Genomic DNA, 115,343 nt, shown 5'->3' with positions numbered 1-115,343 from the left:
CGCGCTGACGTTCCGGTGCGAGATCGCGCAGGGGCTCACCCCGTCGCCGATCGTCGTCAACTGGTGGTGCCAGGTGCCCGTCGCGCATGTGCCCACGTGCGTGGACCGGCTGCGGGCGAACCCGGCCATCCGCCAGATCGCGAGCCTGCCCGGCCCGGCGAATCTGCTGGTGACCACGTGGATGCGCTCGATCGAGGAATCGATGCGGATGCAGGAACATCTGGAGCAGGACCTGGCGCCGCTGTCGATCGTCGACTCGGCGCTGATCCTGCGGACGGCCAAACGGATGGGCTGGCTGCTGGACGATCTGGGGCGCAGCACGGGTTTCGTCGTCACCATGCCCGCGCGCCGGGAATGAAGCCAGGTAAGGCCTGACGCGTTGCGAAAGCCACTTTCGCAACGTTGAAGGTTGGGAAAGTGGCTTTCGCAACGTTGATGGCCAAGGCGTGTGTCGCGACCGCCTCCAGGTCAGGTCATCGCGACCAGAGTCCGCCGCTTACCCGTGAACGGCTCCCGCCCGTGCGCCATCAGCATGTTGTTGATCACCATGATGTCACCCGGCTGCCACGGGAACGCGTAGCTGACCTCGTCGTAGGCCGCCTTGACCGCGTCCAGGTCCGACTGCGGGATCGGCGAGCCGTCGGCGAAGAAAGCGTTGCGGGGCAGGTCTTCCACGGGGTACAGCTCCAGCAGCGCCTCGCTGACCTCCTCCCCCAGGCTCGAAACGTGGAACAGGTTGGCCTGGTTGAACCACACCATCCCGCCGGTGTGCGGCTCCTCGACGAACGACGGGCGCACGTGCCGCGTGCGCAAGCCTTCATCGGTCCACTCGAACGTCTGGCCGTTGGCGGTGCAGTAGTCCTCCACCGCCTGCCGGTCTTCGGTCTGGAACGCTTCCTGCCAGCTCAGTCCGAGGCCTTCGCGGAACGCCCGCGTGTAGGTGACGCCGCCCGCGAAGCGCTCGCGCAGGTCTTCCGGCAGCAGCCGGTACATCGCGCGGCTGTCGGCGATCGGCGTCGCGCCACCGGTTTCGGCCGCGATGTCGCACAGGAAGAACAGGCGGTCCGGCCAATGCGCCGAGTACGAGCTCTCGTTGTGCATCGGGATCGACTCGGCGGGCGGGTACTCCGTCGAGGTGTAGATGTTGCCGGAAACCGCCGAGCGCGGCGTCGACCGTTCCGTGTAGGTCAGCAGCGAGCCGCCGATCTCCTCGGTGACCTGGTTGAACACCGTCAGGTCGGCGGGCATCCCCCGCAGCAGGATCGCGCCGTGCTCGCGCAGCCGCTCCTGCAGCGTTTCGCGGTGCGCGCGCACCCAGTCCAGGCCCGTGGCCGCGTACACGGTGAGCTTCGTGTGGTCGTTGCCCTCGATGTGCCCGAGGTTCGCCGCGAGTTCGGCGGTCATGACTCCTCCAGTTCGAATCGGATCAGCTTGGCGGCCTCGGCGTGCAGCGCGGCGAGGTCTTCGGTGTCGGCGAACCCCGCGGCGAGCACGTTCACCGCGTAGATCTCCTGGTCGTCGGTGAGCAGCTGGCCGGGGCGCACGATCGTGACCACCTCCAGGACCTCGGGCAGGTCGGCGACCTCGTCGGTGCCCTCGACGCGGACCAGCCGCCCGGTGCCCTCGGCGTAGAAGATGAGGTAGCCCACCGGCACCGGCAGGCCCACGCCTCGCTTGGGCGGCGGCGTGCCCAGGGCCAGCGACACGGCCTCGGCGATGACGTCGATACCGGTCGCGAGCTTCAGGAGCACCGGTTGGGCGCCGCCTGCCGGGCGGCCCGCGTTCACCTCGACGATCGTCGGGCCGAGTTCGGCGTCGTCGATCAGCTCCAGATGAGCGCAGGTGTTGTCCAGGCCCAGCGCGAGCGCGGCGGCCGTCGCGGCCGCGAACACTCGTTCAGTGTCCTTTTCGGACAGTTCGAGCGGCGGGCAGACCATGCCCAGCTCGAACTTGCGCTCGTCGATCAGCGGTTTCTCCACCACGGCCACCGGCTCCGCGACGCCGTCGCGCACCAGGACGTCGACCGCGTATTCCGGGCCACGCAGCAGGCCTTCCACGAGGAACACCTTCAGCGGATCGATCGGCTCCGGTCCACCACTGACGAGCCGGTGGTACCGGGCGTCCTCCGACAGCGGCAACCGCTCGGCCAGCAGCCGGTACGCCGCCGCGAGCTCGTCCACTGTGGACACCGTGCGGACGAGGTTGCTCGCCGCGCCGTTCACCGGTTTGACGATCGCCGGGAGCCCGACCGCCTCGGCCACCGACGCCGCCTCGGACTCGGTTGAGATCAGCGCGCAGCGCGGCCCCGGCAGCCCGGCCGCGGCCAGCGCCTGCCGGGCGGCGAACTTGTTGTGCGTCAAGGTGAACACCGACGCCGGGCAGCGCGCGACGCCGAGCAGTTCGGCCGCGCGGGCGACGCTCGCGACGATCCCTTCGGCGGCGGTCACCACCCCGGCCGGAAGCGGGGTCCGTGCCCGGATCGCCGAGGCCACGGATTCCGCGTCACGGACGTCGCCGACGACGATGAAGCCGTCCACCACTTCCGCCAGCTGCGCGAGCTCGGCCGGTTCCAGGGGCTCGGTGACCAGCTCGGCCCGCAGACCGGTCGCCCGCACGGCGGCCACGACGTCGGTGATCCACTGTCCGGCGGTTTCCCGGACCACGAACGCGGTGTTCACACATCCTCCAGTTCCAGCTGGACGAGCTTGCTCGCCTCCGCGTGCAGGGCGGCGAGATCGTCGTGATCGGCGAACCCGGCCACGACGAGGTTGACCGCGTAGGTCTCCTGCTCGTCGGTGAGCACCTGCCCCGGCGAGACGGTGGTGACGACGTCGATCACCTCGGGCAGGTCGGCGATCTCGTCCAGCCCGCCGATCTTCGTCAACCGGCCCGAACCGGCCGCGTAGAGGATCAGCATGCCCAGCGGGATCGGCAGTTTCGCGGGTTCCCGCGCCGGCGGCGGAGCGCCGACCGCGAGCGCGGCCAGCTCGGCGAACACGTCGATGCCGGTGCGCAGCTTCGCCAGCAGCGGCATGATCGAACCGGCGGGCCTGCCCGCGTTGACCTCGACGATCGTCGGGCCGCGGTCGGCGTCGTCGATCAGCTCGACGTGGGCGCAGGTGTTGTCGAGCCCCAGCGCGCGGACGGCGGCGACGGCCGCCGCGGTGACCAGCGCGGCCCGGTCGTCGGCGAGCCCGGCCGGCGGGCACGACAGCGCCAGCTCGAACTTCCGCTCGTCGATCAGCGGTTTGTCGAGGATTTCGACCGGCTCGGCCACTCCGTCACGGACGAGCACGTCCACCGCGTACTCCGGGCCGCTCAGGAACCCTTCCACAAGGAACGTCTTCGCGGGATCGAGTGTCCCGAGTGGACGGTGGTAGCGCGGATCCGCGGACTCGGGCAAACGCGCGGCCAGCAGCTCGTACGCGGCCGCCAGCTCGTCCACAGTGGACACGGTGCGGACGAGGTTGCTGCCCGCGCCGTTGACCGGTTTGACGATCGCCGGGAACCCGACCACCGCGGCGACCGACTCCGCCTCGGCGGCCGAGGAGATCAGGGCGTACGCGGGTCCGGGCAGCCCGGCCGCGGCGAGGGCCTCCCGGACGGCGAACTTGTTCGCGCACAAGGCGAACACCGACGCCGGGCACCGCGCCACCCCGAGCAGTTCCGCGGCGTGCGCGGTGCTCGCGATGGCGCCGTCCGAGCCGGTGAAGATCCCGGCCAGCGCGCCGCCGTCGATCTCCCGGACCTTCGCCGCGACGGCTTCCGGGTCGTGGACGTCGTCGAGCGCGACGACGTCGTCCACCACGCCCTCCAGTGCGGCGCGCTCGGCCGAGTCCATCGACGGGGCGAGCAACACGACGCGGTGCCCGGCCGCCCGCATCGACGGCGCGACCTCGCCGACCCAGTGCCCGCGGGCCTCCCTGACCAGCACTGCCGTACTCATGCGGCTTCCTTCCCGGCGAGCTTGCGCTCCCGTTCCTGTGCCCCCACCAGGTCGTCGGGCAGCGAATCGGGTACCTCGGTGTCGAACCGGCGCAGCCGCCGCAGCGAGAACCCGCCCAGGTTGATCAGCAGCAGGATCAGCGCGAAGACGACGTAGGCGAGCCCGATCCCCCGCGTCTCGCCGGTGCCGAGCACGGCGCCGACCGACCCGGTCAGCGCGCCGCCCGGCGCCAGCAGCGGCGAGAACCAGCCGACGGCCAGCGGTGCCAGCACGGCGAACCCGATCGGCAGCGTCGACCAGGTGATCGTCTGGTTGATCGCGAACACCCGGCCGTGGAACCGCTGCGGCACCTTGACCTGCACGAGCGTCGCGTAGATGCCCTGTGACACGGCCATCGCGGCGGCCAGGAGGAACACCCCGGCCGCGACGACGATCAGCGACGGGCGGAGGCCCATCACCAAGCTGCCGAGCGCGATCCCGACGTTGCCGGCGAGCACGCCGACCATCCGTCGCTGCCGCGGACCGCCCCACAGCGCCATGCCGATGCCGCCAGCCACCGCGCCGAGAGCCTCGGCGAGCGCCACCTGCGCGACGTCGGTGACCGAACCGAACGACAGCACGAGCGGCGAGACGAGCACCAGCGCCGGGGCGAGGAAGACGTTCGCCAGCGCGAAGTACAGCAGCATCGTGCGGAAACCGCGGTGGTTCCACGAGTACCGCAGCCCGCCCGCTATCGCCGTCAGCAGCGGCTCGCGCGGGCGCCAGCCCATCATGTCCGGGAACCGCACCAAGAGCAGGCCCACGATCGCGAACACGTAGCTCGCCATGTCCAGGATCAGGATGCCGGACAGTTCGATCGCCGCCAGCAGCCCGGCGGCGAGCACCGGCATCAGCAGCTGGGCGAACCCGTTGGACAACTGCGCGAGGCCCATCGCGTGCCCGAGGTACTGCTTCGGCACCAGCTGCGCCACCGACGACTGATAAGCGATGCGCTGGAACGAGGAGGCCACCGACCCGAGCGGGATCAGCACGTAGAACAACCACAGCTGAACATGCCCGGTGACCAGCAGCAACGCCAGTATCAGCTGGATCCCGCCCGCGATACCGCTGGCAGCGATCATGATCCGCCGACGGTCACCACGGTCGACCAGCGCGCCCGCCACCGGCAGGACGAGCACGCCGAACAGCAGCGCGAGCGCCCAAAGCAGACCGAGGTCGGCGACCGAGCCCGTGCGGGTGTAGAGCCAGATCGGCACCGCGAACGACGTCAGCGCCGAGCCGGTCGAGGACACCAGCTGCCCGATCGTGATCGTGACGAACCGGCCCATACTCGGCCGCACCTCGGGTTTGTCGTCCACGACCGCCCGATGGGTCTCGTGCACCGCCCAGGCCGCGTCCTCGCCGCGGACCCGGACGTCGAGTTCGCCGGGATCGTCCAGCGCCGGATGCACCCGCGTGACGATCTCCGCGAGTTCTTCCGCGCGGTAACGCAGGAAGAAGTGCCCGGCCTGATCGAGCACCACGAGCGCGGTGGTGTCGGTGAGGAACTCCCATTCCCGGTACCGCTCGGCGTAGTAGTCGGTGACCGGGTCTTCGGAGCCGACGACCGACACGATCGGCGCGCGCAGTTTGGCCACGCGGGCGTCGAGCAGGCCACTGAAGTACTCCTCGGCGGCGCGGCTGTCGGCGCGCATGTTCGTGATGATCCGGTCGGCCTGCGCCGGGTCGAGGTCGTCGGTGTCGACGCCCATACCCTTGAGCCAGTTCGAGTAGTACCGGTTGCTGCGCAGCTTCTCCAGCCGGGTGCGCAGCGTGCCCACCGCGCCCTTCATCCGGGCGAACGGGAAGATCGCGCCGATGTAGACGACCTCCAGCTCGCGGCCGCGCTCTTCGAGCAGCCGGGCGACGGCGACGGCGAGCGCGTTGCCGACACCGCAGTGACCGTAGATGGCCAGCGGGCCGTCGATACGGTCGAGGATCTCGCCCGCCAGCCGCTCGACCAGGTCGTCGAAGGGCAGGGCCTCTTCGGACAGCCCGACGTCGTGGCCGGGGATGGCGACCGAGTAGAGCGAATAACCCTCCGGGAGCGCGTCGGCCAAGGGCTGGTAGACGATCGCGCTACCGCCGCCGTACGGGAAGCAGACGTAGGTCAGCGTCCGCTGCTTGGCCGGTTTGGTCAGCTCGTACAGCAGGTGCCGCGGCCGGTCGGCGTCGTCACCGTCCATGAAGGACGCCAGTTCGCGGATCGTGCGGTGCTGGAACAGGTCCATGACGCCGACCTGCCCGGCCCCCGCCTTGCCGATCCGCGCCACCACCTGGGTGGCCAGCATCGAATGGCCGCCGAGGTCGAAGAAATCGTCGTCGACGCCCAGCTCGTCCACCTTGAGCACGTCCCGCCAGATTTCGGCCAGCAGGGTCTCGACCGGGGTCGACGGCGCGACCAGTTCCTTCGTCGCGTCCCGGGACGCGACCGGCGCGGGCAGTGCCTTGCGGTCGAGTTTGCCGTTCGGGGTGAGCGGCAGCTCGTCGAGCGCGACGAACGACGGCGGGACCATGTAATCCGGCAGGCTCTGTTTGAGCGCCGTCCGCAGCGTGCCGGGCTCGGCGTCGCCGACGACGTACCCGACCAGCCGCTTGTCCCCCGGCGTGTCCTCGCGGACGATCACTGCGGCGTCGCGCACCCCCGGCTGGGCGCGCAAGGTCGTCTCGATCTCCCCCAGCTCGATGCGGAGGCCGCGCAGTTTGACCTGGTGGTCGATCCGGCCGAGGAACGCGATCGTCCCGTCCGGGCGCCAATGCGCGAGGTCGCCCGTGCGGTACATCCGTCCACTGTGGAACGGATCGGGCACGAACCGTTCGGCCGTCAGCTCCGGGCGATTGTGGTAGCCCAGGGCCAAGCCGACGCCGGCGATGTGCAGCTCGCCGGGGACACCGACCGGGCACGGCCGCCCGGCACGGTCGAGCACGTAGATCCGGATGTTCTGGATCGGCGCCCCGATCGGCACCGACGCGACGTCGGCGAGCGCGGCGGGCGTGCAGTGCCAGGAGGTGACGTCGATGGCGGCTTCGGTCGGGCCGTAGAGATTGTGCAGCTCGCAGCCCGGCAGCCGCCGGACGAACTCACGGGCCGCGTCGAGCGGCAGTTCCTCGCCGCTGCACACGACCCGCCGCAACGCCGTGCAGGTCTCGACGCCTTGTTCGGCAAGGAAAAGCGTGAGCATCGACGGCACGAAGTGCGCGGTGGTGACGCTTTCCGACGCGAGCAGCTCTCGCAGGTACGCGGCGTCCTTGTGGCCGCCCGGTTCGGCGAGTACGAGCCGCGCGCCGGTGATCAGCGGCCAGAAGAACTCCCAGACCGACACGTCGAACCCGGCCGGGGTCTTCTGCAGGACCGAATCGGTGCCGTCGAGGCGGTACGCGCGCTGCATCCAGTCGAGCCGGTTGACGATGCCGCGGTGACCGTTGGGTACGCCTTTCGGCTGCCCGGTCGAGCCCGAGGTGTAGATGACGTACGCCGGATCTTCCGGGCCGGCGAGAGCTTCGGGCGGGGTGCCCGGCTCCCCGGCAAGGTCGTCAGGAGCGTCCAGGACCACGACGGTCGCATCCCCCGGCGGCAGCGTTTCGCGCAACGCCGCCTGCGTCAGCACGACGGGCGCGGCCGCGTCCCGCAGCATGAACGCCAGCCGGTCGGCCGGATACTCCGGGTCGAGCGGGACGTACGCGCCACCGGCTTTCAGCACGCCGAGAAGCGCGACGACCAGCTCGAACGACCGTTCCGCGAACACACCGGTGAGCACGCCCGGTCCGACCCCGAGCCCGCGCAGCCGGTGCGCGAGCCGGTTGGCCCGCTCGTCCAGCTCGCGGTAGGTCAGCGACGCGCCGCGGAAGGTCACGGCGGGCGCGTCCGGTGTCCGGGCGGCCTGCTCCTCGACGAGCGCGTGTAGCGTGGTCTGCGGGAATTCGGTGGTCGTGTCGTTCCAGCGCTCCAGGACGAGTTCACGCTGCGCGTCGTCGAGGATGTCCACTTCGGACAGCCGTCGGCCCGGGTCGGCGACGATCGAACGCAACAGGGTGACCAGCCGCCCGGCCATCCCCTCGACCGTGTCGGCGGTGAACAGCGCGGTGTTGTACACGAGCTTGCCGATCAGCCCGCGTTCGAGCTCGATCGCGTGGAATTCGAAGTCGAACCGGGTCGCGGGCAGATCCATCGGCAGCCAGCGGAAGTCCACTTCGGACTCGCCCGCCTCGCCCATCCGGCCCATTTCGTAGTTCTGCAGCACGAACATCGCCTGGAACACCGGCGAGCGGCTGACGTCGCGGGGCACGCCGAGCGCGTTGACCAGCCGCTCGAACGGGACGTCGGCGTGCTCGAACGCGTCCAGCACGTGCCGCCGGGTGCGTTCGAGCAGTTCGGCGAACGTCGGGTCGTCCGCCAGCTGGGCACGCAGCGGCAGCATGTTGATGAACATGCCCGCCACGCCCTCCAGCTCGGGCAGGCCACGCCCGGCCGAAGACGAGCCGATCGCGAAGTCCTCCTGGCCGGAGTACCGCGAAAGCAGCACTTGGTAGGCGGCCAGCAGGGTCATGAAGAGGGTGACCCCGTGCTCGCGGCTGAGGTCGCCGAGGGCGCGGGTGAGCTCGCGCTCGACGAAGAACTCGTGGATCGCGCCGTCGAAGCTCTGCTTGGCGGGCCGGGGCCGGTCGGTGGGCAGCTCCAGTGGCTCGACCCCGGCGAGCTGCGCCTTCCAGTGCTCCAGCTGCCGGTCGAGTTCGCCGCCGGTGAGCGTGCGGCGCTGCCAGTGCGCGAAGTCGCCGTACCCGATGCTCAGCGCGGGCAGCTCGGCCGTGCCGCCGGTGCTCAGGGCGTGGTACTGCGCGGCGAGGTCGCGCAGCAGCAGGTCGACCGACCAGCCGTCGCCGACGATGTGGTGCGTGCACAGGACCAGCAGGTGTTCCTCGTCGGACACCCTGGCCAGCGTCGCGCGCAGCAGCGGCCCCGTGGACAGGTCGAACGTCTCGGCCGCGGCGGCGTCGACGGCCGCGCGGGCGGCTTCTTCACTGCCAGCATCCACAATGGACAGCTTGACGGTGACCGAGGGTTCGATGTGGACGGTCGGCTGTCCGTCGTCCCCTTCCGGGAACCGCATTCGCAGCGCCTCGTGCCGCGCGGGCAGCGTGTCCAAAGCGGACTGGAGCGCTGTGACGTCGAGCCTGCCGGTCAGCCGGATCGGCACCGGGATGTGGTACGACCCGGTGCCCGGCGCGAACTGCTCCATGAACCAGACGCGTTCCTGCTGATACGAAAGCGGGACGACGGCATCGGCGGGACGCGGCGTGATGGTCGCGGCCGGTTCCGCTCGCCGCCGCAGCCGCCGTTCGAGCAAAGCGCGGCGCGCGGCCGCGCTGGTTTCGTCGATCGCGGTCATGAGTTCCCGCCTTCGGCCAGCTGACGCTGGACCTCTTCGTCACTGAGCTGGTCGAGGTCTTCCTCGAGGCGCCGCTCGATCTCGGCGGCGAGCGCGGCGACGGTGGTGAGGGTGAACAGCCCCCGCACCGGGATGTCGACCTCGATCTGCTTGCGGAGCCGGGCCATCGCGCGGATCGCGAGCAGCGAGTTGCCGCCACGGGCGAAGAAGTCGTCGTGCGCGCCGAGATCGTCGATGCCGAGCAGCTCCCCGAGCACCTCGGCGACGAGCTCTTCGGCCGCGGTCCGGGGCGCGACGTACGTCGGCGCCTCATCGGGTTCCGGATCCGGCAGCGCCGCCCGGTCGAGTTTGCCGCTGGCCGCCATCGGCAGCGCGTCGAGTGCCACGAACCGGGTCGGCACCAGGTACTCCGGCAGTGTCTTCCGTAGTGCTTCGGCCGCGCCGTCGGTGCTGCCGACGACGTAGCCGACGAGCGTGTCGCCGCGGACCGCCACGGCCGCGTCCCGCACCTCCGGCAGCTCACGCAGCGCCGCTTCGACCTCGCCGGGCTCGATCCGGTAGCCGCGCAGCTTCACCTGCTCGTCGGCGCGGCCGAGGTAGTCGAGCGTGCCGTCGCGACGCCGGCGGACGAGGTCACCGGTCGCGTACATCCGGCCGGACGGGCCCTCGACGAACTTTTCGGCGGTCAGGTCCGGCAGACCGAGGTAGCCACGGGCGAGCTGCGACCCGGCGACGTACAGCTCGCCTGGGACGCCCGGCGGCACCGGCTTCCCCCGCTCGTCGAGCACGTACGCGCGGGTGCCGGGCACCGGACGGCCGATCGAAACGGGTCCGGACGGCAGCGTGTGCCCGGGTTCGATCCGGTGCACGACGCAGCCGACCGTGGCCTCGGTCGGGCCGTACTCGTTGACGACGAGCGTGCCCGGGTGGCGCTCCCGCCACGGCTGGACGGTCTCGGCGGTCAGCGCTTCGCCACCGAGCACCAGCTCACCCGTAGGGAACAGCTCCTCGGCGAGGATGGCGAGATGGGTCGGGGTCGCCTTGACGAACGTCGGGCGGCCCCCGTCGACGACCGCGCCCCCGGCGGTGAGGGTGCCGAGCAGCGTCGTCACCGTGAGATCGAACGACGGCGACGTGTGCAACAACGCCCGTCCGGCCAGACCGGGGTATGCCTCACGCGCCCATGCCAGGTACGTGTCGACGGCCCGGTGCTCGACCTCGACGCCCTTGGGCCGCCCGGTCGAGCCCGACGTGTAGATCACGTAGGCGACGTCGCCCGGTCCGGCCGCCGGTTCCGGGTCTTCGGTGGCCGCGGCGGACCATTCGGCCGGGTCGTCCAGGGCCAGGGTCTTGGTGTCCAAAGTGGACTCGCCGGTGACCAGCACGAACGGGACACCCGCGTCGGCGAGGATCAGCGCCTGCCGGGGAGCCGGGTTGGCCGGGTCGAGCGGGACGTAGGCCGCGCCGCTCTTCAGCACCCCGAGCACGCCGGTCAGCAGATCCGCCGAGTTCGGCACGCAGACGCCGACGACGGTACCGGGACCGGCGCCCAGCTCACGCAGCCGGTGCGCGACGCGGTTGGCCCGCGTGTTCAGCTCGGCATACGTCAGGCGGACTCCGCCGAAGTCGACGGCGGGCGCGTCCGGGGTCCGTCGTGCCTGTTCCTCGAACCGGGCGTGCACCGTCTTGGTGTCCGGAGTGGACAGTTCCGTCGGGTTCCACCCGGTCAGGACCAGCTCGCGCTCGGCGTCCGACAGCAGCGGCAGATCCGCGACCGACCCGGCCGGATCGGCCAGCGCCGCGGTGAGCAACCGCACGTACCGCTCGGTGATGGCTTCGGCGGTCTCGCGGTCGAACAGGTCGGTGCGGTAGACGAGCCTGCCGTCCACCGAGGTCAGATCGATCGCGATGTCATCCTTCGCGGTTGCCGAACGGATCGGCTCCAGCCCCGAGTCGGGCAGGAAGTTGAAGCCGAGCTGGTACAGCGCCTGCACGCCGGGATCGCGCTCGGCCCCGACCGCCTCGGCTACCGCCTGGAACGGCACCTGGCTGTGGTCGATCGCCTCCAGCAGCGTGGTCCGGACCCGGCCGACCAGCTCGGTGAACGCGGGCGCCCCCGAGCAGTCGATCCGCACGGCCATCTGGTTGACGAACATGCCGATCAGGTCGGCCAGCTCCGGCAGGTCGCGGCCGGCGACCGGGACGCCGACGACGATGTCGTCCACTCTGGACAGTCGCGAAAGGAGCGCGGCGTAGCCGGCCAGCAGCACCATGAACGGCGACGCCGACAGCTCCCGGCTCAGCTCGCCGACCCGGTCGATCAGGCCGTCCGGGAGGTCGAAGTGCACCTGGTCACCGGCGAACGTCAGCTCCGACGGCCGCGGCCGGTCGGTGGGCAGGCCGTGCACCGGCGGCAGCCCGGCGAGCTGCTTGCGCCAGTAGTCCAGCTGTTCGCTGGACGTTTCGAGCTGCCCGCGCTGCCAGGCCGAGAAGTCCGGGTACTGGATGGCCAGCTCGGGGAGCTTCGGCTCACGACCCTCGAACACGGCGTCACACGCCTCGCCCAGCTCCGTGCCCAGGACCAGCACCGAACCGGCGTCGAACACGGTGTGGTGCACGACGAACGTGAGCACCCACTCGTCATCGGCCGTCCGGCACACCTGGGCCCGCCACGGCGGCGGCGAGTCGAGCGGGATGGCCCCGCGCGAAACCTCGCCGACGAGTTCGGCGAGCCGGGCTTCGCGGGCGTCGGCGGGCAGGTCCCGCAGGTCGTGCACCTCGGGCTCGATCGGCACCTCGGCGTGCACCACCTGCATGAGCGCGCCGCCCTCCATGCGGAACGACGTGCGCAGCGCCTCGTGCCGCCCGACGATGACGCCGAGCGCGGCACGCCACTGCTCCGCGGTCAGCGGCCGGTCGAGCCGGGCCTGGCAGTGCAGGTTGTACACCGGGGACGCCGGGTCGAGCTGGCCGGACAGCCAGATCCGCTCCTGCCCGAACGAGGCCGGGAACGTCCATTCCTTCGTGTCGCTCATGATTTCCTGTTCAGTGAGAGGTCGAGCGCGAGTGCCGCGTCGGTCCAGGTGGTCGTGAGTGGCGTTTCGGGTTCTAACCCGAAACGCCACTCACGACCCACCCGCCGCACGGCTCAGCGCTCGAGCTTGGGGATGGTGGTCCGGGCGGATTCGGCGGGCGCCTCGGCCTTGCCGGCGCGCAGTTCCTCGATGCGCTTGGCCAGAGTGGCCACTGTGGACGCTTCGAACAGCGTCTTCATCGCCAGCCGCGTACCGGTGGCCTTGCGCACCTGGGCGATGAGCTGGATGGCGACCAGCGAGTTGCCGCCGAGGGCGAAGAAGTCGTCGTGCACGCCGATCTTCTCCACGCCGAGCAGTTCGGTCCACTGCCGGGCGATCTCGGCCTCCAGCTCGGTGCGCGGGGCGACGTAGTCGTCCTCCGACACCACCACCGCCGTCTCGCCGGGTTCCTCCAGTTCCTCGGCACTGACCTGACGCTCGATCAGCTCCCGCACCGGCAGCGTGGTGATCACCACGTGCCCGCCGAGGCCGGGGGCCAGCGCCCGGACGAACGCCTCGGCGCCGTCCACCGGCCGGATCCCGGTCGACGTCCCCGCAGTGTCCACAGTGGATGCAGAAGTCAGGCCACCGCCGACGGCTTCCTGATCCACCTGGCGCAGCACGAAATCCTCGATCGTGACGAGCACTCGGCCGGTCTCGTCGCACAGCGAGAGGTCGGCCGCCACCACCTGATCGCCGCCCGAGTCGCGGTAGCGCAGATGACTCCGGAAACTCGCCGGGAGCGAGCCGTGCACGACGATCCGTCCGTAACTCATCGGCAGATAGGTACCGCTCCCCCGGCCGCGGCCGAACGCGGTCGCGACGTCCAGCAGCGCAGGGTGCAGCCCCCACGCGCCGACATCACCCGACGCCGCCTCGGGCGCCGTGACCGTGGCCAGCTCCTCCTGCGCGCCGATGCGGTGTTCGCGCAACGCCGCCCAGCGCGGACCGAAGGTGACCATGCTGGTGCGGCCGGTGCCGAAGCCGTGCCCGTCGTCGATCGGCTCGGTCCGGCCGGTCACCGCCGCGATGTCCACAGTGGACGTCGGCTCGGCGGCGACCCATCCGGCGGATCCGCGCACGTGGGTCCGGCTCGCGCCGGCGACGTGGCTGGTCACGGTGAAGTCGTCGCCGTCGAACTCCACTCGGTACTCCGCGGTGGAGCCGTCCGGGACGCCGAACGGCTCCAGGAAGGCGACGTCCCGCAGCTCGACGACGTAGCCGTCACCGGGTTTCGGCAGCGCCGCGGCCACCGCCGCGCGGACGGTCTCCAGATGTCCCGTGCCCGGGACCACCGGCACCCCGGCGATCCGGTGCTCGTCGAGCAGCCAGTGCGTGGCCGCCGAGACGAGCCCGTGCGCGCCGTCCTCGGTACGCGTGGTGAGCACAGGGTGCTCGACCGGCCCGAGCGCCCGCGACCGGGTGGTGCGGATCGTCGTCGGCGCGGCCACCTCCGCGGCCATGCCGACCTCGTCCCAGCCACCCCAGGCGTGCGACACCAGCCGCGCCTGCCAGCCGTGGCCTCCCCGCGCGTAGGCGTCGAGGAAGTTGTTGGCGGCGCAGTAGTCGACCTGCCCGATGCCGCCCACCGCCGCGGTGATCGACGAGCACAGCGCGACGAAGTCCATCGGCAGGTCGGCGAACGCCTCGGCCAGCGCCAGTGTCCCGGCGATCTTCGGGGCCAGCACGGCCTCGGCCGCCGCCCGCTCCTTCACCTCGGCGACGCCGCCGCCGGGCAACCCGGCGGCGTGCACGATCCCGTCGAGACCGCCGAACTCGCGCTCGGCCAGCTCACGCACCTCGCGCAGCCGCGCCGCGTCGGTGACGTCGGCGGCGACGACGTGCACCACCGCGCCCGCGGCCTCCATCCGCCGCACGGCGAGCATCGCGCGTCCGGCGCGGTCGGTGCCGCCGTGCGCGGCGAGGTGCGCGTCCCACTCCGCTCGCGGCGGCAACCCGGCGCGGGTGAGCAGCACGAGCTTCGCCCGCACCCGGCGGGCGAGATCCTCGGCGAGCGTGATGCCGATACCGCCGGTCCCGCCCGTGATCAGGTACCGGCCGCCGTCGCGCAGCACCGGCTCGGCGGTCTCGGGCAGGGCGAGCTGGGTGTAGTCCAGCACCCAGCGACGACCGGCCCGCAGCGCGACCTCGGCCGCCGCGTCGGCCGGGCGGAACAACTCGGCGATGGCGTCCTGCACACGATCGGCGTCGATCCGGCGCACCACCGTGCCCGGCACCTCCAGCGGCACCACCCGCGCGATACCGGCGAGGGTCGCGTGCTCGGGCCGGGACAAATCGGTACCGGTGACGTCGGCGGTGCCAGTGCTCAGCACGTCGATCCGCACCGGCTCACCCCACGCCTGAACAAGATTGAGCACGCTGAAGAAACCGCGGTCCTGGGCGGCCATACCGCGCTCGTCCCCGGCCAGCGTCCAGGCGTGGACGACCCGCTCGGGCCGGGCCGGCAGCGCGGCCATGAGCGCGTCGTAGTCCTCGCGCACCCCGGGCCGCACGGTGAATCCAGTCTCCGTCGCGGCGAAGCCGTCGCCAGGGCGCACCTCGGTGACCGTCACCCCCGCGTCGCGCAGCAGTCCGGGCAGGACGTCGTCGGCGGCGAAGACGAGCGCGCTCGCGAAGGGCTCGCGTCTCAGCTCCGGTTCCGCCTGCCGCCACGCCGGGACCGCGAACCACTCGGACAACGGCAGCGGACCGGTCGACCGCACGGGCTGGACGGCCGTCGCCGGGTCCGGGTCGACCCAGTACCGCTTGCGCGTGTACGGGTAGCCGGGCAGCGGGACCCGGTTCCCCGGAGCACCGAACGTCCGTGGTTCCAGGGAAACCCCGTTCGTCCACAAGAGACCAGCCGCGCCGTACAGCGTTTCGACATCGCCGATCCGCTCGGTACGGCCCGGCAGGCTCGGCTGCGGCGCGGGCATCCCCTTCGGCACCTGGCCCCGGGACAGCCCGGATAGCTGATGCCCCGGGCCGCATTCGACGAGCGCCCAGCGCCCACCGCGCGCGAACAGGTTCTTGACGCAGTCGCCGAACCGGACGGCCTGACGCAGGTGCGAGGCCCAGTAGGCGGGGTCGGTGGCCTGGGCGTCGGTGATCCAGTCGCCAGTGACGTTCGACAGGAACGGCAGCGCGGGCGCGGTGCGGGTGACGGCGGTGACGGCCGCGGTGAACTCGGCGAGGATCGGGTCCATCATCGGCGAGTGGAACGCGTGCGAGGTCACCAGCTCGCGGCACTGCACGCCGCTGGCCTTGAGCGTCGCCGCGAATTCCGCGACCGCGTCCGACGGCCCCGCGACAACGCAGGTGCCCGGTCCGTTCACGCCGGCGATCGCGAGGGTGTCCGGAAGCCGTGAGGCGACGCTCTCCTCGTCGAGCTGGACGGCCAGCATCGCCCCGGCGGGCATCGACTGCATCAGGCGGCCGCGCGTGGCGACCAGGTTCAGCGCGTCCGGCAGGGTGAAGACCCCGGCGACGGTGGCGGCGACGTACTCGCCGACCGAGTGGCCGATCATCGCCGCGGGCCGCACTCCCCAGCTCTGCCACAGTTTCGCCAGCGCGTACTCGACGACGAACAGCGCGGGCTGGGTCACGCGGGTTTCCCGCAGTGCCTGCTCGCCTCCGGGCCGGAAGATCAGGTCGCGCAGCTCCGGCAGCTCGGTTTCGAGCAGCCGCAGGCATTCGTCGACGGCCGCGGCGAACACCGGCTCGGCGTCGTACAGTTCGGCGCCCATCCCGGCGTACTGGGAACCCTGCCCGGGGAAGAGGAACGCCACATTCGTCTCCCCGGCCTGTGCGGACACGAGGCGCCGGGAGTCGCGGAGCCCGTCGACCGCGTCCTCCGGGTCACGGGCGACGACGACCGCGCGGTGCGGGTACTCGGTGCGCCCGGCGGCCAGGGTGTACGCCACATCGGCGAGGTCGAGGTCGATGTCCCCGGCAAGCCGGTCGGCGAGCTGGTCGACCGCGGCCGAGAGCGCTTCCGTGGTGTTGGCCGAAATCCGCAGCAGATGCGCGGGATGCGGCGTCCGGGACCGCTGCGGGCGCGGCGCCTCCTCCAGCACGACGTGCGCGTTGGTCCCGCCGACGCCGAACGAGCTGACGCCCGCCCGCCGCGGCACCCGGTCCGCCTCCCACTTCGTCACCTCGCGGGCCGGATAGAACGGGCTCGCCGGGAAGTCGATACCGGGGTTGGGTTCGTGGTAGTTGATGGTCGGCGGGATCAGCCCGTGCTCCATGACGAGCACGGCCTTGATCAGCGAGACCACGCCCGCCGCCTGCGAAAGGTGGCCGATGTTGGACTTGACCGAGCCGATCGCGCACCAGCCGGTGTCCTCGATCCCGTTCCCGTACACAGTGGACAGTGCGGTGACCTCGATCGGGTCGCCCAGCGCGGTGCCGGTGCCGTGTGCCTCGACGTAGCCGATGGTGCGCGGATCGACCCCGGCCATGCCGACCGCCTGTGCGACCGCTTCGGTCTGCCCGGACACGCTGGGCGCGGAGAAACCGACCTTGGTGGCGCCGTCGTTGTTGATCGCGTTGCCCAGCACGACACCCCGGATGTGGTCGCCGTCCTCGATCGCCTGCGACAGCCGCTTCACCAGCACGACACCGACGCCGCTGCTCCAGACCGTGCCGTTGGCGTCCGCGTCGAACGCGCGCACGTGGCCGTCCGGCGAGGTGAAACCGTCGACACCCATGTAGCCGATGCCGTGCGGCATCTCCACGTTGACCCCGCCTGCCAGCGCCATGTCGCATTCGCCGTTGCGCAGCGCCTCGCAGGCGAGGTGCACCGCGACCAGGGACGTCGAGCAGGCGGTGAACACCGCGAGGCTCGGGCCGCGCAGGTTGAGCTTGTACGACACCGAAGTCGTCAGGTAGCTCGGCTGGTTGCCGGTCGAGATGCCGATCCCGCCGTGCTGCGAGGCGAGGAGCCGCTCGTTGCGCAGCAGGTTCTCCGTCAGGTAGCCGGTGCCCCCGGACCCGCCGTAGACGCCGATCGCGCCGTCGAAGCGGGCCGGGTCGTAGCCCGCGTCGGTCAGCGCGGCGTGGCACGACTGGAGGAACAGCCGATGCTGCGGGTCGGTGATCTCGGCTTCACGGCTGGTCATGCCGAACAGTTCCGCGTCGAACTCGTCGAAGCCGTCGACCACGGCGGTGGCGTTCACCCAGCTCGGATCGTCCACTGTGTCCGGTGCGGCGCCGCGGGCGATCATCTCCTCGCGGGTGGCGGGCACGATCGACTCGACGCCGTCGACGAGGTTGCGCCAGAACTGCCGCGCGTCACGCGCGCCGGGCACGCGCACGTCGAGTCCGACGATCGCGATGGGTTCGGCTCCGGGATCGCCGGTGCCGGTTTCGGGGAGGTGGGTCACGGTGGTGCTCCTATCAGGGGCCGGCGTGGCCGGTGGTGCGGCGGGGTCTTCTGGTCTGGGTGCGGCCGCGGCGGGCGGCGACGCGTTCGGCGGCGCGAGCCAGCTCCGGGCCGGCGGCGCCATCGGAGTGCAGGTGCGCGGCGAGGGTGCGGACGGTGGGGTGGGTGAACAGGTCGACCATCGGGATCCGGCGGGCGAGCCGGGCGGTGACCTGGGCGTGCACCTTGGCGAGGGCGAGCGAATGCCCGCCCACGTCGAAGAAGTTGTCGGTGTGCCCCACTTCCGCGACGCCGAGGACATCGCACCAGGCACGCGCGATCACGGCCTCGGTCGCCGCGAGCGCCACCGGGTCCGCCGCGACCGGCACCGGCCGCGCCCTGGCGCGGGTCGCCGCGGCCGGAGCGGCGGTGCGGACACCCGCCCTCGGCAGCTCCGGCACACTCGTCCCGACCGGCGCGTCCGGCGCCGCGGCCAGCGCGCCGAGCAGGGCGACGTAATCCTCGGCGAGCCCCGCCATCCTGGTGTGGTCGAACAGGTCCGGGTTGTACAGCAGTTCGACGCCGTCGTCGTGGACGTACACCGTGAGGTCGAACGGCGATCCCGGCTTGTCGACCGGCAGCCACGCCGAAGCCACGCCGGGCAGGTCGAGCCGCGGCTCGGCGAAGTTCAGGACGTTGAACATCACCTGCACGAGCGGGGCGTGGGCGGGATCGCGGGGCACGCCGAGCACCTCGACGAGCCGCTCGACGGGCGCGGCCGGATGCGCGGTCGCGGCGAGGAGTTCCGCGCCGCCGTCGCGGACGTGCGTGGTGAAGTCCGCGGCGTCGTCGGCCCGCAGCCGCACCGGCACGATGTCCACGAAGAACCCCGCGACGTCCTGGCTTTCGGCGAGTTGCCGGTCCGCGACGACCGTGGCGACGAGGTGGTCGCTCGCCCCGGTGAGCCGCCGCAGCAGCTGGCCGAACGCGGCGAGCAGCACCCCGGCGCGGGTCGTGCCGGTGCGGGCGGCCAGCGTCCGGACCGAGTCGGCGACACCGTCCGAAAAGGACTGACGCAGGCTCGCGCCCCGGTAGGTCTGCACGGCCGGGCGCGGCCGGTCCCGCGGAAGGTCCACTGTGGTCGGTGCACCGGCCAGATGTTCGGTCCACCAAGCGACGTCCACGGCCTCCCGGCGTTCGTCGCGTCCGGCCCGCCACACCGCGTAGTCCGCATAGGACGCCACCGGCGGCGGCAACGGCTCGCCCCGGTAGGCCGCCGACAGGTCGGCGCACAGCAGATCCTGCGACCAGCCGTCGAACACCGCGTGATGCAGTGTGAAGCCGAGTACGTGCTCCGTCTCGCCGAGCCGGTAGAGCCGCACACGCCAGGGAGCCTCGCGGTCGAGGTGCACCGGCGTCGCGGCGTCGGCGGCCAGCCGGGCCCGCAGACCGTCCTCGGTCATCGGCGCCACCGGCAGCGGAACGTCCGACGGCGGCAAGCGATCCGCCACCGGCGCGCCGTCGACGGCGCGGATCCGCCACCGGAGCACGTCGTGCCGCTCGGCGACCGCGCGCAAGGCCTGGCGCAGCGCGTCGACGTCCAGTGCGCCGGTCAGGCGAAACGCCATCGCGATGTTGTACGGCGCGGCGTCCGGGGCGAGCTGGTCGAGGAACCACATCCGCCGCTGCTGCGGGGACAACGTGGGCTCGTGCCCGGTGGTCAGTCCCGGCCCGGTCAGCGGCGCCGCGGCCGCGACGCGCCGGGTGAGCCCGTCGAGCGTGCCCCCGGACAGGACGTCCTCCGTGGCGACGTCGGCGGCCAGCTCCGTCCGCAGCGCCGCGACCAGGCGCATCGCGGCGATCGAGTTCCCGCCCGAGGCCAGGAAATCCGTCCCAGCGCCGTCGCCGAGCACCCGCCGCCAGATGGCCGCGACCGCGCGTTCGGCCGGGGTGCCGAGCGGGCCGAGGTCCGCCCGCTCTTCCGCCAGCGCCGCTTCGGCCAGGTCGCGCAGCGCGGGCCGGTCGATCTTGCCGGTGAGCGGGTTGACCGGCAGGCGGTCGAGCACCCGGACCGCGGCCGGGCGCATCGCCGCGGTGAGCCGGTCCCGCCCGACTTCGTCCACATCGGACGGTGCGGAAGCCGGTGCCAGGAAGGCGACCAGCCGGGTGCCCGCCGGTCCGGGGACGGCCGTCACGGCGGCGGCTTCGACGTCCGGGTGGGTCGTGAGCGCGGCCTCCACCTCGCCCAGCTCGATCCGCTGGCCGCGGACCTTCACCTGGCGGTCGGCGCGCCCGGCGAACTCGAGCCGCCCGTCGGGCAGAACGCGGGCCAGGTCTCCGGTGCGGTAGAGCCGCTCCCCCGGCGTGATCGGGTCGTCGACGAACTTCTCGGCGGTCAGCTCCGGGCTGCCGAGGTAGCCGAGCGCGAGGCCCGGGCCGCCGATGAGCAGCTCGCCGATCTCGCCGGGCGCGACCGGCCGCAGCTCGGCGTCCACGACGTACGCCCGGTGGTTCGGCGTGGGGCGGCCGAGCGGCAACGGGTCGGCGGGGATGCCGGTGACCTCGTCCGTGACGACCACGACCGTGGTCTCGGTCGGCCCGTAGGCGTTGAAGAACCGCCGCCCCGGCAGCCAGCGCGCGGCGAGCTCCGCGGGCACCGGCTCGCCACCGCAGGCGATGACCCGCCAGCCGGGGACGGTCGCAGGGTCCACCATGGACAGCAACGTCGGCGTGACGAAGCCCCACTCGACGTCGTGTTCGACGAGGAACCGCCGCAGCCGTTCGGGGTCCGCCCGGTCGGCGACCCCGGTGAGCTGCACCGATCCGCCGTTCGTCAGCGGCACGAACACGTCCATGGTGAAGGCGTCGAAGGCGAGCGAGGAGATGCCGAGCGCGCGGGCGCCGGGCCGGATCCCGAGGGCGGCGGCGAACCCGGTCACGAACGCGACCACGTTGCGGTGACTGGTCAGCACGCCCTTGGGACGGCCGGTGGAGCCGGAGGTGTAGAGGAGGTGGACGAGGTCGTCCGGCCCGGCGGGGCACTCCACGGGTTCCTCCGCGGGCGGGGGCACGTCGAGCGCCTCGATGCCCGCCGTGGCACCGAATTCGGCCCGCGCGCGGTCGCCGACGACGAGGGAGACCTCGGCGTCCGCGGCGATCTCGGCCAGCCGCGCCTTCGGGCCGCCGGGTTCGAGCGGCACGTAGGCGGCCCCGGACAGCAGCACCCCCACGACGGTCGAGATCAGCTCCGGCCGCCGGTCGGCGCAGACGCCGACGCGGGTGCCGGGCCCGGCACCCCGGGACCACAGCAGCCGCGCGACACCGGTCGCCGACGCGACCAGTTCGCGGTAGGTCAGCCGGGCGTCTCCTTGCCGGACGGCGACGGCGTCGGGAGTGCGCGCGGCCTGGGCGAGGATCAGCCCGGTGAGTGTGGTGTCCGGATAGGACAGTGGCGGGCCGTGGCCACCCACGACGGGCAAGGTGTCGGTCACCGAGGGGTCTCCTGGTCGGTTGTGTGCTGACGCGGTGGGTCGATCCAGTGCCGCTCCCGCTGGAACGGATAGCCCGGCAAGGGGACGCGGCCGGGATCGCCGTCCGCCGCCCACTCGACGTCGCCGCCCCCGGCCCACTGAACGGCCAGATCCCGCTCCGCCCCGGCGGGGCCCTCGACGTCGGTTCCGTTCGCCAGCACCGCGTCGAGCGCGGCGACCGCCGACTCCACCGAATCCGCCACCACGGCGGCCCGGCACGCGAACGCCCGGCGGACCGAAAGCGTGTACGCCGTGTCCCCGAGGTCCGGCGCGTCCGTGGCGAGCCGGTCGCGCAGCCGGGAAACCGCCTCGCACAACGCCTTCGCGTCACGCGCGGACACCGGCAGGACGAACGGACCGCTCACCTCTGGCCGTGGTTGCCCGGCGGGCGCCTCCTCCACGATCACGTGCACGTTCGTGCCGCCCATGCCGAAGGAGCTGACCCCGGCCACCCGGCGCTCACGGTCGGGCCAGTCGGTGGCCTTCGCCGGGACGTACCAGGGGCCACCCGCCAGGTCGACCTCCGGATGCGGGGCGGTGAAGTGCAGGCTCGGCGGGATCACGCCGTGCCGCACGGACAACACGGCCTTGATCAGCCCGGCGATACCGGACGCCGCGTCGAGGTGCCCGATGTTCGTCTTCACCGAGCCCAGCGCACACGTTTCCGGCGGCGTGTCCCGGTAGACGCGGTTGAGCGCGGCCACCTCGATCGCGTCACCCAGCGGAGTGCCACTGCCGTGGGCTTCGAGCAGCGCGACCTCCTCCGGGGCGACGTCCGCGAGCGCCAGCGCCTCGGCCACCGCGGCCGCCTGCCCGGCCGGCCCCGGCACGGCGTAACCCGCACGGTCCGGGCCGTCGTTCGTGATCGCCCAGCCGGGCAGCACGGCGTAGATGTGGTCGCGGTCGGCGACCGCGTCCGCCAGCCGCCGGAGCACGACGGCCCCGGCACCCGAGCCGAAGCCGGCACCGGCCGCGGCGACGTCGAACGCGCGGCACCGGCCGTCCGGCGAGACGAGCCCGCCGCTGCGATAGCGCGGCCACGTCACGCTCGCGCCGCCGGCCAGCGCGACGTCGCACCGGTAGTCCAGGAGGCTCTGCGCGGCCAGCGCCACCGCCGCGAGCGAACTGGAGCACGCGCTCTGCACGGCCACTGCCGGCCCGGTCAGCCCGAGCCGGTAGGCGACCTGGCCGGGCAGGTGGTCGGTGAGCTGGCGGCCGGGCAGCCGCCCCTCCCAGTCGTCCGGGTCGACGTCGCCGGTCACCGCGGGGTTGCCGAACAGGTGGAACAGGAAGTAGCGGTTCACCGAGGTGCTCGTGAACACCCCGACCGGACCGGTCTCGGCGGCGGGGTCACGGCCCGCGTCCTCCAGCGCCTGCCAGGCCGTTTCGAGGAACAGCCGGTGCTGCGGGTCGGTCCGCGCGGCTTCGTCGGCGGTGAATCCGAAGAACCCGGCGTCGAAGTCTTCGACACCCTCGATCCGGCCGCCGGCCCGCACGTACGCCGGGTCGGCACGCAGGCCCGGTCCGACGCCCAGCGCCGCCAGCTCGTCGTCGGTGTAGTCGTGGATCGAATCGACGCCCGCGCAAAGGTTCCACCAGAACGAGGCGGCGTCCGGCGCGCCCGGGAACCGGCAGGCCAGCCCGACGACGGCGATGAGATCACCGGTCTGCTCCTCCGCGCTGACCGGCGGCGGAGTGTCCGAAGTGGACTCCGTGAACCAGGCGGCCTGTCCGGCGATCGTCGTCCGCTCGAACAGGACGAGGAGCGGGACGTCCACGCCGAATTCGCCGGCCAGCCCCGCCTGCACGCGGCCGAGCCGCAGCGAGTCGCCACCGGCGTCGAAGAACGCCTCGGCGCGCCCGACCCGGTCGCGGCCCAGGACGGCGCACCAGATCCGGTGCACGCGTTCCTCGTCCGGGGTCAGCCGCTCGTCCGGGACGGTCGCGGCCGTCCGCGGGTCCGGCAGTGCCAGTTCGTCGAGTTTCCCGGTGACGGTCAGCGGGAAAGCGTCCAGCACGGCGACGGCGGCGGGGATCGAGTAGCCGGGCAGGACGTCCGCCAGCGCGGCCCGCAAGGTCCGGCCGTCCGGACGCGGGCCGTCCGCGGTCACGTAGGCGAGCAGGTCGCCGTCGCGCACGATCGCGCGAGCCTCGGCCACGCCGGGCTGTTCGGCGAGACGGGCCTCGATCTCGGTCAGCTCCACCCGGAAACCGCGGACCTTGACCTGCCGGTCGAGCCTGCCGAGGCAGACGAGGTTCCCGTCCGGCAGCAGCCGCCCGAGGTCACCGGTCCGGTAGCGGCGGACGCCGTCGGCCGTCACTCCGAACGCCGGGCTCGGCTGGTCGAGGTAGCCCTCGACGAGGTGCCGCCCGCGCACTTCGAGTTCACCGCTGTCCAGCACGGTGAGCGTGAACCCGGGCAGCGCGCGCCCGATCGGCAGCGGCCCGTCGGCGTCCGGGCCCAGCTCGGCTGCGGTCGTCCGGTAGTGCGCCGCGAAAGTCACCTCGGTGGCGCCGTAACCGTTGACGAACACGCAGTCCGGCGCGAACCGGCCGCGGCGGACATCGGCGTGGGTCGCCTGCTCACCGCCGAGCAGCACGGTCCGCACGGACGGGAGGCCGGTCTCGCCGAGGACGTCGAGCAGGTGCCGGTAGACCGTCGGCGTCGAGTGGTAGACGGTCACCCCATGCCTGGCCAGCTCGCGTGCGGCGTGGGCGAGACCGTGCGCGCGCAGGTCGACCGGCACGAGCGCGGCGCCGGTGAGCAGGGCGGGGTAAAGGTCCGGGATCGCCGCGTCGAAGCCGAACGACGCGAGCAGGCTGAGCCGGTCGGCCGCGGTGATCCCGAGCGCGGCGATCTGGTTGTCGACGACGTGCAGGAGATTGCGGTGGGTCTGCGCGACGGCCTTCGGCCTGCCGGTGGACCCGGAGGTGAACAGCACGTACGCCGGAGCGTCCGGATCGGTTTCGGGAACCGGGAGCGGCGCGGTCTCCGTACCCGAGCGTACGAGCCGCGCGGATCCGGTGCGGCACAAGGACTCCGCGAGCTCGATGTACTCGGGATCCGCGAGTACTGCGGTCACCCGCGCGGCCGTGAGCTGGTACTCGAGACGTTCCCGGGGGAAGGTCGGGTCCAGCGGGACATAGGTGCAGCCGGCGGCGAGGGTGCCGAGGATCGCCGCGATGGCGGCGCTGCCGTGCCCGGTGACGAGCCCGACCCGCTCCCCCGGCCGGACACCGGCGTCGCGCAATCGCAGCGCGCGGCCGCCCGCGAGCCCGGCCAGCCGGGCGTAGGTGAGCCCGGCGCCGTGCTCGAAAACCGCGATCCGATCGGGCGATTTCCGGGCGTGCACATCGAATCGGCTGACGCAGCCGGCTTCTCTCATCGGGCGTCGAGCAGTCGCTCCGAGGCTTTTCGGGCGCACGACAACAACGGCGTGGACTTCATCTTGCTCCCCAGTGACCATGCAGGTGAAGAATTACGCAAGGTTAAGACGATCCGCCGCGACGAGGAATACGATTTCCGCCGATTTGGGCCGAATGGCGCACTGATCTTGGACCACAAGACGCAGCTAGCCGCGTCTTCCAGCTCAATCGGCGATCTTGACGATCTTCTTAGTCCACCCTTCGGCCACCATCGACACTCGGTCGACTACTTTCGGTAATGTGTCGGATATTAACCGACACCGTGTCGCGGAATGCATTCACCAAAACAAAGTGGACAATTTTCCACAATCGATTCAGAAATATTCCGGACACGGGAACCACCCGCGCCTCCCCCGAGTCCCAGTTGAGAACTGGACGCCCAACGACTACAAGGGACTGAATGAAGACGCTACTCAAGAAGGCGACGATCACCGCCGCGGCGAGCACCCTGCTGCTCGGCCTCACCGTGGTGGGCACCGCCTCCGCTGAGGCCGCGGCCATCACCTGTGACTCGAAGTCCAGCGGTAAGGACGGGCCCTTCTATCATGGGGAATCCGCCTCCTACGCCTACGACAACCGCTTCAGCAAGAGTCATCCCGTCCCCGCGCTGGAGACCAACATCCCGCAGGGCACGGCGACCTGGTCGAACTGGGACGGGTCGAACGACCTGATCCTGGTCACCTCGTACGAGTCGGGTCACCGCAGCGCGATCATCATCGGCATCGACGCCAAGACCGGCAAGCAGGTCGGCCAGGCGCTGCTCGCGTACTCGCACGTCGGCGGGATCGCCGTGTTCGAGAAGCAGGGCTGGGCGTTCGTGTCGGGCAAGGGCGACACGATCCGCAAGTACTCGCTGGCGAAGCTCAAGAACGCGATCAAGAAGTCGCTGCCCATCGAGCAGGAGGGGAAGGCGCAGACCGTCTACGCCTCCTCGTTCCTCACCAGCCACGGCCCGACCAACACCTTGTGGGCAGGCAAGTTCGAGGACGCCAAGCGCGGTTTGATGCACTCCTACACCGTCGGCGCCGACGGCAAACTGGGCTACCGGCCGGGGTCATGGGAGGTGCCGACGAAGACGCAGGGCCTGATCGTCACGAAGGACCTGTTCATCTACAGCACTTCGCACGGCAGGAACAACCGCAGCAACATCTACGTCGTCCGGCGCGGCGCCGGCGACAAGGACCTGGACACGGCCAAGAAGCACTGCTTCCGGGCGCCGAGCATGTCCGAGGGGCTGACCGTCTACGGCAGCAACGTCTACCTGGCGTTCGAGTCCGGCGCGCACTACTACAGCAAGGCCGCGGACAAGCCGAGGAACATCATCTCGAACCTGCACAAGGCGCCACTGTCCTCTTTGGAGGCACTCGCGCCCCGGTGACGGATCACGGCGAACGGGCGAGGACGGTCTCATCACCGTCCTCGCCCGTTTGTCACGCCACGCTGCTCGCCTGCTGCTCGGCGATCCAGTCCCGGTACACCGTTACGTCGGTCCAGATGCCCAGACCGCTGGCGCATTTCGGGTCCGCGTCACCGTCGCGGCTGGTGGCACCGACCAGTTCCCACTCACCCGGCCTGCCCTTGATCTGCGGTCCGCCCGAGTCGCCGTAGCAGCCCATCGCGTCCGGCGTGTCGGAACCGGTGCAGATCTCCTTGCCCGTGGCCAGATTTCGGCAATCCTCCCCCGGCCTGATCTTGGTGTCCAGCTCCTGGAGGATCTCCGGCGCCCCGCAGGTCTGATCGGCGCAGTGCTCACCCCAGCCGAGGATCCGGGTCGCCGTCCCCGCGCCGCCCGCCGCCGCGGCGATCTTGATCGGCTTCTCGGTCACCGGTTTGTCCAACCGCACCAACGCGATGTCCCCGCCCGGCGGGGTCTGCCCGACGAAGTCCGGATGCACGATGATCCGGCTGACACCGGTCTCGGTGCCCCCGCTGTTGTGCTGCCGCGCCCCGATCCTGGTCCTGATCTCCCCCGGCTGTGCTCCCTTCACACAGTGCGCCGCGGTGACCACCCAGTTCTCGCTGATCAGCGAACCGCCGCAGAAATGGTTGCCGCCCTGCTGCAGCGACACCATGAACGAGTAATCCTCGGTCGCGTCGTGCCCACCGATGACGAAAGGCGTCGGCCCGCCGGCCGCCGAGGCCACCCCCGGGATCAGCATCGCTCCCGCCGCGGCCAGCCCGACCGTCAGTACCCCTGTTTTGCGAAGCATTATCGTGATCTCCCCGTAGACGACGAATTACTTACCGTCGTCACGCTATGGGGTGAAGATCATGACTGGATCGGCTCATCGGCCGGGTCTACATCGGCCGAATGGCCGACCCAGCGTGACCGTGCCGCACGATAGGCGTCCCGGGTCGGAGTCGGTACGGTGCTGGTGACAAAAGGGGTTCCGCCTGCCGATGCGTTGTGAGGTGTGGGGTGTCCGTGCGGAGTGAACGGGTTCCAGAGGGCGTCGACGTCCGTTTGCCCAGTGCGGCCCGGGTCTACGACTGGCTGCTCGGTGGCAGCCACAACTTCGACGCCGACCGCGCCGTCGGGGAGAAGGTCGTGGCCGTCCTGCCGTCCGGACGCCGGGTCGCCGCGTCCAACCGGGCGTTCCTCCGCCGTGCCGTGCGGTACATGGTCGGCCAGGGCATCACCCAGTTCCTCGATCTGGGCTCGGGGATCCCGACCGTCGGCAACGTGCACGAGATCGCGCAGGACATGGACCCCGGCTGCAAGGTGGTCTACGTCGACTACGACAAGGTCGCCGTCGCCCACAGCCGCCTCATCCTCGACGGGAACCCGAACGCCGCGGTCGTCGAGGCGGACCTCTGCCGGCCCGAGGACGTACTGAACTCCGCCGTGACGCAAGGGATGCTGGACTTCGACCGGCCGATCGGGCTGCTCATGGTGGCCGTCTTCCATTTCATCCCGGACAGTCTGCGCCCCGCCGAGATCGTCGCCCGGTACCGCGAAACGCTGCCGAGTGGCAGCCTGGTCGCGCTGTCGCATCTGACCGCCGATCACGCGCCCGAGGCGATGGCGGCGGTCACCGAGGCGATGAAGAACAGCCGAGACCCCATGTATTTCCGCCCCTACGCCGAGGTCACCGCCCTCTTCGACGGGCTGGACCTGGTCGAACCCGGTGTCGTGAGCGCGCCGCTGTGGCATGCGGAACCGGGCCTCCGCGACGTCGAGCCGGACGACGTCTACGCCGGGGTCGGACGCAAAGCCTGAGCGTCCGACCCCACCGCTCCTCCGGGCTCATCCGACGGCGACCTCCGCGAGTGGCACCGAGGTGTCGGCGAGCCGCTCGGGGTTCACCGGCCGTCCGCCGCGGATCAGGGCCTTGATCGGGTCGCCGACGTCCCAGACGTTGACGTTCATCCCCGCCAGCACCCGGTCTTCCTTGAGCCAGAACGCGATGAACTCCCGGGCTTCGACGTCGCCGCGGAAGACGACACGGTCGTGACCGGCGTTGTGGCCGAGGTACTCCATCCCGAGGTCGTACTGGTCGGTGAAGAAATACGGGAGTTCGTCGTAGGTTTCGTCCTTGCCGAGCATCCCGGCGGACGCGACGGCGGGCTGCTTGAGCGCGTTCGCCCAGTGCTCCACCCGGACCGGACGGCCGAGGAACGGATGATCGGCGTTGGCGACGTCCCCCGCGGCGAAGATGTCCGGGTCGCCGGTGCACAGGTGCGCGTCGACGCGGACGCCGTTGTCCACCTTCAGTCCGGCGGCTTCGGCCAGCGCGGTGTTCGGGACCGCGCCGATCCCGACGAGGACGGCGTCGGCGTCGACGCGGGTGCCGTCGGCGAGACTGACGTGCTTCGCGCCGGTCCCGGCCACTTTGGCCCCGAGTCGCAGGTCGACGCCGTGCGCGGTGTGCAGGTCCGCGAACACCTTGGCCGCGTCGGGCCCCAGCACGGGCAGCAGCGGCAACTCGAGTGCTTCCAGCACCGTCACGTCGAGGCCGGCCTGCCTGGCCGCCGCCGCGACCTCGAGACCGATCCACCCAGCGCCGACCACGGCGAGCCGGGACCCCGTCGCCAGCACCTGCCGCAACCGCTCGGAGTCGCCGAGGCGGCGCAGCGTGAGCGCGCCCTCCATACCCGGCAGAACGCGAGGTTCGGCACCTGTCGCCAGGAGCAGTTTGGTGTAGCCGACCCGGGTGCCGTCGGCGAGCTCGACCTCATGGGCCGCCCGGTGGATCGCGGTCACGCGGGCGCCGAGCCGCAGGTCGACCTCATGACCGGAATACCAGCCCTCGTCGTGTACGAAGGCGCTGTCGGCTTTTCCGGTGAGCATTTCCTTCGAGAGCGGCGGCCGCTCGTACGGACGCTGCCCTTCATCGCCGAGCAGCACGATCCGCCCGTCGAATCCCTTGTCACGTAAAGCTTCCGCGGCCTTCGCACCGGCAAGGCCGGCACCGATGATCACAAACGTCGGCGATTCCACTTGTCAGCTCCTCAGGGGTCGGGTTCCGGGGGGCTGCCGCCGTCGCCCAGGGCCGCGAACAGCACTTCTTTTCGCCAATGAAGTTTGGTCTTATTATCGTCGGCGGTCAAGTCCGCGCGGGCACTGTGTGGATTTCTGGTCATCCAACGCCCCAAAATCCACACGGTCGATGTCGGGACGAGTGCGGAACGACCTGTCGAGTTACCGTCGACCCGTTCGTCATCCTCTTCGACAGATCGACACCGGCGAGTGGAGGACACGTGCTGTACATGCTGCTGATCTACAACTGCGATCGCCCGGAGCCACAGGACCCGCGCTTCCCCGAGGCGCTGGCCCGGGTGAACGCGTTCGCCGACGAGTGCCGCCGCCGCGGCGCCTTCGTGTCCGGGCATCCGCTGCAGGGCGAGCACACCGCGACCACGGTCAGGGTCCGCGAGGGCAAGACGCTCGTCACCGACGGCCCGTTCCCCGAAACCCACGAACACCTCGGCGGCACCTACGTGCTCGACTGTCCCGGTCTCGACGTGGCACTGGAGCTGGCGGCGCTGTGCCCGATGGCCGAAGACGGCACGATCGAGGTGCGCCCGATCGCCGGGGTGCCTGCTCTCGACCACCGGGCGGCGACCGGCGTATGACGTCGGCGCCGGTCTTGTCGGAGACGTATCGCGAGCATCGATCCCGGATGCTCGCCGCGCTGGTCCGGGTGCTCGGCGACTTCGAACTCGCCGAGGACGCCCTGCAGGACGCGTGCGCGCTCGCCCTGCGCAAATGGGGTGATGCGGCTCCGGACGATCCGGTGGCCTGGCTGCTGACCGCGGCGCGCAACAGCGCGATCGACCGGCTGCGCCGAGCGCGCCGCGGTCAGGAAAAACTCGCCGAGCTGGGGATTCCGCCGGAGGTGACGCGAATGGACATCGGAGAGGAAAGCCTGCTCGGCGCCGGGGACGAGCGGCTCAGTCTCATCTTCACCTGCTGCCATCCCGCGCTGGCCGAGGAAGCGCGGGTCGCGTTGACCTTGCAGGCCGTGGCCGGAATGACCGCGGGGCAGATCGCGCGCACGTTCCTGGTCGGTGAGGCGACGTTGGCACAACGACTCGTGCGGGCGAAACGCAAGATCCGCGACGCCGGGATCAGCCTCGACGTTCCTGCCGACCACCTCTTGCCGGAGCGGCTCTCCGGAGTCCTCGCGGTGGTTTACGTGATCTTCACCCAGGGCTACACCACCGACGGCGACCAGCCGGAGTTCCGGGAGCTTCAACGGGAGGCGATCCGGCTCGCCGAACTCGTCGCCGCGCTCATGCCCGACGAGCCGGAGGCGCTCGGCCTGGCCGCGTTGCTCTTGCTGCAGGATTCCCGCGCCGCGGCACGCTACGGGCCGGACGGGGACGTCGTCCTGCTCGCGGACCAGGACCGGTCGCGTTGGGACCGGGCCGAGATCGCCGAGGCCGTCGGGCTGCTCGACCGGGCGCTGCGCCACGGAAGGCCCGGCCCGTATCAGCTGCAAGCCGCCATCGCTGTGCTGCACGCCCAAGCTCCGGCAGCCGACGAGACGGACTGGGCGGGGATAGCCGGACTCTACGAACGATTGCTGGAGATGAGCCCCTCCCCCGTCGTCGCGCTGAACCACGCGGTCGCGGTCGCCATGGCCACCACCCCGGCGGACGGTCTCGCGCTCATCGACGGCATCGAGGGCCTCGACCGGTACCACCTCCTGCACGCCGCCCGCGCAGACCTCCTGCGGCGCCTCGGCAGGAACGCCGACGCCACGGCCGCGTACCGGCGCGCGCACGCACTCGCCGTCAAACCCGCCGACCGGCGCTATCTCACCAAGCGGCTGGCCGAACTCGACACCGTGGAGTCCCGATGAGACTGTCCATTCTCGACAACGGCCATCGTCGGCGCGCGAAGTTGTTCCTGGGCCTGGAGGCCGTCAGTCGCGGTACGCCGTCGCCGAAGCGCTCCGCGTGAACCTGGTCTGGAACATCGTCAACCGGTCGCCAACGCTTCCTTCTCAGTGAGGGACGGAAAACCGATCACGGAGACGTGGCGCGGAACCTGCGTCACGCCGTGCTGGAAAGCCCCGCCGCGACGGACAAGAGCATCCGAACGTCCGCGACGCGTCCCACCGGATCACCGACACCGAGATAGAACAGCTCAAAGCCGCCGGACACAGCGAGGACGAGATCTTCGAAGTGACGGTGGCAGCCGCCCTGCGCAGTCGCCGTGCCGAAGGCTCCCTTCACCGCGTCCGATGCGGCGAAGGGAGCCTTCGGCCCGAGTGGTGTCACAAGACGGCGGGCGCCCTAGTCGGGGCGGCCGACCTGCGTGTTCGACAGGTCGAGACCGATGGCGAAGTCCGCCGTGTAGCCGGTTCCGGACTGCTGTGGACGCAACAGCATCTGGGATCCGCCGTTGCGGTAGATCGAGTCCCGGCTGTTGGTCGTGTCGGCCGGGCCTTTCCGCCGGTACGGATCGGTCCGCAGATAGGCCGCGCCGAACTCGGGCGTGAAGTAAAGCTGCGAGGTGAACTCGTACGGGCGGCCGTTGGTTCCGATGGTGCGAATTTTGACGTGGATATGCAGTGTGCGTCCGGTGTACCAGCCGGGAAGAATGGTGGTGAACCGGGCCGTGCCCGCCTGGTCGGTGTTCTGATAACCGCGCAGGAAACGGCGGCCGCGGCTGCCCTGGGACGGAATATCGGAGTACAGCCCGAAAGCGTCGCACTGCCAGAGGTCGATCATCGCCCCCGACAGCGCGGTGCACTGCTGCTGGCGAACCTGCTGAACGGTGAAATTGATTACCAGCGGGGTACCGGGAACCAGTTGTCCAGTGGACGGCTCACTGCGGATATCGGAGCGGTTGAGCCGTTCGTCTACGAAATACGGACCCTCCATTTGCTCTGGCTTGACCACACAATCCAGCGTGCAGACCTCGGGGCTGCCTTCGGTGGAGGTGGTGGTGCTCGCCGTGGCGGAGCCCGCGGCGGCGAGTGTCGCACCGGCGGCACCGAGCAGAATCAACGCCTGCCGCCTGCCGAGCACCCGGCCTACTGGTTCGTCATCGTCATGCATAGGGTTCCTTTTCGCCAAATGATGGGAGCAGGGAACTGAGCGCAACAGAAGGATTCGCTCGCAGGGTGCCGCGCGGAACCGATTGTCCGTCCCGGCCCGTCCACTGTCGAGAAAGTTCACTCGCGCGCATCATACTTCGAAGCGAGCACCATCATTTTATGACCCAAATTCTCGAACCCCTATTACGGCATTTCGCCGCCGCACGAGTCGCGACCGCCGAGGCAGGCATCCGCATCGGCTCCAAACCGTTACCTGAACTCGCGGCAGGCGGGGAAACGCCGGGAGCGGGTTCCGCGACTAGTACAGCGAGTGATCAGAACGCTACGCATCACCGAGCCGCGCCACCGCCCGACGGGGGAGAACATGCGCCGGACATTCGTCGTCACCGACGTCGTTCATCCTGCCGGGTACGAGGACCGGCTCCGGACGGTGCTCAGCGACCTCCACGACGGCGTCGGGCCGACACTCGCCGTGGCCGTGCTCGGGCTGCGCGCGGCCCGCGACCTGCTCGTCCGTGACCGAGCCGGGGCCGAGCGCCTCCTCTCCCGGCTGGAGGAGGAGCTCTACGGCGCCATCACCGAACTGCGCCGCATCGTGACCGACGCGCGCCCGCCCGCGCTCGACGACGCGGGCCTCGTCACGGCCGTGCGCCGGTATGCCGGAATGCTCGCCGACCGGGTCCCCGCCGAGCACGGCCCGCTCGCGGTGACGGTCGAGGTCCGCGGTGAGCTGCCGCCGCTTTCGGCCGCGGTGGAGGTCGCCGCGTACCGGATCATCCGCGAGGCGCTCGTGAACATCGCCCGTCACTCCGGTGCCCGGCAGTGCGCGGTGCGCCTCTGGCCGCTGGACGGCGACTTGCGCGTGGAGATCGTCGACGACGGGGTCGGCACGGGCGGGGAGGCGTTGCCCGTGGCAGGCGGGACCGGGCTGCGTTCGATGCGGGAACGCGCCGTCGGCCTCGGCGGCGGCTGCGTCGTCGAGCCGGTGTCCTCGGGCGGCACCCGGATCGCCGCCTGGCTGCCGCTCGCCACCAAGGAGTGAACGCGATGTTCCCGCCCCTGCGCGTCCTCGTGGTGGACGATCATCCCGCCTTCCGGACGACCATCTGCGCGATGCTCGACGGTACCCAGGGCATCGACGTCGTCGGGCAGGCCGCCGACGGTCTCACCGCGGTCGCGGAAGCGGGCAGGCTGGAACCCGACGTCATCCTGATGGACCTGAACCTGCCGGATCTCGACGGCGTCGAGGCGACCCGCCGGATCGTGAAGGCCTGCCCGCACACCGGTGTGCTCATGCTGACCATGTTCGAGAACGAAGCCGCGGTGTTCGCCGCCATGCGCGCGGGTGCGCGCGGCTACCTGCTCAAGGGGGCACGCAACGAGCAGGTCGTCCGCGCGGTGCGGGTGATCGGCGACGGCGAGGCGATCTTCAGCCCGGCGATCGCGACCCAGGTGCTTTCCCTGCTGGGCACCGAATCCCCGCGCGACGAGTCCTTCCCGAAGCTGACCGCGCGCGAACGGGAGATCATGCGGCTCATCGCGCAGGGCATGGGCAACGCCTCCATCGCCGACCAGCTGGTGCTCAGCCCGAAAACCGTGCGGAACCACGTGTCCCATATCTTCCGCAAGCTCCAGGTCACCGACCGGGCCCAGGCGATCGCCAAGATCAGGAAGGCGGGCGTCGCTCGATCGGAGTAGCAAAGCGGGACATATCGGGACTCCGGATCCCTGTTCGCGACACCCCGTCCGCACGATCCTTGGGAATGACGAAACGCCGTTCGCGGGAGGGGTTCATCGATGCTCGTCGACCAGATCCCGGTGCTGCTCCATGCCACCGACACCATCACGCACGCGGGTGTCACCGCCGCGCTGCGCGCACGCCCTGAGATCCGCTTCGCCGACGACACCGATGAGCCGGCCGTCGTACTGGTCATCGTCGAGCGGCTGAACGAGGAGGCGCAGCAGTTGCTCCGCAGCCTCCACTGCGCCGCCTGCGCCGGGGTCGTCCTGGTCGCCGGGGAGGTGGACGACTCGGAACTGCTGGACGTCGTGGGCAACGGTGTCTCCGCGATCATCCGGCGAGCCGACGCCACCCCCGACACCCTGGTGCGGCTGGTCAAGGCCGCGGCCGCCGGTGAAGGTGCGCTGCCGCCGGATCTGCTCGGCCGCCTGCTGTCCCGGGTGTCCCGGTTGCAGCGGGACGTGCTGCAACCGAACGGGTGGGATCTGGCCGGGATGTCCCAACGCGAGACCAGGGTGCTGCGGATGGTCGCCGACGGCTTCGAGACGAAGGAGATCGCCGACCAGCTGAGCTATTCCGAGCGGACGGTGAAATCGATCCTGCACGACATCACCAACCGTTTCCAGCTCCGCAACCGCGCGCACGCCGTCGCGTTCGCCTTGCGCGAGGGATTGATCTGATCCGGACTATTCGATGCGGCCCGAGAAGGACACCGACGGGGTGCACCGGCTGCCGCCTCCCGGCGTCTGGCAGCTGACCGCGAGCACGATCTTCTCCCCGGGCGCGAACCGCCATGCCTGCAACCAGTGGTGGTCGAGGTCGCGGAAGTTCGCGAGGCCGACTTCCAGCAGGACGGTCTTCGTGCCGCCGGAATCCCGCAACAGTCGCAGGGTTCCGTTGTCACCACGCGGGTTCTGCAGGATGAGATCGGTGACGACCAGCGTCTTCGCCGCGTCCGGCACGGCGTAGGGGAATTCGGCGAAGCGGTTGACGTTCGAGTCGACCGCCGCGTCCGCCGCCACGCGGAAGTCGGTCGGTGTGCCGTTGGCGTTGCCCGCCGGGTTCGGGACACTGTTCGACGCCCTGGGGCCGGGCGGCGCGCCGTCCGGAGGCGGGGTCAGCCCGACGGCCTTCATCGCGTCTTCGGAGTTCTGTTTGGCCTGAACGGCGTCCTTCTTCGCCTCCCCCGCGGCGCCACCGGCGTCCTGCGCGGCCTTGATCACCTCCTGGTTCTGTTCCTGCGCGGCTTCGCGGGCGGCCGACTTCACCGCGGGCCTCAGCACGGTGAACCACAGCGTCACCAAGGCCAGCAGCAACACCAGGAGCGCGGCGAGCGCCGGCAGCAACCACTTCGGCAGCAACTGCCGCTGCACCATGGTGCCTTCGGTTTTGAGCGGTTCGGCGTTGTCCGCGACGACGAACACCTGGAAGCGGTGCCGTACGGGTTGCCCGCGCAGAAACCGTTTCCGCGGCCGGGCCCGCAGGCGGACGAACGCGGCCGTGCCCGGCGCGAGGTCGGCCCGGTTCCGTTCGAGCTGGAAGTCGAGCTCGTCCTCGGGGTCGAGCGCGCTCAGTTCGACGGCGACCGGATGGTTGCCGCGGTTGTCGACGGCGACTTCGAAATCGGCCTTGGAACCGGCCTCCACTTTCGCCGGAACGACTTCGGCGGTCACCTCGGTGAACGCGCCGAGCTGGATGCTGCCTTCCTCGACCACCGACCCCGCCGGGTCCTCGCTCGAGAAAACCCTGACACCGAAAGGGATCAGGCCCGCCCGGACGTCGGACGACCGCGGCGGCGCGAACCGCACGACGACCGTGCCCGCCTCCCCCGGCATCAGGTTCACCGTCGCCGGTTCCGCCGTGGCCCAGGCACCCGGATCGCCGACCACCTCGATCGCGAACTGATCGACGACCCGGCCGGCATTGCGGATGGTCACCGAGCAGCTGATCTCCTGGCCCGGTTCCGCGACCAGACCCGCCTCGGACAGCGTCGCCGTTGCTCCCATACCCGGAAGTCTGCGCGTCCGGCGCGACGAGGGGCACCAGCGGACGGGTGTGCGGCCGTGCGCCGGTCGTTGCCCATAGGGGCAGTGGCCGATCGGTCCAGGTGGTCGTGAGTGGCGTTTCGGGTTAGAACCCGAAACGCCACTCACGACGCGACCGCTCAGCCTCGGGTGATGAACGGGGGTTGCAGGGTGCGGAGCACCACCAGGATCGGATTCGACGCCGCCGTCCCGAATTTCGGGCCACCGACCGAGGTCACGTTCACCGTGCGCGGGCCGATCAGGTCGTGGTGGAAGATCAGGAAGTACGCCTCGAATCGTCCATCGGCGCCGACGGTGACCTGTCCCGGCGCGGAGATGCCCGCCGACCAGGCCAGCCGGACCACCGCGCCCGGCGGGAAGTCCGTTCCCCGCACCCGCGGGACGAAGCCGAGCGTGCCGATCTTCGGATCCAGCTCGACCACCGGCTGCCGGACCACCACACGCGCGGTCGCCGTGTTGTCCCCGGCGTTGTTGTCCGGCCCGGTCGTGCTCACCGTGCCGGACACCTGGCCCTCGAACGCGGCCTTCGCGGCCAACGAGATCCGGACCGTCACGGTCTGCCCCGGCCCGAGCGTCCCGAGCGCGCAACTTCCACCACCGGGCACACAGCCGGGTGCGGCCGAAGTCGCGGGAAGTTGCGGTGGTAGCTGGGTCACCAGCCGGACGGCCGGCATCGGGGCCTGGGAACCGTTGTGCACCAGGTAGGTCAGCACCACGTCGTCGCCGCCGGCGAACAACGGGACCGCCGAGACCGACATCCCGACCGACAAGGATCCGGGGGTCACCGGCGGCGCCGGCTTTTCGCCGACCGTCACGACCGCTGCGGCGGAGTTGTTCCGTGCGTCGGCGTCGGGTCCGGCCGTGGTGACCGTTCCGGTCGCCGACTGCGCTCCGGCGACCAGACCGGTCGCGCTGAACCGCATCCGTACCTCCTCGCCCGGCACCAGCGTGCCGAACGCGCACACGAGTTCCGGGGAGCAGGTGCCCTTGGTGGGGACGGCCGCCGCCGGTCGCAGTCCGGCCGTCAGCCGGACGAACAACCCCACCACGGGCGACGCGGTGGCGCCACGGTTGGTCACGACGAACTCGAACGTGGTGAGCCCATCGAACGGGATCGCGGCGGGTACGGCGCTCGTGCTCACCGCGAGGTCGGGAATCCGTTGGAACGTGGGCTGCGAGGCACCACCGGGGCCGTCGATCAGGATCCGGCCGTCGCCGCCGGTGAACGGAACGACCGCGACCCGCGGCGGGGACTCGCCCGGCGAGTTCGTGTACGCGACGAGCCCGCCGTCCGGCGACCAGGCCGGATCGTCGACGTATCCCGTGCGCTGTACCAGGATCCGGGCCGCGCCGCCGTCGGCGGGAGCCACGCAGACCAGCGCGTTGCCGCTCTGGAACGCGAGGGTGGCCCCGTCCGGCGAGACGTCCGCCGCGCTTTCCGCGCCGGCCCCGCAACCCGGACCGAACAGCGACGAAAGGTCCCGCTGGTCACCCGGGACGACGACGTCAGGCGAAGGCTGGGTCAGGGTGACCTGCCACAGCTGCTTCCGACGCTCCTCTCCCGGCGGGGCGACGGCCATGACCGCGGTCTCGACGGCGGTGCCGTTCTTCCCGCGCGCCGTGCACGTCACCGTGGTGGCACCGACCGGGAACAGGCTGCCGGACAACGGAGTGCAGCTCGGCTCGAGCGGGCTCCCGTCCACGTCCACCGCGGTCGCGGGATACTCGATCACCGTGGGGCCGGTCCCGGTCACCGTCCGGTCGTGCAGCGTGATCAGGGGCAGCGCCGGATCCTTGACGCGCACGGTGACGTTTTCGGTGTATCCCGGCCGCACGGTGGACTCCCCGTTCAACCGGAACTCCACGCGGCAACGCAGGAAGGAACCCACCGCGGCCGTCTGCGACACCGTCGCCGTTTCGGTGAACCGCGCGTTCGTGCCGCCGGGAACACTCTGCGGCCCCGCGGGATCGAACGTCAGCGTGAGGCCGGGATCGCAGAAGCTCACCGGCTGGACGCTGACCGGGAGATCACCGATACCCGCGATGATCGCCTCCGAGATCCGGCCGGCGTCGGTGTCGGGTGTGAGGACACCGTTGGTGGCGCTGGTGACCGCGGTCGCCTGTCCCCGCGCGTCGAGGCCGCGGTCGGGATCGGTGCTCGACCCGCCGGTGACCGCGGGAACGGCCACCACGCTGATCTTCGCCGCGTTCAAAGCGGCGATCACCTCCGCCCTCGGCGGGGTCTCGTGACTCGCGGCGTCGCCGACGAGGACGACGACCCGGCTGCTGCCCGGACGGAAGGTGATGGCTCCGGTCGCGGCCTTCTGCAAGGCCAGCAGCCAATCCTCGGCGGTGTCGCCACCGCCGCCCGCCTTGATCCGGGCGAACGCGTCGGACAGCAGTTTCCGTTCGGCCTCGGTACCCGCCGGGGTCAGCGGCTGCTGAACGTAGAACGACCGCGGGATGGGTCGATCCTTGTCGTCGTTCACGTCGCCGAACGCCGCGACGGCGAACTGTGCTTCCTTCTCCCGTTCCCGCACGCTGTCGATGACCGTGCCGAGGTTCGTCTTGACCCCTTCGATCACGCCGCCCATGGAGCCGGTCTGGTCCATCAGCAGGACGACGTCCGGCAGGGACCGGATCCGGTCGGTCTGCACCGTCTTGCCGATCCGTGTCGATCCGCCGCGCCCGACCGGCACGTCCACCGTCGCGGGGTCCACTCTGGACGGTCCCGGCGGCCCGATCCGGGTGGCGGCACGGGTGAGCGTGATCTTCGTCCCGTCCGCCGACCACACCGGCTGCGAGTCGTCACCGCGCAGATGCGCCGGGATCGGGATGTCGCCGAGAACACGGCCGTCCGCGACGCGCACGATCCGCACGAAGCTGTCGGAGCCCTCACCGGCCGACACGGTCCGGGTGAACGCGATCTTCGTCCCGTCCGGCGACCATGCCGGATGGCGCTCCCGTTTGCCGCGCTCGGCCGCGGTCAACGGCCGCGGCGCGCCGCCGTCGGCGTTCGCCACGACGATCTGACTGTTCCGGACCTCGCCGGTACCGAATTCCGTGTAGGCCAACGAAGTCCCGTCCGGGGAAAAGGCGGGATCGGCTTCGTCCACGTCCGGCCGGTTCGTGAGGTCGCGGCGGTCGCCGCCGCGCGCGTCCGCGCTCCAGATGTCGGTAGTGGCCCCGCCGCGGAGCTGGGTGAACACCGGCTGCCCGTCTGCGCGGAAGGTCGGCTCGGTCTCGCCGACGCCGGACAACGCGGAGATGACCGAGACCTGACCACCCGCGACCTGTTTGACGTCACCGAGCGGATCCGGTTGCCGGGTGGTGAAGGCCAGCCGCGCGCTGTCCGGCGACCACGCGGGCTCGGACGAGTCACCGGGCTCCGGTACCGCGCGGGTGACGGCGCCGCCGGTGTCGGCCATGACCACGACGTCCCCGGCCGGGTCGAATCTGGTGGTGGTGAACGCGATCCGGGAACCGGTGGGTGCCCAGGCGGGCTGGGTGTCCGCGGCGGGGTCGTTGGTCAGGCGCGTCGGCGCGCCGCCGCCCGACGGCACGGTGTAGAGGTCACCGGCCGGATCCTCACCGGTACCGCTGAACACGAGACGGCCGCCGTCGGGCGACCAGCTCGGCGAATCGTCCGAGGCCGGTCCCGACGTCACCTGACGCAGCCCGCGGCCGTCGACGCCGATCACGAAGATGTCCTTGCTGCCAGTGCGTTCCGAGACGAACGCGACCGACGAACCGTCGGGCGACAACGCCGGATGCGTGTCGACGGTCGCGTCGTCGGTCAGGCGCACCGGGACCTTGGTGCCGTCGCGCAGGTACCAGATCTCGCCGTCGCGTTCGGCGCCGTCGCGGACGGCCCGTTTGCTCACCCACACCAGGCCGCCTTTGCTTGCGGACGCGTCGGAATCGACGCTCCCGGCGCCCGGGGGCAGTGCCGCGCCGGAGGCCTGGACCAAGGCCGTGGTCGCGGCGCTGACGTAGCCGACGCGGTAGGGCGCGGCGGGAGGCGCGGGCTCCTGCGCCGCGGTCGGCGCGAGCACTCCGGTGATCGCCGCCCCGCCCAGCACCGCGACGAACGCGATCGCCGCCACCGCTCGGTTCGGGCGCATGGTCATCCAGTCCTTCCTCAGCCGGCCTCGAACAGCTCGATCTCGGAGATCGCGACGTCCATGCCGTCCAGCGAGCGATGCAGCCCGACCACGTGCAGTTCGACGCTCGTCGCGCCCGCGCTGTTCTCGATCGGGCTCTCCTGGGCGTCCGGCGTGTCGGCCAGCACCATGTCGTAGGTCTTGCCGGTGGAGAACACGAGATGCAGGGTCTTCGGCCGGTGCGCGGCCTGGAAGTTCGCGCCGTTGCCGGAATGCACGATCGCCTTCCGCAGATCCACCGGATGGTCGAAGGTGAACACCAGCACGGGTTCGCCCTGGGCGGTCGCCGCCCAGAAGGTGTTCTTGGCGTTGTCGCTGACCAGATTCCCCGGATGGCCCGGCGACTGCGCGTTCGCGGTCACCTTGCTCGGGCGCACTGGGTTCAGTTTCGTCTCGAAGATCCCCGTCACCTGGCTCCACAGGCCGAGCGCGGCGGTGTTGATCGCGCCCCGGAACGGCTGGTACAGCGCGTAGATCAGCGCCGAGAGCACCAGCATCACCGCGATCACCCGCCGGACGGCCTTGCCCACCTGGCGTCGCGCGGCACCGGCCCGGCCGACGCGGCGGCGGACACCGTCCTTGCCCGGCCGCTCCCCCGCCTTGTGCTCCCGGGGTCCGCGGCGGAACAGCCGACGCCACCACGACGTCTTCACGACTTCCGACTCGGCCAGGGACGCGCCGCACCGGCCACAGAAATTGCGGGTGGGCACGTTGCCCTTGCCGCATCTGCCGCAGATCAGGTCACCCGGGCGGAGGACCTGCTCCTCGGCCGTCCGCTGTGGCGGCTGCCGGACCGGCGCGAGCGGTTCGGCGGGCTGCACGACCTGGGCCTGGGCGACCGGCTGACGCACCGCTACGGGTTCCTCGTCGTCCCATTTCAGGTACCGTCCGCATTCGCCGCAGAACTCGACGTCGGCCGGACCCTGATGCCCGCATTCCCGGTAGATGACCATCCGCTACCCCTCCACCACTTCCACCGTGACGCGCACGTGGGCGGGCACCGCGTCCACGACCGTCGCCGTCAGCCGCCGTTCGTCGATCCGGCTCCGCTCGGGCACCCGCACACGCACGTGGACCCACGGCGGCCCCGGATCCGGGAGCGGCGCTCCGGGCTGCGGCGACGCCACGACGCCGCCGCTGTCGGTCACCTCGACCGCGCCACCGGTCAGCAGCCGCACGTGTTCGGCGAGCCCGCGCTGGGTACCGCGCCACCGATGCAGTTCGACCGACCGGGTCACGAGTTCGCGCAAGCGGACCGGGCTCCAGCCTTCGTCGACGCGCAACGCCACCCAATGCGCCAGCCAGCCGACGAAATCCTCCGGCGCCAGGTTCGGGTCGAGGTAACCGGAAAAGTTGTCCAACGTGGCGAAGACCGGTGCGAGCACCTCGTCGAGCGCACCGGTGAAGCCCTGGACGAACCGGTCCTCCGCGTAGACCGAGGGCAGTTGCTCACCGATCGGATGCGGGCTCGGCAGCCCGGGCACGGCCGCTCTCATCGGTCACTCTCCCGGACCCGGACCTGATGCCCGAACGAGAACGCGAGCGCGTGGGGCGGCAGATCGAGCCGGTCGACCTGCTCGCCGCGTTCCCGCGTCACCGGATTGGCCGCGAACAAGCGTACATCCTCCACCATCTCGACCCCGGGAAGCCGTTGCAGCACCGCGAAAACCTCACCCGACTGCACCGGCCGCCCGAACGGCCAGCCGTCGCCGTCCGGCCCGCCGGTCAGCGGGTTGAAGTAGTCGTAGAGCGCCTGCGTCGCCCGCGGGCCGAGGGTGCCGGGGCTGGTCCGGCGGCGCGACCGCAGCCGGGCGACGACCGTGACGCCGTGGTAGAACGGCGCTTCCACGGACACGAGGGCGCCGACACAGCGGCGTTCGTCCAGATACCGCTCGATCCGGGTCCGCATCCCGGGGTCGAGCATCAACGTCGCGAATTTGAGCTCGCCGGTGTCCGGAACGGCGGGCACGACGAGGACGCGGATCGCGCCGGTCTCGCGGCCGTCGGGGCCGTGCGCGGGTACGCAGCGCACCCTCGCCGCCTCGGGTGCCGCTTCGCGCGCGAGCTGTTCGTAGTCCTCGGCGGTGACGGCGCGGTCGCGCGTGCGCAGCAGCAACGGGCCGCGGACCGCCGCGTCCCGCACCGACTCGCCGTCCACCCCGCCGGTCGCCGGACGCCGGTTGACCACACTGCTGACGAACGGGATCGGGTCCCGTTGCACCTCGAGCACTTCACGGGCGACGTTCCCGCGCCGCCCGCCGCCGGCCCGGTAGACGGGCACCCGGATCGCGGCGGCCTTGGCCGGAACGGCGCCGTAGTACCGGATGCCGCCCTCGGGCTGGCGCACGGCGGGGCCGAACGCGATCTCACCGGCGACCCGGTCGAGCTGGACGTGCCGGTCTTCCGGACCCGATTCGGCGAACGAGGACACTTCGGTCCACTCCTGCCAGCCGTCGGGACCGGACACCTCCACGATCAGCTCGTCTCCGCCCGCCACCACCGGACGCCTGCCGAGCGGGAACCGCTGTCCGGGCAGGCCGTCCGAGGTGCCGACGATCTCGCCGTGCACGACCTCGGCGTGCACCGCGCCGACCGTGCCGCCGATGGTCGACGCCTCGACCGAGCGCAGCCGCGGCGATCGCTGGAAGAACGGCTGATTCTGCTTCGGTTCCGTCAACCGGCAACGGATCCAGCCCGCGTGCCGCCCGGCGAGCACCGACGCCGAATGCCCCGGCGGCACGTGCAGCACGACGTCCCCCGGCCGGTTGAACGCGCCGGTGCTGTCCCGGTCGATCTCACCGGCGGCCCAGCCGTGCCCGTCCCATGCCTCCCACACCCACGGCGGGTCGTGCGGATCGACGCCCTGCCCTTCGACCTCGCAGTCCATCCGCAGCAGTACCGCGCAGCCGGGCACGGCGTCCGACAGTCCGAAGTAGACGATGTCGCCGGGCGCGGGGCTTTCGGCGAAACAGGCGGGTTCGCCGCCGACCAGCAGGTCGTCCGTGCGGTCGACCGGCGGCACACCGGGGTCGGCGTCGCCGGTGGCCAGGCCCGCGAGCGAACAAGGCACGATCGTCAGCGTGCGCTCCACGGTGAACACGACGGGGTCCTCGACCTCGTCGCGCACACTCGCGACCTGCTTCCCCGCGGAGACGACCACCGGGACGTCCCGCGCCGCCGAGAGCCAGAACGTCACGTCGGTGCGCGCGGCGGTCGGCGCGAACAACCGCACGCCGATGAGATCGAGGAACCGCAGGTAGTGCAGATCCGGCACGCGGTTGAGCCGGTAGAGCACCTGGTCGACCATCTGCGCGAACGTCTCGATCAACGTCACGCCGGGGTCGGAGACATTGTGGTCCGTCCATTCCGGACAGTTGCGCTGAACGAGATACTTGGCTTCGTCGACCAGGTCCTGGAACCGGCGGTCGTCGAGGTTGGGCACGGGCAGCGACATCACGCACCGTCCTGAATGGACTCGTGCGGCGGGATGACGTAGAACGGGAACACCAGGTTGCGCGGGTCGTTGGTGCCGCGCAGCTGGTACTTGATGTCGATGAGCAGTGTGCCGCGCTCGGCCTCGGAGAACCCGACCACCACGTCGGTGAGCGTGATCCGCGGCTCCCACCGCTCCAGCGCGGTGCGCACCTCGTAGGCGATCTGTCCCGCGGTGGCAGAGTCGGCGGGAGCGAACACGAGATCGTGCACCGCGCAGCCGAATTCCGGGCGCATCGGCCGTTCGCCGGGAGCGGTGGCCAGGATCAGCCGGATGCTCTCGACAACTTCGCGCTCGCCGCCGACCAAGGCGATCGAACCCGTCGCGTCGGTGCGCACCGGGAACGCCAGTCCCCTGCCCAGGAAATCCATGTCAGCCTCCGATCAGGACGGTCGGGCAGCCCAGGACGATCGGCGCGCCACAGGCGGCCAGGTCGCCCATGCGGGCCGCGGGCAGGCCGCCGATCAGCACCGTCGGACAGCCCGGTGGCGCGATCGGCGTCGGCGGGTGCACGGCGGGCGGCGGGAACGAGCAGGTGTGCAGCGTGCCGACGGTGGCGGCGGGCATCCCGCCGATGAGCACGGTCGGCACACCGGGTCCGGCGATGACGCCCGGATGCCCTGTCGGGTCGCCGACCCTCGCGGCTGGTGGCATGCCCGCTCCCCTCAGTTGATCTTGACCACGCCGCCGCGCACGGTCACGACACCGCTCGCGGTCAGCTCCGTCTGGCCCTGGCCCTTGACCGAAACCGTCGCGCCCTCGACGTTCACGCCCGCCGTGCCCGACAGCTTCAGGCTGCTGCTCGCCTCGACGGTCGCCTCGGTCGCCGACTTCACGGACACCTTCTGCCCCTTGAGCTCCAGCGGACCGCTGCCCGCGTCGATGCTCACCCCGTTCCGCGCCTTCACCGTGACACCCTTGCCGCTGGTCACCTCGATCATCTGGTTCTTCTGGTCGAGTTTGACCACGAGCTTCCCGTCCCCGGACGCGACGACGATGCCGTCCTGTTCGGCGAATTCGAGCTTGTGTCCCTTGCGGGAGACGAAACCCCGCACGGCGATCTCGCCGCTGTTGCCGTCGATCGGCGACGTGGTGAACTTCGGCACCGCGTCTACGCCGTTATACAACCCGCCCAGGACATACGGCGCCTCGAAGTCGCCTTGCTCGAAGCCGACGAGCACCTCGTCGCCGACCTCGGACATGACCATCGCACCCCGCCCGTTGCCCGCGCCGGGTTGCACCGTGCGCGCCCAGTTGCTGGTGAAGTTCTGATCCAGCCAGGGAAAGGTCAATTTGACCCGGCCGAGCCCGGCGGGATCCTTGGCGTCGGTGACCACCGCGGGCACCACTCCGGGCCACGCCGAGGTCTTGGAGCCACCGGCGACCAGCCCGTAAAGGGAGCGTTCCTGCCTGCCGGAGACGGCGAACTCGGTGGTGTAGCCGACTTCCGCGTTGAACAGGTGCCGGGTGCTGGTGAGCGTGTACTTGCCGGCGAACGGTTTGCCGACGCCGGTCAGCGTCACCGCCGCGCCCGCCCGGAGCTTCGGATTGCCCTTGGCGACCCCGTCGAGTTCGGTGCACGCGCCGCCGAGCCGTTCGGACAGCGCGACCGCCGCCGCTTTGGCCTCGGCCTGGGTCCGGCGCGGCGTATCCGCCGAGACGTACTTGGGGCTGGAGAACTTGTTCGCGAGCGCGACCGGGTCGACACCCTCGACCTCGGTACCCGCGTTCTTCGGTTTTTCGGCGGCCACCACCGGCTTCTTCGTCGTGACGTCCCAGCCCCGGGCCTCGACCTCGGGCACCTGCTCGGCCGCGGTGACACTGGCGCGCAGGCTGACCAGCGTCCGGTGTGCCTCGAGCACCAGCGGGTCGGTGTTGGCCTTCGCGGTGGTGGCGGGTGCGGCCGAAGGCTTCTCCGCGAGCCGGAAGTTCAGCGCGCCCTCGCGCACGGCGATCTGGGCGCCGACCGACTCCGCCAGCCGGGAGAGGAAGTCCCAGTCGCTGACGTTGTCCTGGCTGAACTGCGTATGCGGACGGCCGCCGACACCGGGGACCTGATCGATCTTGCCGACCTTCAGCCCGGCGCGCTGGGTCACCTTGGTGACGACGTCCGCGAGCGTCATCCCCGGGTAGACCGCGACCCGGCGGCCGCGGAACAGGCGGTGCGCGTGGTCGTGCCCGCGCACCTCGGTGAAGGTGCCGATCCGGTCGAGGTCGATCGCGACCGCGGTGACCTCGCCGGAAAGCAACTCTTGCGGGGCTTCGGGATCGGAGGTCTGCACCTTCAGCTTGATCTGCGCGCCGACGGTGAACTTCCCCTTGTCCAGCACCACGTGCCCGGAGTCGCGGAACCGGAGGACGAACATGTCCGGCAGATTCCGGCTGTCGTCGACGTAGGCGTAGGAGAGCAGCGTCTTCACGTCGTCGGGCAGCGGACCCCCGGCGACCTCGACGACGAGGTTGTTCGCGAAGCTCTCGTTAGCCATCGAGTTCCTCCAGCGCCGGCACGAGCAACCGGGTGCCGGGCCGCAGCCGCATCGGGTCGTCGATGTCGTTGGCGTCGGCGATCTCGCGCCACTTCCCCGCGTCGCCGTAGGCACGGAACGCCACCGCCTGCAGGGAATCACCGGCGACGAACACGTGGGTGTCCCGTGCCGCCAGCGCACCCGAGGTCGGGTTCTGCCCGCTCAGCTCGCCCGCGATCTCCTCCAGGTTCACCGTGCAGACCGCGCGCACCGGAGTACCCGACGGGGTGAACAGCGTGTACTTCGCGGTCACACTGGCGACGTACGCGGGGAAGCCGGTCATGCCGCCCCATTTGAAGATCACCCACGGCGGCGAACCCTTGCCGTGCTGGCGGCTCTCCTCGGTGGCGACACAGCAGGTGAAGAGCTGCTCGACCTTCTTGACGACGGCGTCGTCCATCTTGTCGGTGGCGTCGAGGAACATCTCCAGCGCGAGCTTGCACGGATCCGAGCCCTTGAACTCGGGCGGTCCGCTCTTCTTCGCGTTGCGCTGCGGGTCACGGCCCCATTTGGCGTTCTTGGTGAGCGAGAGTTCCTTGGGGTTGAACTGGAATTTGATCTCGAACAGTTTGGCGCCGGGCTGCCCGGTGCCGCCGGATTGCGGAGGTTTGCGGACCTCCAGCAGCGCGCGCTGGAGGTTGTTCGGCGCCGGTTCGCCCGAACCGTACGCCGCGGGCGGCTGGGATCCGGCGGAGGTGAACGTGACAGGTGAGGACATGGCTAGCCCTTCTTCGCCGGGCTGAGGAAGCCGTGATGGGCCAGTTCGAGCGTCTCGGTGGCGACCTTGGGCGAGTCGGGCGAAAGCTGCGGCCCGCTCCAGCGCACGGGGACGACCCCTTCGAGTGACCAGCTGGCGATCACGGTGCCGTCGAGGGTGCGCGCCTCGATGGTCGCGGTCTTGCGCTCGATACCGCCCGCCATACCGGCGAACCATTTCGTGATCTGCGAGCTGGCCTCGGTGACCGGGCGGGAGAGCTTGATGTTGGAGTACTTGATCCGCGTCGGGAGCTGCCAGACCATCCCGTTGTTGCCGCCCTCTTCCCGCTGCTCCATGACGAACTCGCAGCCCAGCCCGTCGCAACTGCTGAAGGCGCCGAGGTTGCCGAGGTTCTTGTCGTCGAGCTTGACGACGTAGCAAACGGCGACGGCTTCTTCCGCGTCCGGCATCGGCTTCTCCTTCAGTGCGGGCGATCGGTGAGCGCGCCGCGGCGCTCACGGTCGAGGCGGAGTTCGGTCTTCAGCCGCCGCAGCAGCGGGTCGAAAAGCTTCTTGACGAGTTCCTCGGTCTCGGGCTGCGCGGCCGGTGCCGCCTGCGCCGCCTGTGCCGTCGCGGTCGCCGGCGCCGGCGCCGCGGATGGCGGCGCGACGGGCTCCGGCGGTGGCGGTGTTTCCGGGTCGCGCTGGACGACCGCGGTCTCAGGCTGTCGCGGCACGACGGCGGGCGGCAGGTTGAGCACGAGACCCTTGCCGTCCGCGACGGGCTCGCTGGACACAATGCGTTGGACGGATGGCGTTTCGGTGGTTCTCGCCACCGGAGGCATCGTCGTCGGCTGATGGAAGGTTTCGGTGTCTTGGCGTTGAACAACCGCCTTGGCCGTGATCGTCTCTGGCATGGGCGGGGTCCTCGGTGATGCGGAAGGCAGCGGAGTGACACCGCCCCCGCTCAGCAAGGCGGTCAGGGTCGGGCGCTGGCTCACCGCCGCCGGTGCGGGCGAGACCGCGGTCGTGCCATCGACGACTCGTGCCACCGGCAGCGGTGACGTCGAGATCACCGATACCGGTGGCGCACTCACCGAGCCGCCGGGCGACTCTGGGGTTTCTGTTGTCCAGGAACGGATTCGTGGTGGTTCGGGCGGGCGGAAGGTGGTGTCGGGTGAAGAGCGCGACGAGGTGACCGTCGGCAGGCTCGGCGGTGGTTCGAGCGCCCGGGAGACCAGGGTCGGCGCCTCCGCATGCTCCTGTGGCGGTTCGTCGCGGAGGCGCTGCACCGGCCGCTGAACGAACGTAGGCTCCACCGGCGATTCGTCGCGTAGACGCTGCATCGGTCGCTGAGCCGCTGGCGATTCATCACGGAAGTGCTGCACCGGCTTCTTGACCGAAGGCAAATCCCCTGGCGATTCGTCACGCAATCGCTGAACCGGCCGGGGAGCCGACGCAGGCTCACCCGGTGACTCATAGCGCTGCACCGGCCTCTGGATCGACGCCGGGTCCCCCAATGACTCAAAGCGCTGCACCGGCCCCTGAACCGACAGCGGCCCTACTGGCGACTCGTCCCGCAAGGGCTGTACCGGCCGCTGAACCGACACAGGCTCCCCTGGCGATTCATGGCGCTGCACCGGTTCCCGAACCGCTGGCGATTCATCCCGCAAAAGCTGTATCGGTCCCTGAACCGATATCGGCCCCACCGGCGACTCGTCCCATAAACGCTGCACTGGCTTCCGAACCGATGCCCCGGCCTGCGGCAAGTCCCGATGTTTCGGCGACGGAAGTTCCAGAGCCGACTCCACGACCGAACGCTGGACGGCCGGTGCGGAAGTCGGCGTCTCCACAGGCATGGCAGGAAGGGTCCGCGCCACCTCAGCCGGCGCCGGAACCGTCGGCAGCACCGGAGTCTCGACATCGCCCGCCAGCGGCGCGTCCGCCTCGGCGACGTTGTCTTCTACTACTGGTGCGTCGACATTCGGCGGCTCCGCCTGGACCGAGTCCGGCAAGATCGGCGCGCCGAGCCCCAACCGCCGCGGCGCCGCCTCGACCTGTTCCGTCCTCTGGACGACCGGCAGCGCGGGCCGCGGTGTCACCACCTCCGAAGTGGGTGGCTCGGCGGGGAGCGGGTCCGGAACCTGGACCGGCACGGCATCGGCATCGGCATCGACTGGCGCGGACGTGGACACGATCGGGTCGTGGTCAGGCTCGGACGTCTCGACTGCCCGCGGTTCGACCGCGGGCTCCGGAGTGGGGATCGGAGCGCTCGGGATTTCCGACCGGATCGCTTGGACCGTCCTCATCGGCGGACGCGCCGACGAGCCCGCGGTGGTCAACGGCATCGACGGCCGGTCGGCGTCACGCGACGCCGCCGCGACGGCAGGCAGCACGAGCGTGGCCGTCGGCTCCAGCGCGATGGTCGGCTCGAAAGCCGGCCCCGGCTCTTCCGGCAACGGCTCCTCATGCGACTGCACGGCAGGGACGGATTCCTGTTCAGGGACAGGACTTTCGGGGCCGTCCGGTTCGCTGGCGCGCTGCACCGACATTCCCCAAAGACGGGACAGCACACCACGTTTGCGGGCGGACCGCTGAACCACAGGCATGTCCGGCGGTGTCCTCGGCGCCCGCGCGAGACCGTCGATGACACCCGAAGGTTCCGCAGGACCGACCCGATGCCCCAACGGCTCCAGGTACGCCGGGCTCCGCCAGGACGTCAGCGAGGCACTGAATCTCTGCACCGGATTGATCAGCGGATGCTCGGCGACGACGCGCTGGATCGGCGGCAGGCCGCGCCATTCGGCACGGGTCACCGGCAGCGGGGCCGGTGCCGCCGCTTCCGGGGGCGGGCCCGGCTCCTTCCTGCGCCACGTCCACATCGAAGCGTCACCGTCCCTCGCTCATCCGAGTGTTGATCCGGGCGATCTCGGCGACGTAGGTCAACCGGTCGTGGTGTTCGAGGTCGAGGATGTCGTCGAGCGACCAGTGCAGGTGGTAGGCGACGTACGCGACTTCCTCGTGCAGCCGTCCGGCCGCGTACGTCACGATTCCCCCAGGCGGCCGCCGGCGACGTCGACGACGAACTCGTGGCCGCACTCCGGGCAGGCGACGCCCGCCCGCGTATGGCCTTCGCTGTTGATCCGCCGGTACATGTCCTGCAGGAACGCCAGATCCGAAGCGAACAGGTTCTCGATGACTCCGGCGTGCACGTCGGTGACGTCGCCGATCCGGGTGATCACCCTGGCCAGCAGCACCACCGTGAGGAAGGCCGAGTTCTCGCGCACCCGGTCGTCCCGCAACGGGACGAGCTCGTCCCGCGCGGTCGCCAGCCGCATCACGCCGGAGTGGTGCACGTTCCCCGCGTCGTCGACGTAACCGCGCGGGAGTTCGAACGCGAACTCGGTCCGCAGCTTCGGCCGCGCCTGTGCTTCCGGCACGACGGGGGCTTCTTCGGCCGGCGCCGACGCCATCACCCTGCGCATGGGCTCACTCGACTTCCATCTGCTCGTAGGTGACCACGAGCTTCTCGGTGAGCACACTGGTGTCGCCCGCCTTCAGCGCGCCGATCTCCAGGCTCTTCGGCCACGCGTTGGTGAGCTTGTAGCGTTTGATCGGGGCGCCTTCGTAGTCGTAGACGATGATCGCGCCGCCCTTGCGAGCGGAACCCATTTTGCCGAAGTGCGCGTCCTTGACCCACTTCTCGAAGCTGCTGTCCTCGGTCAAACCGCGGGTCAGCGTCACCTCGCCCGCTTTCGGGCGGCCGGGGAGCTTCTTGATGACGTACTTGCCGTCCACGGTGTTCTGCTTGAGCTCGATGACGTCCTGCTCCATCTTCAGTCCGGAGACCTCGGAGATCTGCTTGATCTGAACGCCGTCGATCTCGAGCCCGAAGGAGCAGCCGACGGCCTTGTCAAGATCGGGAAGTGCCATTTCGGAGCCCTTTCACTATTCGTTGACCAGGCTGGTGCCGCCGGACATCTGGGCCAGCCGGAAGATCACGAACTCCGCCGGTTTGACCGGCGCGATGCCCACTTCGCAGATCACCTGGCCGAGATCGATCCCCTCGGCCGGGTTGGTCTCCCGGTCGCACTTCACGAAGAACGCTTCGTCGGGAGTGAGGCCGAACAGCGCGCCCTTGCGCCATTCCATCACCAGGAAAGCGCTGATCGTGCGCCGGATGCGGGCCCACAGCGCGTCGTCGTTCGGCTCGAACACGACCCATTGGGTGCCGTTGAGGATCGATTCCTCGAGGTAGTTGAACAACCGCCGCACGTTGAGGTAGCGCCACGCCGGATCGCTCGACAGCGTGCGTGCGCCCCAGATCCGGATCCCCTTGCCCGCGAAGGAGCGCACGCAGTTCACGCCGATCGGGTTGAGCAGTTCCTGCTCCGCCTTGGTCAGATGCGTTTCGAGCGCCAGCACGCCGCGGACGACCTCGTTCGCCGGTGCCTTGTGGACACCGCGGGTCGCGTCGGTGCGTGCCCACACGCCGGCCATGTATCCGCTCGGCGGCACGTAGGTGTTGGTCCCGCTGGCGGCGTCGAGCACCTGCACCCACGGGTAGTACAACGCCGCGTACTTCGAGTCGTACCCGGCCTGGTCCATCCGCCAGGAGCGGACCTCCTGCGGGTTGAGCCCGGGTGGCGGGTCGACGATCGCCATCCGGTCACCCATCAGCTCGCAGTGCGCGATCATCGCCAGCTGCACGGCCTTGACGCCGTCGAGGTCGATCAGGTCGCGCTGGTGGGCGGCCATCAGGTCCGGCACGGCGACCATGGTGATCTCGTCGATCGCTTCCAGGCCGCCGAAACCGGTGCGGTCGGCGACGTCGCCGACGTAGTCGTCGGCCGCGATGCGACGCGGGACGGGCGGGGGCTGTGGCGGTTCGGTGAGCACCGCGGTGCCCCGGTCCGGCTTCGCCACCGCGCCGCTGGTCGCGAGCTCCTCGATCGTGATGAAGCTGGACTTCTCGCGCACCAGTGTGACGACGTTTTCCTTGGTGCGCTTGGTGGTCACGTTGTGGGTCTCGACGACCTTGCCGTCCTTCTTGACGAGCACGGTGAACCGGTCGTCGCCGGGGTTCTCGCCGGTCGGTTCGGTGACCTCGACGCTGAGTTCCCCGGTTTGTCCGCCACTCTCGAGCTCTTTCGCGACGAAACGGTAGCCGCCGAGCACGGCCTGGCGCGTCGCCGCCTTCGGTGCCGCACCGTTCTCCTGCCCACGCGGACCGCCGATGCGGACGATGTAGCAGTTGGCACCGCCGTTGAGGAAGTAGCCGTAGACCGACTGGGCCAGATAGCAGCCTTCGACGAAATCGCCGAAGGTCTGGGTGAACTGGGTCCAGTTGGACACCAGGGTGGGCGTGTTGAAGGGGCCGTCCGCCGCGAAACCGACGAAGGCGGCGACGGCGGTGCCCACACCCTCGATCGGCCGGGCGCCGGCCTCGATCTCCTCGACGTACACACCCGGCGTGAGATAGGTGGGCATGCGTGCCTCCCCTTTTCGGTGCACTCGCTGACATCGGCGATGCTCCTGGGTGGACGTTCACGGCGGAACGACCGAGCGGCTAGGTCGGCGGGAACCAATCTCTGCCCGAAAAGGCAACTGCCCGTTCGGGCAGCGGTGCCCGCCCCTCCGGCTGTTGGCAACCGGACCGGCGAAGCCGAAAGTGGAGGCATGCCGGCGGGCCGGGACAAGGTGACACAGGCTCCGGCCACGCCACCCGCGCGGCCGGTCAAGCCCGCGCGCCGGGCCACCCCGCCCGCGCTGCTGCGGCTACAGGCCGCCGCGGGCAACGCGGCGGTGACCCGCCTCGTCGGTTTGCAGCGCAGCAGCTGTCCCGCTCCCCCGGTCGCGCCCACCGGGGTCACACCCGCGTCGGACCCGAAGTTCGGGTCGCTCAAGAAGGACGTCAGCGGGCAGGCCAAGGCGGCCAAAGCGCATCCGCCCGCCTCCGCGGAGGTCAAGAAGGCGCAGGACGCCGCGGTCGCACCCGCCGACGACAAGGAAGCCCAAGCCAAGGCGGCGCAGGCGGACAAGATGGCCGCCGCCAGACCGGCCGGGTTCGACAAGGCCGCCTTCGTCGCCGCGGTGAACGCCGCCGTCGCCAAGCAGGCGCCGCGGAATCTCGACGAGGCCGACAAGTTCGCCTCGTCCGGCAAGGCGGACCAGATCAAGTCCGAAGTGATGGGCAAGGTCACCAGCGGCAAGGACGCTTCCGCCAAGGACGTCACCGAGCGCACCAAAGAAGCGCCGGACACCGGCAAGGCAACGGAAAAACCGGTGAAACCGCTGCCGGAAACCCCGCCGCCGCCCGCGTTGTCCCCGCCGGACGCACGCAAGGCCACCCCGGACAAGGCCCCACCCACCCAAACCGACCTTCGCGCCGACCAATGCGAAACCCACGGCAAGATGGCCGAGGCCGGCGTCACCGACCAGCAGCTGGCCCAGTCCAACGAACCCGAGTTCACCGGCGCGCTCGCGGCGAAACAGGAAGGCGAACAGCACACCGCGTCGGCACCCGCGGCGGTCCGGGAGTCGGAGGCGGGCCGGTTGGCCGCCGTCACGGGCGCGGCACAGGCGTCCGGCCAGGCCGCGATGGCGGGGATGACCGGCGCGCGGTCGTCGTCCGGACAGCGCGGGCAGGCGGCGAAGTCGGCCACGAAGGCCAAGGACGAGCAGGACCGGGCGCGGATCACCGCGGAGATCAAGGCGATCTTCGAGGAGACCAAGACGAAGGTCGAGGGCGTCCTCGGCGCGCTCGACGAGCAGGTGGCCAAGCGGTTCGAGACCGGCGAAGCGGCGGCGAAGGCCGCGTTCACCGCCGATCACCAGGCCCGAATGAAGAAGTACAAGGACGAACGCTACGACGGCGTCACCGGCGCGGCCCGCTGGAGCTACGACCTGTTCGCCGGCCTGCCCGCCGAGGCGAACAACCTCTTCCTCGAGGCCAAGAAGGTCTACGAGTCGAAGATGCAGGGCGTCATCGGCGAGATCGCCGATTTCGTCGGCCAACAGCTGACCGAAGCGAAACGGCTGATCGCGGAAGGCCGCGAGCGCGTGCGGCAGAAGGTCGACTCGCAGTCCCCCGCTCTGCGCAAGATCGCGGGCGAGGCGGCCAAGGAGTTCGGGAGCCAGTTCGACGAACTCGAGAACTCCGTCGACGAGAAGCAGCAGGCGCTGGTCGAGGATCTGGCACAGAAGTACAGCGAAGCCCGCAACGCCGTCGACGAGGAGATCAAGGCGCTGCAGGCGGAGAACAAAGGCCTGTGGGACAAGGCGAAGGAGGCGATCGGCGGTGCGATCGACACGATCCTCAAACTGAAGGACATGCTGTTGAGCGTGCTGGCGCGGGCGGCGAACGCGGTCGGCCTGATCATCGCCAAACCGATCGAGTTCCTCGGCAACCTGGTCAACGCGGTCAAGACCGGCGTCATGAACTTCGGCGCGAACATCGTGCAGCACCTCAAGGACGGCCTGAAGGCCTGGCTGCTCGGAAATCTGGCCAGTGCGGGCATCGAGATCCCGGATACGCTGGACGCCAAGGGCATCCTGAAGATGATCATGTCGCTGCTCGGCCTCACCTGGGCGAGTGTCCGCGCGCGGATCCTCCGCTTCATCCCGGAACCCGTGCTCGCCAAACTGGAGCAGACGTTCGAAGTGGTCAAGATCCTGATCACCGAAGGCGTACCGGGACTCTGGCGCTGGGTGATCGAGAAACTGGGCGACCTCAAGGAGCTGGTGCTCGGCCAGATCAAGGAATTCGTGATCGAGAAGATCGTCAAGGCGGGCATCACCTGGATCATCTCGATGCTCAACCCGGCGGCCGCGTTCATCAAGGCCTGCAAGGCGATCTACGACATCGTCATGTTCTTCGTCGACAAGGCCGCCCAGATCAAGGAGTTCGTCTCGTCGGTGCTGGACTCGGTCGAGTCGATCGCCCGGGGCGGCGCGGGCGCGGTGGCCGGGCTGATCGAGCGCACGCTGGCGAAGGCGCTGCCGATGGTGCTCGGATTCCTGGCGAGCCTGCTCGGACTGGGCGGGATCTCGGAGAAGATCAAGTCGATCCTGGAGAAGGTTCAGGCCCCGGTCGGCAAGGTGATCGACACAGTGGTCGGGACGATCGTCAAGGCCGGGAAGAAGATCTGGTCGAAGCTGAAGGGCAAGAAGGACGGGGACAAGGACACGGCGAGCAGCCGCAAGGTCAAGGAGGACGCACGCCGTCGGTTGTTGGCCGCCGGACCCACTTTGCACAGCATCCAGGACCTGCGTCAGGCGGCGGCCAGGATTCTCGGCGAGCTCCGGCCCGCCGGGCTCAAGGATCTCAGGGTGATTCCGGGCCAGACCGCGGACGAGTTCAGTGTCGAGGCCACCGCCAGCCCCGGCACTCCGGTGATCAAAGGCAAGAAGGGATCACGCGACGCCCAGGCCACGGTCACCGTCAACGCCAGTGTCACCTTCGACAAACCTCCGAAGTACAAGGAACGGTTCGGCTCCACCGCGGCCAAGGACAGTAGCGGCAACGTGCTGATGCAGGACGGGAAGCCGGTCATGGTGGAGAACACTCTGCCTGCCACCTTCGGCGAATCGCGCGGATACCGGCAGCTGGGCGGCACGGTGGGTGGGATCATCTTGCCACCGGCACCTGGGTCGACCGAAGCGAAGCTGCGGACCTGGAACACCGGAAACCCGGTGAAGATGTCGAATTCGAGTCATGCGGAACGGCAACTCTCCGACTGGATCCGCAATGATGCCGACAAGTCCGCCGTGGTCACCGACGTCAACATCGTCCTCACCGGCAAATACTCGCCGTGCCCCAGCTGCGCGAGCACTCTGAAAGGTCTTCGCGCTTTGCTGCTGGACCGCCTCAGAGAGCACAACGCCAAGGCTCCGGAAGGCAGCAAGCTCACCCTCAAAGCGTCGATCGACTATTCGAATACCCGGAATCTCTACCCGGACTGGCCGGACGCCGCCGCTTGCGCAGCGGCACTGAGCGGCTGGAGTGTGAATGGCGCACCGCCGAAGGAGGACGCGGACGGCAACTTGACCATCACGCCGGCGGGCCCTTGAGTGCTTGATCGACCGGACAGCCTCGCAGGGGAACCTAGGATTCTTCCTCGGCTTCTTCCTCGCGCTGAACGTACGTCTGCGCCATCTTCTCCTCTTCGCCTTCCTCGGCCTCAGGAGCTTCCTCGCGCTGAACAGCGGCAGAATCCTCGGCGGAGTGCCCACCGTCCTCACAACGCTGAACGGCGGAGGTAGGCGCGGGAGCCGCCATCAGCCGGTCCGCGTTCGCGACGGCTTCGCGCTCGAACCGATCCGAGGGATCCGACACCTTCACCCCGCCACCGGCGTCGGTCCCGTCCACCGGCCCGCTGCGTTGCTGGACGACATGGGTCAGCTCGTGCGCGAGCATGTGCTTGCCCGAATCCGAACCGGGGTCGTACTTGTCCCGCTGGAACACGATATTCGAACCCACCGTGTAGGCCTGCGCGTTGACGGATTTCGCCGAGTCGTGCGCGGCGCCGTCGGTGTGCACCCGGACGTCGCCGAAGTCGTGCCCGAAGCGGCCCTCCATGTCCGCACGCGTCGCGGCGTCCAAAGGCGCGCCGCCGCCTGAGCCGACGACGTCGTGCACCGGCGAACGTTCTTCTTCGACCAGGGTGCTCACGCCCGCGTTTCCCACGGCGCGCTGCAGGTCGAGCAGGCCGGCGGGGCCGAGGACGTCGGTGCGCCCGGCCGCGGCGGCGCGGCCCAGCAGACCGCCTTCATCCCGCTCTATCCGGTCGCCCTTCGGCCGCAGGCTCGGTTCAAGGTCGTTGTCGTGACTGTGCCCGCGCATGGTCCGCTCCCTCGGTCGCTACGCCGCCCGTCCAGCTTGCGCCGTCGTCGCGCCGCGCACCAGGTTGCGGTGCGCGGCCGGAAGGGCGGCATCGGCTGCCCGAACGGGCAGGTCAGCCGTCGGTCACCATCGCCAGATACGGCCCGAACTCACGGTCCAGGCAAAGTCTGCCCAGCTTGCGATACTCCCGCGCGACCGCGCCGACCAGATCCGTCATCGCCACCGGGCGGCCCGCTTCCGCGGCCAGATAGGCACCGGTGACCGCGGCCGAGCGGATGTGCCCGCCCGCCAGCTCGAAGGCCTCGGCGAGGAAGCCGAGGTCCAGGTCGTCGGCGCGGGGCATCCGGGCGCCGAGGCAGCGGTCCCACAGCTGGCGCCGCAGCTCGACGTCCGGCAACGGGAAGTCCACGATCACGTCCAGCCGCCGGGTGAACGCCTCGTCGAGGTTCGCTCGCAGGTTGGTGGCCAGTACGGCGATACCGTCGAAGGTTTCCATCCGCTGCAGCAGGTACGCGCTCTCGATGTTCGCGTACCGGTCGTGTGCGTCGCGCACCTCGGACCGCTTGCCGAAGATCGCGTCCGCCTCGTCGAACAGCAGCACTCCGTTGACTCCGGCGGCCTCGGTGAAGATCCGCTCCAGGTTCTTCTCCGTCTCGCCGACGTACTTGTCGACCACCGTCGCCAGATTCACGGTGTAGAGGTCCAGCCCCAGTGAAGCGGCGATGACCTCGGCGGACATCGTCTTGCCCGTCCCCGAATCACCGGCGAAGAGCCCCGTCACACCCCGGCCGCGGCCGCCGCCCGGCCGCATACGCCACTCGTCGAGCACCTGGTCCCGGTAACGTGCCCGCGCGGCCAGTTCGTCCAAAAGGGACAGTACGCCCGCGGGCAGCACGAGGTCGCTCCAGCCGACCACGGGTTCGATCCGCCGGGCGAGCCGCTGCAGGCCGGCCGCGTTCTGGCTCCGCGCGCCCGCGCGCAGATGGGATGTCCGCACCGGCCCGCCGTCGGCCAGCGCCGTCACCGACGCCGCCTTCGCCGCGCGGGCGATCTGCCCCGGCCCCAGCACGAAATGCGCGGTCGCCTCCCCCGGATCGACATCCGGAGCGAGCCCGCCGTCGAGATGGCTGCGCCAAAGATCCACCCGGCTCGCCGCGGACAACGGGAACGCGTCGAGCTGCAACGGCGGGATCGCGCTCCACCGGGGATCCCAGGCCCCGGTGCCGTGCACGACGAACGGGACCGCCGGATGAGCGAGCTTCTCCAGACGCGGCGAGTCGTCGACCGGGCCCAGCACCAGCCCCGCACCGCGCAGCAACGCCTCCCGTACGAGCGACGCGGTGAGCTCGCCGTGCCGGGATTCCGCCTGCCATCGTGCCGCGTCGACCACCAGCGCGGGATGGCCTGCCCCGGTCAGCGCCGCGACACCGAGTTCTTCGGCACCGCCGCCGGGATGCTCCCTGAGATAGACCAACCCGACCTGGCCTCTGATCGCCCGGATGAGCCGATCGGCACCGGCCACGTCGGTGACCCTCGTGCCGAGATGTGCGCACCCGGTGAGTTCCGGGGCGAGCCGATCGTCGCCGAGCAGGTGGTTCACCACCCGGTCGGGCACCCGGAGCGTGCGTGACAGGAAGGGACGTTCCTCGTCCTCCATGATGAGCAGGCCGCAGGTGATCAGCGGAGAATCGGCGTCGAGCCGCGCCCGGCCGGCGGCCGACGCTTCGGGGACGCCGCACAGGCGCAAGGCCAACCCCGCCGTCGCCCGCCGCCGGGTCACGTCGTCGTTGAGGTAGCCGTAGAACTGCTCGAACCGGCTGTCGAGGTCGGGCGCGAGCGCGACGAGCAGCAGTTCGACGTCGACGCCGGTGAGTCCCGCGCGCTCCGCCAGCGGATACAGGCGGCCGCCTGGCACGGAATCCGTGAACGGCGGGAACGGCTCCCGGTGGCCCTCCAGCAGGGCGTCGATCGTCTCGTTCGACAGGTACAGCCCGCGGAAGGGGTCGTCGGGGTTCGGGTCGGCGGCCCGGCGGCTCTCGACCGCGTCGCGGATCCGCTGTTCGAGCCGCGCCAGCCGCTCGAACAGGTACTCCAGGCTCATCGGGACTTCCGGTGGGTGCGCGCCATCGCGACCCGGCGCTGCCCTTCGACCGCCCCGCTCTCCGCCACGTGGTGCCCGACCAGCTCACCGTCGTGGGCGTCGAGCTTCAGGCCTTCCTTCGGCGGCTGTTCGGCCGGGAACACCCGTCCACTGTGGACCGGCGCGGAGATGACGACGTCCAGCGACGGTTTCAGTTCGCCGCCCAAAGCGGTCCAGACGTCGGCGAACGCGCGGTCCTCCGGTGGCGGCAACGCGACCGTCATCGGCACCGGCAGGCCCAGCTCGGCCAGCGACCCGGTGAGCGCCGACTCGGGGACGGCGTCGTGGGCGAGCAGGCCGAGCAACAGGTCGGACAGCACGCGGTGCTCGTCCTCCGGGCGCTGCGTCCACGCGGTGACCAGATAGGACAGCTTGATGTGCCGGGGCGGCAGATGCCGCGCCGAAACCTTGCCGCGCTGGTCGTACTCGTTGAGCAGGCCTCGTGAACGGCGTCGAAGGTCCTCACGTACGTCGTAGAGATAGACGTTCACCGTGGGGGCGTTGCGCCGCGCCGCCCATTCCTTGTTGGGCGCGTCGAACGCGACCTCGATCTCGCTGCCGCGCCGGGTCTCGCCCCGTACCAGCCGCCGGAGCGCCTCGTCGACCTCATGGATCACTGCGGACCTCCTCGGACGGCGGTCTTCCCACGATGATCGCGATGCCGCCGACCGGCCAGTCTCGCGGCGGCAGACCTTCGGGTACGCCGTGCTGCCCGTACGGGCAATCGAGCCACCTTCGGTTACGCTGCCGGTCGTGCCCGAACAGACATGGTCACCCACCCCGGGGACACCCGTAGTCGAGTACCGATCCAGTCGCTGGTTGTTCATCGGCGGACTGGCCATGCTGGTCTTCTTCGGGTTGGCCGCCATCTTCCCGGACGTCGGGACGCCGTCGCCGAGATCGAAAATGCCCGAGGGCCCCGCGTCCTTCCTCTTCGGCGCGCTCGCGCTGGGCGGCCTGATGCTGATGATCGGCTCCGTCCCGCACATGATTCGCTTCGCGGCCGATGAACGTGGTCTGTGGTGGAGAGCCGGCCGCAAATCCGACCTGATCGGATGGGACGAGGTGCGCGCGGTGCGCGGCCAGGAATCGCGCCCGCCGGTTCAGGGCGATCCGAACTCGAAGGCCGTCCTGTCCGCCTTGGTGTTCACTCCCAAAGACCGTCACTTCGAGAACCGCCACTCGAAGCTGTTCACGCGCCCGCCCACACCCGGTCCCGAAGTGGAGCTGAGACTGCCGAGCAGCGCCATCGTCCGGCAGTTGACCCAGGAGATCGCGAGGGTCCGGCCGGACCTGGTCCTCTAGCGCCACGAGTCCATCCGAACACTGGAGGTTCCATGCCCAAGGGCTACTGGGTCAGCGTCTACCCCACCATCGCGGACCCCGAGGCGCTTGACGCCTACAACAAGCTGGCCGGTCGGGCCGTCAAGGCCGCGGGCGGGCGGACGGTCGCCCGCGGCGGCAGCCGGGTCGTCGCCCACGAAGCCGGAATCGCCGAGCGCGTCGTCCTGATCGAGTTCGACACCTTCGAGCAGGCGGTCGCCGCATATGAGAGCGCGGCCTACAAAGAGGCGCTGGCCGCACTCCCCGACGGGTTCGAGCGCGACTTCCGCATCGTCGAAGGCCTCGACTGAGGTTCTAGTCGGCCGCCGTCGGCGGTGCGGCGTCGAACTGGAGGCCACGGGTGACATGCGGCGCGGGAACGCCACTCACGAGCCGGGTGTCTGCCCCGGGCGCAGAATGTCACCGCAGGACCGCAGATGCGCGACCGCGTTGACCGCGACGACCTTCTCCGTCTCGGTGGTGACGTACTTCCGCGCCTCGGCGAGCAGCGCGGGATCCCGCACGAGATCCTTGCGCACCCAGACCCCGACGTCACCGAACGCCGCCGGTCCCCGCGGGCTGCGGTAGAGCACCTCGTACTCCTGCTCGAACCGCGGATCCTGCGCGAAGCCGAGCGTGGTGTCCCAGGTACCGATGAGCGAAATCAGCTCCGGCCGGGCCTCGTCGAAGACGTAGCGGCGCTCTCCGGCGAAATCGGCGGTGCGGAGGAAGTCGGCGATGACGCGGTCGGCGAGCCCGGCGAGGTCGATCACCTGGAGCCTGCTGACCAGTGCCATCCCGCCGAGGTCGATCACACCGACCTTCGCGGAATCGGGCAGCCTCAACAGATCCGCCACCCCGTTGGTCACCCTGGCGTCGCGCTCGACGACGCTGCAGAACGGCGTTTTCGGTGTGTCACGGTAGTTCTTGCCCTGCGTGTAGAAGCCGTTGACCGACGACGCCGCCGCGATGACGAGCGTGATCGCCAGCACGACACGGCCCCGGACACGGGCCCGGCGCAGGGTTTCGACGATCACGATCGTGCCGCCGAGCGTGCCGAGCGCCCAGATCGGGGTGGCGAATCGGAGCTGCCCCATCCAGTCGGCCTGCAGGACACAGAAGGCGATCACCGACAAGGCGAACGGGACCAGCAGCGCGACCATCGCCGCGCGGAGCTTGGACGGCTTCTGCATCACCAGCGCGAGACAGACGACCGCCACCGCGACCAGCAACCAGCCCGCGTACTGGAGGACCGTTCCGGCCTTGGCGATGTCGCCGATGGCCGGGAGCGGCTGCGCCTTGGCGACCGCGGTGTTGGGCAGCAGGCGCCCGTACTCGATCCAGCGGAAGAGCAGATAGCCACCGAAGAGAACGACGAACCCGGCCGCGGACAGCAACACCGCGCGGAGGCCGGCGAGCACGCCGCCGCGACGGGTGAACAGCGCGACCACGATCGGGAACGCGGCCGCGTAGATGACGCCGTCCGGACGGCTCAGCCCGGCGAGGGCGGCGAGCGCTCCGGCGGGCACGGCGATCTTCGCGGTCAGAAGCGTGCCGGAATCGACGCCGCACAGGATGACCACGGCGAGCGCGGTGGCCGTGAGCGCGTAGACGGAATTCTCCAGACCGGAGAAACACCAGATGACGAAGGAGGGGTTGGCCGCGAGCGCCGCGCCGGCGATCAGCGTGACCAGGGCGGGCCGCGATGTCACCCGCTTCGCCGCGACGTACACCAGCACCAGGATGGCCGAGCAGCAGAGCAGGGCCAGCCCCTTGGGGAACAGGACGTAATCGGGGACGCCGAAGATCGTGCCGCTGTCGAACAGGCCGAGCAGTTTGCCGAGTGCCAGCAGCACCATCCAGACCGGGTTCGAGAAGCCCTCGACGGGTTCCACTCCCGGCTGCAGCACCGGGCCGAAACCGTCGGCGAGGTTCCGGGAATACGCAAAAGTGATGGCCGCGTCGTCGATCATCCAGTTTCCGTAGAAACTCGCGTGGACGGCGATCAGCACCGTACCGAGGACGACCGCGGCGCATGCTCCCGCGAACGACGGGAACCTCCGGCGTGAGGACGCCGCGCCGCCGGGTCTCGGCCTGATTCCGTCGTGGCCGGGCTCCGCCACCGTCGGCGGACCGGCCAGCTCCACACTGCTCACTCGATGAACCCCCAATTGCCCCAGTTCGAGAAAGTCGGCGAACGCGCCACACGACACGGACGGCAGCACGCCGATTACTCGAGAAACCCCATCGTTCTCATCAGATGAGCCGGCGGGCAGAAGCCGCGCCGAAGATCATCGCCCCGAATGGGGACTCTACAGGACGGGAAGATGATCTTTGTTTCCGGAAGGCGACACTCGTGAAAACATTTCCGTCGGACATCGACGAATAATGGGAAAATCACTGAATCGCGTCGCGCCGGAAGGCGGCGCGATAGTCCCGCGGCCGCCGCCCCGTGTGCTTCGCGAAAAGAGCGGCGAACGTCCCCGGGTCCCGGTAGCCGACAGCGGCGCAGATCCCGGCGACCGTGCTGTCCGTGGTCTCCAAGAGATGGCGGGCGCGCCGGACGCGTGAGGAGTGCAGGTATTCGAGCGGGCTCTGTCCGGCTTCCGCCGCGAACCGCCGCAACATCGTCCGGGTGCTGACGTTGAACCGTCCGGCCAGCGCGGCGAGGTCGTAGCGGGCGGCCAGGTTCTGGTCGAGCCAGCGCATGACCGGGCGGGCGAACCCGTTGCCCGGCCGCGGAAGCAGCCGCGCGTCGACGTACGGCGTCTGCGAAGACCGCGCGTCGTCGACCAGCGCCACCCGCGCCGTCTTCCGTGCCACTTCGGCACCGTTGTGTTCCCGGATCAGTCCGAGCGCGAAGTCGTACATGGCGCTGAAGGCCGCCGTCGTCGTGACTCCCCTGTCGGTGACGACGAGATGCTCTGGCTGGACCAGGGCTTCTGGACGACGTCGGGCCAGCTCGTCCGCGAAGAGCCATGAGGTGGTGACGCGGCGATGGTCGAGGAGCCCGGCCTCCGCGAGCAGGAACGCGCCGACGCAGATCGAGACGACGACGCTGCCCACGGCCGCGTGGGAACGGATCGCGTCGACCTCTCCAGCGAGCCGCGCCAGCTTCGCGTCGATGTCCTGGCCCGGCATGTGCTCGAAGCCCGGCACGACGAGGACGTCGACCTCGCGCAGCGGAAAGACGGTCAAGGTGACACCGCCCGACGCGACGACCCGGCGGCGGGGCGAGACGACGGAAACCTCGTACCCGGCATGGTCCGGGCCGGCGACGTACGTGGCCATGGTGAGCAGATCCGGAACACCGAAGACTTCGGACGCGAAGCAGCCCGGGTACGCCAGGACACCGACTCGCAACACGTGGCGAGATTACCCCGATATCCGGCGATCCGGCCCATTCCCTTGATCGCGACCCTCGTCGAAGCTGCGGTCATGCGCGAACACTCCGATGATGCGATCGCCGACTTCTCCCACCGCCCGGTGGAGGTGGACGGCGTGACGAAGACCGTTCACGTCGCGGGTTCCGGCCCCGGCGTGGTGCTGATGCCGGAAATGCCCGGCATCAGTCCCGACGTCCTCCGGTTCGCGCGGTGGGTGCGAGACGCGGGGTTCACTGTTTACGTCCCCTCGCTCTTCGGGGTCGACGGCGCCTATCCCACCGCCGAGGCAGGCGAAGAAGTGGTCCGCCGAGCCTGCGTCAGCGCCGAATTCCGGGCGTTCGCCGGAGGCGGCACCAGCCCCGTCACGCGGTGGCTGCGCGGGCTCGCGCGGATCGCCTACGCGGAATGCGGCGGTCCCGGGGTCGGCGCCATCGGCCTGTGCTTCACCGGCAACTTCGCGCTCACCATGGCCCTCGAACCCGCCGTGATCGCCCCCGTGGTCAACCACCCGTCACTGCCGCTGGACGACCCGGGCAGCCTCGAACTCGGCGACGACGACGCGGCCGCGCTCCGGGACCGGATCTCGCGCGACGGCCTGAAGGTGCTCGCCTACCGCTTCGAGGGCGACCGCTGGTGCACCGGACAGCGCTTCGCCGCTTACCGGGCTCTTCTCGGTGACGCCTTCGACGGGCGCGTCCTGCCGGACACCGCCGCGAACACCGACCCGCCGCCGTTCTTCCGTGACGTGGTCGGCACCCCGCACAGCGTCGTCACCGCCCACCTCGTCGACGCCGAAGGCCACCCCACGGTGCGGGCCAGGGACGAGATCCTCGCGTTCCTCACCGAGCGCCTGTAGAAACGAACGGCCACGGCATCGAGAGGAGAACGACATGCGCCGAGCCGACGTCGCCGATCACAGCGCGATCGTCGACCGTGTCCAGCGGTGGTGGGGCGACTCGCGTACCCCCGCCGAGGCCCGCGAACTCTCGCTGCTGCTGCCCAAGCTGTTCCTCCAGTTCTTCTCCAGGACGAGCCTGGTCCTGGAAGACGAAACCGGCATCAGGGCGTTTCTCGTCGGCTTTCACGCCCCCGACAACGACGTCGAGGCGTACATCCACTTCGTCGGCGTGGATCCGGAACTCCGCGGACAGGGGACGGCGCGCCGCCTGTACACGGCCTTCTTCCGACACGCCGCCGAGGCGGGCCGCACGGAGGTCCGCGCGATCACCTCCCCGGCGAACACCGGATCCATCGCCTTCCATCGCGCCATGGGGTTCACGCTCGAAGACGGCGACCGGGTGATCGACGGTCTTCCCGTGCACGGCGACTACGACGGCCCCGGCCAGGACCGGGTGTGCTTCTACCGGAAGCTCGCCGGCTAGCCGTAGATGGAGGCGGCCCATTCCGGGTGGTCGATGAACGGGTTGCGGTTGTGCTGGAACTGGTCGTAGATGACCTGGTTCCGGCGCTGCTCGGTGGCGTCGGGCGGGTCCTGGGTGTTCCAGGTCAGCAGTACCGAGAGCCGGCCGATGTTGGGCTTGGAGCCGTTGTCGACGGCGTCATTGGGTTCGAGGTCCGGGAAACCGTCGGTGCCGTCGTAGCGGACGGCCATGTACAGGATCATGCGCGCCACGTCGCCCTTGACCGCGTCCCGCGGCTCGAACGAGTCGTCGTCGGTCAGGCTGCCGGGCGCCTCCTCGACCGGAGAGCCTCCGGCGTCGAAGTCCTTGTTCCCACGGGTGCTGTTGACCGACGCGTCCTCCGCGCGCAGGTGGTGCAGGTCGGTCCCCGGCCCGACGGCCGTGCCGAAGTCGCCGTGCGACTTTGCCCAGACGTGTTCCCGGTTCCAATCGTCGACGCCCCCGCCGTTGGCGGTCTTCGCCTGCGAGCGACCGCTGTAGAGCAGCACGACGTTCGCCTTGTTGGCCGGGTCCTCGTCGGTGGCCCTGATCCCGTCCCACACCTGGTCGTAGGTCAGTTTGGTGCCGGTACTGATGATCTTGTGCAACGCGGCCTTGAGCTCGGGGCCGGTCTTGCCCAGCGCGTCCTGGTAGTAGTCGTCACCGGACACCGGCCCCGCGAGAGACGGTGGCGCGAACGCGAGCCCCGCCGCGGCGCCGAGCGCGAGAACGAAGGAGATACGGCGGGTCGGCTGCATGCACAGTTCCTCTCCCCAGAGGCGCCTGCCCGGCTCGTCGTCCGCTCGACCACGACCCAGGCAACGCACTAGTCAGCTAGTTGGAAAAATACTGTCATGTCTGTCAATAGCCGACGGGTGACATCCGCGGCCGGTCACGCGACAATCGTCGTCCTGATCGTGACTCACTGGAGGGCCGCGTGGCCGAGTTGAACGAGCAGATCCGCGACTGGGTCGTGGCACCGAACTTCTGGCATCTGGCCACGGTGAACCAGGACGGTTCGCCTCAGGTCTCCCCGATGTGGATCGACATCGAAGGCGACTTCATCGTGTTCAACACCGCCATCGGCCGGGTGAAGGAGGAGAACCTGCGCCGCGATCCTCGCGTGTCGTTGTCGTGCCTGGACACGGCCGATCCCTACGACCGGGTGGTGATCCACGGCCGGGCCGTCGAGTTCGTCGAAGGCGACGAGGCGGATCGCTGCATGGACCGGCTGGCGAAGAAATACGTCGGCACCGACCGGTTCGAATGGCGGATTCCCGGAGAACGGCGGGTGAAGGTTCTCGTCGAGCCGACCCGTGTCCGCCATGTCGTCGGGGTCGAACCTTTCCGGCGCGGACGTCTCGGCTGAGTCAGTCCTTTGTGGACGCTTACGGTGGGCACAACGCCGGCGCGAGCGGTCGCCCCAGGCGTCCGGGCGCGTGTCGCGAAAGCCACTTTCGCGACGTTGGATGTCCCGAAAGTGGCTTTCGCGACACGCCTCACCGGGGCTTTCGCGGCCGGATGCCGGTTCGAGACCAAGTCGACGCAACCGAATGACCCACCCACTACGTCCTCGGCACATGAGATGGATCGCGATGTGCCTCCTCCTGGTCCTGGCCGGCTGCGGCGCCGGCGCCGGCGCGAGTCAGGCGAAGCTGGAGTCCTTCGTGGAACTCGGCTCGGCCCCTCGGCCGGCGGGGTTGAAGCCCGCGGAACTGGGAACGGCGGAGGGGCAGGAGTTCCAGCGCATCCTGGAACGCGCCAAGCCCGCGAAACCGGACGCGGTACGTGCCGCCTTGTCGTTCGCACCGCCGGCCGATCGGCGCGCTTTCGCCTTCGTCGTGCCCGGTTGCGCCGAGGACGGCGCCGAACTGACCATCGAGCGCGACACGCTGACCGCGAAGCTCACCGGCGGGGAGAACGTCAATTGCGCTACGGCGAACTACTTCCTCACCGTCTTTTCCGTGGACCGTGACTCGATCCCGGCGGCACCCACGTTGCTGACGATGCCGCGCTAGCGGTTATCCCCGCACCTCATTCCTGACACCCTTGTCCAGAGGGATAGGGAGGGAGCGGAGATGATGGCGAAATGCGGTTCGCGGCACCACCTGATCGTAGTGGCCGACGTTGAGGGATTCGGGGATAGACGTCGGACCGGACCACACCAACGGGCCGTGCGCGGAGGTCTCTACGAGGCCATGGAAGCGACGTTCCGCTCAACGGGAGTGGCGTGGGAGGACTGCTACCACGAGGACCGCGGAGACGCGGTGTTCGTACTCGTACCAGGCGAGGTCGACAAAGCTGCATTCGTCGAGACGGCGCTGCCGACGTTGGTGACACGTCTTCGGGTGCACAACGACACTCACCCGGAGACACAACGAATCCGGTTGCGGATCGCCTTACATGCGGGAGAAGTCGGTTACGACGAACATGGTGTGACGTCGTCCTCGTTGACGCTCGCGTTTCGGTTGTGCGACGCCCCACTGCTGAAGATCGCACTCGCCGCCTCGCCCGGTGTCCTGGCGGTGATCGCGTCGGACTGGTTGTTCGACGACGTCGTCCGCCACACCCCCGGCGCCGCGCCCGCGACCTGGCGCGCAGTGTCGGTCGAAGTCAAGGAATTCGCCGCGACCGGCTGGATCACTCTGCCCGATCATCCTTATCCGGCCGCGTCGGACCGGTCGACGGCGGACACTCGGATACCGCACTCCGGAAGTCCGAGCGTGGTTCCGGGAAGAGTGATTCCCCGGCAGCTTCCGGGTTCGGTACGGGACTTCACCGGGCGGGCAGAGCATCTGGCGGCGCTCGACGCATTGATCCCGCTCGAGCCCGACCAGTACGACGAGCGACCACGTTCAGTGGTGATCACTGCGGTCGACGGCGCCGGCGGAATGGGCAAGACCACCCTTGCGCTCCATTGGGCCCACCGGATACAGGACCGCTTCCCGGATGGCACGCTGCATGTGAACCTGCGCGGGTACGGTCCCGGAACTCCGGTCACCCCCGGCGAAGCTCTCAGCGGTTTCTTGCGAGCACTGGGTGTCGCGACACGCGCGATCCCCGCCGACGTCGATGCACAGGCAGCCCTACTTCGCTCGCTGCTCTCTGGCAAACGCACGCTCCTCGTGCTGGACAATGCCCACAGCGCCGAACAGATCCGCCCCCTCCTGCCCGGCACAGCGGGCTGCATGGTGCTGGTCACCAGTCGCGACAGCCTCACCGGCCTTGTCGTCACAGACGCCGCCCACCGCCTCACCCTCGACCTGCTCGCTCCATCCGAAGCACTCGACCTGGTCACCGGCATCCTCGGAGTCGAGCGGGCCGCCGCCGAACCCGACGCAGTCGCCGAGCTGATCCGGCTCTGCTCACGGTTGCCGCTGGCGCTGCGGGTCGCGGCCAGCCGCGCCGCCTCACACCCTCATTTGAGAGTCGCCGACGTCGTCACCGAGCTGACGGACGACCGCACCCGTCTTGACGTCCTCAGCGAGTTCGCCGACGAACGGGCTGCCGTTCGCGCCGTGTTCGACTGGTCCTACCGTCGGCTTCCGCCAGAGCAGGCACGCCTGTTCCGACGCCTCGGCCTGCACCCCGGCCCCGATATGTCCCTTCCCGCAGCCGCCGCGCTGGCCGAACTGCCGCCTGCGGACACCCGTCCCCTGCTCGCCGCGCTTGCCGGCGCGCATTTGATCGAACCCACCGCCGGTGGCCGGTACAGGTTCCACGACCTACTACGCGCCTACGCTGCCGATCAAGCGCGCCGCTACGACACCGACGGGGACCGGGATCAGGCGCTGGAAGCCGTCCTTGCCTTCTACACTCACACTGCTCGAACCGCCGACCGCTACCTATACCACTTGTTCCCACAGATACCGGCGGTAGTGGCCGAGCCCGACCACCCACATCCCATCGCCGACTTCGACGAAGCGTGGGTCTGGCTCAGCGCCGAACATGCCGACATCCTCGCAGCACTCCAATACGCTGCCGAGCATCGGCGTGACCACCACACCATCCCCCTTGCCCACGCCTGCCGTTTTCTCTGTTCGACAGGTAGTCCGCGCGACTGGATCCATGCCCACGATGTGGGGATCACCGCGGCGAAGCGCGCCGGCAATCGCACGCAGGAAGCAACCCTCTTGCTCGGCCGCGGAGAAACCGCCAGCGATCTGGGCTGGTGGGATCAGGCCCGCGCCGACCTCGACGATGCGGCTGCGCTGGCTCAGCAACTCGACGACCTCCAACTTCAGGTCTTTTGCTTGAACGGTCGCGGCCTCCTGCTACTCCGGCAAGGCCACTTCGAAGAAGCCGTGCAACTGCTCGAACTGGCTTTGCCCTTGGCCAAAGGAAGCGATTCCAGGCGTTGGGAGGCTGTCGTGGAAGGCAACCTCAGCATCGCTTACCTCAGCATCGGCCTCAGCCAAGTCGCACTCGACCATGCTGAACGGGGCTTGGGTCTACGCCGCCAAGTCGGAGATATCACCGGCGAAGCGTGGGCGTTGACGCACGTGGCGCGCGCCTGGCATCAACTCGACGACCCGGAAAAGGCCATCGCGTTGTGCCGCAGTGCAATCGCCGTCGGCCGCAGCACACCACTCAACCGTCACAATACTGTCGCCGATCCGCTAGACGTCCTGGCGATCTGCCTCCATCAACTCGGCCGCACCGACGAAGCCATTACCTGCTGGCAAGAAGCCGCCGCCATCTACGACGACGCCGGCTATCCCAACAGGACCGCAGAAGTCCGTCAGCGTCTCCACGAAGCTCAATCCACGCTTCGATGACCTAAGTGCCGCAGCTCCGCGACAGGATCAGGCAGTGCCAAGGCGGTGTGCGCCGGACGTCCGGTGTCCGGCGTCAGCGCGGTCAGCCCCCGAAGTCGGCTGTCGCGCCGCGCCAGGGCTTCGGCGGTGACCGGGAAGAGTGCCGCGTTGCCCACGCCGACCTGCGCTTGGTTCAGTTCGACGAACTCCCGCGTCTCCCGTTCGTAGGCGTCGAAAGCACCGGTGGTGGCCAGTGACCTGGCAAGCATGTACACCCCGACGAGCGCGACGCTGGTGCCCTGTCCGGTTAGGAACGAAGGCGCGTAGGCGGCTTCGCGACCAAGCCGACCTGCCTTGGGACCAGCGCGGCAGGTGGATCTGGCTGACGATGCCGAAGAACAGGTCGTCCGCATCGCGCAGGGCTCCGATCATGGCCGGGATCTCCCAGCCGTCGCCGTAGAAAGTCGCGCCTACCGTTGACGAGGGTTACGGCTGAGCCAGACCGATGTTACGGGCGTAACATGGCACCGTGACTGACGAATCCGACGGCCGGAGCTGGCTGGTGATCAGCGTGTCCACCGCCGGCGGACCGGACTCGCTGCGGGTTCAGGTCTGGCGCAAACTCCGCTCACTGGGCGCGCTCTACCTGCAGCAATCGGTATGCCTGCTGCCCGCGCGGGCGGAGGTGGTGCGGGAGATCCGCCGTCTGCTCGACCGGGTCCGCCATCAGGGCGGGACGGCCCGTGCGCTGCCGATGGCGTTCACCGACCCGGCCGAAGAGCGTGCGGTGATCGCCGAACTGAACGAGGCCCGCGACGCCGAGTACGCCGAGGTCCTCGAGCGGCTCCCCGAGCTTCGCCGGGAACTGGCGGACGAGCAGGCCCGCGGCAACGCCACCTACGCGGAAGTCGAGGAATCCGAAGCCGATTTGCATCGGTTCCGCAGCTGGCTCGCCAAGATCGCCGCCCGCGACTACTTCGGCGCCTCGCGCGGGCAGGAAGCCCGCGACGCCGTCGAGCTGGCCGCGGCCGAACTCGCCGCCTTCGAGGAAGCCGCCTTGCGCGCCGAAACGCCCGAGATCCGGGCGGGGAAGAAGCGATGACCGGCTCGTTCTGGTGGGATCTGCTGCTCGGCGTCGCCGGCGCGCTGCTCCTGGCGTGGCTCGCGCTCGTCGTGGCACTCGTGCTCGCCCGGCCCCGGGGCGGACTGCTCCGGGAAGCGCTGCGGCTGCTGCCCGACGTTCTGCGGCTCATCCGCCGTCTGGCCGCGGACAAGACGCAGCCCCGCGGCGTCCGGATCAGGCTCGCGCTGCTGCTGGTCTACCTCGCCCTGCCGATCGACCTCGTCCCCGATTTCATCCCCGTTCTGGGTTATGCCGACGACGCCATCATCGTCACCCTCGTCCTGCGCGGCGTCGTCCGCCGCGCCGGGCTCGACGCCGTCCGCGCGCACTGGCCCGGTACCGACGACGGTTTCGACGCACTGGCCCGCCTGACCGGATTTCCCGCCGCCACACCCTGATCCGTTTAGCGAGTTGTGCGCATTTCCTGTCGGAGGCGTAACAACTTTCGGCCTTCCTGCGGCATACCGGAGAGCTGTCTTGTTCCGTCCGGTCCCCGCCGCAGGAGGATTCGCGTGTTGAATTCCCGTCGTTTCCTGTTCCCCCGAAGATCGCGACGCGCGCTGGCGGTGGGTGTCATCGGCCCGCTGGTCGGCGCGCTCGCGGTCGGGCTCGTCGCCGCGGCACCGGCCGAAGCCGCCGTGCCCACCGGTTTCACCGACACGGTGGCGATCGGCGGGCTCAGCTCGCCGACCGCCACCGCGTTCGCCCCGGACGGCCGGGTCTTCGTCGCCGAGAAGAGCGGCCTGGTCAAGGTCTTCGACTCGCTCGGCGACCCGACGGCGACGGTGTTCGCCGATCTCCGCACGCAGACGCAGGACTTCTGGGACCGCGGCCTGCTCGGGCTCGCCGTCGACCCCGCCTTCCCCGCCAGGCCGTACGTCTACGTCTCGTACACCCTCGACGCGGAACCCGGCGGCACCGCGCCGCGCTGGGGTGACGCCTGCCCGACCCCGCCGGGCGCGACCGACAAGGGTTGCGTCGTGACCGGCCGTGTCTCCCAGCTGACGATGGGCTCGGCGGGCACGGCCGTGAGCGAGAAACCGCTGGTCACAGGCTGGTGCCAGCAGTTCCCCAGCCACTCGGTCGGCGCACTCGCCTTCGGCCCGGACGGCGCTCTGTACGCGGGTGGTGGCGACGGCGCCAGCTTCTCGTTCGCCGACTACGGCCAGGTGGGGAACCCCTGTGCCGATCCGCCCTCACCCGCCGGGACGAACCTCACGCCGCCCTCGGCCGAAGGCGGCGCGCTGCGTTCGCAGTCGCCGCGACGCGCCGCCGGCCAACCGGTCCTGCTCAACGGCACGCTGCTGCGCATCGACCCGGACACCGGTGAGGGCGTCCCCGGCAACCCCTTCGCGAACAGCTCCGACGCCAACGCGCGGCGTGTGATCGCCTATGGCGCGCGGAACCAGTTCCGCTTCGGCTTCCGGCCGGGCACCAGCGAACTGTGGGCTGGCGATGTCGGCTGGGACACCTGGGAAGAGATCAACCGCGTCGCCGACGTCGGCGACAGCGTGGCGGAGAACTTCGGCTGGCCCTGTTTCGAGGGGAACGCCAGGCAGGCCGGTTACGACGGCGCGAACCTCGACCGGTGCGAATCCCTCTACTCCTCCGGTGGGCACTCCGCCCCGTACTACGCCTACAACCACCGCGCCAAGGTGGTCGCGAGCGACCCGTGCCCCACGGGCGGCTCTTCGATCAGCGGCATCGCGTTCGAATCCGGCAGCAACTACCCCGCCGAGTATTCCGGCGCGCTGTTCTTCGCCGACTCCTCCCGTGGCTGCATCTGGGCCATGCAGACCGTCGACGGCCAGCCGAACGCGAGCCGTCTCGTGCCCTTCGTGACCGGCGTCAACGTCCCGGTGCAGGTGCTGACCGGCCCCGGCGGCGACCTGTTCTATGTCGCGCTCGGCAGCGGCGAACTCCGTCGCGTCAGCCATCCCGGGGGCACCAACCGACCGCCCACCGCGGTGGCCACGGCGACCCCGTCGAGCGGACCGGCGCCGCTGACGGTGCGCTTCGACGGCACCGCGTCCACCGACCCGGACGCCGGGGACACCCTGTCCTACGCCTGGGACCTCGACGCCGACGGCGCGTACGACGACTCGTCGGCCGCCGACCCCACCTGGACCTACACCGCGGCAGCCGCCGTCGACGCCGGGCTCCGGGTGACGGACTCCCACGGCGCGAGCGCGACCACGACGGTGCGGGTGACCGTCGGGAATCCGGAGGGCCTCGACCCGGTGCCGGTCATCGACAGCCCGGCGGGGACGCTGACCTGGTCGGTCGGCCAGACCGTGTCCTTCTCGGGCCGCGCGGTCGACGCCCAGGACGGGCAGCTCCCGGCATCGGCCCTGTCGTGGCGGCTCGCGATCCGGCACTGCGCGACCAACGGCACCTGCCATACGCACAACGTCCAGGACTTCCCCGGCGTCGCGTCCGGGTCGTTCGTCGCGCCGGACCACGACTACCCGTCGTACCTGCAACTGACCCTCACCGCGACCGACTCGACCGGCCGGACCGGCAGCAAGACCGTCGACCTCCAGCCGAAGACGGTGTCGCTGAACTTCACCTCCAGTCCCAGCCAGGCGACGCTCACCGTCGGCGGCACGCAGCAACGCACGCCGTTCTCCCGGACGGTGATCGCGGGATCCACCAATTCGATCAGCGCGGACAGCCCGCAGAAACTGCCCCCGCTGAACCTGAAGTACGCCTTCACCGGCTGGGCGCACGGCGGCGCGCGGGCGCAGAACATCATCGCGCCCGGTACATCGACGACCTACCAGGCGAACTATCGGCTCTGCTGGCTGTTGAACCCCTGCTGACCGTCGCTAAAGCTGGTCGTGAGTGGCGTTTCGGGTTCTAACCCGAAACGCCACTCACGACCACCGTGAGGCACCGAAACCGTCCATAATGGAGTACTCCAGCACGCCTTTCGCGAAGCCGTAAGAACCCCGAAAGGATCGGAACCCCCATCGGAGAACCCCCGTCGGATCGCGCATCCAGATCCCGCACGGAAGGTGCCTCCGATGACCTACCCAGGCCTGCCCGACCAGCAGAACAACCGCCCCGCGACCGTCAAGCCCGGCGTGGCCGTCGGGATCCTCGTCGCGGTTATCGCACTGGTCGCCTTCTGCATCACCGGCTTCGCCGCCCCAGGTTTCCTGCTCCGCAAGGGTCCCGGGCTCTCGTTGCCCACCCCCACCTCCAGCCCGGCGACGACGACCTCCTCGCCCACGAGCACCACGGAAAGCCCGACCAGCACCAGGGTCAGCCGTCCGAGGATCACCCCCACCAGGAACCCGGCCACGCCGCCGGCGCAGGGCGTTCAGGTGATCGTGGACTTCCTCACCAAGATCGCCGGAAGCGACAAGCCAGGGGCGATCGCGTTGGCCTGCGAGGCGCAGAAGAGGTTCATGGACGACAAGATCGATTCCCTGATCCCGCTGGGGTCACGTGTTCAGGTGACCTCTGTCAACGGGACGTCCCGGTTCGTGCTCGCCGACGTCGCTGGAGTCGCCAAAGGACGGTCGGCGAAGGGCATCGTGATCTCGGATCTCAAGGCGGACGGCGGTTTCTGCGTCACGACGTTCAGCATCCGCACCACCGGCTGATGTCAGTCCAGGCAGAACTCGTTGCCCTCGATGTCCTGCATCACGATGCACGACTCGTTCTCCTCGTCGGCGAGCAGGACACGCTGCTGCACCGCCCCGAGCGCCGTCAGGCGGTCGGATTCGGCCTGGAGCGCGGCGAGGCGCTCCTCCCCCACCAGGCCGGTGCCTGCCCGCACGCAGAGATGCACCCGGTTCTTGACGACTTTGCCTTCGGGGACACGCTGGAAGTACAGCCGCGGGCCCACACCGGTCGGGTCACTGCAGGCGAAGCCCGCGTCCTGTTTCTCGGGCGGCAACGTGCGGTTGTAGTCGTCCCAGGTGTCGAATCCCTCCGGCGGCGACGGCACGACGTAGCCCAGGATCTCGCACCAGAACCGGGCGAGGCGCTCGGGTTTCGCGCAATCGAACGTGACCTGTACCTGTTTGACCGACACCATCAGTCCACCCTAATCGCTGTCGAACGGATCAAGCCCGCGGCCCGCAGATCGGCCCAGACCTGTGCGGGGACCTTCACTTCGAAGGATTCCAAGTTGCTTCGGGCCTCTTCGGCGGACCGCATCCCGACCGCGATCCCGGCGACGGCCGGATGCTGCAACGGGAAGGCCATGGCCACCTGGGGAAGCGTCACGCCGTGCGCCTCGCACACGTCGGCGATCCGGTTCGCCCGCTCCACGACCTCCGGTGTGGCGGCGGCGTAGTCGAAGTACGCGCCCTCGGCCGGCCGCGGCACGGCGAGCAGCCCGGAGTTGAAGATCGACGCCGCGATCACCGAGACACCGCGTTCCTCGCACGCCGGAAGGAAGGTGTCGAGCGCGCTGTGGTCGAGCAGCGTGTGACGCCCGGACTGCATGACCACGTCGACATCGGTCTCCCTCACCAGAGTGGTCAGCATGGCCGTGTCGTACATACCGGCGCCGATCGCGCCGACGATCCCTTCCGACCGCAGCTCCGCGAGGGCCGGATAGCCGTCGCGCAGCGCGTCGTCGAAGTACTCCTCGGCGTCGTGCAGGTACAGCACGTCGATCCGGTCCAGGCCCATCCGCTCCAGCGAATCCTCGACACTGCGCCGGATCCCGTCACGGGTGAAGTCGCGGACCCGGCGGTGCGCCGCGGGGACGTGGAAGCCCGCCGGATCCAGCTTCCCGTCAGGTTCCTGGGGAATCAGCAGGCGGCCGACCTTCGTCGACAGGACGTAGGAATCCCGCGGCCGCGAGCGCAGGAACTCGCCGACGCGGCGCTCGGAATGCCCGATCCCGTAGTGCGGAGACGTGTCGTAGTACCGGATCCCGCCGTCCCAGGCCGCGGCCAGCGCCCCCGCCGCGGTGTCGTCGTCCAGTGGCGCGAACAAGCCCCCGAGCGGTCCACCGCCGAAGCCCAGCCTCGTCACCTCGACGTCGGTGCGCCCGAGTCGCTTCGTCTCCATCCACGGCCCCCTCGATCAGCTCGCCGATCACCGTGCCACATCCGGGCGCTTCGCTCGCGCGATTTATTCGCCGGGCCAGTCCGCGCACGTCACGACCCCGAACCCTCGGCTCGGGAAGACGGTGTCCACGAAGAAGTCGTGCATCGCCTGATCCCCGTCGGCGCAACCGTCGCGCAGCACGGTCACGTGATAGCCGCGATCCGCCGCGTCGTAGGCCGTCGCGGCCACCATCGCGCTGGTCGCGACCCCCGCGATCGCGACGGTGTCGACGCCCCGGGCCCGGAGCACCAGATCGAGATCGGTGCCGGCGAACGCGCTGGCCCGGCGTTTCAGCACGACCACGTCCGCGTCGGCGACCGGCAGGTCGATCTCGGTCCCGGCCGAGCCCTCGTGGAAGGTGTCCCCCGCTTCGTGGAACGACTTGAACAGAGCGTTCCCGGCGGGCAGGTCGGTCCCGTTGCCGCGGAGTGCGAAGTGGACGAACACGACGAGCGCCCCGGCCGCCCGCGCCCGCGGCAGCAGACTCTTGATCGGCGGCAGGACTGTTCCGGTGAACGGGTAATTGCCCGTGATACCCCGTTGGAGGTCACCGATGATCAACGCGGTGGTCATGCGGGCAAGCTACCCGATCGTCCGTATACAACCGGCCGCGCGAGTGGCTAGCCTCCGGCTGGTGAGGATCAAGAGTGTGCTGCTCGCCGTCCTGGTGACCGCCGGAATCGTGATTCCCCCGCCCGCCGTCGCCGCGGCGGATCCGTCGGGCTGGGTGGCGCCGCTCAGCACGCGCGGCCGCTACATCGTCGACGCGGCGGGCGACCGGTTCAAGCTGAAGGCCGCCAACTGGCACGGCGCGAGCGGGACCTGGACCGGTTCGGGCGACGTGAACGATCCGGCCTCGCACCACGCCGGTGAGATCGCCTACCAGACGCCGCTCGGGCTGGACCGCGCGTCGATCGACACCGTCATCGACGGGCTCGCGGAACTGGGCCTAAACAGTGTCCGGCTGCCTTTCTCCAACGAGATGATCCACGACACCAAGCCCGTTCCCGATCTCCCGGCGAACCCGGAATTGCGCGGCCTGACCCCGTTGCAGGTCTACGATCGCGTCGTCGCGCGGCTGACCGCGCGCGGGTTCGCGGTGATCCTCAACAACCACACCACGACCTCGCGCTGGTGTTGCGGTCTCGACGGCAACGAACGCTGGAACACCGCGCAAACCGAGCAGAGCTGGCAGGACGACTGGCTGTTCATGGCCCGCCGCTACGCCGCGAACAAACGCGTCGTCGGCGCCGATCTGTACAACGAGGTCCGGCGGAACGTCTTCGACGATCCCAACTGGGGCTGGGGAAACGGCACCGACTGGCAACGCGCGAGCCAGCGGGTGGCCGACCGCATCCAGACCGAGGCCAATCCCGATCTGCTGCTCATCGTCGAGGGCATCAACTGGACCGGCCTGCCCGTCGACGGCCTTCCCCACGGAAGGCCGACACTGGAGCCGGCTCGCACGCTCTCGCATACGCTCGTGGACTCCGGAAAACTGGTCTACGCCGCGCATTTCTACGGCTACACCGGTCCGAACCATTCCGGGGCGACCGGTACCGGCGAGACCCACGACCCGCGCTACCGCGACCTGTCACCCCAGGAACTTCGCGATGTCCTTCACCGGCAAGCGTTCTTCGTCTCGGCGGAGACCGGGAAGCATTACACCGCACCGCTCTGGATCAGCGAGTTCGGCGAAGGCCGTCACACGACCGACGCGGCGAGCCGTGCCTGGTTCGAGAACTTCGTCGGCTACCTCGCCGAGACCGACACGGACTTCGCCTACTGGCCGGCGGTCGGTTTCCACGAAGGCGGAACGGGCAACGGCTGGTCGCTGCTCTCCTGGGACACCGGCGGCAGGCGCGTCGACGTGCTCGACGGCGCGGACTGGCGTGGCCCGGCTTGGCGACGGCTGGTGGACGCGCCGTCCCGCTCCGGCCGGATCCCCGACGCCGAGCGCTGGTCGATGCTGAACCTCGACTACGCCGATTTCCAGGCCTCGCGCAAGGTTCGCGCGATGGCGGACTGGAATCCGGGCGCTCGCAAGGGCTCCTGCCCCGACGGCCAGCGGCTCAGCGGCCTTGCCCATACCGGCAACCGGGGCCTGTGCACCGGCACGCTCGCCGCGCCGACGGGATACGCCGTGGTCCGTGATGAGTCCTATGTGGACACCGACTGGGCCTCCGGCTACACCAAGGTGCAATGCCCGCCAGGGCACGCCGCCGTCGGCTACAGCGTCACCGGCGCGGCGTTCTCCGCGCTCCTCTGCGGCCGGTCCGCCACCCCGCTGGGCAGCACCGGCCGCACGGTCTGGTTCGACCGCGGCGACAACCGGCCGTCCGGGAATCCCGGCGGCGACTTCGCCTCGGGCCACTACAAGGGGCAATGCGCTCCGGGCGAATACGTCGCCGGTGTCGCGTACACGGGCCGTGTCGGCTCGAATCGCACTCCGGACGCGGTGCTCTGCCGTGCCTGAGCGCGCTCAGGCGACGAAGACACAGAACGGATGCCCCGCCGGATCCGCGTAGACGCGCAGCGGTTCCTCCGGGTCGTCGCTGCGGTCGTACCGGAGCCGCCCACCGAGTTCGAGGACGCGGGCGTGCTGCTCTTCGAGTTCCTCGACCGAGTCCACGGTCAGGTCCAGGTGCAGTTGCTGAGGCACGGGTTCGGGATCCGGCCAGCTCGCCTCTTCCAGCCGATCGACCTGCTGGAAGGCGAGTTGCGCCCCGCCGTCCGGGTTCCGCAGCACCAGCCAGTCCTTGTCCTCGGCGCCGGGCGGGGGTGTTTCGTCACCGGGGCGGTAGTCCCAGACCAGCAGGCGCCGGTAGAACTCCGCCAGCGCGCGGACGTCGGTGCCGTCCAGCACCACCTGACGGAATTTCGGCCCCTTTTTCCGCTCAACCAAGCCGTTCACCTCTGTTCGAGCACCGCGAGAACCTGCTCGCACCAGCGAATGTTCTCCTGTTCGAACATGATCCCACGGGTCAGAGTCAGATACGGCCCGACGCGGGGCGCCGTGGCGAGGAACTCAGTCTCGGTGGAGTCGCCGAGGAGCCGCTCCCGAAGGCGCTCGAACCGTTTGAGCTTCGTTTCGGCGACGGCCATCCGGTCCGCGACGGCGCGCCGGATCGCCTCGTCGTCGCCCGCCTCGGCCGCCTGGACCTGCACCAGCAGTTCGTCGCGGATCGCGGTCGGCTTCGGCGCCCGCGTGGTGAAGCCGGCGAGTTCGGCCGCGCCGGCGTCGGTCAAGGAGAAGAGGCGCTTGTTGGGACGCCGTTCCTGTTCGACCACCCGGGCCGCCACGAGGCCCTGCGATTCCATCTTGTCCAGCTCGCGGTAGAGCTGCTGCGGTGTCGCGGTCCAGAAGTTGGCGACCGACGCGTTGAAGCTCTTCGCCAGGTCGTAGCCCGAGGACTCGCCGTCCAGGAGCGTCGCGAGGATCGCGTTCCGCAGCGCCATGGCGCGATGATAAGCACCGCGGCGACTAGTCGCAAAGTTGACTAGACACTTTGTTGGACAGCGGAGCGGTGATCACCTACGCTCGGCGGCATCTACTCAACAAGTTGACTATGAGGAGATCGCCATGCCCACGTTCCGTGAAGCAGTCGAAGCGAAGGACGCCGCCGCGATCGAGGCGTTGCTCGCCGACGACGTGGTCTTCACCAGCCCGGTGGCGTTCAAGCCCTACCAGGGGAAGGCGATCACGGCGGCGATCCTGCGCGGGGTCCTGCGGGTGTTCGAGGACTTCCGCTATGTCCGCGAGATCCAGGACGGCGTGCACCACGTGTACGAGTTCGAAGCGACCGTCGACGGGCTTCAGATCAACGGCTGCGACCTGCTGACCTTCGACGCCGAGGGCAAGATCGTCGACTTCAAGGTGATAGTCCGGCCGTTGCGGGCGGCCGAGGCGCTCGCGGGGCGCATGGGTGCCCAGTTCGAGGCCATCAAGGCGGACGCGCTCGGCTGAACGGGCGGGTACGCGTGACTGGCCGGACGGCGCGTGTGATCAGACGGACGACACGCGTGACTCGATGGACGACACGCGTGCGCGGCAACGTCAATGGGGGCTGGCATCCTGCCGCCGCACCATCTCCGCGATCCAGACGGGCGCGAACGGCGACGTGCAGTTCGGCGGGGTCGGATAGTCCTTGAGCACTTCCAGCCGCTCCCCGATGCCGATCGCCCTCGCCCGGTGCTCGGCATGCTCGATGCCGATCTGCGCCAGGCAGTGGTTCATCGCCCACTGCAGGCGATCCGGCGCGGTCTTCATCTGCGCCTCGATGACGTCGAGCAGCCCGGCGATATCGAGGCCTTCGACCTTCTTCGCCACCCGTTCGGTGGTCAGGGCCCAGCCGGCGCTCGCGACCACGGGGTCCGGATCGGCGGACCACGCCACACGCAGCTCTTCGGCGTGCGGATTCTTCTTGACCACGTAATTCACGAGCCAGTCGTGCACCTTCGGGGTGCGGGCCTCGCGCACCATGCGGTCCAGCTCGTCGCGCCCGAACGCCTTCGGGCGGCAGATGAGGAGCGCGAGCAGTTTCGCGGCGGTGTCGTCCGTCGCCCAGAGCTCCAGCGCGAGTTCCTGCTGGGTCTTCAGCCGCTTCGCGAGCGCGCGCAGCTTGCCGAGGTTCACCCCGTGGTCGTCGCCGTGCTTCTCGTTCACCTGGCGTGCGCGCGGGTCCTCGAGCTCGGCCAGTTCGGCCAGCACCTCGGCCGTCGTCGTCCCGGTCACCTGCCCCAGCCTACGAGGCGCTCCGGGTGGAGGAGCCACCCGGAGCGCCTTGACCGCTATCCGCGTCGTGCCAGGTCGTCGGCGTGCTCACGCAGGAGTGCGGCGACCCGCGGCCAGCCGACGTTGATCCGCCGGGCCCAGCCGCGATGACGCTGCGCGAGATCCCCCGCGTCACCGTCCTGGACGGTCAACCCGGTGGCGAAGCCCTCCCGGAGATACCCGCCGTCGGCGACATCGAGGACGTCCCGGACCGGCTCCGGCGGCCACCCGTCGTCGGGCAAGGGCGAACCGCTCGCCAGCAGGGTGCCGATCGCCCGGTCCCCGAACTCGGCCCGTCCCCGTTCGGCGAACTCCGTGCGGGCACGCGAAACCCAGGCCTTGAGCGCGGCACCGTCGAGACCGGAATCGGTCGTCCCCGGCATGGTGCGCGTCTCGAAGATCGTCAGCCACGCGCCGACCAGTTCCACGCTCGGGGCGCCGTCGTCCGCGGGCTGGATCCGGGTGCAGAGCTCGACGAACGCGCCGGGGTTCTCGGCGAGGATCCGCTGCAGGCTCCGCGGTTTCCGATGGTGTTTGAGCGCCGCGTGGAACCGCAGCTCCAACCGGGCGACCGCGACGTCCGAACCACCGGCCTCGGCCAGCTGGTCCAGCAGCGGGCCGACGTTCGCGACGGCCTTGCGATCGGGGGCCTCGACACCGTCGGCGGACGCCTGGAGCAGCACTTCCTCGATCAGGGACGCGGGCAGGGCCGCCCCGTCGCGCACCCCCGCCGCGAGCGCCTTGACCGCGGCCCACGGCCGGCGCCGTGCGAGCTGCGTGACGAAGAACGACTCCTGTCCTTCGGGAAGCGGCCACGGACCGACGTGCGTCCAGTAGCCCTCGAGAACCGCTTCGTCGGCGGACTCGAAGAGCTCCAGCGCGTGGTCCACCGGGATGGCCAGGAGATAGTCGACCAGCCGGTCCTGCTCCTTGAGCTGGATCGCGACCTCCTGCCGCCATTCGCCGCCCTGGGACCGGGCCATCTCGCCCGCCCAGCCCGCCGCCCAGTCCTCACGTCCCAGCTCCGCGAGCGCGTCTTCCCGGAGGTCGTCCGCGGCGACGTGGGCCGCGACCACACCGACCAGCCTGGGCAGGGCACTCTCGGCGGCGAGCGCGCTCAGCCCGGCGGCGCCGTGTTCGCGCAGGACACCGCCGACGGCGTCGCGGCGAAGGCGCCCGATCTCCGCTTCACGCGCCTCCGGTTCGAGGGATTCGCCGCCGTCCAGGTACGGGTTCCGGCCGAACAACAGGCCGTGCCGCCCGGGATTGACCGCGGGCTCGATCAGCTCGGCGCAGGATTCCAGCCATTGCAGCAATTCCTCCGGCAGGGTCCAGCCGGCGCCGGCGTGATGCCGGTGCTCGGCGGTCACCCCGGTGAGCAGGCCCCACAGGCGCAGACGTTCGTCCGCCGAGAGCCGTTCGGTGTCCAGCCGTGTGAAGGCCTCCACGACGCGGTCCCATTGCGCGGCGTTCAGCTCGGGCAGGCGTTCGAAGAATTCGCACCACCGATACGGCCGTTCCGCCAGTGCCGACAACGCCGAGGCGACCAGCTCGTCCTCGAATTCCGGTCCGTCGGCGACGGCGACCGGCGCCGCCGGGACCGTCCATTCGAGACGGACCTGCGGCCGGCTCGGGCTCGCGAGCAGATGTCCGCGCGGACCGCGCAGCAGGGCGAGAGCCAGCCGCCAGCCCGCTTCCGGCGAGCGACGGCCGATCGCCTTGACCAGTTCCGTCCGCTGCCCGCCGGGCAGGTCGAGGTACGGGTACCACGGCTGCACGAGGGTGATCAGGGATTCGAGCGGCCGGTCGCCTGCCTCCCGCCCCGGCCGCGTCAGCTCGGCCAGCAGGGAGACCACCATCGGCAACGCGTCGTCGGACCAGCCGACCGTTTCCAGCGCCGCGATCAGCCCCTCGGAGGTGCCGCTCAGCGGCGACGGGTCGCTGGTCAGCGCGTGGTCGACGGCACTGAGGAACTCGTGAGGAGCGGCTTCGGCGAGCAAGGGCAGCACATCGGCGAGCGAACGCCAGAGCACTCCGTCCCCGTCGTCGTTGGCCCGGCCGAGCACTTCGCGGACGAACCGCGTGGCGTGGTCGGCGCCCGAGATGCCGCCGGACAGCGTCGTGTCCCCCTCGGCGGCCAGGAGTGCCGCGCTCCGCGCCAGCCCCTGCCGCATGTCCGCCGACCATTTCCGGCCTGGCTCCCGCTCGGTGAGCACCTTGACGGCTTCTTCGTGCCAGCGACGCAGATCCTGCGCGCTCAACCTGCCGTGGAGAAGCGCCCAGGCGTCGTGCGGATCCGCCAGCCGTACGACGTCGCCCGAGCGGGCGAGCAGGGGGTCGTCGCCGGTCTCGGCCCTGGCGAAGAAGCGCGTGAGCTCGTCGATCTCCCGGCCGGCGATCGCGGCGATCTCGTCCAGATCGTGCCGTGCCCCGGCCGACCACCGGCCGATCAGCAGCAACGGCGCGGCGAGATCGCGCTCCAGCGGGTTCACCCATTTCGGAAGGTCACCGGCGACGGCGAGCTTGCGGCGCAGGGCACCGAAACTCCGCCGGGCGAGGTCGGCCCAGGCGGTCGCGTCGGCGGACGGGACACCGGCCGCCGCGAACGCCTCCGCCGCCTCGTCGCGCGGGATCCGGGGCAGTACCAGGACATCGCCACCGGCACGGTCCGGCGTGCTCCGCACCACGACGACATGGCCGCCGATCGTCTCCTCTCCCACCTCGACGCCGTCCACCACGGCGACGAACGGCCCGTCCAGGTCGCGGCACTGACGCCAAGCCTCCGGGCTCGACACCCGGACCGCCCGGAGCCCCGGACGGTGGGCCGCCAAAGCGGTCGCGACGAACGCCGCCGTCTCGGTCCGGCTGCCCGCGTACACGGGGAGGACCGACGGCTCGGCGTCCAGCCAGTCGCACAGCCGGTCCATTTCGCGGGCGCGGCCGAGCAGTGGGAGGCTCTCGGGCAGGACGGGACGCGTTTCGTCCCGCCAGGATTCGAGCCACTCGGCCAGATCTTCGAGGCCCGGGACGACCCCGATGCCCAGTTCCGGGGCGACCCGGGTCAGTTCGGTGATCAGGCCCGCGATGTCCTGCTCCGCCGTACGTCCGCCGATCCGCCGGTGGGAATCAGCGGTGATTTCCCCGGGCATGACGGCGTCGTCCACCAGGACCGCGACGATCTTCTTGCCGAGCCGCGAGGCCTCGGCGACCTCCTCCTGGACCGCTTCGTCGAGCCCCTCGGTGCCGATCGGCACCACCAGGACGGACGCGGCGTCGCCGGACCGGACGATCCGGTCCTTTCCCAACACGTGACCGAGACTCCGGTCGAGACCGCGGAGCCGGTCCTGGCCGTCACCGGCTCGGACGGTGATGAAGATTCCTGCCATGGTGCGAAATCCTTTCCAGCGAGCACAGTTGTCGATGCGTACGGGCTGTGGTTTCACTCGGCTTCGCCGCGGGCGCGGGCCAGCACCTCCTCGACGCTGAGCGGGCTGGCCGGATGGTGGGTGAGGCACAGCGGGGTGGTCACCCGCTGGAAGCCGAACGCCTCCCCCGACACGTAGAACTGGGCGCGTTCCAGCCGTGAGATGTCGTCGACAGGGCTGCCCTTGGCCCTGGCCAGTTCGTTTGCGGCGGCGATCTGCGCCGGGCTGTTGAGCCTGCCGAAGAACTGCGTCATCGCGTTGCCGACGACCTGGTTGTGCAAGCCCTTCGGCGCCTGTGTCGCGAACAGCAGTCCCAGGCCGTATTTCCGCGCCTGCGAGGCGAGCACGATGGTGCTGCGGGTGCTCGCCGTGAGCGTCCCCGACGCGGCGAGCATCTGCGCCTCGTCCATGACGAAGAGGGCGCCGAGCGGCCGGTCGCCTGCCGGATTCCGCTTGGCCCAGGCGAAGAGTTCCATCTGGAGCTGATTGACGAAGTTCTGCCGCTGCTTCTCCGAAGGCAGCCCGATGAAGCTGATCACCGATACCCGTGCCCGCTTGCCTTCCCCGGGAGCGAGCAGGAGCGCCGGGTCGACGGGCTCGCCGCCGCCCGCCAGGAGGGGGTCGTTGACCATGGAGGCCTTCAGCAGCTCGGCCAGCTCGGCCGCCAGCTTTCGCCCGTCGTTCAACGTGCTCACCCCGTCGGGCAGGTCTTCGAGCACCTCGATGAGCGCGGGCAGGCTCCGTGATCCGGTCCGGGCGTGGTGCACGACGGCCTGCCGCAGCACCGCGAGCCCGACGCTGGCCTTCCCGGTGCTGCCGGTCAGTTTCACCTGCGGTGCGAGTGCCGCCACGGCGACCTCGACGGCCGCGTTGAACTCGTCCTCGTCGTCGAGGACACCGGCGAAATCGGGCAACGGCTGGAACGCGAGCGGCCTGCCACCGGCCCGCCCCGGCGTCCACACGACGACGTCGGTCTCGGCCAGATAGCGCTCGGCGAGCCCGGCGTCGTCCGCTCCCCATGCCTCGGGCGGCTCCGGCCAGGCGTCGCCGAGGCGGGCGAGGTCGTTGTTCGGGTCCAGCACGATCGCGGAAACGCCCTGTAGTGCGCACTCCTCCACGATCCGCCGCAGCAGCACCGTTTTCCCGGACCCCGAACCCGCGAACACCGCGGCGTGCTTGCGCAGGGCCGCCAGCTCGATCCGGACCGGTTTCCCGCTGCCCGACACGGTGCCGAGGGTGACCTCCCCTTCGGCCGCCGGGGACGTCTCGGTGGACACCGCTCGGGGCAATGGTTCAGGCAGGACCTCCGACAGGAGTTCCGACCGGCCGGCGGGCCGCCGGTCGACGAGCCACTCGTGCAGCTCCCGGCTTCCCTCGGCGAACATCTTGTCCAGCGCCCAGAACGTGCGGACGTCCGCATCGGACATTCCCCGGGATTTGCCGCCCTCCTTCAAGAACTCCTTGAGTTCCGCCTGGGTCTTCACTCCGCCCGACCACGCCGGGTTGCGCAGCAGCACCAGATGCCGGTTCTCCGCGCCCTTCCGCACCCCGGCCGCCGACCGCGCCTTGCGGAACCGGTGCAACGCGGCGATCGGATGCGACGCCGCGATCGCCCGGAACGCCCAGTGCTCTTCGAGGTCGGACGCTTCGTCCACCGTGCGGGTGAGCCAGGCGTGCAGCTCGTTGCGGTCGCTTTTGGCGCCGTAGACCCATTCCAGGTTGTCGTCGCCGACCTCGGTGATCCATCCCCGGATCGCGGCGGACAGGAGCCGGGGCATCACCTTGTCCTCGACCTTCGGATCCAGCAAGGCCGACGGGTCGGCCTCCGAGCGAAGTTCCTCGAACCGCTTGTCCAGTTCCGCGAACCGATCGGCGGCCATCGCCGGACGCGGCGGTCCAGCCGAGCGCACACCGCCTTCGTCGAACGTGGTCAGCTCGATCACCCGGCCCGCCCGGACGCAGGCGTCGATGTGCGCGCCGATCCGCTTCAGGACGTCTCGCGGCGACATCTCCTCCCATTCCCCGTCGAAGGCCGACGGGGCCACCGGCCACGTGGGATTGGGCGGCACGAACTTCATCGCCTCGTACGCGACTCCGAGGCGTTTCTCGACCAAGGCCCTGCCGACTTCGGCATCGGTGACCCGGCCGAGGATCAAGGCTTCGCGGAAGCGATCCGGGACGGTGTCGGTGGCCTTCTCCTTGAGCAGCTCCCAGGTGCCGGGGAGGCACGCGAGGACCGTCATGGTCCTTCTGGTCACCTCCCGCAGGCCCATCAGCCCGTCCGCGATCTGGGCGACCAGCAGGTCCTGTTCGTCGCTGTCCCGCACCTGCCGCTGGCCGACGGCGGACCGGGCCACCAGGGTGTCGAGCTGATCGACGGCGATCACGATCGGCCCGGTGAGCGCGAGCAGCCGCGTGATGTTCCTGACCTGGGTCTTCGCGGATTTCGGATCCGACCGGATCCCCCATTTGCGGCGGTCCCCGGATTTCGACTCCGCGAACACGCCGAGGTAGTCGTCCCCGACGTAGTTCTTGCTCGGGTCTTCGCTCGCGTAGAGCACCAGTGCCCGCGCCGTGTCGGCGCATTCCCTGGCGACGTCCCGATCGAGAGTGCGCAGGCCGTCGACGAACGTGTCGACGTCGGCCCTCGACAGACCACGCCCGTCCAGGATCTTCTTGGTGACGTTCGCATCGATGCTCGCGCGAAGGCAGACGCGCCGCAGGAAGCTGGTGAGCTGAGGGACGCCGGAGCCGTCGAGCCGCGAAAGACCTCTGCGCATCGCCTCGGCGGTGTTCTCCCAGAACGCGTCGCCCGCCGTGAGGTCGTTGAGGAAGAAGTAACCGCGGGCGTCGTGGGCCTGCTTCCGGACGAGCCCGAGCAGGTGGGTCTTGCCCACGCCCTTCTTCCCTTGAAGGACCAGCCCGATCGGGCTCGGGCCGTCGCTGGCGACGGCCTCCTTGATCCCCGAGCTGACCTGTTTCAGCACACCGGTGTGCAGGCCGTCGACGTGATACGGCGAATCACGCCACACGTGATCGGGGGTGTCGGCCCAGTCGAATCGCAGGGCCGCGAGCGCGCTCAGCTCGTCCATCACGGCGCCTCGATCGAGATCAGATGGTTGTCTTCACCGCCGATGCGGATCGCCGCCTCGTGATCGGCGGCGGTGAGCGCCTTGCGATTCGATTCCGGCACCAGATGCGCCTGTCCCGACCGGCTGAGTTCCTTCAGTACCGCGTCGACGTCCACAGTGGACGCTTCACCGAGCATCGGCCGCAGCTCCACCAACGAGACCCAGTCACGCGGCGAACGGGACAGTTTGCGGTAGGCGATCCGGATCCGGGACTCGATCTCCTCCACCGTCAGGTCGACCTCGGGCATGAAGAGGTCGGCGAGCCGGAGCTTCTCGCGCCGGAGGTGTCTGCCGAGCCCGCCGAGCACGACGTACAGGGCGCTGCCCAGACTGCTCCGGGGCAGGGGCGCCTCTTCCTGGCTCAGTTCCTCCTCGCACCAGGCCCAGCCACGCTCGGTCAGCTCGTGGTAGAAGGGACGGCCGCGTTGTTCGCTGGCGACCAGATCGAGGCCGTTGAGCTGACGGCGTTCCTTGCCGTCGAGGGCGAAGCCGACGATCTCGCGCAGCTCCGGGTTCGACACCTCGCGGGCGACCACCATCAGCGCCAGCATCGCCGCGGTCTGCTTCTGTCCCAATCGATCCGTCATCCGTGATCCTTCCGTACGTGATTAGCGCTGATCGAGAAATCCGCTGAATCCCTGGCGTGTCACCCTGGCCTCCGAGGTGCGCACGGCCCATTCGATCGCCTCCCGCGTCTCCGGCGGGGCGAGCACGCGATGTCCCGGCGCCGCGTCGGTCGCGCGGACCCGCGTGGCCGACATGAGCTCCTCGGCGAGGTCCTGGACCCGTTCCCGGTCCCCCGCGCCGATCGCGATCTGCAGCTCGGCGACGATCTCGTCCACGAAGCCCCACATGAGCGGCCGGAGCCGGGCGTGCGCGGTTTGCCGGAGCACGCCGGCGACGTCGAGGTCACCCGGTTCGACGAGTGCCGTCGTCCCTCTGAGCTGGTCGACGAGGTTCTGAGCGATCTCCATCGGCCCGCGCGACGGGCCGAACTGGAGATGCCGCAGATTGCCGACGTACCCCGGCAGGCTGTTCGGCTCGGTTCCCTTGGTGAGCACCGGGACGACGCGGCGGTCCTGCCCGAGGGTCCGGTGCAGGAACAGTTCGACCTCGGCCGACTGCCAGCGGCTCACCTCGCGGTCGACGATCAGGCACAGATGTTTCGCGTCGTCCGCGGTCTTTTCGAGCAGCGACCGTTCCCCGGACAACGACAGCACCGGCCGGACACCGAGCTCCACCAGGTACTTCATGAGTTCTTCGGCGAGGTACATCGTCGGCCTGGTCGTGCTGACCCGGACGTCGTGGGAGAAGGTGCGTTTCTCCGCCCGGACCGCGGCGACATAGGCGTCGCGGTTCTCCGCGAGCAGGTCCGTCCGGTCGAAGTCGTGCGCGACGACCGCCGCGACCGTTTCCAGCGCGAAACTGATCTGGTCGGCGGTCGGGCTGATCTCCGTCATCACCGGAAGCTGTTCGCCGAAGGTCCAGAAGGAGACGTACGGCAACGTCAGATGTCGCGACATCACGTCCGGCGAGACGTCGCGATCGAGCCAGCTGCGGAACAGGTCCTTCGTCTCTTCGAGACAGATGCGCCGCCACTCCTCCGAGCGCGCGTACTCTTCGCGGGCATCGAACCTCGACAGCACCGGCAGCACGGTCAGCTGCGGCCGGTCGTAGGGCATGCGGTCGCGCGCGGCGTTGGCGCGTTCGGCGATGTCGACCGCACCCCGCATGCTCTGCACGTTCGCCGTGAAGAGGACGACGAGCCGGTCCGGAAGATGGGCGGTGCAGATACCCCCGATGTCGGAGATGCCCGTGCGGCTGTCGATGAGGACGTAGTCGTAGGCGGCCGTCCACTGTTCACGGCATTGTTCGAGGTAGTCGCCGAAACCCTGTTCGTACAAGCCTTCCCAGTCGAGATCCTGCACCCGCCGGACGTAGGCGTCGTCCCCGCGGCCGGCGGTGATGACGTCGAGCTTCACCTTCCCGGTCAGCCGGGTCGTATGCGCGCCAGGAGCCAGCCTGCCTTCACGGAAGTCGTCGATCAGGTCCACGACCCCGCCCGACGGGGGCGCGCTCATCATCGGCCGGAAGTAGGCGTCCAGACCGGGCGCTTCGAGGTCCCAGTCCAAACACAACACCCGATATCCCCAGCGTGCCAGGAGAACGGCGATATTGGCCATGGTGAAGCTCCGGCCGACACCGCCCTTGAAGGAGTAGAAGGTGACCACGGTTCCCGGCATGGATCAGAACCTCGGCAGCTTCGACGGTCGCGGCGGTTCGGGCGGTGGTGTTTCGATCGGCCACTCCGGAGACCACGGCGGTGCCTGCTCGATGATCTCCACCAGCTCCTTCACCATCCGCCCCAGTTCGTCCTCGAACTCGATGTACTCGGGGGTCTTCTGGTACTGCGGATGCGGTTTGTTCCAGTCCCGGAAACTGCGCATCCGGCGTTCGTGCGCCCAGGCGGGGTAGTAATCCGAGTCGCTGAAGATCACCGGATAGATCAACCGGCCCGCCTTCGCCACGCCCTCCCGCGCGACGATTTCCTCCCGCTTCGCCATCGTGTGCCATTCGGCCATGCACCGCTCGTCGCGAAAGTACTTCGGGGAACAGACCGGGATCAGGATCCGGGCACGCTGCAACGCCTCGCGTACTTCCCGAGGCCAGTTCCCGCCGACGGCGACACTGTCTTCGAGAAATATCTTGACGTCATAGTCGACGTTGTCGTCCAGAAGTCTCTGCAGCCGAGGGTGGAAGTGATTCCGCACCCAGTCCGGGGCGTCGCCTCCGCCTCGGCGATAGCTGATGAACACGTCGTACTCGTACACGAGCGCCATCGCTCCTTCGCCCCCGGATCCGTTTGACAGCACCGATCGTAGGGGCCGAAGACACTCTCAAAAAGGTCCAAAAACACGACAAAAACTGGACATGGCGTCGCATACGAAGCCGCCGAAGACAAAAAGATGACAAGCGGACGACAATGACTGCCCGCACGCGTTCGATCGTCGAGAATGCGACCATCCGGCGGGCAGTGCGCCCTTCACCTGACAGGAGTTTCGATGGCCGACAACGAGCCACCGCATGTGTTCGTCACTTACGCACATGATTCACCGGAGCACAAGGAACGGGTCCGCCGCTTCGCGGATTTCCTGCACGGCCGGATCGGTCTCGAAGTGCACCTTGATCAATGGGACGACGGCGAACGTCGCGACTGGTCGTTGTGGGCGTTGAAACACCTCGACACGGCGAATTTCGTGGTCGTCATCGCCTCGCCCGACTACAAACGCCGTGCCGAGGGAAACGCGGCGTTCGACGAAGGACGCGGCTCCCAGTTCGAGGCGGCGCGGATCCGCGATCGCCTGACCAGGGATCTCGGTGGTGAGATCAAACGGATCCTGCCGGTCGTGTTCCCCCAGCAGTCCGTCGACGACATCCCGAACTTCCTCAATCCGCACTCCACCACGAGATATCCGGTCGATGTGTTCACCGAGGAGGGTGTGGAGGATCTTCTGGCCGCGATCACCGGCAGGGCCCGGCATCAGCGCCCCGAACGCGGCCAGTGGCGTGGCGGCGCAGTGAACGCGGCGGGCCCCGGCAAGACCTCGGTCGCGACCGGCCTGGAATGGCGGGCGTGCAGCGACGGCATCCGCACCGAAGGCGCGCGGATCAACGACGTGCACTACGCGGACAGCATCGTCTTGCGGGCGGCGGAGCGGCTCGCTTACGTCGAAGTGGACCTCGGGATGGCCTACCGGAAATTCACCGCGACGGCCGGCGTCCTCGACGACGCGGCCGAACCCTTCCAGGTCGGACACTTCCGCGTCCTCCTCGACGGGCGGCCGTCACCGGAGGTCAAGGTGGCGCTGGGAAAACCGGCGGAGATCGAAGTCGGCGTCACCGGTGTGCTGAGGCTCCGGCTGGAGTTCCACCGTCCGGGGACGACGGAGAGCAGGTGGCTGCCGGAACTGGCGTGGGGCGATCCCGTGCTGGAGTAGGGCTGGTGGCGCTCACTGGTCGCGCGGCGTGGCGAGCCCGGTTCTGTTGAGGGTAGGGCAAACGTGGCGTGGTCGGTGCAGGTGGTCGTGAGTGGCGTTTCGGGCTCTAACCCGAAACGCCACTCACGACCCGCGCTTGACCAGGGCCGAAGGCTCCCTTCGCCACATTAGACGCAGTGAAGGGGGCCTTCACACGCGTCTGCTGTGACTGCTGGGACTGGTGGTGTCGCACGGCCGCAGGTGGCGATCGTGTAGTCCGTGAAGGCCTCCTTCCCTACCTTCAGGGTAGTGAAGGAGGCCTTCACGGACCTGCGGCCAACAGCCACTCACGACCCGCGTGCGACACCCCACGTCACCCTTGCCCCTCAAGAGAAGTCCTCCTCCACCACCAGTTCCCGCAACTTCACCAGCCCCCGGTGCTGTTTCACCCGGACGTTCCCCGGTGACAGCCCGAGCGCGGCCGCGGTCTCGGTGGCGGTCAGCCCGACGACGATCCGCAGGGTGAGCACCTCCCGCTGCAGCTTCGGGAGCCGCGCGACGAGCCTGCCCAGCCGCGCACCGAGGTCGACGTCGAGCATGTGACTCTCCGGATCGTTGCGGACCGGCCCGGCCTCCGGCAGTTCGGGCACGGGATCGGACCGGTCGCGGGACACCGCGCGGAAGGCGTCGGCGACCTTGTTGGCCGCGATCGCCCGGACGAGATAGAGGAACGAGCCGCCGCGATCCTCGTACACCGGCAGCATTTTGAAGACCGCGAGGCACACCTCTTGCGCGACGTCGTCGGCCGACAGGTAGGAGAGGTCGCGTCCGCCCATCCGCGCGCGGCAATAGCGCACCAGCATCGGTTTGACGACGGCGAGCAGCCTGTCGACGGCGTCCTCGTCACCGGCCTTCGCCGCCATGACGAGCGGATCGAGCATCTCTTTGGTCAGCCGGCCCGACGGGCGCGGGAGGGTGTCCAATGTGCGGTAGCCCCGGACTTCGCCGTCGATCGGGCGGGTGTCGATGGTCGGCATCGGCTCAGCCCATCACTTTCGCGGTGGAATCGAGCCGCCGCACCTGCGCGAGGAAGGCGTTCATCCTCCACCGCAGGCTGTATGCCTTCGCCGTGTCGCCGAAGACCTTCTTCTTGTGCAGGATCGCGGCCAGTTCCCCGATGGTGCGTCCGTCCGCCTCGGAGATTCTGAGGGAGATCCCTTGCCGGATTCCGTCGGATTCCGGGGACCGGGCGATCATCGGGTTGCCGTCGTCCGCGACGGACCAGCCCTTCCTCGCGATCTTCTTCTTGAAGACCTGGCGCAACTGCTGCCCGGTCAGCGTGGTTTCCACCCGCCGCGGGCGGAAACCGTGTCTCTTGAAGGCGATGTAGCCCAGGTACACGACGGCGATCACGACGAGGATCAGCACACCGGAAGTGCCGTTTCCCTCGCTCGTGGTGTCAAGGGCGATTCCCATGTTCTCTCCCGGGCGTTCGCGGTCCGAATGCCCGATAATCGAGGAAATCGCGGACGGTGTTGCGCACCGGAGTTTGTTGTCCTGATTTTGTCCGTTGCCGTTCGCCGGAAAGCGGCCAGATCAAGGACACCTTTCGCCAGGGCGCGATCATCGGTAGCGAAACCGGCCTCTGGATCGATCCCTGCGCTGTCGAATCGCCACGATCACGGGGAGAGCGCGGATGACGGATCGTTTCGATGTCTTGTTGTGTTTCACCGCGGAGGGCGCGGCCCAGGTGGACGAACCGGAAGCGGCACTTCGCGACGCGGGGCTCCGTGTTCTCCGGGACACCGCCGTCGACGAGTTCGCCGACGCGCTCGCGAACTCCCGTGTCGTGCTGGTCCTCTGCTCCCGTGCCGACCGGGCCCTGGTCGTCGATCCCGGGGCGGACGGCGAACAGGCCGTCGATCCGCGGGACCTGCCCGCCTTCGCCTGGCTCGTCCGGCGCAAGGTGGCCGACGCCCGCCGCGGACGCCCGGCCCGGATGGTCGGGCGGTATCGCGAACTCCTGGCGCTCCATCGTGGCCTGCACGCGCACCCGGTCCTGATGGTGCGAGGCCTGCCGGGTGTCGGCAAAACCGTGTTGACCGAGCAGTACGCCCGCATCTTCCAGGACACCTTCGACGGCGGTGTCCTGCGGCTGGGCCCGTTCGGGCAGCACGCGCCGGAAGAGGTCCTGTCCCAGTTCCACCTCGCGCTGGCGCGCGCGGCAGGCGACCGGCTGGGCACCGATCTGTCCGGCATCGGCTTCGACCGGCTGCGCGACCACGTCGCCGAACGGATCGGCGCCGACGGGCGTCGCGTTCTCGTCCTCATCGACGACGTGCCTCCAGGGCTCCCTCCGGACGTCCTCGAACGGCTGCTGCTCCCGACCTCCGCAGTGTCCACAGTGCTCGTGAGCCGCGTGGGGAATTCTCCGTGGGACGTCGCCACACTCGACCTGGCCGGGTTGACACCGGCGGAAGGGCTCAGGCTGTTCAGCGACTACCGCGCACCGGCCGACGACATCGAGCGGGAAGCGGTGCTCCGTCTCGTCGAACACTGTGGCGGGCATCCGATCACGCTGCGCGCCAACGCGTTGGCCGTGCGACGCCGGGGCGAACCGCTCGCGTCCTGTCCGGACACGGCACCGCCGGCGATCCGCGGTCTGCTCGCCGGTTGCGGTCCGGTCGCCGCCGGGATCATCCGCCTCGGCGCGATGCTGGCACCGGCCCCCTTTCCGCTCGGCATCGCCCGTGACGTGCTCGGAGACGGTTCCGTCGAAGCCGTCGGCGATCTCGAAGAACAAGGGCTCGCCTCGCTTGTGGACGGCGGGTTGCGGCTGCAACCCCTCGTCGCCGAGGTGGCCAGGGCGGGGCTCGATCCCGGCGACCTGCCCTCGTCCGCGGCGAAGTCCTTGCTACGCCTGCTTTCCGACGAACGCGCCGAGTACCGGGACTTCCTCCTCCAGCATGCCCGCGCCCTGGCCGAGCGCACGTCCGCGGCGCTCCGGATCCGGCTGCTGCGCCCGGTCGCGGCCGCTCACGAACGGCACCGGGATTTCTTCGCCGCCGGCGAGGTCCATGCCATGATCCTGTCCACCGAAGGCGCCACGAGCACGGACTTCGTGACGGCCGCACGGGTGGAGATCGCCTGCGGGCTGTACCCGGAGGCGGTCCGGCACGCCCGCCACGCGCTGCTGGTTGCGGCCGACGACGAGGAACGATGCGAGGCCAACTTGGTCGCCGCACAGGCATTCGACTGTCAGGGCGACTACGGCGCCGGTGAACGGACTTTCTGGAACGAGCTTCCCTGGCGGGGTGAAGCCCGGCCATCCGCGGTCGTGGCGCGCGCACAGGCCCTGCGTCTCCGAGGCCGGGCCAGGGAGGCCATCGCCTCGCTCGACACGGTCCTGCCGGAGCTCCACGACTCGCCTTCCGGCGACCTCCTGCCGTCGGCCCTGCTGGAATACGCCCGCGCCCTGCTGCTCGACGACCGGCCGCGGCGGGCACGCGAAGCCGCGGCGGAGGTGATCGCGGCGTTCCACGCCACCGGAAGGAAGCGGCATTTCCGGTGCGCCGAAGCCGAATTGCTGTGGGCGGAGGCGACGGTCACGCTCGACCTCCGAGACCTTCACCCGGACCGGTCCGTCGCCGCCCTGCGCGAACTCGAAAGCCGGTATGGACGGCGTCACGGCGCGGAGAGCCCGGCCGCCTTGACCGCCGCGGCCCTGGCCGGCCGCGCGCTCCTGCTACGAGGGCGGCCGGAGCGGGCCCTGCAGGCGTTGAGCGCGACCGAGCGGACCGTCCTCCGCGTCTTCGGTCGCGAGAACCGCTTGCGGTACCGGATCAGGCACGGCATGGCCCTGGCACACGGACAGTCGCGTGACTTCGGCCGCCAAGCCGAACTCCTCGAGGAGATCCTCCAGCCACAGATCCGCTTGCTGGGCGTGACCCATCCGGAAACCCTCGAAAGCCGGCTCGACCTCGGCCTCGCGCTGGCCTTCAGCGGGCGCGACCAGTACCGGCGGGCCACCGAACTGGTCGACGGCGCCGCGCACGACATCGTCGCGACGCTCGGCCCCGCGACGGAGTTGTCCGAGAAGGCGATCGCGGCGAAACGGGTGCTACGGGGCACGGCGAGTCAGTTCTCCGACGGTCGCCAGCGCACTCCGTAGGCGAAACCCGGTGTCAGATGCCGGAACTGGACGTGGACCTCGCCCGACGCGTCCGGCGTCAGGAAGCCCCCGCGTGCCGCCTCGTCACTCGCGTCGTCCTGGAAGACCCGTTCCAGCAGGACGACTTCCACCGGGATCGGCAGGGCGAACCGGACGTGCAGATCGAACAGATCCACCGGATGCCTTGGGACGCAGACGAAATGCGGATGCCTGAACTCCGCCCGGAACCGCAAGGCGATCTCGTGTTTGCTCAGCCGCTTGAGCGGGCTGGGCAACCGCAACGCCAGTCCGACGCGATCGGTGGACTCCATCACCCGTCCGGTCAGCCGTCCACCGTGGAACACGTCCACGCGGAGATCCTCACTGCCGATGGCCTCACCCCGGTAGACCGAGTCGGTCAGGGTGAGGGCCAGGTCCAGTTCGGCGATGTCGTCGGCGTCGGCGACGATCCGGCGGGATTCGAGGACCTCCGGCACCGGCTGGTCGAGTGCCACCGCCACGCGCAGTTCCTCCGTGTGCCACCGTCGGCTGGGCTGAGTCGCTTCGGCCTCGTCGGATTCGCTTGTGGACGCGGCGGCGACCTCGGCGAGCTGCTCGATGCCGTCGTCGATCCGGCGACGGGCGGTCCGGTCGTCGCGCTGCAGATGCTTGGCCAGCCAGCGCACCCGATCCTGATAGAAGGGATGCACCGCGTCCGGATGCAGCCCGAGCGCGGCCAGCACGGCGGTGCACAGGTCCTCGGGCAGCGAACGCGCCCAGCCGGACAGGCATTCACCGAGCGTCCGCCGGATGGCCGCGTTCCCCTCGTCTTCGGCCATGCCGCAGACCGCGCGTAACGCGGGTCCCGCCCGTTCGGCCAGCTGAGGGGCCGCGATTCCCCGGCCCCTCCGAAGCAGCTTCAATTCGCCGGCCAGATCCGCAGCGCTGACGGTCACCAGTCCTCCCCTAGTGGTTCAAGCACGGTCGTCAATAGTCACCAGCCCGGCGGCCCGTGTCCAGCCGGTGGCGGCGGTGTATCGCCGATCGTTATTTTGGGTTTTCCTTTCCCGCTCATACGGGAAACAGGAAACTCCTTGTCGCTCCCGGACCGGCGACGCATTCTTGGTGAGCCGCCCCAATTCGCGGCGATAACACCTCAACCAGCGGTTTTCCCGCGTTGTCGAGTGCTGCCCTCATGCGCTCACCGAAGGAGTCGGAATGACCGTCAAGTGCTCGCTTTCGCTGCTCTTACGGATCGCTTTCTGGCTGTGGGTGGTCGCGCTCCTCATCGGGGTGGCGCTCGGCAACGCGATGGGGACCGCGCCCGCGAACCCGGTCTCTCCCGTGGTCGCCACACACGGAAAGGAGGTGGACTGACCATGCAGACCCACGCCATCGGCCTGATCCTGGCCCTGCTCGGCATCGTGTTCGGCTGAGGACACGGCATGGAACACACCCGCGTGCGGCGGCCGGATCCGCGGATCCGGCCGCCGGACGGAAGCCACTGCCGGAACATCGTCCGCACGGCCATACTGATCCTCCGACGAGGATGGGGGCCGATGAACGAGAGAGCAACGTTCGGAGCGGAGTTGCGTCGCCGCCGTAAAGCGGCCGGCCTTTCGCTCACCGAACTCGCCGCACGCACTCACTACAGCAAGGGTTACCTCAGTAAAGTCGAGACCGGGATTTCCGCGCCGAATCCCGCACTCGCGGAGTTGTGCGAAACGGAACTCGGCGCGGAAGGAGAGTTGAAACCGCTGCTTCCCGGCGAACCCGTGCGACGGCGGACACGGCCGGACGTCAGACCGTCCGGTCTGCCACCGGCGACCTCCTCCTTCACCGGACGGGCGGCCGAGCTGCGGGCGATCCGCGCGGCGCTCGAAGCCGACGGGGGTGTCTGCGTGGTGTCCGGCATGGGCGGTGTCGGCAAGACTGAACTCGCGGTGCGCTGCGCGCACCGGCTGGAGTCCGGATTCGCCGACGGCTGCCTGTTCGTCGACCTGCGCGACGAAGCCGGCGAACCCGCCGCGGTGCACGACAGGCTGCTTCGCATACTCGGTGTCCCCGCGGACGGCATCCCGGCCGAGCCTGCCGACCGCGCGGCGCTGTACCGATCCCGGCTTCGCGGCCGCAGTCTGCTTCTCGTACTCGACAACGCGGTCAGCGCGGCGCAGGTACGCCCGTTGCTTCCCGCCGAACCGAAATGCCGCGTGCTGATCACATCGAGGTCCAGGCTGAGCGCGCTCGACGACGCCGCGCACGTCTCCTTGGACATGCTCCCGCTCGACGCGGCGGTCGGCCTCTTCACCGCGATCACCGGCGTTCCCGCCGGTCCCGCCGTCACCCGGGTGGTCCGGCGCTGCGCCCGGCTCCCCCTCGCGATCCGGATCGCCGCGGCGCGGCTTCGCGCGCATGCCGCGTGGGACGTCGCGGAACTCGACCGGCGGCTGGCGGACGAGTCGGCCCGCCTCGGTGAACTGGACGACGGCGAACGTTCCCTCGCCGCCGCGTTCCGGCTGTCCGTTCAGCAGTTGAGCACCGCCGAGGCGAGACTGTTCGGGCTGCTCACCGTCCATCCCGGAACCGACGTCGACGTCCACACCGCGAGCGCGTTGAGCGCGCTTCCGTTCCGGGAGGCCGATCGGCTGCTGGACCGTTTGCACGAAGCCCATCTGCTCACCCAACCGGACTCCGACCGATACGGATTCCATGACCTGTTGCGCGCGTTCGCCACCGAATTCGTGCTCACCGACGCGGAGGACGGCATGAAAGCTTTCAGCAGGCTCACCGATTTCGCGGTGCGGACCGCCGCCCGGGCCGACCGGGAGATCACCCCGCACCGCTACTTCCCGGAGATCGTCTTCGACCCTGGCGTCCCGGAACCGGCCAGGCTGGACGACAGCGAGATGGCGATGTCCTGGTTCCGCGCCGAATGGCCCGGTCTGGTGGCCCTGTGCCGGACGGCGGGCGAACGCGGCGAACACGAGCGATGCTGGCAGCTCGCCTTCTTCCTGCGCGACTTCTTCTTCGTGGCCAAACTCTGGGACCCGTGGCTGGAGACCCACCGATGGGCGCGCTCGTCCGCCGAAGCGCTCGGCGACACGTGGGCACTGGCCACCACCACCGCCAACCTCGGGGTCGCGCACGTCGATCGCGGCGACCTGGACGAAGCTTCGGCGTACTACGGCGAAGCGCTCGCGCTGTTCCGCCGGATCGGTGACGGGCACGGCGAGACCACCACCCTCGCGCACAACGGCTGGGCCGAGCACTACCGGGGCAACCACGACGACGCCTTGCGGGATCTCCGGCAGGCGCACGCGTTCTACGTCCGTGACGGCAATCGCCGCAACGCCGCGATCACCGATCGCGGCATCGCGCTGGTGCTGACCGCGCTGGGGCGGTCCGAGGACGCCGCCGCGATCGCCGGCCGGACGCTGACCGTCTTCGACGAACTGGGGCTGGACCTCGACGCCACCATGGCGCTCAATTGCCTGGGCTGGGCCTGGTATCACGCGGGACGCCACGACCTGGCCGCCTCGGCCTATCGTGCCGCCGCAGACCGGGCGGAGTCGTGCGGGAGCCGGTACGAGACCGCCCGCGCCTACACCGGGCTCGGCAATGTCGCGGCCGCTGAAGGCTCCGCCGAACTGGCGGCCGGACTGTGGGATCGGGCCGACGAAATCCACCCTGACCTCGATCGGGTGACGGTCGGCGAGGCTCGGGTGCGGACGGCGTGACCGCTCAACCGGCGTAACGGGCCGCGAGGCTGCTACGGTTGGCCTGTCGCGGTTCAGACACCAGCCGCCGGGTCCCTTTTCCGGGTCCGGCATGCCCTCGGGCAGCTGCCGGCCCTCCAAACCGGCAAGGAGTCAACTTGACCGACTACCGCGCTCCCGCTTCCGATCCGCCCCGACCGACACGGAGATTCGTGTCCCCTCTCGACATCTCGATCACGGCTTCCGCCACCGACACGGTGGTCACCGTATCCGGCGAAATCGATCTCGGCGTCTCCGACGACCTGCGCAAAGCGCTGGACGAGGAGCTCCGGTTCAAGCCGTCGGTACTGATCGCCGACCTGTCCGCGGTCACGTTCTGTGATTCGTCCGGCTTCACCGTCTTCGTGCAGACCCGCGCGAAAGCCGAAGAAGCCGGCGTCCCGTTCATCCTGGTCACCCAGGAGCGGGCCCTGCTTCGCCCGATGTCGCTGCTCGGCCTCGACGCGGTCCTCACCGTGCACCCGACGCTCGATTCGGCACGGGACGTGCTCACGCACTGACCAGCTGTCATGATGGGCGGTTGTGACGGGTGACAAGGATCCAGGCTTCCGTATCGGCGGACGTCCCCTGGCGGAGCGGCTGACCGAAGTCCTGCCTTCGCTCGCGAAGACGGTGCTCTCCGAGATCGTCCTCCGGATCCCGGAGTACGGTCTGCTGCCCGCCGAGGAACTCAGCGGCGACATCACGCACGTGATCGAGCAGAACCTGCGTTCCTTCATCGACACTCTGCGCACCGGCGCCACGCCGACGCGGCGGGAGCTCGACTTCCTCCGCGAATCGGCGGCCCGGCGCGCGGAGGAGGGCATCCCGATCGACGTCGTCCTCACCGCGTACCACATCGGCATCCAGGTGGTCTGGGCGTCGCTGACGCCGGACGCGCGTCCGGACGAGGTCGCCGACGTCCTGGCCGTCAACGCGCTGACCCTGCGTTATCTGGAGGTGGTCACGCCCGCGGTCGGCGCCGGCTACCTCGACGAACGCCGCACGATGTTCGACGACGAGCGTTCGGCGCGGCACACGGTGCTCTCCGCGCTGCTCGACGGCGAACCCGCGGAGGTCGCGGCTGGACAGGCGGGCCTGCGGCTTCCGCCGTGCTACATCGTCCTCGCGGCGTCGGTCGGGGCGCATCCGGACGAGGAGGTCGACGGGGTCGACCCGCTGGTCGCCGGACGGCGGAAGCTCCGGCGGCTGCGGGTCGAACTGGAACGCCAGATCCGGGGCACCGTCCTGACTTCGCTCACGCCGGACGGCGGGCTCGCCCTGCTGCCGCACGAAACCGCGGCCGACGAACTGTCCACCCGGGACTGGGCTCGCTTGGAGCGGGTGCTCGCCGACGTCGCCCGGACGGCGGGCGCCGAGGTCATCGCCGGGACCGCCGCGGCCGAGCCGTCCGGTGTGCCCGCCGCGGCGAAGCTCGCGCAGGACGTACTCGCGGTCGCCACCGGAACGGGGCGGCCGCCCGGGCTGTACCGGCTCGACGACGTCCTGCTCGAATACCAGCTTTCGCGTCCGGGCCCGGCACTCGACCGGTTGGCCACCCGGCTGACGCCGCTGGACGGCAACGAAGAACTGCTGCAGACGCTGGAGACCTTCCTCGACCGAGGCGGGCGCCGTCAGACGGCGGCGGCCCTGCACGTCCACCCCAACACGGTCGACTACCGGCTGCGCCGGATCGCCGAGCTCACCGGGCTGGATCCCACCCGGCTCGAACATATCGCGCTGCTGAACGCGGCCCTTGCGGCTCGCGCCGCCACCCGGCCCAAGGCCTTGTGACACGTCACAGAACGTGAAGGGCTCCGCTCCGGCACAGGCCGAGCAGGCGGCAAGCGGAACGGCACTCGCCCGGGAAGACGAAGAGATTCGTCCCTGTTTCGTCGGCGAGCAACTGCGCGCGTTCGAGTGCCCGGATCCCCGTCACCCCGAAGAACTCGAGCTCGGACAGGTTGACGATCACCGTGGTGCCGCTGCCGTGGAGTCGCTGGTCGAGCATCTCCCAGAGGCGCGGCGCGGTCCCCAGGTCGACCTCGCCGTTCATCTTGACGACGGTGGTCCCCCTGGTCGGCCTGCTCACGTGCAGCCGGAGACGTTCCCGCGGTTCCTCGAGTGCCCGCCGTTCGGAGGACACTGAGAAGGCGCGCTTGTTGTCAAGCGCGCGGGGCGTCGACAGGGAAGTCATATGTGGAAGTACCCAGGCGCGCGGAGCGGTGAAACCGGCCGTCCGCTTGAAGACCCCGGAAAGCGGGTATCACCAGCGGGTCGGAGGTGATGTCCCATGTCCGCTGAACAGACGGGCCAGGGGCCGGTGGTGACCGGTTTCGACGGCTCGCCCGAGGCCCGCCGCGCCGTCCGCTGGGCGGTCGCCGAGGCGAAGACCCGCGGCCTCGGCGTGGTCCTCGCGTACTGCACTCGCGACCGGCTTCCCCCGCCCGGAGCGGACCCTGTCGCGACACCGCTGAACGAGGCGGTCCCTCAGGCCGCCGACGAGGCCGCGGAAGTGGAACCCGCCCGGCGGCAGCTCGCCTCGATGGCCGAAGCGCTGAAACGCTCCGACCCGGACCTCGACGTCCGCACGGTCGTGCGTGGAGGCACTCCGGAGCAGGTGCTGACCTCGGTCGCCGACGAGACGGACGCGGCGATGATCGTGCTGGGCGAATCCCACACCGGGTTGTTCACCAGGGCCGTCCTCGGCTCGACGGAATCCGGCGTGACCAAGACCGCCGGCCGTCCCGTCGTGGTCGTGCGCGGAGACGAGCCGCCACCCGGCGGGCCGGTGATCCTCGGTACCGACGGCTCGGAGCAAAGCTCGCAGGCGGCGGGATTCGCTTTCGATTTCGCCTCCCGGCACGGGCTCACCGTGCACGCGGTGCACGTCGCGCGGATGCCGCTCTGGGGCCCCGCGAGCGAGCCGCTGCTCGGCGGGCCGGTACTGGATCCGGCGCCCGGCATCCCCCAAGAGGTGGCCGACGAGCTCGTCGCACGGCAGCTCGAGCCGTGGCGCGAGCGCTATCCGGACGTCGCCGTGGAGACGGTGCACGGGGTGGGGCCCGCCGCGCAGGCGTTGACCGTGCAATCCAGTGAGGCCGCGCTGCTGGTGCTCGGCCGGAGCGATCACGGCGATCTCAGGCGTCTCCTGCTGGGTTCGGTCAGCGACGACGCGCTGCATCACGCGCATTGCCCGGTGGCGGTGGTCCGGGCCCAGCCGGTCGGCTGAGCGCGGCGTCTCACGAAGAAGCGAGCTCTCCGAGCGTGCGCCGCGAAACGCGGAGTTCCGCGGCCAGCAGGAGGCCGCCCGTGCGGGCCTGGGCGAGCGCGTAACCGACGTCGGCGACCTTGTCCCAGGCCTCGCCCGCCGTGTCGCCCGCGCCGACCCGGCCTGCCAGCAGGCATTCTTCGAGCTGGCCCTGCAGGCCGGGCAGAACCTGGACGAGGTCGTCGGCGAGCTGCTGCAACGCCCCGATGGTCCGGCACAGGTCGGCGGGCGAGGCGGGTTCACCCGCCCGCAGGCTGCTGTGCAGGTGGCGTACGACCGATCCGGCCTGTGCGGCCAGCAGATACGGCGGCTCCTGCGACTTGGGGCTCATTGCCGTGGAATACCCCGTGCGCGACCTGCGAAAACAAAGTTTGTGCCGAACAGGCCGCGGGTATCAGCGGTTGTGAACAACGACGTACTCACCTTCGGGGTCGAGGAAGAGTTCTTCGTGGTGGACCGGACCGGTCACCTTTCGCCGGCGGGCGACGCCGTCGTGGACGCCGCGGACGAAGAAGAAGGCGAACTCCAGCAGGAGCTCACCCGTTCCCAAGCCGAATCGGCCACCGGCATCTGCACGACCCGCGACGAGGCCGAGCGGCAGCTGACAACCCTGCGCACCGACCTGGCCGAAGCCGCCGCACGGCGGGGTTGCCGCCTGCTGCCCAGCGGCAGCGCGCCGCTCGCGGAAACGGCTCTGCCCGCCATCACCCCGAATCCGCGCTACGAGCGGATGTCCGAACACTTCGGGGCGACCGCGCGGACGTCGCACACCTGCGGCTGTCACGTGCACATCGCCGTCCCCGACCGGGAAACCGGGATCCGGGTGATCGACCGCGTGCGGCCCTTCCTGCCCGCGCTGCTGACCTTGACCGCCAATTCCGCGATCTGCGACGGCTACGACACCGGGTACGCCAGCTGGCGTTACCAGCAGTGGAACCGCTGGCCCTCGGCGGGCGCGCCGCCGCGGTTCGGCTCGCTGGACCACTACGAGAGCATCGTCGATGCCTGGCTGCGGGCGGGCGCCATCCTCGATCGCGCGATGGTCTATTGGGACGTAAGGCTTTCCGAGAAACAGCCGACGGTGGAGTTCCGGCTCGGCGACGTCGCGGCCACCGTCGGCGAAGCGGTCCTCTACGGAGTGCTGATCCGCGGCCTGGTCGGCACGATCCTCGCCTCGGAGGAACAGCCCTCGAAGCTGTCCAACGAGGTGCTGCGCGCGCAGATCTGGCGGGCGTCGCGGGAAGGACTCTCCGGGCGCTGCCCGCATTTCCGGACCGGCGATCTCGCCCCGGCGAGCGACGTGCTCGACGACGTCGTCACGTTCGCCTCGGGTGCGCTGGCCGAAACCGGTGATCTCGACTTCGTCCGCGACGGGTGTGCGCGGCTGGCCGCCGGGGGCGGCGGGGCCGATCGGCAACGGGCGCGATTCGAGAAGCGGGGTGTCGCGGAGGACGTCGTGGACCTCCTCGCCGTCCGGCCGACCTGACGGCGCTCAGGGTTCCTGTTCCAGGCAGGTAAGCGCTTGGGCAGCGAGCCGCCGGACCTCGCTCCAGCCACTGTCGCCGAACCAGGCCGCGTCCGAACTCGTAGGGCCTTGGCGATCCGACACGGCGACGACCGCGGCCACGACCTCGCGAATCGCGTCGACCTCATGGCCGCCACGGAGGATCGTCCCGATTGACGTGGCCGGATCCACCGAGTCCCACGGGGTGTCGTCCACCAGCCAATGGACGGCGTTGGTGAGGTCCGCGCCGTCGAGCACTGCAGGCTCTGCTGCGAGCACCTTGAGCGCGGAGAGCACATCCTCACGCCGTTCGGGCCATTCGACATCCATGGGCCCATGGTGTCAGGTCCGCCCGACCGGACACCGCCCCGTGATTGAAGCCGTAACTCGCGTGATCGAAAGCGGAACTCGCGTGATTGGAGCCGTATCTCGTGACTTACGGCTCCAATCACGCGAGTTACGGCCCCGAGCACGCGTCTTACGGCTTCAAGCCCGGCTTCAGTTCCGGCGGGCGGCGCAACGGGCCCCAGTCCGCGTCGTGCCGTGCCCGGTCCCGCAACAGATCCCGGGCCTCCCGGAGCACCGCGGTGGAGATCCGGCCGACCGGTTCGGGATCGGTCAGCAGCGGCTCGTTGTCCGGACCCGAACCCACGATCCGGCCCGCCAGCACCCAGGGTTTGGTATCACGACGGCGTTCGTGGCTGAGGTGGCAGTAGTCGTAGAGCCGCCGGGCCAGCCAGAGTTCGAGCGGCTGATCCCGCCACCAGGGTTCGGGATCGAGGGGGTTCACCGAAAGTCCCGGCAGTTCCGCTCCGGTGAGTTCGTCCCGGCTCGTGCCGGGACGATGCTCGGGAGTCGGCGCCCACCGCACGTACAGTCCTTTCCGCCGCCTGACCAGCGCGGCGAGATCCCCCAGTGACTCCAACCGTTCCATCGAGCACTCCAGCCGAGAAGTGGACACGGTGACCGGCGCGCCGGCGTCCCTGCTCCGCCGGGGCTGCCCACGCCGGTCCACCTCACGGCCGGTGGACGTACAACCTCGCTACGCCGGCCGTTGTCTTCCGGTTACCCACTCGTCACGCGACTACACCGATTTCACGAGCGAGCGATCCACGAGATGAGCGATCTCCTCCAGCACCAGCTTCGCTTCCGGGATCGAGGCCAGCATCCACGCGTGGATCATGCCCTCGTACTCGTGATAGCCCAATGGCACACCTTGCTCGGTGCACAGCGTGTGGAGACGCCGGGCGTCGGCGAGCAGGACGTCCTTGGTTCCGATGTAGACGGTCAGCGCCCCGAGCCCGGAAAGGTCGCCGGACAACGGGCTGAGCCTGGGATCGGTGCGGGGCAATGGTCCACTGTAGAGTCTCGCCGCCTCGTTCAGACCGGTGAGCGCGAGGTAGGGGTCGCGTTCGTCCAGCGCGGGTTGCGCCGGATGGCTCATCGTCAGGTCCAGCCACGGCGACAGCAGGACGGTCTCCTTCGGCACCGGCCTGCCTTCGTCCCGCAACGCCTTGGTGAGCGCCAAGGCGATGCCCGCGCCGGCGGAATCCCCCATCACGATCCGGTCCTCCGGCTCGGCAGCAACGGCGAACTCGTCGTAGGCGCGACGGACGAACGCGGTGGCCTCCGGGCATTGATGGTCCGGGGCCAGCGGGTAGATCGGCACGGTGACCGAGCAGCCGGTGCGGTCGATCAGCCGTCCGAAGAACCGCCAGTGGTCGTGCTGGATCTGGTGCACGTAAGCACCACCGTGGAAGTACAGCACGTGCTTGGCGACCCCGCCGCGGCGCGGGCGGATCGTGTAACAAGGCCGTCCGTCCACTTCGGACCGCTCGACGTCGAACCGGCGCCGGATCGCGCGGATCGGCCCCCGGTCGCCCTTCGCCTGGCTGCTTTCGATGCTCCGGCGGAATCGGTCGAGCTCGGCGTACGTGCGCTTCCGTTTGGTGAGGCGCAGCCAGGCGAGCAGCGATTTCGCCGTGAGACTCGTCTTAGACCTGATCACGGGGAACCGTCCGATGCCAGTTGCGGGAGAACGTCCGACGCTCGCCTTCGAAGGCGTCGAGTTGCGCGTCGATCACGAACTCGTTGGGAGTGCACGAAACCCGGGTCCGCGTCTCGGACCTCGCGGACCAGTCCCCGCGGGCGAACGTCATCGACCACGCCGTCTCCGCCACCGGGGAACAGAAGTCGTCGGCGACCCACGAGTACCGCTCGAAGACATTCCTCGTGACGTCGAGATCGATGTCCTCGAACCGCACCTTGCCTTCGTTCTTCACGATTTCGAGCGCGGAGCGGTAGTCGATCAGGTCGCGGGAAACGGTCCAGCGCTGTTCGCCGGGCTCGACCTGGGTCGCCGGCAGTGGTTCCGTGCCTTCGGGTTCCCCGAACGGCCGAGCCGGGACCTCGTCCGCTTCGGCCATCGGCCGCACCGGCAACGTCAACGTGCTCTGTCCGGTGTGGACGGTCACCCTCGCCGGTTCCGGCGGAGGCCACGCGAGCGGCCAGTACGACGACGAGATCGACAGCCGGATCCGGTGCCCGGCGGGGAAAGCCTGCGCGACGGCGTTGAGCTCGACCCGCACCCGGTATCGCGTACCCGGTTCGAGCGGCTCCGGGTCGTCGTGGCCGTCCCGGTGGGTCAGGTTCAGCAGGCCGTAGGTCACTCGCGTGGCCCTGCCGTCCGGCGCGACGTCGGACAGCCGGACGGCGACCTGCGCGACCGGCTTGTCCGCCGACACCTCCAGATCCACCACCGGCGAACCGAGGATCTCGCACGGCTCGGCGAGCTCGTCGGTGTCGAAGACGAGCGAGCCGCCGTCCTCTTCCCGCTGGTCGTACGGCAGGTCGGGCGGAGCGCTGTAGGAAGCCCATTTACCGGCGAACTGGCCGACCGAAAGCGGCGATTCCACCGGCAGATCCTCCGCCGGGACCTCCTCGCCGGGTCGCGCGATCCGGTGCCGTGCGAGCCGATGCTCCGACGGACGCACATGCGGCGAAGGCCAGGACGGCTCCCCGACCCAGCGGCCGGGGCGGTCCTCGTACGAGGTCGACGGTGGCACGCTGTCCTGCATCCAGGTCTGCAGCATCGGCCCGTCCATGACGCCGTTTTCGACGTCCTTCAGCCAGTGGTCCCACCAGCGGACCAGTTCCTGCAGATACCCGATGGCGGGGCCGGGCCGTCCGAGATGCGGGTACTTGTGCGACCACGGCCCGATCAGTCCGCGCCGCGGCACGTCGAGATTGGCCAGCAGCCGCGAAACCGCGTTCGAGTACCCGTCCGCCCAGCCGCTCGACGCGAGGACCGGCACCTGGACGTCGCTGTAGTTCTCACAGACCGACGCGTGCCGCCAGTATTCGTCACGCCGCTGGTGGCTCAGCCATTCGCCTACCCAGAGACCGCAGTTCTCCAGGCGTTCGTGCCACAGGTCGCGCCACCGCTCCCCCGCCAGCGCGGGGTCGGGCGGCAATGTGGCGTAGGCGAACATCGTGGACGCTTCGGCGACGTTGTCCGACAGCAGGCAGCCACCCATGTAGTGCATGTCGTCGGAGTACCGGTCGTCGGTGAACGACGAGATCGCGATCGCGGTCAGGCTCGGCGGTTTGCGCGCCGCCACCTGCAGGGCGGCGAACCCGCCCCAGGAGATGCCCATCATGCCGGTCCGGCCGGAGCACCATGGCTGCGCGGCGATCCATTCGAGGACGTCCTCGGCGTCGAGTTGCTCCCGTTCGAGGTACTCGTCGGCGAGGATTCCCTCCGACTCCCCCGAGCCGCGGATGTCGACGCGGACGCACGCGTAACCGTGCCCCGCGAGGTACGGATGGTGCACCGAATCACGCACCGACGTCAGATCACGGTGCCGGTACGGGATGTACTCCAGGATCGCCGGAACCGGTTCGCCGTCCGAGGCGACCGGCCGCCAGATCCGGGCCGACAGCCGGACGCCGTCGGAAACCGGGATCCAGACATGGTCCTCCTCGGTGATCTCGTACGGCAGCGAAGCCACCGTCCGCATGGGCTACCCCTCCTCGAATTCGAACCGCAGCGCTTCGGTGCACCGGCGGTACTTGCTCTCCATCTCCCGTTCGGTCTGCGCCGCCACGAAGATGTGCGCGAGCTCGTAGCTGTAGCTGTCCTGTTCGGGCAGATCGGACAGCCGGGTGTCCTTCTCGGCCACCAGCTCGATCTTCACCCCGGGGATCTCCGCCTCCAGGTCGGCGATCTCGGCGCGGGTGGGCACCCGGGTGACGAGCGCGTCGCGGAACCGGCGGTAATACCACTTGCCCGCGATCCGGTAGTCGCCCCGGTTCCGTCGCGCTCCGGGATCCTGGCCCAGGCCCAGCCGGACCATGATCTGGTGGTTCGCCACCCCGTCCACGTACTCGAACAGTTCCGCGTGGGACTGCGAATGCCGCGGGTTGATCTCCAGCAGGCATGCCTGCCCGGATTCGGGATGACAGAAGAACTCGATGCTGAACGTCGCGTTGTCGAAGCCGATCTGCTCCATCACGCGGACGGAGATCTCCTTCATCCGCTCGACGGCGTCCACGGGAAGCTGCGACGGGTACTGATGCCGCAGGAAGGACGTCGAATCGGGATAGTTGATCGAATCGAGCACCCCGTAGACCGTGACCTGTCCTTTGTAGACATAGCCTTCGGTCGCGGCCTGCACGCCGTTGAGCTCTCCTTCGGCGAGGCACGCGGCCCCGCCGGCGTTCGCGACCTCTTCGGGAAGGTCGACCGTGGCCAGCACGCGCTCGAAGGGTTTGCCGACCCGGTCGACACCCGCCCGGATCTCGGCGACCGCCTTGTCGAACTCGTCGTCGTCGGCGACGTGGAAGGCCAGCTCCGAGGAGAACGACTTCACCGGCTTGAGCCACATGGGGTAGTCGACCCCCTCGGGCGGCCGCGGGTCGTCCTCGTCCAGATCCACGATGCCGAACGACGGCACCTCGTCGATCACCTTCGACTGTTCGAGGCGGCTCCAGTACTTGTGCTCGCATTTCAGGACCGCCTCGAGGGAAACTCCCGGAAGCCCGTACTTCTCGCACAGCATCGCCACCATCGTCGAGGACGGGAAGTCCCAATAGCTGACGATCGCGTCGATCGGCTCGGAGAAGGCGTCCAAATGCGCCTCCGCCTTCTCCACGAGCTCGACGATCGGGATCTCGCCGTGCTGCAGCTCCTCCGGTGAGAGCAACGCGTGGAAGCGATACCGGTCGGCACCGGGGATTCGTCTCAGCACCTCCTCGTTCGCGTCGTCGAGACCGATGACGAAGATGTTCTTTTCCTCTGGGGGCCTGGAGGATGTGGTCATAGGCCAGGCCTACCCACTCAAGTGGGCCGGAAAACCAGGGTTTGCCCGCTGCACCGCGAGGGAATCCGGCCCGCATGACGGAGTTGCCCGGAACGCGTTCATTGTGGCTCGACACGGCTCCCGCTCCCGATCGCGCCGGCACGCCCTTGCCGCCGCAGGTCGACGTCGCCGTCCTCGGCGGCGGTATCGCCGGGCTCACCACGGCGTACCGGCTGGCGAGGGCGGGGCGTTCGGTTCTCGTACTGGAGGCCGGCCGTGTCGCCGCCGGGGTCTCCGGCCACACCACCGCCAAGATCAGTACCCAGCACGGGCTCAAGTACGCCACGCTGGCCAAGACCAAGGGCGCCGAAGCCGCCGCGATGTACGCGTACACGCAGGCGGCCGCCCTCGATTGGATCGCGGCGGCCACGGCCGAACTCGGCGTCGACTGCGGGTTCACCCGCTCCGACAGCTTCGTCTACACGACCAGGCCCGAAACCGTCGAAAGCCTCGAACGGGAGGCCGAAGCGGCCGCCGAGGCGGGTCTTCCGGCCTCCTACGTCACCGAAGTCGACCTCGACGTGCCCGCCCTCGGCGCGGTCAAGTTCGCGTCGCAGGCGCATTTCCACCCGCGCCGCTGGCTGCTCGCGCTGGCCGCCGAAATCGAACGCGCGGGCGGGACGATCGTCGAAGGGGTACGCGCGGAAGGTCTCGACGAACTCGGCGGGACCAAGGTGCGCACGAGCTCGGGTGACGTGCGCGCCGGCGAGGTCGTGGTCGCGACCCACTACCCCGTGTTCGACCGCGGCCTGTTCTTCGCCCGGCTCGATCCGGTCCGCGATCTGGTGGTCGCCGGACCCGTCGCGGGGAATCACCCACCCGAGGGGATGTATCTGGACGCCGACACCCACCACTCCGTCCGGAGCTACCTCAACGACGGTGTGCCGTACGCGGTCGTGGGCGGCGAGCATTACCGGGTCGGCGACTCCGTCGACGTCGAGAGCCGCTACGAACGGCTCGCCACGTGGGCGCGCGAGCACGCCGGCGTGCAGCGGGTCACCCACCGGTGGTCCGCGCACGATCTGTCCACTTTGGACTCTGTGCCGTACGTCGGCCGCTACCACCCGGCCAGCCGTCACCTCTGGGTCGCCACCGGTTTCGGCCAGTGGGGTATGACAGGCGGTACCGCGGCCGGGCTGCTGCTCGCGGACCTGCTCACCGGACGAGACAATCCGTCGGCGGGCCTGTACGACCCGAACCGCTTCGACCTCCGGTCGGCGATCTCGACCGTGGAGAACAACGCGACCGTGGCGAAATTCCTGGTGGGCGACCACCTCAGCGCGTTGCGCAAACCCGCTTCCCTCGACGAACTCGCGCCCGGCGAGGCGAAGGTGACCCGCGACGGCGGCGAACTCGTCGCCGCCTACCGCGATCCGGGTGGCGAGCTGCACGCCGTCGGCGCCCACTGCACCCATCTCGGTTGCCTCGTCGCGTTCAACAACGCGGAGAAAACCTGGGACTGCCCGTGCCACGGTTCGAGGTTCAGGCTGGACGGGTCGGTGATCCAAGGGCCGGCCGTGCGCGCGCTACCGAAGAAGCGGGAGCGGTGATGACCGGGATCGGCATCGAAGAAGAGTTCCTGCTGGTCGATCCGAGGACCGGGGTGAGCTGCTCCCGGGCCGAGGCGGTGCTCGAACGGCATCGCGTCTGCTGTCCGCTGCCGGACGGCGCGGCGGTCCACCGGGAACTACGTCCAACCCAGATCGAGGCCGCCACCGGCGTCTGCGACACGGCCGACGAGCTGTACGAGCACTTGACCGCGGGACGCCGCACGCTCGCCGAAGCGGCCGCGGGCGAGGACTGCGCCATCATCGCCGCCGGCACTCCCCCGCGTCCCTCGCCCGAACGCGACTACGAGGCCGTCGACCGGTTCGGCAAGGTCGACGCGCTGTACGCCGGGGTGGTCAAGGCCTACGAGGCCTGCGGATGCCACGTGCACGTCAGCGTGCCCGACCGGGAGACCGCGGTCGCCGTCGTGAACCATCTGGGTGAATGGCTGCCCACCCTGCTGGCGTTGTCGGGCAACTCGCCCTTCGCAGGCGGCCGCGACACCGGCTACGAGAGCTGGCGGATGGTGGAGCAGAGCCGGTTCCCCGGCTCGGGTATCGCCCCGTACTTCGTCGACGCCGCCGCTTACGAGGAACAGGTCGGCAAGCTGGTGGACTGCGGGGTCCTGGTGGACGAGAACCAGACCTTCTGGCTCGCGAGGCCGTCGGCGCGGTGGCCGACGGTCGAGGTCCGCGCCGCCGACACCGCGTCCACCGTGGACGAAGCCGTCCTGCAGGGCCTGCTGACCCGCGCGCTGGTGCGCACCGCCCTCACCGACCTGGACCACGGGGTGGAGGCCGCTCCGCTGGATCCGCAGATCGCCGCCGCGGCCGTGTGGTCGGCCGCGCGTCATGGGCTTTCGGGGCCCGCCGTCGACCCGGTGGCGGGAAAGCCGGTCCCGGCGGGCGACCGGGTCGCCGCGCTGCTGGCGCGTACGCGGCAGGCGTTGGAGGACACGGGCGACGCGGACCTCGTCCGCATCCTGCTCGGCCGGCTGGAACGGGAGGGCACCGGCGCCGAACGGCAGCGCCGGGCCGCCGCCGACGGAGAGATCGCGGTGTTGCGGATGCTGACCGAAGAGACGGTTCCGCACGCCTAGATCGGGTACCCGCGCGGCATGACGACGATCGACCGTGATGTGGCCGCGAGGCTGCCTGAAATCCGCGGCCCGCTTTCGGCGGCCGTGGTGGACACCCTAGCGGGCGGACGCCGAGACGATTTCGACCCCGAAGTGGCGACCGGTGCCGACCCGTTCGGGGAAGACCTCCAGCTGGCGCTGCACGTCTGCTACGAACTCCACTATCAGGGCTTCGACGGCGTCGACTCGGAGTGGGAATGGGACTCGCGGCTGCTCGCCTTCCGATCCGTTCTGGAGCACGTGTTCCTCGACGGCATCCGCGCCGCCGTGCCCGGCGGGGACGACGTCGGCGGGCTGCTGGACGAGTTGCTCGTCGAACCGGTCGAAGGCGGCGGCGTTTCCCATTTCCTGCGTGACGAGGGCGAATGGTGGCACGTCGAGGAGTACTTCGCGCAGCGGTCGATCTACCACCTGAAGGAGGCCGATCCCCACGCGTGGGTGATCCCGCGCCTGCGGGGCAGGGCCAAGGCCGCGCTGGTCGCCGTGGAGTTCGACGAGTTCGGCGGCGGGCGGGCCGATCAGGCGCATTCCCGGCTGTTCGGGGATCTGCTGACCGCCGCCGGCCTGTCGGACGGCTACCTCGCCTACCTCGATCACGTCCCCGCCTGCACGCTCGCGACGGTCAACATGATGTCGCTGTTCGGCCTGCACCGTGGCCTGCGTGGCGCTCTCGTCGGCCACTTCGCCGCCGCCGAGATCACCACCGCGCCCGCCGCCCGCCGCATGGACCAGGCATTGGAACGTCTCGGCGCGGCACCGGAATGCCGCCACTTCTACACCGAGCACATCGAGGCCGACGCGGTGCATGAACAGGTGCTGCGGCACGACGTCGTCGGCGATCTGCTCGACCGGGAACCCGGACTGGCGGCGGACATCGCGCTGGGCATCCAGGCCACCGACCTGCTGGAAACCCGGCTGACCGAGCACCTGCTCGGCGCTTGGTCAGCCGGGGAGACCTCACTCCTCCGGCCGCTGCATCCCCTGCCGTGACCGGCGGCGGTGGCTCGTGTCGCAGAACGGGTAACGCTTGCTGCGGCGGCAGGCGCAGAGGGCGACCACGAAGCGATCCGAGGTCACCGTCTCGCCGTCGTCCGTGACGATCTCGACCGGCCCCTCCACCAGGAGGGGCCCGCCGGGTTCGATGCGGACCCTGGTCCTACGGCCGGTCGGCACGGATCACCACCAGGTCCTCGTGACTTTGCTCGGCCTCGATCAGGCCCGCCGCTTCGAGGAAGGCCGCCCGTGCCCGCATGACCGGTCCGAAGGGGATCGACCGGGTGGCGACCACCGACGGTGTCAACCCCGCCGCCCGCAACTGCGTCAACGACGTGTCGGGGCCGGAGACCGCGGAGTGGACCATCATCAGGTAGCCGCCCGGCGCCACCAATTCGGCCGCCTGGGCACAGACCTGGTCGAGCACGATCCGGCCGTCCGGCCCCGCGTCCCACGCCCGCGCGGCGCCGGTGGCGGGTATCGGCGAGGGAACGTACGGCGGGTTCGCCAGCACGACGTCGAACGGGCCACCGCTCGCTGCCTCGGCCAAGCCGCCCCTAAGCGGCCGAACCGGGAGGCGGCGCAGCCGCGCGTTGACCCACACCGCGGCCAGCGCCCGCCGGGAGATGTCCACGGCGGTCACCGATCTGGCGCCGTGCGCCGCGGCCGTCAGCGCGAGGGCGCCGGTGCCGGTGCAGAGGTCGAGGACTTTCGCTTCACGGGGCATCCCCGACGCGCTCAGCGCGCTCGCCAGCAGCCACGTGTCGTGTTGCGGGCGATAGACCCCCGGCGGCCGCAGCAGCCATGGCCGCGCCGGGGCGAGTGGAATCGTTGCTGCCTGGGAGATCGCGGTCATGTCCCCTCCGGTTCGCCGTAGTTGCCCACGGCTACCCCGATCGTCTGGCACGAAACGTCCACAGTGGTCGGCTTGGTCGTGAGTGGCGTTTCGGGTTAGAACCCGAAACGCCACTCACGACCCCATCACTAGAACGCGAGAAAGCGGGTAACCGTTGGGGAAACCGAACGAAGGAGACCCTCATGGACACCGGACCCGCCAAAGACGATTCCACCGACAGCGAGAAACTCGACCATGAAGACCGCGAAGAGACCCGCGGCGAGCAAGGCACGTCGTCCGGAGACCCGCACGACGACACAGACCCGCAGTCCGGCGAATGAGGCGCGCCGCCGAACGCGTTTTCACGGCCGCACCACGGGGTACCCGGTCGGCTCGCGGCGAAACGGAGGCTTTCCGATGAACCTACGTACGACGGGCTTCCTTCTGCGACCGGTGGTGCTGGTCATCGCGCTGGTCCACCTCGTCCTGGGTGTGCTCGGCTTCTTCTTCCTCCCGGAGGCGAACGAGGTCGGTGAAAACACGCTGTGGATCTTCAGCGCGACAGGCATGCTCGACGTCATCCGCACCGTGATCGGCGTCCTCGGCCTGGTCGCCGTGGTCAAACCGTCCGCGATCCCGGCCTACAGCTGGCTGGTTTTCGTCGCGTTCACGGGTTTGACCGCCTTCGGTGTGCTCTCGGCGGGGACCGATTCCGCCGGTGACGCCGTCAACCTCAGCTGGGCCGACAACGTCCTGCACGGGCTGACCGCCCTCGTGGCACTCGTGGTGGGCGTCGCGTCCATTCGCAGTTCCCAGCGAAAGCAAAGTAAGACAAGGGAAAACGTTTAGTCCGTCCACAACGGGCAACTTGGCGGGTATGACGAAAACGCCCCCGCTCCGGATTCTCCTGTGGCACGTCCACGGTTCCTGGACCGAGGCCTTCGTCCGCGGTGGCCACCACTGTTTCCTTCCGCTCCTCGAAGAGGGCGGACCGTGGGGTCGCGGACTCAGCGGCCGAGACTGGCCCTCCGCCCAGGAGATTCCGGTCGATGATCTGAAGGATCTCGACGTCGACGTCGTGATCCTTCAGCGGCCGGAGGAGATCCACCTGGCCGCGCGGTGGCTGCGCCGCCGTCCCGGCAAGGAAGTGCCCGCCGTCTACGTCGAGCACAACACGCCCCGGGAGCACGCCGCCACCACGCGGCATCCGCTGGCCGAACGCGACGACATCCCGCTGGTCCACGTGACCCATTTCAACGAACTGATGTGGGACTCCGGCCTCGCGCCCACGGTGGTCGTGCCGCACGGGATCCCCGATCCCGGTGAGCGGTACACCGGCGAACTGCCCCACGGCGCGGCCCTGATCAACGAACCCGCGCGGCGGGGCCGGATCACCGGAACCGATCTGCTCCCCGCCTTCGCGGAGATCGCGCCGGTCGACGTGTACGGGATCGGCGCGGAAGAACTCCACGGCCGGCACCCCGCGCTCCGTCCC

At 69.7% G+C, this 115,343-nt stretch carries 92 protein-coding genes (2 of these 92 only partly in view); 36 read left to right on the top strand and 56 right to left on the bottom strand.

Annotated features, from left to right (window positions below; genetic code table 11):
• Nucleotides 1–358, top strand: partial view of an Lrp/AsnC family transcriptional regulator gene (locus tag AB8M46_RS25655; RefSeq protein ID WP_037348353.1) — the final stretch only. It extends 674 nt beyond the left edge of the window; the window shows 358 of its 1,032 coding nt (coding positions 675–1,032); its start codon lies off the left edge, out of view; its stop codon occupies nucleotides 356–358.
• A gap of 110 nt (nucleotides 359–468) precedes the next feature.
• On the opposite strand, the gene AB8M46_RS25650 is transcribed toward AB8M46_RS25655, so the two are convergent.
• The 8 genes from AB8M46_RS25650 to AB8M46_RS25615 form a co-directional block, all read right to left on the bottom strand.
• Nucleotides 469–1,404 (bottom strand): TauD/TfdA family dioxygenase, encoded by a 936-nt coding sequence (locus tag AB8M46_RS25650; RefSeq protein WP_394361878.1) that lies wholly within the window; start codon nucleotides 1,402–1,404, stop codon nucleotides 469–471.
• Nucleotides 1,401–2,678, bottom strand: coding sequence for an ATP-grasp domain-containing protein (locus AB8M46_RS25645; RefSeq protein ID WP_394361877.1), 1,278 nt, complete (start codon nucleotides 2,676–2,678; stop codon nucleotides 1,401–1,403). The genes AB8M46_RS25650 and AB8M46_RS25645 overlap by 4 nt, the downstream gene beginning before the upstream one ends.
• Complete coding sequence (locus AB8M46_RS25640) at nucleotides 2,675–3,946, bottom strand: ATP-grasp domain-containing protein (RefSeq protein WP_394361876.1); 1,272 nt, start codon at nucleotides 3,944–3,946, stop codon at nucleotides 2,675–2,677. Before AB8M46_RS25640 ends, AB8M46_RS25645 begins: the two co-directional genes overlap by 4 nt.
• Nucleotides 3,943–9,372, bottom strand: coding sequence for an amino acid adenylation domain-containing protein (locus AB8M46_RS25635; RefSeq protein WP_394361875.1), 5,430 nt, complete (start codon nucleotides 9,370–9,372; stop codon nucleotides 3,943–3,945). Before AB8M46_RS25635 ends, AB8M46_RS25640 begins: the two co-directional genes overlap by 4 nt.
• Nucleotides 9,369–12,407, bottom strand: coding sequence for an amino acid adenylation domain-containing protein (locus AB8M46_RS25630; RefSeq protein WP_394361874.1), 3,039 nt, complete (start codon nucleotides 12,405–12,407; stop codon nucleotides 9,369–9,371). Before AB8M46_RS25630 ends, AB8M46_RS25635 begins: the two co-directional genes overlap by 4 nt.
• Before the next feature lie 113 nt (nucleotides 12,408–12,520).
• Nucleotides 12,521–17,833 (bottom strand): SDR family NAD(P)-dependent oxidoreductase, encoded by a 5,313-nt coding sequence (locus AB8M46_RS25625; RefSeq protein ID WP_394361873.1) that lies wholly within the window; start codon nucleotides 17,831–17,833, stop codon nucleotides 12,521–12,523.
• A 13-nt stretch (nucleotides 17,834–17,846) separates the two neighbouring features.
• On the bottom strand, nucleotides 17,847–21,302 hold the full coding sequence (locus AB8M46_RS25620) for an amino acid adenylation domain-containing protein (protein ID WP_394361872.1): 3,456 nt from the start codon (nucleotides 21,300–21,302) through the stop codon (nucleotides 17,847–17,849).
• Complete coding sequence (locus AB8M46_RS25615) at nucleotides 21,299–24,694, bottom strand: beta-ketoacyl synthase N-terminal-like domain-containing protein (protein WP_394361871.1); 3,396 nt, start codon at nucleotides 24,692–24,694, stop codon at nucleotides 21,299–21,301. Before AB8M46_RS25615 ends, AB8M46_RS25620 begins: the two co-directional genes overlap by 4 nt.
• A 473-nt stretch (nucleotides 24,695–25,167) precedes the next feature.
• Between AB8M46_RS25615 and AB8M46_RS25610 the strand changes: the two genes are divergently transcribed.
• Entirely contained in the window at nucleotides 25,168–26,145 is a 978-nt protein-coding gene (locus tag AB8M46_RS25610; protein ID WP_378427626.1) for a hypothetical protein, read from the top strand.
• Nucleotides 26,146–26,197: 52 nt separating this feature from the next.
• Here the strand turns inward: AB8M46_RS25610 and AB8M46_RS25605 are convergent, their stop codons facing one another.
• The gene (locus AB8M46_RS25605; RefSeq protein ID WP_394361870.1) at nucleotides 26,198–26,977 is read right to left on the bottom strand and encodes a S1 family peptidase; all 780 of its coding nucleotides are present in this window, start codon (nucleotides 26,975–26,977) and stop codon (nucleotides 26,198–26,200) included.
• Between the two features lie 209 nt (nucleotides 26,978–27,186).
• On the opposite strand from AB8M46_RS25605, the gene AB8M46_RS25600 reads away from it, so the two are divergent.
• Nucleotides 27,187–27,987: an SAM-dependent methyltransferase gene (locus tag AB8M46_RS25600; protein ID WP_394361869.1), complete on the top strand. Its 801-nt coding sequence runs from the start codon at nucleotides 27,187–27,189 to the stop codon at nucleotides 27,985–27,987.
• A gap of 27 nt (nucleotides 27,988–28,014) precedes the next feature.
• Here the strand turns inward: AB8M46_RS25600 and AB8M46_RS25595 are convergent, their stop codons facing one another.
• Nucleotides 28,015–29,208, bottom strand: coding sequence for an NAD(P)/FAD-dependent oxidoreductase (locus AB8M46_RS25595; protein ID WP_394361868.1), 1,194 nt, complete (start codon nucleotides 29,206–29,208; stop codon nucleotides 28,015–28,017).
• A 260-nt stretch (nucleotides 29,209–29,468) separates the two neighbouring features.
• Here AB8M46_RS25595 and AB8M46_RS25590 point away from each other — a divergent pair, with 260 nt between their 5' ends.
• Together AB8M46_RS25590 and AB8M46_RS25585 are read left to right on the top strand one after the other, a co-directional pair.
• Nucleotides 29,469–29,843, top strand: coding sequence for a YciI family protein (locus tag AB8M46_RS25590; protein WP_037348370.1), 375 nt, complete (start codon nucleotides 29,469–29,471; stop codon nucleotides 29,841–29,843).
• On the top strand, nucleotides 29,840–31,075 hold the full coding sequence (locus tag AB8M46_RS25585; protein WP_394361867.1) for an RNA polymerase sigma factor: 1,236 nt from the start codon (nucleotides 29,840–29,842) through the stop codon (nucleotides 31,073–31,075). The genes AB8M46_RS25590 and AB8M46_RS25585 overlap by 4 nt, the downstream gene beginning before the upstream one ends.
• Nucleotides 31,076–31,511: 436 nt before the next feature.
• On the opposite strand, the gene AB8M46_RS25580 is transcribed toward AB8M46_RS25585, so the two are convergent.
• A complete protein-coding gene (locus AB8M46_RS25580; RefSeq protein ID WP_350599416.1) occupies nucleotides 31,512–32,279 on the bottom strand; it encodes a twin-arginine translocation pathway signal protein in 768 nt (255 codons plus the stop codon).
• Between the two features lie 363 nt (nucleotides 32,280–32,642).
• On the opposite strand from AB8M46_RS25580, the gene AB8M46_RS25575 reads away from it, so the two are divergent.
• From AB8M46_RS25575 to AB8M46_RS25565, 3 genes are all read left to right on the top strand, one after another.
• A complete protein-coding gene (locus AB8M46_RS25575) occupies nucleotides 32,643–33,320 on the top strand; it encodes a sensor histidine kinase (RefSeq protein WP_037348377.1) in 678 nt (225 codons plus the stop codon).
• Nucleotides 33,321–33,325: 5 nt separating this feature from the next.
• Nucleotides 33,326–33,976, top strand: a complete 651-nt coding sequence (locus AB8M46_RS25570) for a response regulator transcription factor (RefSeq protein WP_037348378.1) — start codon at nucleotides 33,326–33,328, stop codon at nucleotides 33,974–33,976.
• Nucleotides 33,977–34,075: 99 nt separating this feature from the next.
• On the top strand, nucleotides 34,076–34,699 hold the full coding sequence (locus tag AB8M46_RS25565) for a response regulator transcription factor (RefSeq protein WP_394361866.1): 624 nt from the start codon (nucleotides 34,076–34,078) through the stop codon (nucleotides 34,697–34,699).
• A 6-nt stretch (nucleotides 34,700–34,705) separates the two neighbouring features.
• On the opposite strand, the gene AB8M46_RS25560 is transcribed toward AB8M46_RS25565, so the two are convergent.
• The 15 genes from AB8M46_RS25560 to AB8M46_RS25490 all read right to left on the bottom strand — a co-directional run bounded on the left by AB8M46_RS25560 (nucleotide 34,706) and on the right by AB8M46_RS25490 (nucleotide 52,431).
• Nucleotides 34,706–36,025: a hypothetical protein gene (locus tag AB8M46_RS25560; RefSeq protein WP_394361865.1), complete on the bottom strand. Its 1,320-nt coding sequence runs from the start codon at nucleotides 36,023–36,025 to the stop codon at nucleotides 34,706–34,708.
• A 158-nt stretch (nucleotides 36,026–36,183) separates the two neighbouring features.
• Nucleotides 36,184–40,194, bottom strand: coding sequence for a DPP IV N-terminal domain-containing protein (locus AB8M46_RS25555; RefSeq protein WP_394361864.1), 4,011 nt, complete (start codon nucleotides 40,192–40,194; stop codon nucleotides 36,184–36,186).
• Nucleotides 40,195–40,205: 11 nt separating this feature from the next.
• Nucleotides 40,206–41,180, bottom strand: a complete 975-nt coding sequence (locus AB8M46_RS25550) for a zinc ribbon domain-containing protein (protein WP_394361863.1) — start codon at nucleotides 41,178–41,180, stop codon at nucleotides 40,206–40,208.
• Nucleotides 41,181–41,183: 3 nt separating this feature from the next.
• Entirely contained in the window at nucleotides 41,184–41,723 is a 540-nt protein-coding gene (locus AB8M46_RS25545; protein ID WP_037344469.1) for a phage tail protein, read from the bottom strand.
• The gene (locus AB8M46_RS25540; RefSeq protein ID WP_394361862.1) at nucleotides 41,720–43,681 is read right to left on the bottom strand and encodes a putative baseplate assembly protein; all 1,962 of its coding nucleotides are present in this window, start codon (nucleotides 43,679–43,681) and stop codon (nucleotides 41,720–41,722) included. Before AB8M46_RS25540 ends, AB8M46_RS25545 begins: the two co-directional genes overlap by 4 nt.
• Complete coding sequence (locus AB8M46_RS25535) at nucleotides 43,681–44,091, bottom strand: GPW/gp25 family protein (protein ID WP_037344464.1); 411 nt, start codon at nucleotides 44,089–44,091, stop codon at nucleotides 43,681–43,683. The genes AB8M46_RS25540 and AB8M46_RS25535 overlap by 1 nt, the downstream gene beginning before the upstream one ends.
• 1 nt (nucleotide 44,092) lies before the next feature.
• Complete coding sequence (locus AB8M46_RS25530) at nucleotides 44,093–44,374, bottom strand: PAAR domain-containing protein (RefSeq protein WP_037344462.1); 282 nt, start codon at nucleotides 44,372–44,374, stop codon at nucleotides 44,093–44,095.
• An 11-nt stretch (nucleotides 44,375–44,385) separates the two neighbouring features.
• Complete coding sequence (locus tag AB8M46_RS25525; protein ID WP_394361861.1) at nucleotides 44,386–46,206, bottom strand: VgrG-related protein; 1,821 nt, start codon at nucleotides 46,204–46,206, stop codon at nucleotides 44,386–44,388.
• Entirely contained in the window at nucleotides 46,199–46,963 is a 765-nt protein-coding gene (locus AB8M46_RS25520) for a LysM peptidoglycan-binding domain-containing protein (RefSeq protein ID WP_038515063.1), read from the bottom strand. Before AB8M46_RS25520 ends, AB8M46_RS25525 begins: the two co-directional genes overlap by 8 nt.
• A gap of 2 nt (nucleotides 46,964–46,965) precedes the next feature.
• Nucleotides 46,966–47,412 carry a phage tail protein gene (locus tag AB8M46_RS25515; protein ID WP_016333594.1) on the bottom strand — a complete coding sequence of 149 codons (447 nt, stop codon included), beginning with the start codon at nucleotides 47,410–47,412 and terminating at the stop codon, nucleotides 46,966–46,968.
• A gap of 11 nt (nucleotides 47,413–47,423) precedes the next feature.
• Nucleotides 47,424–49,823, bottom strand: a complete 2,400-nt coding sequence (locus AB8M46_RS25510; protein ID WP_394361860.1) for a hypothetical protein — start codon at nucleotides 49,821–49,823, stop codon at nucleotides 47,424–47,426.
• A gap of 7 nt (nucleotides 49,824–49,830) precedes the next feature.
• Entirely contained in the window at nucleotides 49,831–49,989 is a 159-nt protein-coding gene (locus AB8M46_RS25505) for a DUF6760 family protein (protein ID WP_016333592.1), read from the bottom strand.
• Nucleotides 49,986–50,426, bottom strand: coding sequence for a hypothetical protein (locus tag AB8M46_RS25500; RefSeq protein WP_073842281.1), 441 nt, complete (start codon nucleotides 50,424–50,426; stop codon nucleotides 49,986–49,988). The genes AB8M46_RS25505 and AB8M46_RS25500 overlap by 4 nt, the downstream gene beginning before the upstream one ends.
• Nucleotides 50,427–50,430: 4 nt before the next feature.
• On the bottom strand, nucleotides 50,431–50,874 hold the full coding sequence (locus tag AB8M46_RS25495; RefSeq protein WP_037344451.1) for a phage tail protein: 444 nt from the start codon (nucleotides 50,872–50,874) through the stop codon (nucleotides 50,431–50,433).
• A 15-nt stretch (nucleotides 50,875–50,889) separates the two neighbouring features.
• Complete coding sequence (locus AB8M46_RS25490) at nucleotides 50,890–52,431, bottom strand: phage tail sheath family protein (protein WP_394361859.1); 1,542 nt, start codon at nucleotides 52,429–52,431, stop codon at nucleotides 50,890–50,892.
• Nucleotides 52,432–52,620: 189 nt separating this feature from the next.
• Between AB8M46_RS25490 and AB8M46_RS25485 the strand changes: the two genes are divergently transcribed.
• Entirely contained in the window at nucleotides 52,621–56,013 is a 3,393-nt protein-coding gene (locus AB8M46_RS25485; RefSeq protein WP_394361858.1) for a hypothetical protein, read from the top strand.
• A gap of 34 nt (nucleotides 56,014–56,047) precedes the next feature.
• On the opposite strand, the gene AB8M46_RS25480 is transcribed toward AB8M46_RS25485, so the two are convergent.
• The 3 genes from AB8M46_RS25480 to AB8M46_RS25470 all read right to left on the bottom strand — a co-directional run bounded on the left by AB8M46_RS25480 (nucleotide 56,048) and on the right by AB8M46_RS25470 (nucleotide 59,542).
• Nucleotides 56,048–56,785 carry a DUF4157 domain-containing protein gene (locus AB8M46_RS25480; protein WP_394361857.1) on the bottom strand — a complete coding sequence of 246 codons (738 nt, stop codon included), beginning with the start codon at nucleotides 56,783–56,785 and terminating at the stop codon, nucleotides 56,048–56,050.
• Between the two features lie 112 nt (nucleotides 56,786–56,897).
• The gene (locus tag AB8M46_RS25475; protein ID WP_394361856.1) at nucleotides 56,898–58,886 is read right to left on the bottom strand and encodes an ATP-binding protein; all 1,989 of its coding nucleotides are present in this window, start codon (nucleotides 58,884–58,886) and stop codon (nucleotides 56,898–56,900) included.
• On the bottom strand, nucleotides 58,883–59,542 hold the full coding sequence (locus AB8M46_RS25470; protein ID WP_394361855.1) for a DUF4255 domain-containing protein: 660 nt from the start codon (nucleotides 59,540–59,542) through the stop codon (nucleotides 58,883–58,885). Before AB8M46_RS25470 ends, AB8M46_RS25475 begins: the two co-directional genes overlap by 4 nt.
• A gap of 136 nt (nucleotides 59,543–59,678) precedes the next feature.
• Here AB8M46_RS25470 and AB8M46_RS25465 point away from each other — a divergent pair, with 136 nt between their 5' ends.
• Together AB8M46_RS25465 and AB8M46_RS25460 are read left to right on the top strand one after the other, a co-directional pair.
• On the top strand, nucleotides 59,679–60,230 hold the full coding sequence (locus tag AB8M46_RS25465) for a hypothetical protein (RefSeq protein WP_394361854.1): 552 nt from the start codon (nucleotides 59,679–59,681) through the stop codon (nucleotides 60,228–60,230).
• 32 nt (nucleotides 60,231–60,262) lie between these two features.
• Complete coding sequence (locus AB8M46_RS25460) at nucleotides 60,263–60,559, top strand: DUF1330 domain-containing protein (protein ID WP_378427254.1); 297 nt, start codon at nucleotides 60,263–60,265, stop codon at nucleotides 60,557–60,559.
• 75 nt (nucleotides 60,560–60,634) lie between these two features.
• Here AB8M46_RS25460 and AB8M46_RS25455 read toward each other — a convergent pair whose 3' ends face one another.
• Together AB8M46_RS25455 and AB8M46_RS25450 are read right to left on the bottom strand one after the other, a co-directional pair.
• Nucleotides 60,635–62,404, bottom strand: a complete 1,770-nt coding sequence (locus tag AB8M46_RS25455; protein ID WP_125737668.1) for a hypothetical protein — start codon at nucleotides 62,402–62,404, stop codon at nucleotides 60,635–60,637.
• A 241-nt stretch (nucleotides 62,405–62,645) separates the two neighbouring features.
• Complete coding sequence (locus tag AB8M46_RS25450) at nucleotides 62,646–63,614, bottom strand: GlxA family transcriptional regulator (protein WP_394361853.1); 969 nt, start codon at nucleotides 63,612–63,614, stop codon at nucleotides 62,646–62,648.
• A gap of 135 nt (nucleotides 63,615–63,749) precedes the next feature.
• Between AB8M46_RS25450 and AB8M46_RS25445 the strand changes: the two genes are divergently transcribed.
• Both AB8M46_RS25445 and AB8M46_RS25440 read left to right on the top strand, forming a co-directional pair.
• Complete coding sequence (locus AB8M46_RS25445; RefSeq protein ID WP_394361852.1) at nucleotides 63,750–64,490, top strand: dienelactone hydrolase family protein; 741 nt, start codon at nucleotides 63,750–63,752, stop codon at nucleotides 64,488–64,490.
• A gap of 34 nt (nucleotides 64,491–64,524) precedes the next feature.
• Nucleotides 64,525–65,016: a GNAT family N-acetyltransferase gene (locus AB8M46_RS25440; RefSeq protein WP_394361851.1), complete on the top strand. Its 492-nt coding sequence runs from the start codon at nucleotides 64,525–64,527 to the stop codon at nucleotides 65,014–65,016.
• Here AB8M46_RS25440 and AB8M46_RS25435 read toward each other — a convergent pair.
• On the bottom strand, nucleotides 65,013–65,792 hold the full coding sequence (locus AB8M46_RS25435) for an endonuclease (RefSeq protein WP_350596886.1): 780 nt from the start codon (nucleotides 65,790–65,792) through the stop codon (nucleotides 65,013–65,015). The genes AB8M46_RS25440 and AB8M46_RS25435 overlap by 4 nt on opposite strands.
• A gap of 179 nt (nucleotides 65,793–65,971) precedes the next feature.
• Between AB8M46_RS25435 and AB8M46_RS25430 the strand changes: the two genes are divergently transcribed.
• The 3 genes from AB8M46_RS25430 (at nucleotide 65,972) to AB8M46_RS25420 (ending at nucleotide 69,812) form a co-directional block, all read left to right on the top strand.
• Entirely contained in the window at nucleotides 65,972–66,403 is a 432-nt protein-coding gene (locus AB8M46_RS25430; protein WP_350596888.1) for a PPOX class F420-dependent oxidoreductase, read from the top strand.
• A gap of 211 nt (nucleotides 66,404–66,614) precedes the next feature.
• A complete protein-coding gene (locus tag AB8M46_RS25425) occupies nucleotides 66,615–67,052 on the top strand; it encodes a hypothetical protein (protein ID WP_394361850.1) in 438 nt (145 codons plus the stop codon).
• Nucleotides 67,053–67,232: 180 nt separating this feature from the next.
• Nucleotides 67,233–69,812 (top strand): ATP-binding protein, encoded by a 2,580-nt coding sequence (locus tag AB8M46_RS25420; RefSeq protein WP_394361849.1) that lies wholly within the window; start codon nucleotides 67,233–67,235, stop codon nucleotides 69,810–69,812.
• On the opposite strand, the gene AB8M46_RS25415 is transcribed toward AB8M46_RS25420, so the two are convergent.
• Nucleotides 69,794–70,060 carry a hypothetical protein gene (locus AB8M46_RS25415; protein WP_394361848.1) on the bottom strand — a complete coding sequence of 89 codons (267 nt, stop codon included), beginning with the start codon at nucleotides 70,058–70,060 and terminating at the stop codon, nucleotides 69,794–69,796. The two genes, AB8M46_RS25420 and AB8M46_RS25415, sit on opposite strands and share 19 nt — an antisense overlap.
• A 260-nt stretch (nucleotides 70,061–70,320) precedes the next feature.
• Here AB8M46_RS25415 and AB8M46_RS25410 point away from each other — a divergent pair, with 260 nt between their 5' ends.
• The 4 genes from AB8M46_RS25410 (at nucleotide 70,321) to AB8M46_RS25395 (ending at nucleotide 74,525) form a co-directional block, all read left to right on the top strand.
• Nucleotides 70,321–70,893: a Chromate resistance protein ChrB gene (locus tag AB8M46_RS25410; protein ID WP_394361847.1), complete on the top strand. Its 573-nt coding sequence runs from the start codon at nucleotides 70,321–70,323 to the stop codon at nucleotides 70,891–70,893.
• Nucleotides 70,890–71,312 (top strand): YkvA family protein, encoded by a 423-nt coding sequence (locus tag AB8M46_RS25405; RefSeq protein ID WP_394361846.1) that lies wholly within the window; start codon nucleotides 70,890–70,892, stop codon nucleotides 71,310–71,312. Before AB8M46_RS25410 ends, AB8M46_RS25405 begins: the two co-directional genes overlap by 4 nt.
• A gap of 114 nt (nucleotides 71,313–71,426) precedes the next feature.
• The gene (locus AB8M46_RS25400) at nucleotides 71,427–73,736 is read left to right on the top strand and encodes a PQQ-dependent sugar dehydrogenase (protein WP_394361845.1); all 2,310 of its coding nucleotides are present in this window, start codon (nucleotides 71,427–71,429) and stop codon (nucleotides 73,734–73,736) included.
• Between the two features lie 204 nt (nucleotides 73,737–73,940).
• Nucleotides 73,941–74,525 carry a hypothetical protein gene (locus tag AB8M46_RS25395; protein WP_394361844.1) on the top strand — a complete coding sequence of 195 codons (585 nt, stop codon included), beginning with the start codon at nucleotides 73,941–73,943 and terminating at the stop codon, nucleotides 74,523–74,525.
• A gap of 2 nt (nucleotides 74,526–74,527) precedes the next feature.
• Here the strand turns inward: AB8M46_RS25395 and AB8M46_RS25390 are convergent, their stop codons facing one another.
• From AB8M46_RS25390 to AB8M46_RS25380, 3 genes are all read right to left on the bottom strand, one after another.
• On the bottom strand, nucleotides 74,528–74,962 hold the full coding sequence (locus AB8M46_RS25390) for a VOC family protein (RefSeq protein WP_037344416.1): 435 nt from the start codon (nucleotides 74,960–74,962) through the stop codon (nucleotides 74,528–74,530).
• The gene (locus AB8M46_RS25385) at nucleotides 74,962–75,948 is read right to left on the bottom strand and encodes an aldo/keto reductase (RefSeq protein ID WP_394361843.1); all 987 of its coding nucleotides are present in this window, start codon (nucleotides 75,946–75,948) and stop codon (nucleotides 74,962–74,964) included. The genes AB8M46_RS25390 and AB8M46_RS25385 overlap by 1 nt, the downstream gene beginning before the upstream one ends.
• A gap of 63 nt (nucleotides 75,949–76,011) precedes the next feature.
• Nucleotides 76,012–76,560: a cysteine hydrolase family protein gene (locus AB8M46_RS25380; RefSeq protein ID WP_394361842.1), complete on the bottom strand. Its 549-nt coding sequence runs from the start codon at nucleotides 76,558–76,560 to the stop codon at nucleotides 76,012–76,014.
• 76 nt (nucleotides 76,561–76,636) lie between these two features.
• Here AB8M46_RS25380 and AB8M46_RS25375 point away from each other — a divergent pair, with 76 nt between their 5' ends.
• The gene (locus tag AB8M46_RS25375) at nucleotides 76,637–78,463 is read left to right on the top strand and encodes a glycoside hydrolase family 5 protein (protein ID WP_394362146.1); all 1,827 of its coding nucleotides are present in this window, start codon (nucleotides 76,637–76,639) and stop codon (nucleotides 78,461–78,463) included.
• Nucleotides 78,464–78,469: 6 nt separating this feature from the next.
• On the opposite strand, the gene AB8M46_RS25370 is transcribed toward AB8M46_RS25375, so the two are convergent.
• Nucleotides 78,470–78,892 (bottom strand): VOC family protein, encoded by a 423-nt coding sequence (locus AB8M46_RS25370; RefSeq protein ID WP_394361841.1) that lies wholly within the window; start codon nucleotides 78,890–78,892, stop codon nucleotides 78,470–78,472.
• Between the two features lie 5 nt (nucleotides 78,893–78,897).
• Entirely contained in the window at nucleotides 78,898–79,446 is a 549-nt protein-coding gene (locus AB8M46_RS25365; protein WP_394361840.1) for a PadR family transcriptional regulator, read from the bottom strand.
• Between the two features lie 124 nt (nucleotides 79,447–79,570).
• On the opposite strand from AB8M46_RS25365, the gene AB8M46_RS25360 reads away from it, so the two are divergent.
• Nucleotides 79,571–79,954: a nuclear transport factor 2 family protein gene (locus tag AB8M46_RS25360; protein WP_394361839.1), complete on the top strand. Its 384-nt coding sequence runs from the start codon at nucleotides 79,571–79,573 to the stop codon at nucleotides 79,952–79,954.
• Nucleotides 79,955–80,044: 90 nt separating this feature from the next.
• Here AB8M46_RS25360 and AB8M46_RS25355 read toward each other — a convergent pair whose 3' ends face one another.
• Genes AB8M46_RS25355 through AB8M46_RS25330 form a run of 6 tightly spaced genes read right to left on the bottom strand, consistent with a single transcriptional unit; the run spans nucleotide 80,045 to nucleotide 90,157 of the window.
• On the bottom strand, nucleotides 80,045–80,722 hold the full coding sequence (locus AB8M46_RS25355) for a DNA alkylation repair protein (protein ID WP_394361838.1): 678 nt from the start codon (nucleotides 80,720–80,722) through the stop codon (nucleotides 80,045–80,047).
• A gap of 56 nt (nucleotides 80,723–80,778) precedes the next feature.
• Nucleotides 80,779–84,147, bottom strand: coding sequence for a hypothetical protein (locus tag AB8M46_RS25350; protein ID WP_394361837.1), 3,369 nt, complete (start codon nucleotides 84,145–84,147; stop codon nucleotides 80,779–80,781).
• A 53-nt stretch (nucleotides 84,148–84,200) separates the two neighbouring features.
• A complete protein-coding gene (locus tag AB8M46_RS25345) occupies nucleotides 84,201–87,278 on the bottom strand; it encodes an ATP-binding protein (RefSeq protein ID WP_394361836.1) in 3,078 nt (1,025 codons plus the stop codon).
• Nucleotides 87,278–87,904, bottom strand: coding sequence for a hypothetical protein (locus AB8M46_RS25340; protein ID WP_125737683.1), 627 nt, complete (start codon nucleotides 87,902–87,904; stop codon nucleotides 87,278–87,280). The genes AB8M46_RS25345 and AB8M46_RS25340 overlap by 1 nt, the downstream gene beginning before the upstream one ends.
• 21 nt (nucleotides 87,905–87,925) lie before the next feature.
• Nucleotides 87,926–89,560 (bottom strand): CATRA system-associated protein, encoded by a 1,635-nt coding sequence (locus AB8M46_RS25335; protein ID WP_394361835.1) that lies wholly within the window; start codon nucleotides 89,558–89,560, stop codon nucleotides 87,926–87,928.
• A gap of 3 nt (nucleotides 89,561–89,563) precedes the next feature.
• Entirely contained in the window at nucleotides 89,564–90,157 is a 594-nt protein-coding gene (locus AB8M46_RS25330) for a TIR domain-containing protein (RefSeq protein WP_394361834.1), read from the bottom strand.
• A 222-nt stretch (nucleotides 90,158–90,379) separates the two neighbouring features.
• On the opposite strand from AB8M46_RS25330, the gene AB8M46_RS25325 reads away from it, so the two are divergent.
• Nucleotides 90,380–91,315, top strand: a complete 936-nt coding sequence (locus tag AB8M46_RS25325; protein WP_394361833.1) for an SEFIR domain-containing protein — start codon at nucleotides 90,380–90,382, stop codon at nucleotides 91,313–91,315.
• A 365-nt stretch (nucleotides 91,316–91,680) separates the two neighbouring features.
• Here the strand turns inward: AB8M46_RS25325 and shbA are convergent, their stop codons facing one another.
• Together shbA and AB8M46_RS25315 are read right to left on the bottom strand one after the other, a co-directional pair.
• A complete protein-coding gene (gene shbA, locus AB8M46_RS25320; RefSeq protein WP_394361832.1) occupies nucleotides 91,681–92,331 on the bottom strand; it encodes an RNA polymerase sigma factor ShbA in 651 nt (216 codons plus the stop codon).
• 4 nt (nucleotides 92,332–92,335) lie between these two features.
• Nucleotides 92,336–92,770: a hypothetical protein gene (locus tag AB8M46_RS25315; RefSeq protein ID WP_394361831.1), complete on the bottom strand. Its 435-nt coding sequence runs from the start codon at nucleotides 92,768–92,770 to the stop codon at nucleotides 92,336–92,338.
• A gap of 220 nt (nucleotides 92,771–92,990) precedes the next feature.
• On the opposite strand from AB8M46_RS25315, the gene AB8M46_RS25310 reads away from it, so the two are divergent.
• The gene (locus AB8M46_RS25310; RefSeq protein ID WP_394361830.1) at nucleotides 92,991–95,465 is read left to right on the top strand and encodes a hypothetical protein; all 2,475 of its coding nucleotides are present in this window, start codon (nucleotides 92,991–92,993) and stop codon (nucleotides 95,463–95,465) included.
• Here AB8M46_RS25310 and AB8M46_RS25305 read toward each other — a convergent pair.
• Nucleotides 95,432–96,400 carry a hypothetical protein gene (locus AB8M46_RS25305; protein ID WP_233629988.1) on the bottom strand — a complete coding sequence of 323 codons (969 nt, stop codon included), beginning with the start codon at nucleotides 96,398–96,400 and terminating at the stop codon, nucleotides 95,432–95,434. The two genes, AB8M46_RS25310 and AB8M46_RS25305, sit on opposite strands and share 34 nt — an antisense overlap.
• Before the next feature lie 262 nt (nucleotides 96,401–96,662).
• On the opposite strand from AB8M46_RS25305, the gene AB8M46_RS25300 reads away from it, so the two are divergent.
• From AB8M46_RS25300 to AB8M46_RS25285, 4 genes are all read left to right on the top strand, one after another.
• Nucleotides 96,663–96,821: a hypothetical protein gene (locus AB8M46_RS25300; RefSeq protein ID WP_158634322.1), complete on the top strand. Its 159-nt coding sequence runs from the start codon at nucleotides 96,663–96,665 to the stop codon at nucleotides 96,819–96,821.
• A gap of 182 nt (nucleotides 96,822–97,003) precedes the next feature.
• Nucleotides 97,004–99,181 (top strand): ATP-binding protein, encoded by a 2,178-nt coding sequence (locus tag AB8M46_RS25295; RefSeq protein WP_394361829.1) that lies wholly within the window; start codon nucleotides 97,004–97,006, stop codon nucleotides 99,179–99,181.
• Between the two features lie 191 nt (nucleotides 99,182–99,372).
• Complete coding sequence (locus tag AB8M46_RS25290) at nucleotides 99,373–99,720, top strand: STAS domain-containing protein (RefSeq protein ID WP_063777632.1); 348 nt, start codon at nucleotides 99,373–99,375, stop codon at nucleotides 99,718–99,720.
• A 22-nt stretch (nucleotides 99,721–99,742) separates the two neighbouring features.
• A complete protein-coding gene (locus AB8M46_RS25285; protein WP_394361828.1) occupies nucleotides 99,743–100,993 on the top strand; it encodes a PucR family transcriptional regulator in 1,251 nt (416 codons plus the stop codon).
• Between the two features lie 4 nt (nucleotides 100,994–100,997).
• On the opposite strand, the gene AB8M46_RS25280 is transcribed toward AB8M46_RS25285, so the two are convergent.
• Nucleotides 100,998–101,345, bottom strand: a complete 348-nt coding sequence (locus AB8M46_RS25280; RefSeq protein WP_394361827.1) for an STAS domain-containing protein — start codon at nucleotides 101,343–101,345, stop codon at nucleotides 100,998–101,000.
• A 147-nt stretch (nucleotides 101,346–101,492) separates the two neighbouring features.
• Here AB8M46_RS25280 and AB8M46_RS25275 point away from each other — a divergent pair, with 147 nt between their 5' ends.
• Complete coding sequence (locus tag AB8M46_RS25275) at nucleotides 101,493–102,431, top strand: universal stress protein (RefSeq protein WP_378428028.1); 939 nt, start codon at nucleotides 101,493–101,495, stop codon at nucleotides 102,429–102,431.
• Nucleotides 102,432–102,441: 10 nt separating this feature from the next.
• Here AB8M46_RS25275 and AB8M46_RS25270 read toward each other — a convergent pair whose 3' ends face one another.
• On the bottom strand, nucleotides 102,442–102,801 hold the full coding sequence (locus tag AB8M46_RS25270; protein WP_037344392.1) for a hypothetical protein: 360 nt from the start codon (nucleotides 102,799–102,801) through the stop codon (nucleotides 102,442–102,444).
• Nucleotides 102,802–102,873: 72 nt separating this feature from the next.
• Between AB8M46_RS25270 and AB8M46_RS25265 the strand changes: the two genes are divergently transcribed.
• Nucleotides 102,874–103,956 (top strand): glutamate--cysteine ligase, encoded by a 1,083-nt coding sequence (locus AB8M46_RS25265; RefSeq protein WP_037344390.1) that lies wholly within the window; start codon nucleotides 102,874–102,876, stop codon nucleotides 103,954–103,956.
• Nucleotides 103,957–103,962: 6 nt separating this feature from the next.
• Here the strand turns inward: AB8M46_RS25265 and AB8M46_RS25260 are convergent, their stop codons facing one another.
• The 5 genes from AB8M46_RS25260 to AB8M46_RS25240 form a co-directional block, all read right to left on the bottom strand.
• Nucleotides 103,963–104,304 (bottom strand): hypothetical protein, encoded by a 342-nt coding sequence (locus tag AB8M46_RS25260; protein WP_394361826.1) that lies wholly within the window; start codon nucleotides 104,302–104,304, stop codon nucleotides 103,963–103,965.
• A gap of 148 nt (nucleotides 104,305–104,452) precedes the next feature.
• Nucleotides 104,453–104,908, bottom strand: coding sequence for a DUF6098 family protein (locus AB8M46_RS25255; RefSeq protein ID WP_394361825.1), 456 nt, complete (start codon nucleotides 104,906–104,908; stop codon nucleotides 104,453–104,455).
• A gap of 150 nt (nucleotides 104,909–105,058) precedes the next feature.
• The gene (locus AB8M46_RS25250; RefSeq protein ID WP_394361824.1) at nucleotides 105,059–105,982 is read right to left on the bottom strand and encodes an alpha/beta hydrolase; all 924 of its coding nucleotides are present in this window, start codon (nucleotides 105,980–105,982) and stop codon (nucleotides 105,059–105,061) included.
• Nucleotides 105,969–107,993: a CocE/NonD family hydrolase gene (locus AB8M46_RS25245; protein WP_394361823.1), complete on the bottom strand. Its 2,025-nt coding sequence runs from the start codon at nucleotides 107,991–107,993 to the stop codon at nucleotides 105,969–105,971. The genes AB8M46_RS25250 and AB8M46_RS25245 overlap by 14 nt, the downstream gene beginning before the upstream one ends.
• A gap of 3 nt (nucleotides 107,994–107,996) precedes the next feature.
• On the bottom strand, nucleotides 107,997–109,295 hold the full coding sequence (locus AB8M46_RS25240; RefSeq protein ID WP_394361822.1) for an acetyl-CoA carboxylase biotin carboxylase subunit family protein: 1,299 nt from the start codon (nucleotides 109,293–109,295) through the stop codon (nucleotides 107,997–107,999).
• A 74-nt stretch (nucleotides 109,296–109,369) separates the two neighbouring features.
• Here AB8M46_RS25240 and AB8M46_RS25235 point away from each other — a divergent pair, with 74 nt between their 5' ends.
• Genes AB8M46_RS25235 through AB8M46_RS25225 form a run of 3 tightly spaced genes read left to right on the top strand, consistent with a single transcriptional unit; the run spans nucleotide 109,370 to nucleotide 113,010 of the window.
• Nucleotides 109,370–110,884, top strand: coding sequence for an FAD-dependent oxidoreductase (locus tag AB8M46_RS25235; protein WP_394361821.1), 1,515 nt, complete (start codon nucleotides 109,370–109,372; stop codon nucleotides 110,882–110,884).
• Entirely contained in the window at nucleotides 110,884–111,981 is a 1,098-nt protein-coding gene (locus AB8M46_RS25230) for a glutamate--cysteine ligase (protein WP_394361820.1), read from the top strand. Before AB8M46_RS25235 ends, AB8M46_RS25230 begins: the two co-directional genes overlap by 1 nt.
• An 18-nt stretch (nucleotides 111,982–111,999) precedes the next feature.
• On the top strand, nucleotides 112,000–113,010 hold the full coding sequence (locus AB8M46_RS25225; protein WP_394361819.1) for an iron-containing redox enzyme family protein: 1,011 nt from the start codon (nucleotides 112,000–112,002) through the stop codon (nucleotides 113,008–113,010).
• On the opposite strand, the gene AB8M46_RS25220 is transcribed toward AB8M46_RS25225, so the two are convergent.
• On the bottom strand, nucleotides 112,978–113,193 hold the full coding sequence (locus tag AB8M46_RS25220; RefSeq protein WP_125737701.1) for a CDGSH iron-sulfur domain-containing protein: 216 nt from the start codon (nucleotides 113,191–113,193) through the stop codon (nucleotides 112,978–112,980). The genes AB8M46_RS25225 and AB8M46_RS25220 overlap by 33 nt on opposite strands.
• Nucleotides 113,177–113,869: a methyltransferase gene (locus AB8M46_RS25215; RefSeq protein ID WP_394361818.1), complete on the bottom strand. Its 693-nt coding sequence runs from the start codon at nucleotides 113,867–113,869 to the stop codon at nucleotides 113,177–113,179. Before AB8M46_RS25215 ends, AB8M46_RS25220 begins: the two co-directional genes overlap by 17 nt.
• Before the next feature lie 182 nt (nucleotides 113,870–114,051).
• Here AB8M46_RS25215 and AB8M46_RS25210 point away from each other — a divergent pair, with 182 nt between their 5' ends.
• The 3 genes from AB8M46_RS25210 to AB8M46_RS25200 form a co-directional block, all read left to right on the top strand.
• Nucleotides 114,052–114,189, top strand: coding sequence for a hypothetical protein (locus tag AB8M46_RS25210; protein WP_394361817.1), 138 nt, complete (start codon nucleotides 114,052–114,054; stop codon nucleotides 114,187–114,189).
• A 76-nt stretch (nucleotides 114,190–114,265) separates the two neighbouring features.
• The gene (locus AB8M46_RS25205) at nucleotides 114,266–114,697 is read left to right on the top strand and encodes a DUF4383 domain-containing protein (RefSeq protein ID WP_037344364.1); all 432 of its coding nucleotides are present in this window, start codon (nucleotides 114,266–114,268) and stop codon (nucleotides 114,695–114,697) included.
• Nucleotides 114,698–114,725: 28 nt separating this feature from the next.
• A protein-coding gene (locus AB8M46_RS25200) for a glycosyltransferase (protein WP_394361816.1) crosses the window boundary here: on the top strand, nucleotides 114,726–115,343 show its 5' portion. Its footprint extends 348 nt past the window's final position; 618 of the gene's 966 nt are visible here — the first part of the coding sequence; its start codon is at nucleotides 114,726–114,728; its stop codon lies off the right edge, out of view.

The sequence above is a fragment of the Amycolatopsis sp. SB7-3 genome (assembly GCF_041021335.1).
GTDB lineage: Bacteria > Actinomycetota > Actinomycetes > Mycobacteriales > Pseudonocardiaceae > Amycolatopsis > Amycolatopsis japonica.
The sequence above is the reverse complement of the archived record's forward strand: the minus strand, read 5'-3'. Positions and strand labels throughout refer to the sequence as shown.

What these genes read in the sequence shown, in the direction of transcription:
- AB8M46_RS25525 (WP_394361861.1), bottom strand. Translation starts at nt 46,206, where the DNA reads ATGGCTAACGAGAGCTTCGCGAACAACCTCGTCGTCGAGGTCGCCGGG.
- AB8M46_RS25350 (WP_394361837.1), bottom strand. Translation starts at nt 84,147, where the DNA reads ATGGCAGGAATCTTCATCACCGTCCGAGCCGGTGACGGCCAGGACCGG.
- AB8M46_RS25575 (WP_037348377.1), top strand. Translation starts at nt 32,643, where the DNA reads ATGCGCCGGACATTCGTCGTCACCGACGTCGTTCATCCTGCCGGGTAC.
- AB8M46_RS25425 (WP_394361850.1), top strand. Translation starts at nt 66,615, where the DNA reads ATGAGATGGATCGCGATGTGCCTCCTCCTGGTCCTGGCCGGCTGCGGC.
- AB8M46_RS25420 (WP_394361849.1), top strand. Translation starts at nt 67,233, where the DNA reads ATGGAAGCGACGTTCCGCTCAACGGGAGTGGCGTGGGAGGACTGCTAC.
- AB8M46_RS25225 (WP_394361819.1), top strand. Translation starts at nt 112,000, where the DNA reads ATGACGACGATCGACCGTGATGTGGCCGCGAGGCTGCCTGAAATCCGC.
- AB8M46_RS25610 (WP_378427626.1), top strand. Translation starts at nt 25,168, where the DNA reads ATGAAGACGCTACTCAAGAAGGCGACGATCACCGCCGCGGCGAGCACC.
- AB8M46_RS25360 (WP_394361839.1), top strand. Translation starts at nt 79,571, where the DNA reads ATGCCCACGTTCCGTGAAGCAGTCGAAGCGAAGGACGCCGCCGCGATC.
- AB8M46_RS25485 (WP_394361858.1), top strand. Translation starts at nt 52,621, where the DNA reads ATGCCGGCGGGCCGGGACAAGGTGACACAGGCTCCGGCCACGCCACCC.
- AB8M46_RS25545 (WP_037344469.1), bottom strand. Translation starts at nt 41,723, where the DNA reads ATGAGAGCGGCCGTGCCCGGGCTGCCGAGCCCGCATCCGATCGGTGAG.
- AB8M46_RS25275 (WP_378428028.1), top strand. Translation starts at nt 101,493, where the DNA reads ATGTCCGCTGAACAGACGGGCCAGGGGCCGGTGGTGACCGGTTTCGAC.
- AB8M46_RS25230 (WP_394361820.1), top strand. Translation starts at nt 110,884, where the DNA reads ATGACCGGGATCGGCATCGAAGAAGAGTTCCTGCTGGTCGATCCGAGG.
- AB8M46_RS25605 (WP_394361870.1), bottom strand. Translation starts at nt 26,977, where the DNA reads ATGCTTCGCAAAACAGGGGTACTGACGGTCGGGCTGGCCGCGGCGGGA.
- AB8M46_RS25310 (WP_394361830.1), top strand. Translation starts at nt 92,991, where the DNA reads ATGACGGATCGTTTCGATGTCTTGTTGTGTTTCACCGCGGAGGGCGCG.
- AB8M46_RS25520 (WP_038515063.1), bottom strand. Translation starts at nt 46,963, where the DNA reads ATGTCCTCACCTGTCACGTTCACCTCCGCCGGATCCCAGCCGCCCGCG.
- AB8M46_RS25255 (WP_394361825.1), bottom strand. Translation starts at nt 104,908, where the DNA reads ATGGAACGGTTGGAGTCACTGGGGGATCTCGCCGCGCTGGTCAGGCGG.
- AB8M46_RS25555 (WP_394361864.1), bottom strand. Translation starts at nt 40,194, where the DNA reads ATGACCATGCGCCCGAACCGAGCGGTGGCGGCGATCGCGTTCGTCGCG.
- AB8M46_RS25530 (WP_037344462.1), bottom strand. Translation starts at nt 44,374, where the DNA reads ATGCCACCAGCCGCGAGGGTCGGCGACCCGACAGGGCATCCGGGCGTC.
- AB8M46_RS25435 (WP_350596886.1), bottom strand. Translation starts at nt 65,792, where the DNA reads ATGCAGCCGACCCGCCGTATCTCCTTCGTTCTCGCGCTCGGCGCCGCG.
- AB8M46_RS25235 (WP_394361821.1), top strand. Translation starts at nt 109,370, where the DNA reads ATGACGGAGTTGCCCGGAACGCGTTCATTGTGGCTCGACACGGCTCCC.
- AB8M46_RS25415 (WP_394361848.1), bottom strand. Translation starts at nt 70,060, where the DNA reads ATGCTTGCCAGGTCACTGGCCACCACCGGTGCTTTCGACGCCTACGAA.
- AB8M46_RS25565 (WP_394361866.1), top strand. Translation starts at nt 34,076, where the DNA reads ATGCTCGTCGACCAGATCCCGGTGCTGCTCCATGCCACCGACACCATC.
- AB8M46_RS25535 (WP_037344464.1), bottom strand. Translation starts at nt 44,091, where the DNA reads ATGGATTTCCTGGGCAGGGGACTGGCGTTCCCGGTGCGCACCGACGCG.
- AB8M46_RS25540 (WP_394361862.1), bottom strand. Translation starts at nt 43,681, where the DNA reads ATGTCGCTGCCCGTGCCCAACCTCGACGACCGCCGGTTCCAGGACCTG.
- shbA (WP_394361832.1), bottom strand. Translation starts at nt 92,331, where the DNA reads ATGCCGACCATCGACACCCGCCCGATCGACGGCGAAGTCCGGGGCTAC.
- AB8M46_RS25495 (WP_037344451.1), bottom strand. Translation starts at nt 50,874, where the DNA reads ATGGCACTTCCCGATCTTGACAAGGCCGTCGGCTGCTCCTTCGGGCTC.
- AB8M46_RS25345 (WP_394361836.1), bottom strand. Translation starts at nt 87,278, where the DNA reads ATGGACGAGCTGAGCGCGCTCGCGGCCCTGCGATTCGACTGGGCCGAC.
- AB8M46_RS25325 (WP_394361833.1), top strand. Translation starts at nt 90,380, where the DNA reads ATGGCCGACAACGAGCCACCGCATGTGTTCGTCACTTACGCACATGAT.
- AB8M46_RS25635 (WP_394361875.1), bottom strand. Translation starts at nt 9,372, where the DNA reads ATGACCGCGATCGACGAAACCAGCGCGGCCGCGCGCCGCGCTTTGCTC.
- AB8M46_RS25440 (WP_394361851.1), top strand. Translation starts at nt 64,525, where the DNA reads ATGCGCCGAGCCGACGTCGCCGATCACAGCGCGATCGTCGACCGTGTC.
- AB8M46_RS25560 (WP_394361865.1), bottom strand. Translation starts at nt 36,025, where the DNA reads ATGGGAGCAACGGCGACGCTGTCCGAGGCGGGTCTGGTCGCGGAACCG.
- AB8M46_RS25570 (WP_037348378.1), top strand. Translation starts at nt 33,326, where the DNA reads ATGTTCCCGCCCCTGCGCGTCCTCGTGGTGGACGATCATCCCGCCTTC.
- AB8M46_RS25385 (WP_394361843.1), bottom strand. Translation starts at nt 75,948, where the DNA reads ATGGAGACGAAGCGACTCGGGCGCACCGACGTCGAGGTGACGAGGCTG.
- AB8M46_RS25215 (WP_394361818.1), bottom strand. Translation starts at nt 113,869, where the DNA reads ATGACCGCGATCTCCCAGGCAGCAACGATTCCACTCGCCCCGGCGCGG.
- AB8M46_RS25580 (WP_350599416.1), bottom strand. Translation starts at nt 32,279, where the DNA reads ATGCATGACGATGACGAACCAGTAGGCCGGGTGCTCGGCAGGCGGCAG.
- AB8M46_RS25500 (WP_073842281.1), bottom strand. Translation starts at nt 50,426, where the DNA reads ATGCGCAGGGTGATGGCGTCGGCGCCGGCCGAAGAAGCCCCCGTCGTG.
- AB8M46_RS25475 (WP_394361856.1), bottom strand. Translation starts at nt 58,886, where the DNA reads ATGAGCCTGGAGTACCTGTTCGAGCGGCTGGCGCGGCTCGAACAGCGG.
- AB8M46_RS25550 (WP_394361863.1), bottom strand. Translation starts at nt 41,180, where the DNA reads ATGGTCATCTACCGGGAATGCGGGCATCAGGGTCCGGCCGACGTCGAG.
- AB8M46_RS25510 (WP_394361860.1), bottom strand. Translation starts at nt 49,823, where the DNA reads ATGTGGACGTGGCGCAGGAAGGAGCCGGGCCCGCCCCCGGAAGCGGCG.
- AB8M46_RS25460 (WP_378427254.1), top strand. Translation starts at nt 60,263, where the DNA reads ATGCCCAAGGGCTACTGGGTCAGCGTCTACCCCACCATCGCGGACCCC.
- AB8M46_RS25490 (WP_394361859.1), bottom strand. Translation starts at nt 52,431, where the DNA reads ATGCCCACCTATCTCACGCCGGGTGTGTACGTCGAGGAGATCGAGGCC.
- AB8M46_RS25480 (WP_394361857.1), bottom strand. Translation starts at nt 56,785, where the DNA reads ATGCGCGGGCACAGTCACGACAACGACCTTGAACCGAGCCTGCGGCCG.
- AB8M46_RS25340 (WP_125737683.1), bottom strand. Translation starts at nt 87,904, where the DNA reads ATGACGGATCGATTGGGACAGAAGCAGACCGCGGCGATGCTGGCGCTG.
- AB8M46_RS25365 (WP_394361840.1), bottom strand. Translation starts at nt 79,446, where the DNA reads ATGGCGCTGCGGAACGCGATCCTCGCGACGCTCCTGGACGGCGAGTCC.
- AB8M46_RS25630 (WP_394361874.1), bottom strand. Translation starts at nt 12,407, where the DNA reads ATGAGCGACACGAAGGAATGGACGTTCCCGGCCTCGTTCGGGCAGGAG.
- AB8M46_RS25515 (WP_016333594.1), bottom strand. Translation starts at nt 47,412, where the DNA reads ATGCCGGACGCGGAAGAAGCCGTCGCCGTTTGCTACGTCGTCAAGCTC.
- AB8M46_RS25405 (WP_394361846.1), top strand. Translation starts at nt 70,890, where the DNA reads ATGACCGGCTCGTTCTGGTGGGATCTGCTGCTCGGCGTCGCCGGCGCG.
- AB8M46_RS25650 (WP_394361878.1), bottom strand. Translation starts at nt 1,404, where the DNA reads ATGACCGCCGAACTCGCGGCGAACCTCGGGCACATCGAGGGCAACGAC.
- AB8M46_RS25380 (WP_394361842.1), bottom strand. Translation starts at nt 76,560, where the DNA reads ATGACCACCGCGTTGATCATCGGTGACCTCCAACGGGGTATCACGGGC.
- AB8M46_RS25240 (WP_394361822.1), bottom strand. Translation starts at nt 109,295, where the DNA reads ATGACCACATCCTCCAGGCCCCCAGAGGAAAAGAACATCTTCGTCATC.
- AB8M46_RS25390 (WP_037344416.1), bottom strand. Translation starts at nt 74,962, where the DNA reads ATGGTGTCGGTCAAACAGGTACAGGTCACGTTCGATTGCGCGAAACCC.
- AB8M46_RS25300 (WP_158634322.1), top strand. Translation starts at nt 96,663, where the DNA reads ATGACCGTCAAGTGCTCGCTTTCGCTGCTCTTACGGATCGCTTTCTGG.
- AB8M46_RS25205 (WP_037344364.1), top strand. Translation starts at nt 114,266, where the DNA reads ATGAACCTACGTACGACGGGCTTCCTTCTGCGACCGGTGGTGCTGGTC.
- AB8M46_RS25210 (WP_394361817.1), top strand. Translation starts at nt 114,052, where the DNA reads ATGGACACCGGACCCGCCAAAGACGATTCCACCGACAGCGAGAAACTC.
- AB8M46_RS25335 (WP_394361835.1), bottom strand. Translation starts at nt 89,560, where the DNA reads ATGCCGGGAACCGTGGTCACCTTCTACTCCTTCAAGGGCGGTGTCGGC.
- AB8M46_RS25640 (WP_394361876.1), bottom strand. Translation starts at nt 3,946, where the DNA reads ATGAGTACGGCAGTGCTGGTCAGGGAGGCCCGCGGGCACTGGGTCGGC.
- AB8M46_RS25295 (WP_394361829.1), top strand. Translation starts at nt 97,004, where the DNA reads ATGAACGAGAGAGCAACGTTCGGAGCGGAGTTGCGTCGCCGCCGTAAA.
- AB8M46_RS25315 (WP_394361831.1), bottom strand. Translation starts at nt 92,770, where the DNA reads ATGGGAATCGCCCTTGACACCACGAGCGAGGGAAACGGCACTTCCGGT.
- AB8M46_RS25585 (WP_394361867.1), top strand. Translation starts at nt 29,840, where the DNA reads ATGACGTCGGCGCCGGTCTTGTCGGAGACGTATCGCGAGCATCGATCC.
- AB8M46_RS25395 (WP_394361844.1), top strand. Translation starts at nt 73,941, where the DNA reads ATGACCTACCCAGGCCTGCCCGACCAGCAGAACAACCGCCCCGCGACC.
- AB8M46_RS25260 (WP_394361826.1), bottom strand. Translation starts at nt 104,304, where the DNA reads ATGGATGTCGAATGGCCCGAACGGCGTGAGGATGTGCTCTCCGCGCTC.
- AB8M46_RS25245 (WP_394361823.1), bottom strand. Translation starts at nt 107,993, where the DNA reads ATGCGGACGGTGGCTTCGCTGCCGTACGAGATCACCGAGGAGGACCAT.
- AB8M46_RS25330 (WP_394361834.1), bottom strand. Translation starts at nt 90,157, where the DNA reads ATGGCGCTCGTGTACGAGTACGACGTGTTCATCAGCTATCGCCGAGGC.
- AB8M46_RS25270 (WP_037344392.1), bottom strand. Translation starts at nt 102,801, where the DNA reads ATGAGCCCCAAGTCGCAGGAGCCGCCGTATCTGCTGGCCGCACAGGCC.